The sequence below is a fragment of the Paraburkholderia edwinii genome (genome assembly GCF_019428685.1).
GTDB lineage: Bacteria > Pseudomonadota > Gammaproteobacteria > Burkholderiales > Burkholderiaceae > Paraburkholderia > Paraburkholderia edwinii.
Map to the genome: position 1 here is coordinate 1,207,948 of NZ_CP080095.1, position 115,343 is coordinate 1,323,290.

Annotated in this window: 90 protein-coding genes (2 of these 90 only partly in view); 65 read left to right on the forward strand and 25 right to left on the reverse strand. The window is 64.3% G+C overall.

Annotated elements, in window-relative coordinates; all coding sequences use genetic code 11:
• The 3 genes from KZJ38_RS05330 to KZJ38_RS05340 all read right to left on the reverse strand — a co-directional run.
• On the reverse strand, positions 1-2,258 hold the 5' portion of the coding sequence (locus KZJ38_RS05330) for an efflux RND transporter permease subunit (RefSeq protein ID WP_219799113.1). The gene continues 808 nt to the left of window position 1, outside the view; 2,258 of the gene's 3,066 nt are visible here — the first part of the coding sequence; its start codon is at positions 2,256-2,258; its stop codon lies beyond the left edge, outside the window.
• Positions 2,259-2,268: 10 nt separating this feature from the next.
• The gene (locus KZJ38_RS05335) at positions 2,269-3,402 is read right to left on the reverse strand and encodes an efflux RND transporter periplasmic adaptor subunit (RefSeq protein WP_219800126.1); all 1,134 of its coding nucleotides are present in this window, start codon (positions 3,400-3,402) and stop codon (positions 2,269-2,271) included.
• A gap of 262 nt (positions 3,403-3,664) precedes the next feature.
• Positions 3,665-5,086 (reverse strand): efflux transporter outer membrane subunit, encoded by a 1,422-nt coding sequence (locus KZJ38_RS05340; protein WP_246641730.1) that lies wholly within the window; start codon positions 5,084-5,086, stop codon positions 3,665-3,667.
• Between the two features lie 513 nt (positions 5,087-5,599).
• Between KZJ38_RS05340 and KZJ38_RS05345 the strand changes: the two genes are divergently transcribed.
• Positions 5,600-6,304, forward strand: a complete 705-nt coding sequence (locus tag KZJ38_RS05345) for a DUF3313 family protein (protein WP_219799115.1) — start codon at positions 5,600-5,602, stop codon at positions 6,302-6,304.
• Between the two features lie 41 nt (positions 6,305-6,345).
• Here the strand turns inward: KZJ38_RS05345 and KZJ38_RS05350 are convergent, their stop codons facing one another.
• The gene (locus KZJ38_RS05350) at positions 6,346-6,696 is read right to left on the reverse strand and encodes a hypothetical protein (protein WP_219799116.1); all 351 of its coding nucleotides are present in this window, start codon (positions 6,694-6,696) and stop codon (positions 6,346-6,348) included.
• Between the two features lie 289 nt (positions 6,697-6,985).
• Between KZJ38_RS05350 and KZJ38_RS05355 the strand changes: the two genes are divergently transcribed.
• The 7 genes from KZJ38_RS05355 to KZJ38_RS05385 all read left to right on the forward strand — a co-directional run bounded on the left by KZJ38_RS05355 (position 6,986) and on the right by KZJ38_RS05385 (position 17,193).
• Positions 6,986-7,348 carry an EF-hand domain-containing protein gene (locus KZJ38_RS05355; RefSeq protein WP_219799117.1) on the forward strand — a complete coding sequence of 121 codons (363 nt, stop codon included), beginning with the start codon at positions 6,986-6,988 and terminating at the stop codon, positions 7,346-7,348.
• Positions 7,349-7,370: 22 nt separating this feature from the next.
• Positions 7,371-8,081, forward strand: coding sequence for a response regulator (locus KZJ38_RS05360; RefSeq protein WP_219799118.1), 711 nt, complete (start codon positions 7,371-7,373; stop codon positions 8,079-8,081).
• Positions 8,082-8,092: 11 nt separating this feature from the next.
• Complete coding sequence (locus KZJ38_RS05365; protein WP_219799119.1) at positions 8,093-9,415, forward strand: ATP-binding protein; 1,323 nt, start codon at positions 8,093-8,095, stop codon at positions 9,413-9,415.
• 30 nt (positions 9,416-9,445) lie between these two features.
• Positions 9,446-11,473, forward strand: a complete 2,028-nt coding sequence (locus KZJ38_RS05370) for an amylo-alpha-1,6-glucosidase (RefSeq protein WP_219799120.1) — start codon at positions 9,446-9,448, stop codon at positions 11,471-11,473.
• A gap of 82 nt (positions 11,474-11,555) precedes the next feature.
• A complete protein-coding gene (locus KZJ38_RS05375) occupies positions 11,556-14,309 on the forward strand; it encodes an MGH1-like glycoside hydrolase domain-containing protein (protein ID WP_219799121.1) in 2,754 nt (917 codons plus the stop codon).
• A 257-nt stretch (positions 14,310-14,566) separates the two neighbouring features.
• A complete protein-coding gene (zwf, locus tag KZJ38_RS05380; RefSeq protein WP_219799122.1) occupies positions 14,567-16,186 on the forward strand; it encodes a glucose-6-phosphate dehydrogenase in 1,620 nt (539 codons plus the stop codon).
• Positions 16,187-16,227: 41 nt separating this feature from the next.
• Entirely contained in the window at positions 16,228-17,193 is a 966-nt protein-coding gene (locus KZJ38_RS05385) for an ROK family protein (protein WP_219799123.1), read from the forward strand.
• A gap of 151 nt (positions 17,194-17,344) precedes the next feature.
• On the opposite strand, the gene KZJ38_RS05390 is transcribed toward KZJ38_RS05385, so the two are convergent.
• The 4 genes from KZJ38_RS05390 to KZJ38_RS05405 form a co-directional block, all read right to left on the reverse strand.
• Complete coding sequence (locus KZJ38_RS05390) at positions 17,345-18,118, reverse strand: apolipoprotein A1/A4/E family protein (RefSeq protein ID WP_219799124.1); 774 nt, start codon at positions 18,116-18,118, stop codon at positions 17,345-17,347.
• Positions 18,115-18,381, reverse strand: a complete 267-nt coding sequence (locus tag KZJ38_RS05395) for a hypothetical protein (protein ID WP_219799125.1) — start codon at positions 18,379-18,381, stop codon at positions 18,115-18,117. Before KZJ38_RS05395 ends, KZJ38_RS05390 begins: the two co-directional genes overlap by 4 nt.
• Before the next feature lie 284 nt (positions 18,382-18,665).
• Positions 18,666-19,664, reverse strand: coding sequence for an aldo/keto reductase (locus KZJ38_RS05400; protein ID WP_219799126.1), 999 nt, complete (start codon positions 19,662-19,664; stop codon positions 18,666-18,668).
• Positions 19,665-19,890: 226 nt separating this feature from the next.
• A complete protein-coding gene (locus KZJ38_RS05405; protein ID WP_219799127.1) occupies positions 19,891-21,030 on the reverse strand; it encodes a LacI family DNA-binding transcriptional regulator in 1,140 nt (379 codons plus the stop codon).
• Positions 21,031-21,243: 213 nt separating this feature from the next.
• On the opposite strand from KZJ38_RS05405, the gene KZJ38_RS05410 reads away from it, so the two are divergent.
• From KZJ38_RS05410 to KZJ38_RS05425, 4 genes are all read left to right on the forward strand, one after another.
• Positions 21,244-22,419 carry an ABC transporter ATP-binding protein gene (locus KZJ38_RS05410; RefSeq protein ID WP_219799128.1) on the forward strand — a complete coding sequence of 392 codons (1,176 nt, stop codon included), beginning with the start codon at positions 21,244-21,246 and terminating at the stop codon, positions 22,417-22,419.
• 11 nt (positions 22,420-22,430) lie between these two features.
• Positions 22,431-24,425, forward strand: coding sequence for a beta-galactosidase (locus KZJ38_RS05415; protein ID WP_219799129.1), 1,995 nt, complete (start codon positions 22,431-22,433; stop codon positions 24,423-24,425).
• A 56-nt stretch (positions 24,426-24,481) separates the two neighbouring features.
• Positions 24,482-25,756, forward strand: a complete 1,275-nt coding sequence (locus tag KZJ38_RS05420) for an ABC transporter substrate-binding protein (protein ID WP_219799130.1) — start codon at positions 24,482-24,484, stop codon at positions 25,754-25,756.
• 135 nt (positions 25,757-25,891) lie between these two features.
• Positions 25,892-26,266, forward strand: a complete 375-nt coding sequence (locus KZJ38_RS05425; RefSeq protein WP_219799131.1) for a hypothetical protein — start codon at positions 25,892-25,894, stop codon at positions 26,264-26,266.
• A gap of 99 nt (positions 26,267-26,365) precedes the next feature.
• On the opposite strand, the gene KZJ38_RS05430 is transcribed toward KZJ38_RS05425, so the two are convergent.
• Positions 26,366-26,695, reverse strand: coding sequence for a hypothetical protein (locus KZJ38_RS05430; RefSeq protein ID WP_246641648.1), 330 nt, complete (start codon positions 26,693-26,695; stop codon positions 26,366-26,368).
• A gap of 314 nt (positions 26,696-27,009) precedes the next feature.
• Between KZJ38_RS05430 and KZJ38_RS05435 the strand changes: the two genes are divergently transcribed.
• Positions 27,010-28,542, forward strand: coding sequence for an HD domain-containing phosphohydrolase (locus KZJ38_RS05435; RefSeq protein ID WP_219799132.1), 1,533 nt, complete (start codon positions 27,010-27,012; stop codon positions 28,540-28,542).
• Here KZJ38_RS05435 and KZJ38_RS05440 read toward each other — a convergent pair.
• The gene (locus tag KZJ38_RS05440; RefSeq protein WP_219799133.1) at positions 28,508-29,161 is read right to left on the reverse strand and encodes a TetR/AcrR family transcriptional regulator; all 654 of its coding nucleotides are present in this window, start codon (positions 29,159-29,161) and stop codon (positions 28,508-28,510) included. The genes KZJ38_RS05435 and KZJ38_RS05440 overlap by 35 nt on opposite strands.
• Before the next feature lie 468 nt (positions 29,162-29,629).
• Here KZJ38_RS05440 and KZJ38_RS05445 point away from each other — a divergent pair, with 468 nt between their 5' ends.
• Positions 29,630-30,409 (forward strand): SDR family NAD(P)-dependent oxidoreductase, encoded by a 780-nt coding sequence (locus KZJ38_RS05445; protein WP_219799134.1) that lies wholly within the window; start codon positions 29,630-29,632, stop codon positions 30,407-30,409.
• Positions 30,410-30,456: 47 nt separating this feature from the next.
• On the opposite strand, the gene KZJ38_RS05450 is transcribed toward KZJ38_RS05445, so the two are convergent.
• From KZJ38_RS05450 to KZJ38_RS05460, 3 genes are all read right to left on the reverse strand, one after another.
• Positions 30,457-31,191, reverse strand: a complete 735-nt coding sequence (locus KZJ38_RS05450; protein WP_219799135.1) for a PepSY-associated TM helix domain-containing protein — start codon at positions 31,189-31,191, stop codon at positions 30,457-30,459.
• Positions 31,192-31,643: 452 nt separating this feature from the next.
• Positions 31,644-32,786, reverse strand: coding sequence for an aldose epimerase family protein (locus KZJ38_RS05455; RefSeq protein ID WP_219799136.1), 1,143 nt, complete (start codon positions 32,784-32,786; stop codon positions 31,644-31,646).
• A 61-nt stretch (positions 32,787-32,847) separates the two neighbouring features.
• Entirely contained in the window at positions 32,848-34,056 is a 1,209-nt protein-coding gene (locus KZJ38_RS05460; protein WP_219800128.1) for a XylR family transcriptional regulator, read from the reverse strand.
• A gap of 361 nt (positions 34,057-34,417) precedes the next feature.
• Here KZJ38_RS05460 and xylA point away from each other — a divergent pair, with 361 nt between their 5' ends.
• The 6 genes from xylA to KZJ38_RS05490 all read left to right on the forward strand — a co-directional run bounded on the left by xylA (position 34,418) and on the right by KZJ38_RS05490 (position 44,044).
• Positions 34,418-35,743, forward strand: a complete 1,326-nt coding sequence (gene xylA / locus KZJ38_RS05465; RefSeq protein ID WP_219799137.1) for a xylose isomerase — start codon at positions 34,418-34,420, stop codon at positions 35,741-35,743.
• A gap of 238 nt (positions 35,744-35,981) precedes the next feature.
• Positions 35,982-37,010 carry a D-xylose ABC transporter substrate-binding protein gene (xylF, locus tag KZJ38_RS05470; protein WP_219799138.1) on the forward strand — a complete coding sequence of 343 codons (1,029 nt, stop codon included), beginning with the start codon at positions 35,982-35,984 and terminating at the stop codon, positions 37,008-37,010.
• Between the two features lie 125 nt (positions 37,011-37,135).
• Positions 37,136-38,707: a D-xylose ABC transporter ATP-binding protein gene (gene xylG / locus KZJ38_RS05475; protein ID WP_219799139.1), complete on the forward strand. Its 1,572-nt coding sequence runs from the start codon at positions 37,136-37,138 to the stop codon at positions 38,705-38,707.
• Positions 38,704-39,900 (forward strand): sugar ABC transporter permease, encoded by a 1,197-nt coding sequence (locus KZJ38_RS05480; protein WP_219799140.1) that lies wholly within the window; start codon positions 38,704-38,706, stop codon positions 39,898-39,900. The genes xylG and KZJ38_RS05480 overlap by 4 nt, the downstream gene beginning before the upstream one ends.
• Positions 39,901-40,389: 489 nt before the next feature.
• Positions 40,390-41,793: an MFS transporter gene (locus tag KZJ38_RS05485; RefSeq protein ID WP_219799141.1), complete on the forward strand. Its 1,404-nt coding sequence runs from the start codon at positions 40,390-40,392 to the stop codon at positions 41,791-41,793.
• A 265-nt stretch (positions 41,794-42,058) separates the two neighbouring features.
• Positions 42,059-44,044, forward strand: coding sequence for a putative bifunctional diguanylate cyclase/phosphodiesterase (locus tag KZJ38_RS05490; protein WP_219799142.1), 1,986 nt, complete (start codon positions 42,059-42,061; stop codon positions 44,042-44,044).
• Positions 44,045-44,144: 100 nt separating this feature from the next.
• On the opposite strand, the gene KZJ38_RS05495 is transcribed toward KZJ38_RS05490, so the two are convergent.
• On the reverse strand, positions 44,145-44,531 hold the full coding sequence (locus KZJ38_RS05495; RefSeq protein ID WP_219799143.1) for a DUF488 domain-containing protein: 387 nt from the start codon (positions 44,529-44,531) through the stop codon (positions 44,145-44,147).
• 156 nt (positions 44,532-44,687) lie between these two features.
• On the opposite strand from KZJ38_RS05495, the gene KZJ38_RS05500 reads away from it, so the two are divergent.
• From KZJ38_RS05500 to KZJ38_RS05565, 13 genes are all read left to right on the forward strand, one after another.
• On the forward strand, positions 44,688-46,115 hold the full coding sequence (locus KZJ38_RS05500) for an autotransporter strand-loop-strand O-heptosyltransferase (RefSeq protein WP_246641649.1): 1,428 nt from the start codon (positions 44,688-44,690) through the stop codon (positions 46,113-46,115).
• Positions 46,116-46,270: 155 nt separating this feature from the next.
• Positions 46,271-51,604 carry an AIDA repeat-containing protein gene (locus tag KZJ38_RS05505; RefSeq protein ID WP_219799144.1) on the forward strand — a complete coding sequence of 1,778 codons (5,334 nt, stop codon included), beginning with the start codon at positions 46,271-46,273 and terminating at the stop codon, positions 51,602-51,604.
• A gap of 213 nt (positions 51,605-51,817) precedes the next feature.
• Positions 51,818-52,405 (forward strand): chorismate mutase, encoded by a 588-nt coding sequence (locus KZJ38_RS05510; protein WP_219799145.1) that lies wholly within the window; start codon positions 51,818-51,820, stop codon positions 52,403-52,405.
• 147 nt (positions 52,406-52,552) lie between these two features.
• Positions 52,553-52,930: a DUF6697 family protein gene (locus tag KZJ38_RS05515; RefSeq protein ID WP_219799146.1), complete on the forward strand. Its 378-nt coding sequence runs from the start codon at positions 52,553-52,555 to the stop codon at positions 52,928-52,930.
• Between the two features lie 199 nt (positions 52,931-53,129).
• Positions 53,130-53,543, forward strand: a complete 414-nt coding sequence (locus KZJ38_RS05520) for a hypothetical protein (protein WP_219799147.1) — start codon at positions 53,130-53,132, stop codon at positions 53,541-53,543.
• Positions 53,543-54,424 (forward strand): 4-hydroxy-tetrahydrodipicolinate synthase family protein, encoded by an 882-nt coding sequence (locus KZJ38_RS05525; protein ID WP_219799148.1) that lies wholly within the window; start codon positions 53,543-53,545, stop codon positions 54,422-54,424. The genes KZJ38_RS05520 and KZJ38_RS05525 overlap by 1 nt, the downstream gene beginning before the upstream one ends.
• A 136-nt stretch (positions 54,425-54,560) precedes the next feature.
• On the forward strand, positions 54,561-55,214 hold the full coding sequence (locus tag KZJ38_RS05530; protein ID WP_219799149.1) for a GNAT family N-acetyltransferase: 654 nt from the start codon (positions 54,561-54,563) through the stop codon (positions 55,212-55,214).
• Positions 55,215-55,219: 5 nt separating this feature from the next.
• Positions 55,220-55,633, forward strand: coding sequence for a hypothetical protein (locus tag KZJ38_RS05535; RefSeq protein WP_246641650.1), 414 nt, complete (start codon positions 55,220-55,222; stop codon positions 55,631-55,633).
• A gap of 220 nt (positions 55,634-55,853) precedes the next feature.
• A complete protein-coding gene (locus KZJ38_RS05540; RefSeq protein ID WP_219800131.1) occupies positions 55,854-56,978 on the forward strand; it encodes an FUSC family protein in 1,125 nt (374 codons plus the stop codon).
• 390 nt (positions 56,979-57,368) lie between these two features.
• A complete protein-coding gene (locus KZJ38_RS05545; protein WP_219799150.1) occupies positions 57,369-58,328 on the forward strand; it encodes a hypothetical protein in 960 nt (319 codons plus the stop codon).
• Between the two features lie 320 nt (positions 58,329-58,648).
• Complete coding sequence (locus KZJ38_RS36390; RefSeq protein WP_246641652.1) at positions 58,649-60,340, forward strand: cytochrome c; 1,692 nt, start codon at positions 58,649-58,651, stop codon at positions 60,338-60,340.
• The gene (locus KZJ38_RS05560; protein ID WP_219799151.1) at positions 60,337-60,825 is read left to right on the forward strand and encodes a (2Fe-2S)-binding protein; all 489 of its coding nucleotides are present in this window, start codon (positions 60,337-60,339) and stop codon (positions 60,823-60,825) included. The genes KZJ38_RS36390 and KZJ38_RS05560 overlap by 4 nt, the downstream gene beginning before the upstream one ends.
• Complete coding sequence (locus tag KZJ38_RS05565; protein ID WP_246641653.1) at positions 60,822-63,251, forward strand: xanthine dehydrogenase family protein molybdopterin-binding subunit; 2,430 nt, start codon at positions 60,822-60,824, stop codon at positions 63,249-63,251. The genes KZJ38_RS05560 and KZJ38_RS05565 overlap by 4 nt, the downstream gene beginning before the upstream one ends.
• 16 nt (positions 63,252-63,267) lie before the next feature.
• Here KZJ38_RS05565 and KZJ38_RS05570 read toward each other — a convergent pair whose 3' ends face one another.
• Positions 63,268-63,936: a hypothetical protein gene (locus tag KZJ38_RS05570; protein WP_219799152.1), complete on the reverse strand. Its 669-nt coding sequence runs from the start codon at positions 63,934-63,936 to the stop codon at positions 63,268-63,270.
• A 62-nt stretch (positions 63,937-63,998) separates the two neighbouring features.
• A complete protein-coding gene (locus KZJ38_RS05575; RefSeq protein WP_219799153.1) occupies positions 63,999-64,892 on the reverse strand; it encodes a hypothetical protein in 894 nt (297 codons plus the stop codon).
• A 210-nt stretch (positions 64,893-65,102) separates the two neighbouring features.
• On the opposite strand from KZJ38_RS05575, the gene KZJ38_RS05580 reads away from it, so the two are divergent.
• From KZJ38_RS05580 to ptsP, 10 genes are all read left to right on the forward strand, one after another.
• A complete protein-coding gene (locus tag KZJ38_RS05580; RefSeq protein WP_219799154.1) occupies positions 65,103-66,092 on the forward strand; it encodes a sugar-binding transcriptional regulator in 990 nt (329 codons plus the stop codon).
• 364 nt (positions 66,093-66,456) lie between these two features.
• The gene (locus KZJ38_RS05585) at positions 66,457-67,788 is read left to right on the forward strand and encodes an NAD(P)H-dependent oxidoreductase (RefSeq protein WP_219799155.1); all 1,332 of its coding nucleotides are present in this window, start codon (positions 66,457-66,459) and stop codon (positions 67,786-67,788) included.
• 50 nt (positions 67,789-67,838) lie between these two features.
• Positions 67,839-68,945, forward strand: a complete 1,107-nt coding sequence (locus KZJ38_RS05590; protein WP_219799156.1) for a thiamine pyrophosphate-dependent dehydrogenase E1 component subunit alpha — start codon at positions 67,839-67,841, stop codon at positions 68,943-68,945.
• Complete coding sequence (locus KZJ38_RS05595) at positions 68,942-69,976, forward strand: alpha-ketoacid dehydrogenase subunit beta (RefSeq protein ID WP_219799157.1); 1,035 nt, start codon at positions 68,942-68,944, stop codon at positions 69,974-69,976. Before KZJ38_RS05590 ends, KZJ38_RS05595 begins: the two co-directional genes overlap by 4 nt.
• Position 69,977: 1 nt before the next feature.
• Positions 69,978-71,390, forward strand: coding sequence for an acetoin dehydrogenase dihydrolipoyllysine-residue acetyltransferase subunit (locus tag KZJ38_RS05600; RefSeq protein WP_219799158.1), 1,413 nt, complete (start codon positions 69,978-69,980; stop codon positions 71,388-71,390).
• A gap of 335 nt (positions 71,391-71,725) precedes the next feature.
• The gene (locus KZJ38_RS05605) at positions 71,726-72,220 is read left to right on the forward strand and encodes a transcriptional regulator GutM (RefSeq protein WP_219799159.1); all 495 of its coding nucleotides are present in this window, start codon (positions 71,726-71,728) and stop codon (positions 72,218-72,220) included.
• 129 nt (positions 72,221-72,349) lie between these two features.
• Complete coding sequence (gene srlA, locus KZJ38_RS05610; protein WP_219799160.1) at positions 72,350-72,904, forward strand: PTS glucitol/sorbitol transporter subunit IIC; 555 nt, start codon at positions 72,350-72,352, stop codon at positions 72,902-72,904.
• A 50-nt stretch (positions 72,905-72,954) separates the two neighbouring features.
• On the forward strand, positions 72,955-74,016 hold the full coding sequence (srlE, locus tag KZJ38_RS05615; protein WP_219799161.1) for a PTS glucitol/sorbitol transporter subunit IIB: 1,062 nt from the start codon (positions 72,955-72,957) through the stop codon (positions 74,014-74,016).
• A gap of 66 nt (positions 74,017-74,082) precedes the next feature.
• Positions 74,083-74,460, forward strand: coding sequence for a PTS glucitol/sorbitol transporter subunit IIA (locus KZJ38_RS05620; protein WP_219799162.1), 378 nt, complete (start codon positions 74,083-74,085; stop codon positions 74,458-74,460).
• Between the two features lie 105 nt (positions 74,461-74,565).
• A complete protein-coding gene (ptsP, locus tag KZJ38_RS05625; protein ID WP_219799163.1) occupies positions 74,566-76,626 on the forward strand; it encodes a phosphoenolpyruvate--protein phosphotransferase in 2,061 nt (686 codons plus the stop codon).
• 32 nt (positions 76,627-76,658) lie between these two features.
• Here ptsP and KZJ38_RS05630 read toward each other — a convergent pair whose 3' ends face one another.
• Both KZJ38_RS05630 and KZJ38_RS05635 read right to left on the reverse strand, forming a co-directional pair.
• On the reverse strand, positions 76,659-77,354 hold the full coding sequence (locus KZJ38_RS05630; RefSeq protein WP_219799164.1) for a response regulator transcription factor: 696 nt from the start codon (positions 77,352-77,354) through the stop codon (positions 76,659-76,661).
• On the reverse strand, positions 77,344-79,503 hold the full coding sequence (locus KZJ38_RS05635) for a PAS domain-containing sensor histidine kinase (RefSeq protein WP_219800134.1): 2,160 nt from the start codon (positions 79,501-79,503) through the stop codon (positions 77,344-77,346). Before KZJ38_RS05635 ends, KZJ38_RS05630 begins: the two co-directional genes overlap by 11 nt.
• A gap of 1,107 nt (positions 79,504-80,610) precedes the next feature.
• Here KZJ38_RS05635 and KZJ38_RS05640 point away from each other — a divergent pair.
• From KZJ38_RS05640 to KZJ38_RS05655, 4 genes are all read left to right on the forward strand, one after another.
• Positions 80,611-80,874 (forward strand): H-NS family nucleoid-associated regulatory protein, encoded by a 264-nt coding sequence (locus KZJ38_RS05640; protein ID WP_219799165.1) that lies wholly within the window; start codon positions 80,611-80,613, stop codon positions 80,872-80,874.
• Positions 80,875-81,139: 265 nt separating this feature from the next.
• Positions 81,140-82,099 carry an AraC family transcriptional regulator gene (locus KZJ38_RS05645; protein WP_219799166.1) on the forward strand — a complete coding sequence of 320 codons (960 nt, stop codon included), beginning with the start codon at positions 81,140-81,142 and terminating at the stop codon, positions 82,097-82,099.
• A 47-nt stretch (positions 82,100-82,146) separates the two neighbouring features.
• The gene (locus KZJ38_RS05650; protein WP_219799167.1) at positions 82,147-82,347 is read left to right on the forward strand and encodes a hypothetical protein; all 201 of its coding nucleotides are present in this window, start codon (positions 82,147-82,149) and stop codon (positions 82,345-82,347) included.
• Positions 82,348-82,439: 92 nt separating this feature from the next.
• A complete protein-coding gene (locus tag KZJ38_RS05655) occupies positions 82,440-82,895 on the forward strand; it encodes a DUF3331 domain-containing protein (protein WP_219799168.1) in 456 nt (151 codons plus the stop codon).
• Between the two features lie 41 nt (positions 82,896-82,936).
• Here the strand turns inward: KZJ38_RS05655 and KZJ38_RS05660 are convergent, their stop codons facing one another.
• From KZJ38_RS05660 to KZJ38_RS05675, 4 genes are all read right to left on the reverse strand, one after another.
• Positions 82,937-83,896 carry a homocysteine S-methyltransferase family protein gene (locus KZJ38_RS05660; RefSeq protein WP_219799169.1) on the reverse strand — a complete coding sequence of 320 codons (960 nt, stop codon included), beginning with the start codon at positions 83,894-83,896 and terminating at the stop codon, positions 82,937-82,939.
• 273 nt (positions 83,897-84,169) lie between these two features.
• A complete protein-coding gene (locus KZJ38_RS05665) occupies positions 84,170-85,612 on the reverse strand; it encodes a cytochrome-c peroxidase (protein ID WP_219799170.1) in 1,443 nt (480 codons plus the stop codon).
• Between the two features lie 176 nt (positions 85,613-85,788).
• A complete protein-coding gene (locus tag KZJ38_RS05670; protein WP_219799171.1) occupies positions 85,789-87,666 on the reverse strand; it encodes a phospholipase C in 1,878 nt (625 codons plus the stop codon).
• Between the two features lie 567 nt (positions 87,667-88,233).
• Positions 88,234-88,551, reverse strand: a complete 318-nt coding sequence (locus tag KZJ38_RS05675; RefSeq protein WP_219799172.1) for a hypothetical protein — start codon at positions 88,549-88,551, stop codon at positions 88,234-88,236.
• 36 nt (positions 88,552-88,587) lie between these two features.
• On the opposite strand from KZJ38_RS05675, the gene KZJ38_RS05680 reads away from it, so the two are divergent.
• The 3 genes from KZJ38_RS05680 to KZJ38_RS05690 are packed head-to-tail and all read left to right on the forward strand — an operon-like array spanning position 88,588 to position 94,472.
• Positions 88,588-91,785, forward strand: a complete 3,198-nt coding sequence (locus KZJ38_RS05680) for an efflux RND transporter permease subunit (protein WP_219799173.1) — start codon at positions 88,588-88,590, stop codon at positions 91,783-91,785.
• Entirely contained in the window at positions 91,775-92,974 is a 1,200-nt protein-coding gene (locus KZJ38_RS05685) for an efflux RND transporter periplasmic adaptor subunit (RefSeq protein WP_219799174.1), read from the forward strand. The genes KZJ38_RS05680 and KZJ38_RS05685 overlap by 11 nt, the downstream gene beginning before the upstream one ends.
• Positions 92,967-94,472 (forward strand): efflux transporter outer membrane subunit, encoded by a 1,506-nt coding sequence (locus KZJ38_RS05690; RefSeq protein ID WP_219799175.1) that lies wholly within the window; start codon positions 92,967-92,969, stop codon positions 94,470-94,472. The genes KZJ38_RS05685 and KZJ38_RS05690 overlap by 8 nt, the downstream gene beginning before the upstream one ends.
• Positions 94,473-94,601: 129 nt before the next feature.
• Here the strand turns inward: KZJ38_RS05690 and KZJ38_RS05695 are convergent, their stop codons facing one another.
• Positions 94,602-95,117, reverse strand: coding sequence for a Dps family protein (locus tag KZJ38_RS05695; protein WP_219799176.1), 516 nt, complete (start codon positions 95,115-95,117; stop codon positions 94,602-94,604).
• A 332-nt stretch (positions 95,118-95,449) separates the two neighbouring features.
• On the opposite strand from KZJ38_RS05695, the gene KZJ38_RS05700 reads away from it, so the two are divergent.
• The 8 genes from KZJ38_RS05700 to KZJ38_RS05735 all read left to right on the forward strand — a co-directional run bounded on the left by KZJ38_RS05700 (position 95,450) and on the right by KZJ38_RS05735 (position 102,914).
• Complete coding sequence (locus KZJ38_RS05700) at positions 95,450-95,707, forward strand: DUF2934 domain-containing protein (RefSeq protein WP_219799177.1); 258 nt, start codon at positions 95,450-95,452, stop codon at positions 95,705-95,707.
• Between the two features lie 216 nt (positions 95,708-95,923).
• Positions 95,924-96,889 carry a YihY/virulence factor BrkB family protein gene (locus KZJ38_RS05705; RefSeq protein ID WP_219800135.1) on the forward strand — a complete coding sequence of 322 codons (966 nt, stop codon included), beginning with the start codon at positions 95,924-95,926 and terminating at the stop codon, positions 96,887-96,889.
• Positions 96,890-97,139: 250 nt separating this feature from the next.
• Positions 97,140-98,045 (forward strand): ketopantoate reductase family protein, encoded by a 906-nt coding sequence (locus KZJ38_RS05710; protein WP_219799178.1) that lies wholly within the window; start codon positions 97,140-97,142, stop codon positions 98,043-98,045.
• 118 nt (positions 98,046-98,163) lie between these two features.
• Complete coding sequence (locus KZJ38_RS05715) at positions 98,164-99,075, forward strand: SDR family NAD(P)-dependent oxidoreductase (RefSeq protein ID WP_219799179.1); 912 nt, start codon at positions 98,164-98,166, stop codon at positions 99,073-99,075.
• Positions 99,076-99,297: 222 nt separating this feature from the next.
• Positions 99,298-100,005, forward strand: a complete 708-nt coding sequence (locus KZJ38_RS05720; RefSeq protein ID WP_219799180.1) for an MgtC/SapB family protein — start codon at positions 99,298-99,300, stop codon at positions 100,003-100,005.
• Positions 100,006-100,080: 75 nt separating this feature from the next.
• Positions 100,081-101,340, forward strand: coding sequence for a Zn-dependent hydrolase (locus KZJ38_RS05725; protein WP_219799181.1), 1,260 nt, complete (start codon positions 100,081-100,083; stop codon positions 101,338-101,340).
• Positions 101,341-101,469: 129 nt separating this feature from the next.
• Positions 101,470-102,129 carry a glutathione S-transferase family protein gene (locus KZJ38_RS05730; RefSeq protein ID WP_219799182.1) on the forward strand — a complete coding sequence of 220 codons (660 nt, stop codon included), beginning with the start codon at positions 101,470-101,472 and terminating at the stop codon, positions 102,127-102,129.
• A 77-nt stretch (positions 102,130-102,206) separates the two neighbouring features.
• Entirely contained in the window at positions 102,207-102,914 is a 708-nt protein-coding gene (locus tag KZJ38_RS05735; protein WP_219799183.1) for a DUF899 family protein, read from the forward strand.
• A 51-nt stretch (positions 102,915-102,965) separates the two neighbouring features.
• Here the strand turns inward: KZJ38_RS05735 and KZJ38_RS05740 are convergent, their stop codons facing one another.
• Entirely contained in the window at positions 102,966-103,463 is a 498-nt protein-coding gene (locus tag KZJ38_RS05740) for a universal stress protein (protein ID WP_219799184.1), read from the reverse strand.
• A gap of 868 nt (positions 103,464-104,331) precedes the next feature.
• Between KZJ38_RS05740 and pgaA the strand changes: the two genes are divergently transcribed.
• The 6 genes from pgaA to KZJ38_RS05770 all read left to right on the forward strand — a co-directional run bounded on the left by pgaA (position 104,332) and on the right by KZJ38_RS05770 (position 113,389).
• The gene (gene pgaA, locus KZJ38_RS05745) at positions 104,332-106,362 is read left to right on the forward strand and encodes a poly-beta-1,6 N-acetyl-D-glucosamine export porin PgaA (RefSeq protein ID WP_219799185.1); all 2,031 of its coding nucleotides are present in this window, start codon (positions 104,332-104,334) and stop codon (positions 106,360-106,362) included.
• Between the two features lie 6 nt (positions 106,363-106,368).
• The gene (gene pgaB / locus KZJ38_RS05750; protein ID WP_219799186.1) at positions 106,369-108,435 is read left to right on the forward strand and encodes a poly-beta-1,6-N-acetyl-D-glucosamine N-deacetylase PgaB; all 2,067 of its coding nucleotides are present in this window, start codon (positions 106,369-106,371) and stop codon (positions 108,433-108,435) included.
• Positions 108,436-108,502: 67 nt separating this feature from the next.
• Positions 108,503-109,834 carry a poly-beta-1,6-N-acetyl-D-glucosamine synthase gene (gene pgaC, locus KZJ38_RS05755; RefSeq protein WP_219799187.1) on the forward strand — a complete coding sequence of 444 codons (1,332 nt, stop codon included), beginning with the start codon at positions 108,503-108,505 and terminating at the stop codon, positions 109,832-109,834.
• Between the two features lie 18 nt (positions 109,835-109,852).
• Positions 109,853-110,317: a hypothetical protein gene (locus KZJ38_RS05760; RefSeq protein ID WP_219799188.1), complete on the forward strand. Its 465-nt coding sequence runs from the start codon at positions 109,853-109,855 to the stop codon at positions 110,315-110,317.
• A 21-nt stretch (positions 110,318-110,338) separates the two neighbouring features.
• On the forward strand, positions 110,339-112,168 hold the full coding sequence (glmS, locus tag KZJ38_RS05765; RefSeq protein WP_219799189.1) for a glutamine--fructose-6-phosphate transaminase (isomerizing): 1,830 nt from the start codon (positions 110,339-110,341) through the stop codon (positions 112,166-112,168).
• A 12-nt stretch (positions 112,169-112,180) separates the two neighbouring features.
• The gene (locus tag KZJ38_RS05770) at positions 112,181-113,389 is read left to right on the forward strand and encodes a hypothetical protein (RefSeq protein WP_246641654.1); all 1,209 of its coding nucleotides are present in this window, start codon (positions 112,181-112,183) and stop codon (positions 113,387-113,389) included.
• Positions 113,390-113,447: 58 nt separating this feature from the next.
• On the opposite strand, the gene KZJ38_RS05775 is transcribed toward KZJ38_RS05770, so the two are convergent.
• Positions 113,448-114,842, reverse strand: a complete 1,395-nt coding sequence (locus tag KZJ38_RS05775; RefSeq protein ID WP_219799190.1) for a DHA2 family efflux MFS transporter permease subunit — start codon at positions 114,840-114,842, stop codon at positions 113,448-113,450.
• 261 nt (positions 114,843-115,103) lie between these two features.
• Between KZJ38_RS05775 and KZJ38_RS05780 the strand changes: the two genes are divergently transcribed.
• Positions 115,104-115,343: the 5' portion of a PepSY domain-containing protein gene (locus KZJ38_RS05780; protein WP_219799191.1), read on the forward strand. 24 nt of this gene lie beyond the right edge of the window; 240 of the gene's 264 nt are visible here — the first part of the coding sequence; the start codon lies at positions 115,104-115,106; its stop codon lies off the right edge, out of view.

Genomic DNA, 115,343 nt, shown 5'->3' on the forward strand with positions numbered 1-115,343 from the left:
TCCGTTTGCAGCACTTGCGGAATCACCTTGTACGAGCGGCCCGCGATCGAGAAGTAGTTCACGTAGTTGCCGCCCAGCGCCGCACCGAGCGCCGCGCCGACATCGGCTTGAGTCATGCCGAGCGACGCGACCTTGTCGCGGTCGACGACCAGCACGCTTTCGGGCTTGTCGAGCTTGAGGTCGGCGTCGACATAGAAGAACATGCCGCTCTGGTACGCCTTCGCGAGCACCGACTGCGCGACTTCGTTGAGGTTCTCGAACGGCTCGGTCGTCGTGATGACGAACTGCACGGGCAAGCCCTGCGCGCCCGGCAGCGGCGGAAACTGGAACGCGGCGACACGCGCGCCCGCGATGCTATTCCACTTCTGCTGCAACTCCTGCTGCAATTGCGTCGCGCCTTTCTTGCGCTTGTCCCAGGTTTTGAACAGCACGCCGCCAATGCCCTGGTTTAACGTCGGCGCGCCGGTCAGCTGGAACATCTGCGAGTATTCGGGCAACTGCTTCGAGATCTCGAATACCTGGTCTGCGTACGTCTGCATCTGCTGGATCGTCGCGTTCGGCGGACCCTGGATCTGCGATAGCACGATGCCCTGATCTTCCTGCGGCGCCAGTTCCGATTGCGACGTCATAAAGAGGTACACGGTGCCGCCGAGCAGCAGCGCGCCCATCACGATAAATACCGGCCACGTGTCGAGCGTCGCATGCAGGATGCGCGAATAGCCGCGGTGTACGCGGTCGAACTGCCGGTCGACGAAGCGCACGAAGCGGTTCGACTCCTGTTCGGCGCTAAAAAAGCGCGAGCACATCATCGGCGAAAGGCTCAAGGCGACGATGCCCGATACGGTCACCGCACCCGCCAGCGTGAACGCGAACTCGGTAAAGAGCGCGCCTGTGAGGCCGCCCTGGAAGCCGATCGGCGCGTACACGGCGATCAGCACGACCGTCATCGCGAGAATCGGGCCGCCCAGTTCGCGCGCCGCGATCAGCGCCGCTTCGAACGGCGGCCGGCCTTCCTCCTTCATATGCCGGTCGACGTTCTCGACGACGATAATCGCGTCGTCCACCACCAGGCCGATCGCCAGCACGAGCGCGAGCAGCGTCAGCAGGTTGATCGAGTAGCCGAGCGCCTGCATGACGAAGAACGTGCCGATCAGCGACAGCGGCATCGCGACCACCGGAATGATCACCGCGCGCAGGCTGCCGATAAAGAGGAAGATCACGACCGTCACGATCAGCAGCGCTTCGACGAGCGTCTTGATCACTTCCTCGATCGACGTGTTCACGAAGTCGGTCGCGTCGTAGACGATGTCGCCGGTCATGCCGGTCGGGAACTGCGACTGCAAGCCCGGGAAGGCGGTGCGCACGCGCTTCGCGACATCGAGAATGTTCGCGTCCGGCGCCACCTTGATGCCGATAAACACCGAGCGCTTGCCCGAAAACGCGACGTTGAAGTCGTAGCTGTCGGCGCCGAGCACGACGTTTGCGACATCTTCGAGCCGCACGATGGCGGTGCCTTTCTGCTTGACGACGAGCTTCTTGAAGTCGTCGACGGTATGGAGATCCGTGCCCGCGTTGAGGTCGACCGATACCATCTGGCCTTTGGTGGTGCCAAGCGTCGCCAGATAGTTGTTATTGCCGAGCGCGGCGTAGACGTCCTGCGCCGTCACGTTATGCGCGGCGAGGCGCGCCGAATCGAGCCAGGCGCGCAATGCGAACTGCCGGCCGCCGAGCACTTCGGCGGTCTGCACGCCTTCGATCGAATCGAGCTTCGGCTTGACCACGCGCAGCAGATAGTCCGTGACGTTATTGCTCGGCAGCACACTGCTGTAGAAGCCCATATACATCGCGTCGGTTGTCTCGCCCGTCTGCACGGTCAGCACCGGCTGCTGCGCCTGCGGCGGCAACTGGTTGCGCACCGACGCGATCTGCGTATTGATTTCCGTCAGCGCGCGGTTCGAGTCGTAGTTCAGACGCAGCGTGACGGTGATCGTCGACACGCCGGTCGTGCTGGTCGACGACATATAGTCGATGCCCTGCGCCTGAGCGATCGCGGCTTCCATCGGCTGCGTGATGAAGCCGGCGATCGTGTCGGCGCTCGCGCCGTAGTACGCGGTCGTGACGGTGACCACGGCGTTTTCGGTCTGCGGATACTCGCGCACCTTGAGCGAGATCAGCGCGCGCACGCCGAGCACGAGAATCAGCAGGCTGACGACGGCCGCGAGCACCGGCCGCTTGATAAAAATATCGGTGAAATTCATGCGCGGCCCCTTATTGTTCCTGAGGCTGCGGATTCGGGCTGTCGGCCGGCTGCACGCGGTTGTCGATCACGAGCGGCGTGCCGTTCTTCAGCTTCAGCTGTCCGCTCGTCACGACCTGCATGTCCGCTTCGACGCCCTTCAGAATCGCGACCTGGTCGCCGCGCGTCGGCCCGGGCGTGACGAACACCTGCTGCGCGACCGGCATGGTCTTGCCTTGTGCGTCCGCTTTGTCGCCGGGCTTCACGACGAAGACCGTCGCGCCGTACGGGTTGTACGTGATCGCCGTTTGCGGCAGCGTCAGATATCGCTGTTCGCCGCCCGCATCGATCTTCACGTTCGCGTACATGCCGGGCAACAGCTTGCGCTCGCGGTTGTCGACGGTCGCTTCGATCTGCACATTGCGCGTCGTGTTGTCGACGCGCGGGTTGATCGAGCGGATCTTGCCGCTGAAGGTGCGGCCATCGAACGCGTTGATATCGATTGCGATCTGCTGGCCGACCGCGAGCTGGCCTAACTGCTGCTGCGGCAGATAGAAGTCCGCATAGATCGGATCGATGGCCTGCAGCGTGACGATTGCATCGCCCGGATTCAGATACTGGCCCGGATTCACCGTCGTGATGCCGACGCGGCCCGCGAACGGCGCGCGGATCGTCTTCTTTTCGACGAGCGCCGCCTGCTGCGCAACCTGCGCGGTTTTGGCTTTCAGGTCCGCCGCGTCCGCGTCGAGCTGCGCCTTGGCGATCGCCTGGATGTCGAACTGCGCCTTGTCGCGCTTATAGACCGTTTGCGCGAGCTCGGCCGCGGCCTGCAGCGAATGCAGCAGCGCGACGTCCGAATCGTCGTTCAGACGCACGAGCACCTGGCCCGCTTTCACGTCTTGTCCCGACGAGAACGCGATCTCGCGCACGAGGCCCGGCACTTCGGTCGTCACGTCGACGCCGCGCACCGCGCGCAGGCTGCCGACCGCCGTAAGCTGCGGCTGCCACGTCTGGTATTTCGCCACGGTCGCGGTGACCGTGGCGGGCGGCAGTGCGTTGGACGCCATGAACTTCGCGATCATGTGCGCCTTGAACAGATTGAAGCCGACAATCGCGCCAAGCAGCAGCAAGACGCAGATCAGCATGATGATCATGCGCTTCGTCATGCGCCGTCTGTGACGCGCGGGCGTATCCACGGTTTCGATCTGATTTGCGGTCGGTCCTTTTGTGCTCATCGTTATGTCCTTGCACGTCTCAATCGTGAAGCGCCGGCGTTGGCTCGCCTCCGGCCGTTTCTCTGGCCGATGCTCTGGCCGATCAGGGCGCTTCGTGCTTATCCGGTGGTCGAAGCGATCGTGGCTTCGCCGGGTTTTGTTGCAGGCTTCAATGCAGGGCCTGTTTAGTGATTCGGGCGATGACGGGTATACCTCATTGCACCGCGGCTGATTCCGGCAGCGGATCGTTCCACCAGCCGCCGCCGAGCGACTGGAAGAGCGCGGCGGTATCCGCGTAGCGCGCCGCCTGCGCCTGCGCGAGGTCGACCACGGTCTGCTGATACTGGCGCTGCGTCACGAGCAGCGACAGATAGCTGATGCCGCCGAGCTTGAACTGGCCGCGCGCCATATCGAGCGCGTCGCTGGCCGATTGCCACGCGTCGGTCTGCTCGCGCAGGCCGCTTGCATCGTGATCAAGCGCGCGCAGCGAATCCGCCACGTTCTGGAACGCTAACAACACGGTTTGACGGTATTGCGCATCGGCCTGCTCGTACGCGGCCACGGCCGCGCGCTTTTCCGCGAGCAGCTGGCCGCCGCGGAAAACCGGCTGCAGCACGCCCGCGCCAATAGCCCATACCGTGCTTTCGGCGCGGAACAGTTCGGCGGGTGTCAGCGACTGCGTGCCCCAGCTCGCCGACAGCGTGATCTGCGGATACATGTTCGCGGTCGCGACGCCGATCTGCGCGCTGGCCTGATGCAGCGTCGCGTCGGCCGCGAGAATATCGGGCCGCTGCCGGACCAGCGCGGACGGCACGCTGACCGGCAGCGTCTGCGGCAGCGAGAACATCGCGAGACGGAACTCGGGCAGTGTCGGATCGTTCGGCGGACTGCCCGACAGCACCGCGAGCTGATGGCGAGTCTGATCGAGCTGTTGCCGCAGCGGCGGCAGCGTCGCGCGGGTTTGCGCGAGCAGCGTCTGCTGCGTGAGCACGTCCGTTTTGCCGATGCCGCCGAGCTCGAACTGCTGTCGCAGCACCTTGAGCTGCGAGGCTTCTTCCGTCGCGATTTCTTCGGTCGCCTCGATCTGCGCGCGCAGCGACGCTTCCTTGACCGCCGCGGTGACGATGTTCGCAGTCAGCGCGAGCCATGCCCCCTGCAACTGGTAGCGCTGATAGTCGACCTGCGAGCGCGCCGCTTCGACGCCGCGGCGCGCACCGCCCCAGATGTCGAGCGCATACGACACGCTAACCGACGAGTTGTACAGGTTCAGATCTTCGGTGAACTGCGGCTGGCCGAACGTGATGCCGTTGAATTTCTCGCGCGTCGCGTTCAGTTGCGCGTCGACGCGCGGCAGCAGCGAGCCGCCGAACTGCGCGCTGAGGTTCTCGCGTGACTGGCGCAGCGCGGCGCGCGCCGACGCGATATTCGGACTGTTCGCGAGCGCTTTGCGAACCAGCGTATCGAGCGGCTCGCAGTGGTACAGCGACCACCATGCGGCCGGGATGTCTTCACCCGTTGCGAAGTGCTGCGGCACGCCCGACGCGCCCGGCGCCGATGCGGTTTGATCCGGTAACGGTGTGGTCGTGTAGCTGTCGGTTGCGGGCGGCGCCGGTGTGCGGTAATCGGGACCGACCATGCAGCCCGTCAGGAGTACTGGCAGCAGCACCGCCGACGCCGCGGCGGGCAAACGCGTGGCGCGCAGAAGCGGAGTCCGCGGCGCGGCGTGCCGCGCAATAAACGCGGGCGGCGCGGCACTGCGAAGCGCCGCGCATAGAAGGTCTCGTAACAGGTAGAGCGGGTTATTGTCCTTTGTCATCAATCCACCATAATTCGCCGCGCGCCCTCTGTGGTGAGGCGAACGGATGCCGATAGTCAATGCAACTAATCTGGTTTTTTCGGGATGCAAAATGCCTGACGGCATGCCGAATTGGCGCATAGCCTAGCATGGGTCGAGCACGTGCCGACAATCGGGCACAGGTCGCGCAGGGCTTTGTTCGCATGTATTGCAGCGGGAATCCACCAGGCGGTCGCGCATCGCAAATCGCCTATGCTGATTCCACGCGGCTAGCGTGGCCACCGCATCGGGGAACGAATCATGAAAATGCCGGCGAATCTGCGGTTCGAACGGGCGCGGGTGTCGATGCCGCAAATGCGACTAACGCTACTGACCCTGCAAACGCTGTTCATGCGATCGAAGATGCGCACGGCATCGCTTATCGTCGGCGCGGTGCTGGTCGTGCCGTTTGCATTGCATTGCGGCGCCGCGCGCGCCGACTATCTGATACCGGACAGCGTGCAACTCACGCCCGTTGCGCAATTCCCCGGCACGAAGGGCTACATGGCGCCCGATTACGCCGCGCAGCGCGCCCGGCTGCACAGCGTCTACCTGGTGCCGGTCGAAGTATTTCTCGCACCGGATTCGCCGTACAAAGGCATCGACCCCGAAGAAATGGCGCAGGTCACGCGTACCTTCGCGCAAATCCTGACGCAGGAAGTGATAAAGGACATGACGGTGGTCGATACGCCGCAACCCGATTCGCTGATCCTGCAGATCGCACTGACCGACGTGCGCCTTGAAAAGCAGGGCTTCCGCCTGCGCAACCTGACGCCGGTCGGCGTCGCGATCAATGGCGTGAAACGCGTCGCGGGCATCAGCAAGATCTCGTTCAAGACGATGACCGTGCAGGCGATCGGCGCATCGGGCGACAACGAGACGCTGCTGTTCGCCATCGACAATCCGCCGCGGCCCGGCGACGTGCAGGAATCAGTGCGGCTCGACGAAATACCGAAAGTGCTGGCGACGAAAGCGCGAAACCTGCGGGCCGTGTTCCAGACGATACGCGATGCGCACTAGATTGCCGCTATCGTCTGCATGTCGGTGTACACGCAACAAAATCAGTGCGGCGCGTCGATGGCGGAAACCGTAACGGCCGGCACCGCGTGCACAGGTTGTGCATAGACGATATTGCGTGCGGGTACGGCAGGCGCAACGACGCCGCAAGGCACCGGAATCGGTACCGCGGCATAGGGCAAAGACCTGACCGGCGGCGCGACGGTCGCCGCAGCTGTCACGGAGGCCTGCACGACATAAGCGGGAGACGGCGCATAAACCGGATGCGGCGGCGGGCAAGCGGGCACATAGGCGGCGTGCACGAACACGGTCCCCGCAAACGCGCTCGACGACCATGCGGACCAGCCGATGCCGAGCGCGGCGGCAGCAGACGAACAGACTGAACGGATATTCACGCAACACTCCTTCTATCGATGATCCGGAAGGCGAACACGCGCAGCGTTACGGCGCGCGCCGGATCGGTGAAAACGGTATGAACCTGCGACAAACGATACGGAGCGCTGCACGGGAAAACCAGCGAAAACATGTTTCATCCGATGTCGTCGCGCAGTCCGGATGCGTGACATCGAATGACATGGTTTTCGCGTTGCGTTGAGCGCGGCGAGCGACAAGAATTCGCCCTGTCACCGAACGGATCGCGGCACATCGCCAGCGACGCAGGTGAGCGACTCAACGGAGAGTGATATGAAGAAGTGGATTGCGATGCTGGCGCTGTGCTTTGCATCGGCGAGCGTATTTGCGCAGCAATCGTCGACGCAAAATGCGCAGACTCAAAATGCACAGACCCAGGCGATGCCCGCGCAGAACGCGCCGTCGATGCAAGGCATGGGTATGGGCGGTTCGGCCCATATGCAACAGATGATGCAGCAATTGCAGGAGCGCTTTACGGCTGCCAACACGACGCGCGACGGCAAGCTCACGAAGCAGCAGGCGCAACTCGGCATGCCGCGTGTCGCGCAGCATTTCGACCAGATCGACACGCAAAAGGTCGGTTATGTAACACTGCCGCAGATCGAGCAGTTCCTCGCGACACAGCGGCGTGAATAGCGTGTTTTCAAAGGAGTCTTGCATGGACCGGTCCCCCCGCATCATCGTGCTCGACGACGAAGCCGAACTGCGCAATATGCTGCAGCGCTTTCTGACGTCGCAGGGTTTTTCGGTGCGGGTGGTCGAAAACAGCGCGCGCCTTAAGCGCTATCTCGAGCGCGAGCCCTTCGACCTGCTCGTGCTCGATCTGATGATCGGCGAAGAAAACGGTCTCGAGATCTGCGCGCGTCTGCGTGCCGAAGGCGAGACCTTGCCGATCCTGATGCTGACCGCGAAGGGCGATCCGCTCGATCGCGTGGTCGGCCTCGAAACCGGCGCTGACGACTATCTCGCGAAGCCGTTCCTGCCGCAGGAATTGACCGCGCGCATCAACGCGCTATTGCGCCGGCAGAAGATCGCGTCGGGCGACCCGACCGTCACGACGCAAACGCTGCGCTTCGGCGACTTCCGGCTCGACATCGGCAAGAATCTGCTGTTTCGCGGCGACGAACCGATTGAACTGCATTCCGCGCAAATGCTGTTGCTGACCGCGCTCGGCTCGTCGCCGAATCGCGCGGTGAGCCGCGACAACCTGATCGCGCGCGCCCGCGGGCGCGACCACGATGCGCTCGATCGCAGTATCGACGTGCAGGTGCTGCGGCTGCGCCAGGTGATCGAAAGCGATCCGTCGAAGCCGCGCTTTATCAAAACCGTCTGGGGCGTCGGCTATATGCTGATCGCCGACGTCGAATAACGGTGCGCCCGATGCCGAGCCTGATACCGCGCTCGTTACTCGCCCGCAATATCGTTCTGTTGTTCGCGCTCGTCGTGGTCAGCGAAGCGTGCTCGCTGAGCGTGCTGCTTCACTATGTGCAGCGGCCTCGCGTCGAACGCGCGGCGGCCGTGTTCGGCAGTTACATCACGACGCTCGACACGGTGCTCGCCGCGACGCCGCGCGCATCGCGCGACGTGACTGTCGCGCGCATCGGCGCGCGCGCCGACGTACCACCCGATGCGCTGGCGGCGCCGCCGGTCAAAGCGCTCGAGTTCTATCGCACGCACGAACTCGGCATTTTTCTCGACACGTTGCGCCGCCATCTGCCGGCCGGCAGCGACGTGCGCTGGGAGGCCGAGCACGTGCGCGGCGCGCCGCAAACGATGTGGCTGCGCGTGCATATCGCCGACGCGCCGTACTGGATCGCGCTAATGCTGCCCGAAGAGGCGCAAGGCGGCAGAATCCTGAGCGCGCTGCTGCTGGCCTTAAGCCTCGGCGTGCTCGCCGCGTTGACCGGCTTCCTGCTTCAGCTGCATCTGAACCGGCCGCTCAAGCATCTGGCCGATGCCGCGCGGCGCATCAGCGCGGGCGACGCACCCGCGCCATTGCCCGTCGACGGGCCGACCGAAATCGCGCAGGTCAGCACGGCGTTCAACCAGATGACGCAGGCGCTGCAGCAAGCCGAGGCAACACGCGCAGTCATGCTTGCCGGTATTTCGCACGATATCCGCACGCCGCTCACCAAGCTGCGGCTTGCGATGGCGATGGCCGGCGCGCCGCGCGATGCGCCGTTCACCGATGCCGCCGAGTCATACCTCGATCAGATCGACACGATCCTGCAGCAGTTCATGGACTATGCGGGCAGCGGCGAGCGCGAAGCCGCGCAGCCCGGCGATCTGAACGCGCTCGTCGAGCAGCTGGCTGCGGATTTCGCAGGGCTCGGGCATGATTTCGAACTGTCGCTCGCGGACCTGCCGCCGGTCGCGTTCCGCCCGATCAGCATGATGCGGCTGCTCATGAACCTGATGCAGAATGCGATCAAGTACGGCCGCAGCGGGTTCGCGGTGCGCACGTGGCGCGATGCGCATGCGGCGTATGTCGCGGTCGGCGATCGCGGCACCGGTCTTTCGGCCGCCGAACTCGAGGCGCTGAAGGCGCCGTTTCAACGCGGCAGAAACGCACATAGCGGGACCAGCGGCACGGGCCTCGGCCTTGCGATCGTCGAACGGATCGCGCGTCTGCATGGCGGCACGCTGCAGTTTCATGCGCGCGACGGCGGCGGGCTCGAAGTGTGGGTCGTGCTGCCGCAGTGAAACCAGTAAAAGGAGAGAGAGGGCATATCGATGACGACCATCGCACGGCCGATCGACCGCGAGCATCTCCAGGACGAATGGCTCGAAGCCGACGGCTTCGGCGGTTTTGCATCGGGCACGGTCGGCATGCCGCGCACGCGCCGCTACCACGCGCTGCTGCTCGCGGCGACACGGCCGCCTGCGGGGCGCATCGTGCTCGTCAACGGCTTCGAGGCATGGGTCGACGTGAATGGCGAACGCTATCCGCTGACGACGCAATGTTATGCGCCCGATCTGACCGTACCCGATATCACCGATCGTCTGCTGGGCTTTACGACCGAACCGTGGCCGACGTGGCGCATCGCGGTCGGCGTGGGCGGGGAAATGAGCGGGGAAACAAGTGCTGAAGTGAGCGCGGAAGTGTTCGTCGTGAAAGCGACCGGCGAAACTGTGTTGCGCTGGCGTCTGCATGCTGGCGCGGAAGGCGCATCAAATCCATCGACCGCATCGAACAGCCGCGCGAATGACGAGCCCCCGCGCGGCGACTTTACGCTGCACGTGCGTCCGCTACTGTCGGGCCGCGACTATCACGCACTGCACCATGAGAACGGCGCATTCGACTTCACCGCAGACATCAGCGGCACCTGCGTAAGCTGGCGCCCGTATGGCGACCTGCCGGCGATTCGCGCGGCATCGAACGGCGCCTATGAGCATGCGCCGGACTGGTACCGCAACTTCTGCTATCCGGTCGAACGCGAACGCGGGCTCGAATTCACCGAAGATCTCGCGACGCCGGGCATTTTCTCGTTCGATCTCGCAGCCGGCGATGCGGTGCTGATCCTGAGCGCGGACGGCGTGCCGCGCACTCGCGAATCCTGCACATCCGACGCATTCGCGCATGCGCAGCAGCTCGAGCGTGTGGAACGCACGCGCCGCGCGGCATTCGCGTCGCGCCTTCATCGTTCCGCCGATGCATACGTCGTTGCGCGCGAGGGCGGCCGCACGATCGTGGCCGGCTTTCCGTGGTTCACTGACTGGGGCCGCGACACGTTTATCGCCATGCGCGGGCTGCTGCTCGCATGCGGCCGCCACGACGAAGCGGCCGCGATTCTGCTGCAATGGTCCGCGACCCTCTCCGAAGGCATGTTGCCGAACCGCTTCCCCGATTACGGCGACACGCCCGAATACAACTCGGTCGATGCATCGCTGTGGTTTGTCGTCGCCGTGCACGACTATCTTGCTGTGCAGCATGCCTCGGATGAAACCCGCGGGCGCCTGCAGCAGGCAGTCGACGAGATCCTCGCGGGCTATACGCGCGGCACGCGCTTTGCCATCGGCGCCGACGAAGACGGTCTGTTGCGCGCGGGCGTGCCCGGCGTGCAGCTCTCATGGATGGATGCAAAGATCGGCGATTGGGTGGTCACCCCGCGCATCGGCAAACCGGTTGAAATTCAGGCGCTGTGGATCAACGCATTGCGCATCGCATCAAACTGGAACGCGCAGTGGCGCGACCCGGCCCGGCGCGCGACGCGCGCATTCGTCGAACGATTCGTCGATCCGGCCGGCGGCGCGCTATTCGATGTGGTCGACGTCGATCATGTGCGCGGCAGATTCGACCGTTCGATTCGCCCGAACCAGATTTTCGCGGTCGGCGGGCTGCCGTTTCAGATTATCGATGGCGCCGTCGCGCGCGCCGTGGTCGACCAGGTGCGCATCCATCTGCTCACGCCGCTCGGCCTGCGCACACTCGCGCCGTCGGATCCCGCGTATCGCGCGCACTATGCGGGGGGCCCGCGCGAGCGCGATGGCGCCTATCATCAAGGGACGGTGTGGCCGTGGCTGCTCGGTCCGTTCGTCGAAGCGTGGCTGCGCGTCGAAGCGCCCGACGCGGCGGCGCGCGCGGCGGCCCGCGAGCGCTTTATCGCGCCGCTCGATGCGCATCTGGACCGCGCGGGTCTCGATCACATCAGTGAAATTGCCGACGCAGACGCGCCGCATCGGCCCGCGGGCGCGCCGTTTCAGGCGTGGTCGCTCGGCGAGCGGCTGCGGATCGGCGCGCTGCTAGCCGCGCGGGACTAGCGACGCCCCACTAATTGCGCAACGCCGCGCAAAGCGCGCTACGATGTGACTCCTGCTGCCTTGTCAAAAGGAGGACGCTGTTATGCCCTGCCTTCGTGCCTGCAATCTGCTCGACACCGTCGAGGGCGCCCGTCTGCATTCCGCCGACAGCGCGCACTGGCAACGCTGGGGCCCGTATCTGAGTGAACGCCAGTGGGGCACGGTGCGTGAGGACTACAGTCCTAACGGCACCGCATGGGACTACTTCCCACACGATCACGCACGCAGCCGCGCCTACCGCTGGGGTGAAGACGGTATCGCCGGCTTCGGCGACGACATGCTGAACTGGTGCGTGTCGCTCGCGCTGTGGAACCGGCGCGACCCGATCATCAAGGAGCGGCTGTTCGGGCTCACGAACTCGCAAGGCAATCATGGCGAGGACGTGAAGGAGCTGTATTTCTATCTCGACGGCACGCCCACGCATTCGTATATGCGCATGCTGTACAAATATCCGCATGCCGCGTATCCGTACTCCGATCTCGTCGAAGAAAACGCGCGCCGCGGCGCCGATATGCCCGAATACGAAGTGCTCGATACCGGCGTATTCGACAATTCGCGCTACTTCGACGTGACGGTCGAGTATGCGAAACACACGCCCGAAGACATCGTGATGCGCGTGACCGTCGAGAATCGCGCGGACGAAGCCGCGTCGCTCGATGTGCTGCCGCAGATCTGGGCGCGCAACAAATGGTCGTGGAAGGGGCTCGAAGAGAAGCCCTCGCTGATGTTCGAACGGATGCGCGACCGCACCTATCTGTTTGGCCGCCATCCGGGCTACGAATCGATCATCGTCGCCGCGTGGCGCAAGGATCTCGAGCGCGAGAATACCGGCTATGGAACCGGCGTCGAGTGGCTCTTCTGCGAGAACGAGACGAACCCGCGCCGCCTGTACGGCACGGAAGACGCGATCGGCCCGTTCAAGGACGGCTTCAACGACTACCTCGTGAATGGCGATCGCGAAGCGGTGCGCCGCGATTCCGGCACGAAGGCGGGTGCGCATGTGTCGCTCGAACTCGAGCCGCACGGCACCGCGGTCGTTTATATGCGCTGGCGCGTCGCGTCGTCGCCCGATGAAGTGCCGCTCGACTGCGAGGCGCTGTTCGCGCGCCGGATCGCTGAAGCGGACGAATTCTACGGCGTGCTGCAGCGCGAGATCGAAGACGCGGATGAACGGCTCGTGCAGCGCCAGGCGCTGGCCGGCATGCTGTGGTCGAAGCAGTTCTACCAGTTCGACGTGCAGCGCTGGATGGACGGCGACCCCGCGCAACCGGTGCCGCCCACGGGCCGCCGGCGCGGCCGCAATGCGGACTGGCGGCATCTGTGCAATGCGGACATCGTGTCGATGCCGGACAAGTGGGAGTACCCGTGGTACGCATCATGGGACCTTGCGTTTCATGCGGCTGCGTTCGCACTGATCGATCCCGCGTTTGCGAAGCGCCAGCTGCTGCTGCTCGTGAAAGACCGTTATCAGCATCCGAACGGCCAGTTGCCCGCCTATGAGTGGGCCTTCAGTGATGCGAACCCGCCCGTGCATGCGTGGGCCGCATGGCGCGTCTACGAAATCGATCGCGCGCTGACCGGCAAGGGCGACCGCGATTTTCTGGAGCTTGTGTTTCACAAGCTGCTGTTGAATTTCTCGTGGTGGGTGAACCGCAAGGACGCGGACGGCCGCAATATCTTTCAGGGCGGCTTTCTCGGGCTCGATAACGTCGGCATCTTCGACCGTTCGTCGCCGCTGCCGACGGGCGGCCATATCGACCAGGCCGACGGCACTGCGTGGATGGCTGCCTATGCGCTCGACCTGATGCGCATCGCGCTTGAACTCGCGTATGAAAACCATGTGTTCGTCGATATCGGCGTGAAGTTCTTCGAGCACTTCCTGTATATCGCCGAAGCGGTCAGTTGCGAGGACGGCTGCGAAACGGGCCTGTGGGACAGCCAGGACAGTTTCTTCTACGACAAGCTGCGCTTGCCGGACGGCGGCAATGTGCCGATGCGCGTGCGCTCGATCGTCGGGTTGATTCCGCTCTTTGCGGTGCACGCGCTCGAACACCGGTTGCACGGCACGCTGCCCGGCCTGCACGAACGCCTGATGTGGTTCTTCCGGCATCGGCCCGATCTCGCCCGGCTCGTGTCGCGCTGGAACGAGCCCGGCAAAGGCAACACGTTGCTGCTGTCGCTGTTGCGCGGGCATCGCATGAAGGCGCTGCTGCGCCGCGCACTCGACGAAACCGAGTTTCTGTCCGATTACGGCGTGCGCGCGCTGTCGCGTGTGCATTGCGACGACCCGTTCGTGTTCAAGTTCGACGGCAAGGAGTTCTGCGTCAAGTATTTGCCCGCGGAATCGGATTCGCGCGTGTTCGGCGGCAACTCGAACTGGCGCGGGCCGATCTGGATGCCGGTCAACTTTCTGCTGATCGAATCGCTGTACGAATTTCACCGCTACTACGGCGACGATTTTCGTATCGAGTATCCGACCGGCTCCGGCGAGCGGCTGTCGTTGCGCGAGATCGGCGATGAGCTCGCGCGCCGTCTCACGAAACTGTTCATGAAGGACGCGCACGGCAAACGGCCCGTCATGGCTGCGTATCCGCAATTGCAGGCGGACCCGCGTTCAAAGGATCTCGTCCTGTTTCACGAGTACTTCCACGGCGATACCGGCCGCGGCGTCGGCGCGTCGCATCAGACGGGCTGGAGCGGGCTCGTCGCGCTGCTGTTGCAGCCGCGTGAATCTGCGACGTCGGGCCTGGTGCCGGCGACCAGCGAAACCGAGCAGGCAGCTGTGGCGGTCAAATAAGACAAACGCGAACCGCGCACGCGCGCAAGCGTAGCCCGATGAAGCGCAGCTTGATGCGCTTTATCGGGCTGTACAACTTGCTCGCCGTCGCGCATTCCGGGGCGCAGTTCTTGCCGCGTCGATGCAATGCTTGCGCGGCGGCTTTACAGAAGTCTTGCGAAAGCGCGCCGCCGCGCGATCCGATGGAACTGTATGGCCGTGCGGCGGGTCATCCTGGTAACGCCAGTCATGTGGGTCACCATCTGCGAGGGAATGCCATGCCGTCCGATACCAATGCCACCGCCGAACTGAATCCGTCCACGGCAACCTCGGCCGCTGCCGGTAAGAAAGTGCCTGCGGCGCCGCCCGCCGCGCTCGCACGCGGCGAAGGTCCGTGCGGACCCGCGGGCGAATGCAAGGCGCCGCCGTGTTCGCTCGTGATCTTCGGTGCGGGCGGCGATCTGACCAAGCGGCTGCTCGTGCCCGCGTTGTACAACCTCGTTGTCGACGGCTTGCTCGACGACGGCATGCAGGTGATCGGCGTGAATCGCGGCGAGCGCGGCACCGACGATTGGCGCGACGATCTGCATGCATCGCTGCAGCAGTTCGCGGCCGAGCGCTCGAGCTCGGGCAAGGCCGACGAAGCATCGTGGAACTGGCTCGCGCAGCGGCTGCAATATATTGCCGGCGACTTCTCGACGCCCGACACGTTCGAGCGCGTCAAGCAGGCGATCGGCAAGAGCGGCTGCAGCAATGCGATCTTTTACCTCGCGGTCGGCGAGCGCTTCTTCAAGCCGGTCGTCGAACAGCTCGGCAAGGCGGGCCTGCTCGACGAAGAGGGCGCGGGCGGCTTCAGGCGCGTCGTGATCGAAAAGCCGTTCGGCAACGATCTCGCGTCGGCGCGCGACCTGAACCAGCACATCCTGACTTACGCGAAAGAAGAGCAGATCTACCGGATCGATCACTTCCTCGGCAAGGAAACGGTGCAGAGCATTCTCGCGGTGCGCTTTGCGAATGCGCTGTTCGAGCCGGTGTGGCGGCGCGAGTATATCGACAGCGTGCAGATCACCGCGGCCGAAACGCTTGGCGTCGAAGGGCGCGGCGCGTTCTACGAACATACGGGCGCGTTTCGCGACATGGTGCCCAACCACCTGTTCCAGCTGATGGCGATGGTCGCGATGGAGCCGCCGAACTCGTTCGATGCCGAAACGGTGCGCGACAAGAAAGCCGAAGTGTTCGAAGCGATCCAGCCGCTGCGCGCCGAGGATGTCGTCTTCGGGCAGTACGAAGAAGGGCCCGCCGGTGTCGGCTATCGCAAGGAGCCGAATGTCGCGCCCGACAGCACGACCGAAACCTACGCGGCCGCGCGGGTTCATATCGACAACTGGCGCTGGGGCGGCGTGCCGTTTTATCTGCGTACGGGCAAGCGCCTCAACGTGCGCCGCACCGAGATCGCGGTGCAGCTCAAGCGCGTGCCGTTCCTCATGTTCCGCGATACGCCCGTCGATTCGCTGACGCCGAACGTGCTGACGCTGCGCATCGATCCGACGCACGGCACGCGTTTCGACTTCAACGTGAAGGTGCCGGGCCCGACGATGAGAATGGGCCACGTGCGCTCGACATTCGACTACAACGATTTCTTCAAGGAGCAGGCGAACGTCGGCTATGAAACGCTGCTGTACGACTGCATGCTCGGCGACGAGACGTTGTTTCAGCGTGCCGACAGCATCGAGGGAAGCTGGGCGGCGGTGGACGCGGTGCTGCATCCGACCGCCGGCGGCGCGATGCGCGTGCACGGCTATGCGGCGGGCGGCAGCGGACCGGCTGAGGCCGATGCGCTGCTCGCGCGCGACGGACGCACGTGGCGGCCGCTCGACGATGAACCGAAGCGGCGCTGACGGGTCGAGTAGATAGAACAACTTCAAAAGGGACGATGACTATGCCTACACGAAAAAAGACGGCGGCGAGCAGAAAGACGAGTGCGAAGAAGGTTGTGGCGAAGAAGGCTGCTGCGAAGAAGGTCGCCGCGAAGAAGGTCGCAGCGAAGAAGGCCGCGGCGACCAGAAGGCCGAATGCTGCCGCGAGTAAAAAGGCCACTGCGTCGCGCAAGTCCGCCCCAGCGGCGCGGCAACCCGCCGGCGGGCTCAATGCGCGCGATCGGATTCTCGCAATCGATATCGGCGGCACGGGCTTGAAGGCTGCGGTTATCGACGGCAACGGCAAGATGCTGAGCGAACGCGTTCGTGTCGCCACGCCGCATCCGTGCACGCCCGAGCAGATGGCCGATACGCTTGCGAAGCTCGTCAAGCCGTTGCTCGAGCAACATCATCCGACGCGGATGTCGATGGGCTTTCCTGGCGTCGTGCGCGAGAACCGCGTGCTGACGGCGCCGAACATCGGCGACGAGGGCTGGCATGGCGTGCCGCTTGCCGACATGCTGGCGAAGCGCGTCGGCGGCTTGCCGGTACGGATGATCAACGATGCGGAGATGCAGGGGCTTGCGGCGATCGAGGGGCACGGCCTCGAATTCGTGCTGACGCTCGGCACCGGCGCGGGCACGGCGCTCTTTCGCGACGGCGAACTGATGCCGCATCTTGAACTTGCGCATCACCCTGTCAGCAAGAATCGCACGTATGACGAGTACATCGGCGGACACGCGCGCGAGTCAGCGGGAGACAAACAGTGGAACAAGCGCGTCGAGAAGATCATTGGCGTGCTCGAGCGGCTCGTGAACTATGACCGGCTGTGGATCGGCGGTGGCAATGCGGCGAACCTGAAGTTCGATTTGCCGGCGAACGTGGCGATCGTGTCAAACGCGGCGGGCATCGAAGGTGGGGCCAGACTATGGCATCCGCGTTCGGTGCGTGAAACCCGGCAGTTTTCGGATGCGGATTTGCGCAAGTGAAGGTTGGCCGGAAGGTTTTGGGCTAGCAGGCGCTAGCTAGTGCGCTAACCCCATGCGCTGGCCGATTTCGCGCGAAGCCGCATAGCGGGTTGACGTCGGGGTGACAGCGCGTTGACGCGCGTGGCGGAGGCAAGGCTGTCTCCGCCACTTCTCACGCACTATAAGTGGAGACCCACACCCAGATCGGCTTCCACCCCAAGGTAACGCCGAGCACCGCCACGATTCCAGTCCCGGTCCAGAACAACCGATGGACGAAGTCCTTCAGCGACGAGAGTTTGTCTTCGGTCGTCTTCACCCGCTCGAGTGCGCTGGTTTCGAGTTTCTCGACGCTCTCCTCAACCTTTTCGACGCGCCTCGCGAATCGCTCCTCGGATTCGCGGCCTAGTTGGGTCAGACGCTTCTCAGACTCTTCGCTCGATCTGGCCCAGCGCTTCTCAGCCTCCTCGCACGATTTAGCCCAACGCTTATCAGCCTCCTCGCTCGATTTGGCCGAGCGCTGCTCCGCCTCTTCGCACCATTTGGCCCAGCGCTTTTCCGCATCTTCGCTCAACTTTGTTAAGCGCTGCTCGGCTTCTTCGCACCATTTAGCCGAGCGCATCTCCGCTTCTTCGCACCATTTGGCCCAGCGCTTTTCCGCATCTTCGCTCAACTTTGTCAAGCGCTGCTCGGCTTCTTCGCCGGCCTTTGTCAAACGCGACTCAGATTCGCGGGCGAGGTCGGTGAGGCGAATTTCCGATTCCTTGACGTACGCGTCCAACTGGACTTGGGCCATTGACAAAGCGCCGAGCTCGCGGTGGATTTGTGCGAGCTGTGTGTACACCGCGAAAGTGAAGTTGCTTCCGGTTTCATTGCCCATTGTCTGAGCCTGAACTGGCAGATCGGGCGCGTCGCGGACGGCGCCTTGTGTCGAGAGAGTTTGCATCATGTCTTACTCAGCTGCAGTCCTATAAATTCCCAAATTGACTTGGGTGCGCGGCCATGAAACGCCGTTACACGCAATAAGATGCCCATTCCGGTCTGGCCTCCGTTAATGCCGAGTTTTTCTCCCAACTCGATTGTCGTGCCATTGAAGGACAGAAAGAATTTATCGTTGGCCACTTCGTGAAAATCACGAGCGGAAACGAGCTGTTTTGCTGCTGCTACGACCTTGTCCGGATTGGACAGCGCTGTGATGAAGTACAGAGCCATGGGTGAGTTCGATCTTTCCTGCTGTGGATAGGCGTCCAATAAATCGTACCTCACCTGCCTATCTTCCTGGTAATTCTTTTTATTTTAATATGCGTGACTGCCTTAAAAGCGCTCGATATATTTAAATTTATTCTCTATTAATCTTTAGCGCTAAGGCATGCACAAGTGCGTCGGTATGAATAAGCAAGGAAATTCCGAATCAGTCCTACAGCAGTTCGCTGTTGACCGAGGAGCGCTGCGCTCGTCTCCCCGGTCCGTCTTTCGGTTGCCGATGAAATCGGAACTTACCGTGCCGCGTCGCCCCACCGGTACTCGACGGTTGCCTCATCGAGTTGCGCCTTCAGTTCCGGATCGAGCTTCAGATCGATAGCCGCGAGCGTCTCGTCGAGCTGGTCGGGCCGGCTCGCACCGATGATCGCCGACGTCACGACCGGATTGGCAAGCACCCATGCCAGCGACGTTTTCGCCAGCGACAGCCCGGCCTTGTCGACGATGCCGCGCAGCTTGTCGATCGTCTGGAACTCGCGCTCGTGCCAGTAGCGCTCCTGATACATCGTGCCGGCCTTGCCGACCGTCGCCGACGTGAAGCGTCCTTCGGCGGGCTTGGCATCGTGCCGATGCTTGCCGGTCAGAAGGCCGCCTGCGAGCGGGTTATACGGCATCACCGCGAGTTTTTCCTCGGCGGCGAGCGGCAGCAGTTCGCGCTCGATCTGACGGAACAGCAGGTTATAGCGCGGCTGCACCGACACGAAGCGCACGACGCGCATCACATCCGCGCGTCCGAGCGCGCTTGCGAGCCGGTAAGCGAGGAAGTTCGACACGCCGACATATCGCGCCTTACCCGAGCGCACGATCGTATCGAGTGCCTCGAGCGTTTCTTCGAGCGGCGTCTCGCGATCGTCGTTATGCAGCTGGTAGAGATCGACATAGTCGGTGTTCAGGCGCCGCAGCGAGTTGTCGATCGCATTGAGCAGATGCTTGCGCGATGAACCCTGATCCCACTCCGACGGGCCCACCTTGTTGAATGCTTTGGTCGCGACGATAAAGCGTTCGCGCTTGCCCTTGAGCCATTGCCCGATGATTTCCTCGGTACGGCCGGTCTGTTCGACCGTCGCGCCGAGCGGATAGGCATCGGCCGTATCGATAAACGTGACGCCTGCATCGCTCGCCTTGTCGAGAATGGCGCGCGATACCGCTTCGTCGGTCTGAAGGCCGAATGTCATCGTGCCGAGGCACAGACGCGAAACCGTCAGGCCTGTGCCGCCGAATTTGCAATATTGCATGGACGTGTCTCCGCAATGTGAACGTAAGGGAAAGAAAGGCGCACGACATCGTGCGAAATGCTGACTGGAGGGGGCGCGCACCGATCAGGATGCGAAAACACGAAGCATAGCGGGTATCACAACTTCGCGTCGGAGGCCGCGCATGGACGCGGCCCCTTTGAAAAAAATTCAATCCGTGCGCATCGTGCTCAAACGGGCCGACGAGCGAGGGCGATACCGTGATTGCTCAGCCACGCCGCGCCTTTTTAGTGGGCCCACCCTTGCTACGCGGTGCGCACGTCGAACCACGCACCATCAGCCGCGGCTCCGATGTCACGCAGACGCGCGGTGCTTCGCTCGCGCGCTTTTGCGCGCCTCCGCGCGAGTCGTTACGCAGGTCATGACGTGTCTCGTTGCGGGTTCCATTGCGCGCCGCACCGCGCAGATCGCCGGGCCGCTCGACAAGCTCCCGCAGCAGCGACACCGCCAGTTCCGCGGCTTCGACGGTGGGCACCGCGACTGTCGTCAAAGGCGGCCGCGACTGCTGCGCAAGCTGAATATCGGTGATGCCGATCACCGACAAATCCGTCGGCACGTCGCGCCCGAGATCGAATGCCGCGTTGATCGAACCGAGCGCCGGCAGATCGTTCGTCGCGAAGATCGCCGTGGTGTGCGGATGCGCTTCGAGCAGATCGCGCGCGGCCGCATAGCCGCCTTCGATCGTATCGGGTGCGTGCCGCACGCACGTGCGCGGCAGCTTGACGCCCGCGGCGCGCAACGCATCGACGAAGCCTTCGTAACGCGCCGCATGAATACCCGCGCGCTTGCTGCCGACAATCGCGACGATATGCCGATGACCAAGTTCGAGCAGATGTTGCGCGGCAAGCTCGCCCGCGCGCCGGAAATCGACAGCCACGCACGGCAGACCGGGCGGATCGTGCGGCCGCTCCCACATGCACAGCACGACCGGCGTGCCGCGCGCTTCGGTCTGGTGCAAATCGGCGAAGTCGAGATTCGCGTTCATGACGAGCACGCCTTCGGATAGCGTGCCGGCAATCTGTTCGAGATACTTGCGGCCCGCAAGCGGATCCTGGTTCGTATTGCAGACGATCACGAAATGCCCGCTTGCGCGCGCTGCACGCTCGACCGCGAGCGCGAACTCCGGATAGAACGGATTCGCGATGCTCGACACCATCAGCGCAATCGTTGGCGCGCGGCCTTCGGCGAGCGCGCGCGCGGCCAGATGCGGGCGATAGCCGAGCGCGGCGACCGCTTCGAGCACGCGCTTGCGCGTTTGTTCGCCGACGCGGCCGCGATTGCGCAGCACGTTCGATACGGTCGCCGAGGTGACGCCGGCGTGCGCCGCGACTTCGCTCAAAGTGGACATGGAATAGACATAGGGGATCGTGTCGCCAGTATGTGGGATGCTTTCTCAGAATTTGCGTTGCTGCCCGGCGCGCGGCACCATTCCCGCACAAACAGAATGAGATCGGAGACGAAGCTTCACGCGAACGATCGCGCTTGCGATCGTTTTTTGAAGCCCCGCTGATTAAGCGCTTAATCTCCGGCTCCCGTCGATTTAAACATGGAGTGGAGACGAATGGCGAGCATTTCGTTACGCGGCGTACAGAAAGCGTACGGCGATAGCGCGCCGGTGATTCGCAACGTCGATCTGGAGATCGGCGAAAACGAGTTCTGCGTGTTCTTGGGCCCGTCCGGCTGCGGCAAGTCGACACTGCTGCGCATGATCGCGGGCCTCGAAGATGTCACTGACGGCGACCTGTCGATCGGCGGGCGCCTCGTGAACGATATCCCCGCGGCCGAACGCGGCGTCGCGATGGTGTTCCAGAGCTACGCGCTGTTTCCGCATATGAGCGTCTACGAGAATATGGCGTTCGGGCTCAAGCTCGCGAAAGTGCCGAAGAGCGAGGTCGACCGCAAGGTGCGCGAGGCCGCGCGCATTCTGCAACTCGAAGCGCTGCTCGAGCGGCGGCCGCGCGCATTGTCCGGCGGCCAGCGGCAGCGCGTGGCGATCGGCCGCGCAATCGTGCGCGAACCCGGTGTGTTTCTGTTCGACGAGCCGTTGTCGAATCTCGATGCGACCTTGCGCGGCCAGACGCGTATCGAGATCGCGAAGCTGCACCGGCAGTTCGCGAAGGCGAGCGTCGTTTACGTGACGCACGATCAGACCGAGGCGATGACGCTGGCCGATCGCATCGTCTTGCTGCATGCGGGCAAAGACACTGAGCGCCACGGCAGCATCGCGCAGATCGGCGCGCCGCTCGAGCTTTATCACCGGCCGGCGAGCCGCTTCGTCGCCGGCTTTATCGGCTCGCCGCGCATGAACTTTCTGCCGGCGACGGTCGCATCCGCCGATGCTCAAGGCGTGACTGTCACGCTTGCGCAGAGCGGCGAGCGCTTGCGCGTCGAAGCCGATGGCAGCGGCTTGCAGAATGCGCAGACGGTCACGTTCGGTGTGCGTCCGGAGCATCTCGAACTGATCGATGCAGATGCGAACGGCACAAGCGGCACAAGCGGCAACACCGACACCACACTCACGCGCGGCGTCCAGCTCGTCGAGCATCTCGGCGAGCACAGCTATGTGCACCTCGATCAGCCAGGCGGCGACACGCTAATCGCGAAAGTCCCCGGCGGCGCGCAGGTCTCGATCGGCGAGCGCGTGACGTTTCGCGCAAACCCGGCTGCCTGCCATCTGTTCACCGAAGACGGTTTCGCGGTGCCCGCGCGCGGCGCCGCTGTCCCTCTCAACGCATAAGGAACGAAACGATGCGCCTCGGAGTTTGCTACTACCCCGAACACTGGCCTGAGTCGATGTGGGAAGACGACGCCCGCCGGATGAAATCGCTCGGCATCGAGCAGGTGCGGATCGCCGAGTTCGCGTGGAGCCGGATGGAACCGGCGCCCGGCGAATACAACTGGGCATGGCTCGACCGCGCGGTCGACGTGCTCGGCAACGCGGGCCTGAAAGTGGTGATGTGCACGCCGACCGCGACGCCGCCGAAGTGGCTGATTGACCGCCATCCGGACATTCTGCCGGTCGGCGCCGATGGCCAGCCGCGCGGGTTCGGCTCGCGTCGTCATTACGATTTTTCGTCGCCGTCGTTTTTCGAAGCATCGCGAACGATTTGCACCGCGGTCGCCGAGCGATACGGCAAGCATCCGGCCGTCGCGTACTGGCAGACCGATAACGAATACGGCTGCCACAACACCGTGGTCAGCTATTCGCCGGCGGCGGTCGCGCGTTTTCGCGAGTGGTTGAAGGCGCGCTACGGAACGGTCGATGCATTGAACCGCGCGTGGGGAACCGTATTCTGGAGCATGGAATACCGCAGCTTCGACGAAATCGATGCGCCGGTCGGCACCGTCACCGAAGCGCATCCGTCGCACCGGCTCGACTACCGGCGATTCGCCTCGGATGAAGTCGCGCGCTACAACCGCATGCAGGTCGACATCATCCGCGCGCATTCGCCGGGCCGGCCCGTTGCGCACAACTTCATGCAACTCTTTACCGAGTTCGATCACTACAAGGTCGCGGCCGATCTCGATGTCGCGACGTGGGACAGCTACCCGCTCGGCGCGCTCGAACAGCAATGGTTCGAACCGGAACTGAAAGCGAAATGGCTGCGCACGAGCCATCCGGATTTCGCGTCGTTCAATCACGACGTCTATCGCGGCATGTCGAAACTGCCGTTCTGGGTGATGGAGCAGCAGCCGGGGCCAGTCAACTGGGCGCCGTGGAATCCGGCGCCGCTAGCGGGCATGGTCCGGTTGTGGAGCTGGGAAGCGTTTGCGCACGGCGCGGGCTGCGTGTCGTACTTCAGATGGCGGCAGGCGCCGTTTGCGCAGGAGCAGATGCATGCAGGGCTCAACACGCCCGATAACCAGCTCGATGTCGGCGGGCACGAAGCGGCGCGCGTCGCCGAAGAAATCCGCGCGGTCGCTGCGGCCCATGCCGATGCCGACGCTGCAGTGACCACAAAGGTCGCCCTCGTCTACGACTATGAAGCGAAGTGGCTGTTCGAGATTCATCCGCAAGGCGCCGATTTCGCCTATCCGCGCTTTGCGTTTGAGTATTACTCGGCGTTGCGCGCGCTCGGTTTCGATGTCGACGTAATCCCGGCGACCGCGCCGCTCGACGGCTATGCGCTGGTCGTCGTGCCGCCGCTGCCCGTGGTGCCCGACGACTTCGCCGCGCGCGTCGAAGCGAGCGGCACGCATGTCGTGTTCGGTCCGCGCAGCGGATCGAAGACGCGCGACTTGCAGATTCCCGCGCACTTGCCGCCCGGTCCGCTTGCCTCGTTGCTGCCGATGCGCGTGTGGCGCGTCGAATCGTTGCGGCCGAATGCGGGAGAACGCGTGAGCGTCGACGCGAAGACTGAAGGCGACGCACGCCATTGGCGAGATCTGATCGACACCGGTAACAACACGGGTAACAACACAGCCGCCGACACGGCGCTCGAGATTCGCGCGCGCTTTGCCGACGGACATCCAGCATATGTCCGCCGCGGCGCCGCGCACTATTTCGCGAGCATTTTCGACGAGCGGCTGACCGAACAGCTATTCGCGCGCATTGCGTCCGAAGCGGGCCTCACGCCGCATGCGCTTGGCGACAGCTTGCGTGTGAGCCGCCGCGGCGCGCTGACCTACGTGTTCAACTACGGCGAGCGTGTGCACACGGTCGACAACGTCGATGCAGCCGACTTCGTGATCGGCGCGCGCGAGGTCGAACCGCAGGGCGTAGCCGCATACCGAACGCGTTAAAACACAGCGATCAACCAAACAGCAGTGCCACAGAAAGTAAAACCAAGGAGACAGGAATGACCGTAAAAGCACTGAAGGCTCGCGGCACGCGCATCGCCGTTGCGCTCGCGCTTGCCGCCGCGGCGACGTCGGGTGTGTTGTCTTTCCCGGCTGCCGCGAACGCCGACACGATGACCATCAATATCGCGTTCAAGGGCGCGAACCAGCGAGCCGTCTGGCAGCAGGTCCTCGAGGAGTTCAAGAAGGCGCATCCGAATGTCGACGTGAAGGTGTCGTTTATCGATGAGGAAGCGTACAAGGTGCAACTGCCGGGCTGGCTGACCACGGTTGCGCCGGATATCGTGAACTGGCACAACGGCGAGCGCATGGCCTACTATGCGCGGCGCGGTCTGCTCGAAGACCTGAGCGGCGACTGGAAGAAAAATGGCTGGGACAGCATGTACGCGTCGACGAAGGAAGCGTCGACCGTCGAAGGCAAGCAGTACGCGGCGCCGACCGTCTATTACGCGTGGGGGATGTTCTACCGCAAGGACCTGTTCCAGAAGGCCGGTATCGCCAGCGAGCCGAAAACATGGGACCAGTTGCTCGACGCGTGCCGCAAGCTGAAAGCCGCCGGCATCACGCCGTTCGCGGTCGGCGGCCGCGATGCATGGACGCTTGCCGGCTGGTTCGATTACCTGGATCTGCGTATCAACGGCAATGCGTTTCACCAGAAGCTGATGGCCGGCGAAATTCCGTACACGGACCCGCGCGTCAAGAAGGTCTACACGACGTGGAAGCAGCTGCTCGACGATCACGACTTTATCGATAACTCGCTGTCCTACGATCTCGACGCCGCACAGCCGTTCCTGTTCCAGGGCAAGGCCGCGATGATGCTGATGGGCACGTTTATCACCGGCGGCTTTCCGGCGAACGTGAAGCCGCAGATGGGCTTCTTCCAGTTCCCGATTATCGATGCGAAGGTGCCGACCGCCGAAGACGGTCCGGTCGAATCGCTGCATATTCCATCGCGCGCGAAGAACAAGGCCGACGCGCATACGTTCCTCGCCTTCGTCGAAACGCCGGAGATCGGTGCGCAGATCGCGAAGGGGCTCGGCTCGCTGTCGGCGAACAGCAAGTCGCCGGAGCCCGAGGATCCGATCTCGAAGATCGGCTTTCAGATTCTCGCGAATACGAAGGGCGGTATCGCGCAGTTCTACGATCGCGATATGACGAAGGAAATGGCCGACGAAGGGATGAAGGGCATGCAGCAGTTCGTGTCCGATCCGACGAAGCTCGATTCGATTCTTGCGCAGCTCGAACAGGCGCGTAAGCGGATCTACAAGAAGTGAGGGCAGGACGGGCAGCGCGTAGGCAGGCCGCGCTGCCGGCAAGGAACTGATCGACCGCGGCGGATGACACTACCTTATTGAGAGAGAGGCGACGCAGGTTCGCGTAAATTCGGCCCCTTTAATGGGAGTCGTTTCGTGAACCTGTGTTTTCTGATTCTGGCAGTGCCTGTCTGTGTATGTGTCGGTCTTTACGCCCGCAACAAGGGAAGACGTTTCTGGCAGTGGGCCATACTTTCAGCCATCGTGACGCCGCTTGTCACATGGCTGATCCTGCTTTTCATGAAGGATTTGCGGACGCCCGAACAGCGCGCAATACCGGTGAGCGTCAGCAACTGGCTTTTGCTGATCGCCGGCGTGTTATGTGCGGGCGGCGCGCTGTACCTTGCCAGCCCGACCGGTATCGGCGCGTCGTGGGATTTCTCCATGAACTTCAAGGTGAAAACGCCAGACGACAGCGTCAGCGACGATAAAGACAGCGACGACAAAGACAGCAAGCGGTCCGGTCATTAGCCGCACGGCCATCGCGGCCGGTCCGATCGTTGCCGCCACTGTCTGCCAATCGAGCGGCTATCGAGCGGTGCACAACGTGCGCCGGCGAGCACAAACGCTTCACTCCATTTTTTGCCCGGAAGGCGGCGGCGTCACGTTGTTGCGCCAGCCTGCAAGCGGCGCGCCATAGCCGCCCGCTTCCGCATTGTTCGGCAGGCCATTGGCAAGCTGCGCGCGCGGGTCGGTCGGGTTCAGATCGAGTTCACCGGCCTGGCGATTGCCATGCGTCGGATACTCGCTGCCAAGCGGTGCGTTCGGCATCAGTTTCGTGCTGTTTTGCGGCGCATGGACGTCGTCGTAGACGGACAGTCCTTGCGCATTCGCGATGCCGGCAGCGCCCGCTAAAGCAAGCGCGGCGGCGAGATGCAGCGTAGCAGTGAACTTGTGCACGATCAGCTCCTCATCAGATGAAAACCAGTGCGCGCCACATCGGATGCGCGGCGCGCACGTCGTTCTACTATTGGCGATCGAGACAAGGAGTGCAATGCGCATGATGCAGTTTTGAGTTTTGTCGGGCGATTGCAGGGGCTTTGTCGGGCCGCCTTGTCGAGTGCCTTGTCGGGTATTACCGGGCTGTGCGCTTTTTTATTGCAATGGCGCGCTTTTTACCGGCCCCTACGCGCGGCTGCGATAACGGTATAGTGCGCAACATCGTCAACCGACCCTCGGTTTCCATTCGACATTCGATATTCGACGGCGAATTCATGAACGCATCGTCAACGGCGCCAGACCCGGGCGCCGCACTGCGCGTCTTCGACGCGGTCAAGGCGCTCGCCTTTATCGGCGACCTCAGCATGGGACAGCCCACCGATCACTCGCTGCGCACGGCGTGGCTCGCCGCGCAATTCGCGCGCGCGGCCGGCGCCGACGACGCCACGCGCTGCGCGGTGATCGAAGCGTCGCTGTTGCGCTGGTCCGGCTGTACCGCGAACGCATCCGGTTTTGCCGACGTGCTCGGCGACGACGTCGGCGGTCGCGTGGCGATGCTCGAAAACCGGCCCGACTGGGCTCAGCCGCTCGCCGCGCAAGGCGGCGTGAGCGCCGCGTTGACGCCGCTTGCGCAGATTCATTGCGAAGTGTCCGGCGAAGTCGCGCGCATGCTGGGTCTCGCCGACGGTACACAAGCCGCGTTGCGGCATATCTTCGAAGCGTGGGATGGCGGCGGTCTGCCCGACAAGCTTGCGGGCGAAGCGGTGCCGGTTGCCGTGTACCTCATCGCGCTGGCCGGCGACCTCGAAATCTTCGCGCGCGTCTATGGCGTCGAACAGGCGCTGCAGTTGATCGCGCAGCGCGCGAACGCGCGCTATCCGGCCGCGCTTGCGGCACTCGCCGATGCGCATGGCCAGCGATGGCTCGATGAACTCGCGGCGCTCGACGCACTCGATCCCACGCAAGTCGACGACGCGTTGGCGACGCCGCATATGTCCGATACGACGTCGGCCGAACTGATCGCCGACGTCATCGATCTGAAGCTGCCCTGGATGACCGGCTATTCGCGCGCCGTTGCGCAGACGGCTGCCCACTGCTGCGCACAGCTGATCGCCGATCCGCTGGTTCAGCAGCGCGTCTATCGCGCGGGTCTGTTGCATGGCATCGGCCGCGCGGCGGTGCCGAACGCGCTGTGGGATACGCCGGGGCGCTTGCCGGCGTCCGCGTGGGAGCGCGTGCGCCTCGTGCCGTACTGGACCGCGCGCGCGGGCCGGCAGACCGGCGCGCTTGCCGATGCGGCCGAACTCGCGTCGTATGCGTACGAGCGCGGCGATGGCTCCGGTTATTTTCGCGGCGTTGCGCGCGATGCGGTGCCGCTCGAAGCGCGTGTGCTCGCGGCGTCGGTAGCGTGGGTTGCGCTGCGCGCGGCGCGGCCGTGGCGCGCCGCGTTCGGCGTCGAGGAAGCATCGCAACTGTTGCGCGACGAAGCGGCGAGCGGGCGCTACGATCCCGAGGTGGTCGAGACGCTGCTTGCGTGCGTGTGCGGACCGGACGCGCCGCGCGTGGCGGCACCGGGTGTGACACAGCGCCGGCTAGCATCATCAGCCTCTGCAGCAGCGCGCCTGTCCGCGCGTGAGACCGATGTGCTGCGTTCGATCAGCCGCGGCGCAAGCAACAAGGAAGTGGCGCGCGAACTCGATCTGAGCCCGAGCACCGTGCGCACGCACGTCGAAAGCGTGTTTCGCAAGCTCGAGTGCTCGACGCGCGCGGCCGCTACGCTGAAGGCGTCGGCGCTGGGACTGTTGTAGGCTCGTCTGCCGTATCCGCTTGCGTCTCGCCGCACGGGTGCGCCGCGATCGCATTGATCGAATGCCGGACCGCATGCAGAATTTCGTCGGCGAGGTCGGGCCGCGCCTTCATCACCGCGCGCGAAGCGGAAACCGCGCCGATCATCGCGACGGTCATCGTCACCGCATGCTCGCGCCGCGTCGTATCGGCCTGCTGATCGCCGAGCTTTGACGCGAACACGCTGACCATCTGCTCGAAGCCTTCGGCAAACCGCTCGCCGACCGATACGTCCTGGCGTCCGATCTCGCTGACCGAGGCGGCCATCGCGCAGCCATCCGCGATGTCGTTGCGCTTTTCCTCCGACAGATAACCGTCGAGCAGTTCGCCGAGTTCGGGTAAGCGCCCGTTGCGCGGCGCGGTCAGACGCCGATGACCGAGCTCGAGGCCGAACGCGAGCGCCTCGGCGGCGAGCGCGTCCTTCGATGGGAAATGCGCGTAGAGCGCGCCGTGCGTGAGCCCGGCGGCCTTGCCGATTTCGGCGACGCCGACGCCGTCGATGCCGCGCTCACGCATCAGGCGCGCGGCCGTTTCGATAAGCTTGGCGCGGTTCTGCGCCGCCTGCTCCTTGCTGACTTTCATGGACGAACTCCCAACCTGCCTCGATCCGGCGCACGCTTCAGGCAACCGGACCGGGTGACGACGAGCATATTTATAATTGCATATGCAATTATAAGGCTTCTGATCCCCGCAAGTCTCAACAATTCCCTTGCACCGGCGCGGGGCCGTCCGCGGCGAGGTGATCGTCAATTTACTGTCGATTCTTTCGACTGCGACGACACCGATGACGGCCACGTATAAGCGGGCGAAGGTAGCCCCATCGTTACCGGTCCTCATCGATGTTCTGAGGCGAAGCGGGTGCGTTCGCATAGCCACCTGGCATATTTCTTTCATTTCCCTTTTGTCTTTGCCAGCCGAACACAGTGTTCTTTCAGGGTCGTTTGATCTTATTCATTGCGGTCAGTATCATTACAGTTATGATTGCGGTTGCAATGAATAACGCCGAATCAGTCGATTCAGCGCAAATGAACGGTTCCCAAGGAGAACACCATGCGTTTCCAGAACAAAACGGCCCTCGTGACGGGCGGCAACAGCGGTATCGGCTTCGCGACGGCAAAGATGCTGATCGAGCAGGGCGCGCGCGTCGCGATCACCGGCCGCGACGCGAAGAAGCTCGATCAGGCGCTGACTGAGCTTGGCCCGAACGCGATCGGCATCGACGCCGACCTGAACGACGCCGACGCGCTCGAGCGTGTCGTCCAGAAGGTGAAGAATGAATTCGGTTCGCTCGACGTGGTGTTCGCGAATGCGGGCGTGAGCGGCGCGACGCCGCTCGGCCAGACGACCGCCGCCGCTTTCGAGGCAATCACGCGCACCAATCTGACTTCCGTGTTTCTGACCGTGCAAGCCGCGCTTCCGCTGATGCAAGAGGGCGGCGCGATCGTGCTCAACGGCTCGGTGATGCGCAGCGAAGGCATCGCCGGCTCGGCCGCTTACTCGGCGTCGAAGGCGGGTGTGACGGGGATGGCGAAGGTTTTCGCAGCGGAACTGGCGCCGCGAGGGATTCGCGTGAATACGGTGATTCCGGGCCCGACGCGCACGCCGATCTGGACGCGCAACTCGCGCGCCGGTCAGACGCTCGACGATACGGAAAAGGCGATCGCGCCGCGCATTCCGATCGGCCGCCTCGCTGACCCCGAAGAAACGGCGCGCGCAGTGCTGTTCCTCGCATCCGACGACGCGGTGGGTATTACGGCGACGGAAATCGTTGTCGATGGCGGACTGACGGGCGCACCGAGCGGCGCACCGGTGTTCCGCGCGCCGCATTGAACGGCGCCGAATGTCGACGGGCGGCGCCTGAACTGCGCTAAACCGCGCTACGCCAGCCCGACAGACACCGCGGCCACGATCGACCCGATCACGAGCACTGCGCCGATCGTGCGCCGCGTATTCAGCTGTGTCCACAGCAGCACGCCCGTCAGCGACAGCAGGATGATGCTGCCCGCGAGCGTATCGATCAGCAGCACCCACCCGACGCTTAAGCCTACGCCCTTGTGCAGATTGGTCAGCGTCGCGAGGAACGTGTTGCCGGTGCGTTTCACGGTGACGTAGCCGCTGCCGACCCAGTAGTCGGCGGACGTCATCTGTTGCGGCGACGCGAACGTCAGTTGCCAGTGCTCGGGCTGAACCGCGCTGCGATCGCCCCACGCGACCGCATGCGCCGGTTCCTTCTGCACGCGGCCAGGCTTGCCGGCGAGCTTCAGTTCACCCTTGAGCCACGCGGCCAGCTCGCGCGGCGACTCGGGCGCCGGCTGGGGCAGCGGCACCTGCAGTTCAGAGACCTGCGGCGCGCCCGTCGAGATGCGCAGCGGTCCCGCGCGGTGGTTCAGAAAGAAGCCGGTGGTGCCGAACAGCAGTCCGAGTGCCGCGCCCCACAGGCCGATCCAGCCGTGAATCTTGCGCAGCCAGCGGATAAAGGTGATCCGCCGCGGCCGCTTCTGCTGCGCATCAACGCCGGAAGTGCCGGAAGCCCCGGCAACGGTTGCCGATGCATGCGGTGCGAGCGGTGCGAAATCGGCGGCGCCCGAGTCGAGGGTGTCGGTGGTGTTCAAGATGGCTCCGCGAATCGAATAGCGTTGGGTCGTGAATGGTCGTAACCGGTTGTGATGCCGGGAAAGCGCGATGCGGCGGCCGGCAGACGTTCGCCGTCGGCGGGCGCGCGCTCGCTTGCCTGTTGCACTGCCTGGAGTGGTCTGGACACCGTCGCGATAACGCACAAAAGCAGTGCGCCGAGGTGCGGCCGGCAGTCCGGGCTGGCTGGCCGTCTGGCCTACGCGGCCGTACGTCGTACGGAAATGGCCGCGGAGCAGGAGGGTTGGCTGGCGCTCAGATGAGAACCGCTATCATTTCACGTCGTTGTGAACGCCGCAAGAATCGCAAGCAAACCGAACCGTCCCGAAATGTTTCTGGCGGTTACGGATGCTGCGCGTGGCCGACCGGTATTCAACGCGAGCCGGCGCCTGGAAAAGCCCGCCTGTGAGCGGGATGCAAGCGGGCAAATTGCCTACCGGACGCCGAGCCGGTAAACGGTCGTATGCCGATACCGTTCGCCGGGGCGCAATACCGTTTGCGCGGCCGTATCGTCCATATTGATCTGATTCGGGTAGCCGCCGGTTTCGAGGCACAGCGCCGCGTGCTTGCGCAACTGTTCTCCGCCGCGCCCGACGACGCCTTCCAGATAATTGCCCGAGTAGAACTGCAAGCCGTTCGCGTCGGTATCGACGGTGAGTTCGCGGCCGCTGCCCGGGTCGTACAGTACGGCCACGCGCCGCACCGCGCCGGGCGGATTGGACGACGCACCCGCGGCACCCGGGGCACCCGCGGCGCCCGACGTGCTGCGCAGCAGATAGCAATGATCGAAGCCCTTGCCGCGCACCAGTTGCGTATGCGGCCAGTCGAGGCGCGCGCCGATCGGCGCGCTCGTGCGAAAGTCGAATGCGTTGCCGGTCACGCTTGCACGCGCAATCGGAATCAGCGTGTCGTCGACTTCCCAGAATTCGTCGGCGTCGATTTCGATCATATGGCCGCGAATGTCGGCCGATCTGTCGGCCGATCCGCCGGACAGATTGAAATACGTGTGATTCGTCAGGTTGACCGGTGTCGGCGCGTCGGTGGCCGCGTCGTAGTCGATCGTCAGCGCGCCGTTGTCGTCGAGCGTGTAGCGCACGGTTGCTTCGAGCGTGCCCGGAAAGCCCGCGTCGCCTTCGGGCGATTCGTGCGCGAAAACCAGCGTGCCGTCCACTTCACGCGCATCCCAGAGCGCGCGATGGAAGCCGGTCGCGCCGCCGTGCAGCAGGTTGTCGCCCTGATTGCGATCGAGCTGGTACGTGACCCCATCGAGCGCGAAGCGCGCATGCGCGATGCGGTTCGCCCAGCGGCCGATTGTGCCGCCGAAGTACGAGGTGCTCGCGAGATATTCGGCCGGCGTGTCGTGCCCGAGCACGACATCGGCGATGCGGCCGGCGCGGTCGGCCGCATGCCACGAGACGAGCGTCGCACCGAGGTCGCTGATCACCACGCGCATGCCATGCGCGTTGCGCAGCGTGAAAAGACGGACCGCATCGCCGCCGGGCAGCGTACCCCAGCGTTCGACGGTGACATGCGCGTGAGGAGCGCGATCGGTGCTGCGCGAGTCTGCAAGATTCATGGATGAAAAATCGAAGTCTGGGGTTCAGCCGATGGGGTTAGCCGGTTTTTCAGCGAGCGTGTCAGCCGGGTTGCGATGCCTGGGTGGACTGCAGGCGCTCATGGTACTCGCGCGGGGTACAGCCGAGTTCACGGCGAAACACCGCGTACATGTACTGCAACGACGTGAAGCCGCAGCGAATCGCGACCTCGGTGCTCGATATGTCTGGTTGCGCGAGCAACCGTTTCGCGACCTCGAGCTTGTGGTTGAGAATCTCCTGATGCACGGTGCAGCCGAGTTCGCGGCGAAAGTGTTCTTCGAGCGACGACCGCGATACGCCGACATAGTCGGCGACCTGCTCGGTCTTGATGCCCTGGCAGCCGTACTGGCGGATGTAATGGCGTGCGCGCATCACGTACGGACTCGACACCGGCTGATGCCGCGTCGATTCGAGCACATTGATGCCGACCGGCGGCACGAGAATGCGCCGTCCCGCAAAGCGCGCGCCGCCCAGCATCTGATGCAGCAGGTGCGCGGCCGTGCGGCCCATTTCCTCGGTCCCTTGAATCACCGAAGACAACGGAATGCGCGTGAGCGAACGCGTTAAAGGGTCGTTGTCGATACCGATGATCGCGACTTCCTCGGGCACTGCGATGCCGGAGATCAGGCACACCTGCAGGAGCTGACGTGCGCGCGCATCGGTCACCGCGATAATGCCGACCGGCTTCGGCAAGCTTTGCAACCACGCGGCCAATTGTTCGCTGGCCTGGTTCCAGACCGGCGCGCTGGTCGGCAGCCCGCGATGCACATCGCCGGTCAGGCCGTCTGCCTCGAGCAGCGCATTGAAGGCGAGTTCGCGTTCCTGCGCCCAGCGGTTCGTCGGCGCTTCGGGCAGGCTGTAGAGCGCGAAGCGCTGCAAGCCCGCGCCGATCAGATGCGTGTACGCCAGCGAAACGAGCTTGCGATTATCGGTGGCGATATATGGCAGGTTTTCCGGATACCGCGACGCCTCTTCGTACGACGAGCCGACCGCGACCACCGGCAGCGGACAATCGGAGAGCGCTTCGCACACGGCGGGGTCGTCGAAGTCGGCAATGATGCCGTCGCCTTCGAAGTGTTCGATGCCGTTCAATCGCGCGCGAAAGTCCTCCTCGAGAAACAGGTCCCATGCAACGCGAGTCGACAGCAGGTACTTGCCGATGCCGGTAATGATCTCGCGGTCATAGACCTTGTTCGCGTTGAAGAGCAGCGCGATTCGATGCGTACGTTGAGCAGGTTGCTGGCGTGTCATCGTTCCAGTTAAACGGCATGCATCGATGGTCGGCATGCCGTCGTCTCCGTATGCGGCGAAACCCTTAAGGGCAAACGCGACTCACCATTTGGGCAAGCGCGGGTAAGCGCAAATAAGCGCAGATAAGCAATTTCGCACGCTGTTGGTATTAAGTATTCTGCTTATTCTAGGCGGTGCAAGCTTGCCGCCGCCATACGATTTTAACGGGCGGCAAGAATCGCTAGTCGCGCTGGCGGATTTCGCAATTGCCGGTTCGAAGCCCAAGCTGGCAGCATGGCGTCACTCATGCAAACGTGCGGTGCGCGCCAAATGCGCACTTGCGGCGAAACGCGCACGCACGACATCAATCAAGGAGACGCGCATGTCCTATTTCGAACACCTGCCGGCCGTGCGCTATGAAGGCCCGCAGTCGACCAATCCGTTCGCATACCGCTACTACGATCGCGACAAGCTCGTGCTCGGCAAGCGCATGGAAGATCATCTGCGCCTCGCCGTCTGCTACTGGCATACGTTCGGCTGGGCCGGCACCGACATGTTCGGACCGGGCACCTTCGAGCGTCCGTGGCACGGCGCGGGCGAGCCGATGGAGCGCGCGCGCCTGAAGGCCGATTCCGCCTTCGAAATGTTCTCGAAACTCAACGCGCCGTTCTACACGTTTCACGATAACGACGTCGCGCCTGAAGGCGACAGCATCAAGCAGTACGTGAGCAACTTCCGGGCGATCGCCGACTACCTGGGGCGCAAGCAGGAAGAGACGGGCGTGAAGCTCCTGTGGGGCACGGCGAACCTGTTCTCGCATCCGCGCTACGCAGCCGGCGCGGCCACGAATCCAAATCCGGAAGTGTTTGCGTTCGCCGCGACGCAAGTGTTCGAAGCGCTCGAAGCAACGCAGCGCCTCGGCGGCGCGAACTATGTGCTGTGGGGCGGCCGCGAAGGCTATGAGACGCTGCTCAACACGGACCTCAAGCGCGAGCGCGAGCAGCTTGGCCGCTTTATGAGCATGGTGGTCGAGCATAAGCACAAGAAAGGCTTCAAAGGCATGCTGCTGATCGAACCGAAGCCGCAGGAACCGACCAAGCATCAGTACGACTACGACGTCGCGACCGTGCATGGTTTCCTCACGCAATTCGGCTTGCAGGATGAAATTCGCGTGAACATCGAAGCGAACCATGCGACGCTCGCGGGCCACTCGTTCCATCACGAGATCGCGAATGCTTTTGCGCTTGGGGTATTCGGCAGTATCGATGCGAATCGCGGCGACCCGCAAAACGGCTGGGATACCGACCAGTTCCCGAACAGTGTCGAAGAACTGACGCTCGCGTTCTACGAGATTCTGCGCAACGGCGGCTTTACGACGGGCGGCATGAACTTCGACGCAAAAGTACGCCGTCAAAGCATCGATCCCGACGATCTGTTCTACGGCCATATCGGCGCGATCGACGCGCTGGCGATCGCGCTCGAACGCGCGGCACGCCTGATCGAAAACGACCGGCTCGCCGCGTTCAAGGAAAAGCGCTACGCGGCCTGGGACAGCGAATTCGGCCGCAAGATTCTCTCGGGCAATTTCACGCTTGAAGCGCTGGCCAACGATGCGATTGCGCGTGGCATCGCGCCGCGGCATGTGAGCGGCCGCCAGGAGCACCTCGAAGACATCGTGACGCAAGCGCTCTACGGCCCCGCGAAATAGCGGGGCGCATGCGCGGCCCGCGTGCCGCGCGCCGGTAAAAAACGTCAACCGGGCCGGGCAATTTCGCAATTGCCCGACCGGCCCGCACGGCCCACGCTGTCGGGCGGACAAATCCCGCATCACCACAATCGACGACCGCGAACACGAATTCGCGGCGCATCCGTACGATTTCGCCGGCCTCTTCACTTCTCTCGCACGTTTGAAAGCGCCGGTAGCCAACCAGAAAAAGGAGTGAGACATGAAATCTGCCATGCGTCGTACCGTCCTGAATTCGCTCGTCTGCGCCGCGATGTTTGCCGGCCTGACCTCGATCGCCCCGCTTGCGCACGCAAGCAAGGACAAACCCGAAATCGGCTTCTGTATCGACGATCTGCGCGTCGAGCGCTGGTCGCGCGACCGCGACTATTTCGTTGAGGCCGCAACCAAACTCGGCGCGAAGGTATCGGTGCAATCGGCCGACGCCAGCGAATCGCGCCAGATCTCGCAGATCGAAAACCTGATCTCGCGCGGCGTCGACGTGATCGTGATCGTGCCGTTCAACTCGAAGACGCTCGGCAATGTGATCGCCGAAGCGCACAAGGCCGGCATCAAGGTCGTGTCGTACGACCGCCTGATTCTCGATGCGGACGTCGACGGCTATATCTCGTTCGACAACGAGAAGGTCGGCGAACTGCAGGCGCAAGGTGTGTTCAACGCGCAGCCGAAGGGCAACTACTTCCTGCTCGGCGGCGCGCCGACCGACAACAACGCGAAGATGCTGCGCGAAGGCCAGCTGAAGGTGTTGAAGCCCGCCATCGACCGCGGCGATGTGAAGATCGTCGGCCAGCAGTGGGTGCCCGAGTGGAGCGCCGCCACTGCGCTGCGCATCACCGAAGACGCGCTGACCGCGAACAACAACAAGATCGACGCGATCGTGGCCTCGAACGACGGCACCGCCGGCGGCGCGATCCAGGCACTCGCCGCACAGCATCTCGCGGGCAAGGTGCCGGTATCGGGCCAGGACGCGGACCTCGCGGCCGTGAAGCGCGTGATCGCCGGCACGCAGACGATGACCGTCTACAAGCCGCTCAAGCTGATCGCGAGCCAGGCGGCGCAGCTGTCGGTCGATCTCGCGAAGGGCAACAAGCCCGCGTTCAACGCGAAGTACGACAACGGCAAGAAGCAGGTCGACACGGTGCTGCTGCAGCCGACGCTGCTCACGAAGGCTAACGCCGACGTCGTGATCAAGGACGGCTTCTACACGCAGGCGCAGCTCGCCGGCAACTGACGCGTTCGTCGCTCTCTGTAACAGGCGCGCGGGTTCAGTACCACCAGAGGCAAATCCGGCGGCACGCCCGGCTGGTAACACAGGCCGGGCCCGCGCGCGCCCTCGATCCACCCAGGACGAAACGCATGGAACAGGCGCACAAGGCACCCGCGCTTCTCGAACTGCGCGGCATCGCCAAATCGTTTGCCGGCGTACGGGCGCTCGACGGCATCGATCTCTCGGTCGCGCCCGGCGAATGCGTCGGCCTGTGCGGCGAAAACGGCGCCGGCAAATCGACGCTGATGAAGATCGTGTCGGGCGTCTATCCGTACGGCGACTGGTCCGGCGAGATGCTGTGGGAAGGCCGGCCGCTGCACGCACAGAACATTCGCGATACGGAACGCGCCGGCATCGTGATCATTCACCAGGAACTGATGCTCGTGCCGCAGCTGTCGGTGGCCGAGAATATTTTCCTCGGCAACGAAATCACGCTGCCCGGCGGCCGCATGAACTACGCGGCGATGTATCAGCGCGCCGACGCGCTGCTGCGCGAGCTCAATATCGAAGGCATCAACGTCGCGCAGCCCGTGATGAACTACGGCGGCGGCCATCAGCAGCTGATCGAAATCGCGAAGGCGCTGAACAAGCAGGCGAAGCTGCTGATTCTCGATGAGCCATCCTCATCGCTGACCGCGGCCGAAACGCAGATCCTGCTCAATATCGTGCGCGACCTGAAGAAACGCGGCGTGGCGTGCGTCTATATCTCGCACAAGCTCGACGAAGTCGAAGCCGTGTGCGACACGATCACCGTGATCCGCGACGGCAAGCATGTCGCGACGCAGCCGATGGCGAAGCTCGACACCGATCGCATCATCGCGATGATGGTCGGACGTGAGATCACGAACCTGTTTCCGCGCGAGCCGCATGACATCGGCGACGTGATTTTCGAAGCGCGCAACGTCACGTGTTTCGACGTGACGAATGCGAACCGCAAACGCGTCGACGACGTGTCGTTTTCGTTGCGCAAAGGCGAGATTCTCGGCGTCGCGGGTCTGGTCGGCGCGGGCCGCACCGAGTTGATGCAAGCGATTTTCGGCGCCTATCCGGGCGCGAGCCACGCTGAAGTCTGGATGAACGGCAAGCGTTTGAAGATCGGCGGACCGGCCGACGCGATTCGCGCCGGCATTGCGATGGTGCCCGAAGACCGCAAGCGGCACGGCATCGTGCCGCAGCTAGGCGTTGGCTACAACATCACGCTCGCGGTGCTGTCGCGCTTCGCGAAGGGCGGGCGTATCGACAGCGCATCGGAACTCGACACGATCCACACTGAAATGAAGCGCCTGTCGGTGCGCGCCGCGTCGCCGATGCTGTCGATCGCGAGTCTTTCCGGCGGCAACCAGCAGAAGGCCGTGCTGACGCGCATGCTGCTCACCGACCCGCAGGTGCTGATTCTCGATGAGCCGACGCGCGGCGTCGACGTCGGCGCGAAATACGAAATCTACAAGCTGATGTTCGCGCTCGCGCGGCGCGGCGTGTCGATTGTCGTCGTGTCCTCGGAATTGCCCGAAGTGCTCGGCGTGAGCGACCGCGTGCTCGTGATCGGCGAAGGGCGCCTGCGCGGCGACTTCGTCAACGACGGCCTGACGCAGGAACATATCCTGACGGCGGCGCTTAGCGCCGAACGCCATGACCCCTCTCAACTTGCGAGCGTCGCATGACACCTGAAATCAGTTCCGTCGAAAACCGCGCGCCCGGGCGCGCATCGATCGCATCGGGCCAGCGCGTCAAGCAACTGTTCGCGCGTTACAAGCTGCTCGCGCTGCTGCTTGCGGTCGCGGTGATCTGGACGTTCTTTTCGTTCCTCACCGACGGCGCGTTCGTCACGCCGCGCAACCTGTCGAACCTGCTGCGGCAGATGTCGATCACGGGGATGCTCGCGTGCGGCATGGTATTTGTCATTATCGCCGGCGAAATCGATCTGTCGGTGGGTTCGCTGCTCGGCTTGCTCGGCGGCCTCGCGGCGATTCTCGACGTCAAGTTCCACTGGCCGCTCGCGGCCACGCTGCCGGTCGTGATGCTCGCGGGCGTCGCGGTCGGCGTGTTCAACGGCTGGTGGTCCACCTATTTGCGCGTGCCGTCGTTTATCGTCGGCCTCGGCGGCATGCTCGCCTATCGCGGTGTGCTGCTCGGCATCACGGGCGGCTCGACGATCGCGCCCGCCTCAGATGCGCTCGTGTTCGTCGGGCAAGGCTATCTGCCGCGTATCGCGGGCAATGTGCTGGCGGTCGTGCTGTTCGCGCTGCTCGCCGTGCTGACCGTGCGGCAGCGCAGGAGCCGTCAGCACTACAACCTGCCCGTTGTGCCGCTGTGGCAGGACGGCGTGAAGATTGTGGCGGCCGGGCTGCTCGTGCTCGCGTTCGTCGCCACGCTGAACCGCTACGGCGGCATTCCGGTGCCGGTGCTCGTGTTGCTCGCGCTGCTCGGCATCTTCACCTATGTCGCGACGCAGACCGTGTTCGGCCGCCGTATCTACGCGGTCGGCTCGAACCTCGAAGCGACGCGCCTGTCGGGTGTCAACACGAACCGCGTGAAGCTCGCGATCTTCGCGCTGATGGGGCTGATGTGCGCGTTCGGCGGCCTTGTCGAAACCGCGCGGCTCGCGGCGGGCTCGCCGTCGGCGGGCACGACCGGCGAACTCGACGCGATCGCCGCGTGCTTTATCGGCGGCACCTCGATGCGCGGCGGCTCGGGCACGGTCTACGGCGCGCTGATCGGCGCGCTCGTGATGGCGAGCCTCGACAACGGCATGTCGATGCTCGACGTCGACTCATACTGGCAGATGATCGTGAAGGGCGGCATTCTCGTGCTGGCCGTCTGGGTTGATGTGATCTCGGGGTCGAACCAGCGGTAATCCACCGACGAACGCACGGCCGTGGTGCGGTGCACCACGGCGCGGCACCGGTTCGCTTCGTCAGCGTGCGTGCGGGCGATCGGCCGGTTCGGTAAAAAGCCATTCGCGAGCGACGAAAAAGCGGCTGCAGACGCATTGTCTGCAGCCGCTTTCGTTTTTCCAACGCGCGCCTCGCCGCGCCCAGGGCCCCTCCAGACAAGCGATTGCCCCTATCGAGCCGCGCTCGTCGCGCGCATTCGGCCACTCGCCGCACGCGACCTCGACACCCGATGGCATACCTATTGCGTTAATCGCCGCCGAGGCCAATGGCGGCCTTGATGATTGCAGTTCGAGAGCGGTGCGCTCGCGTTGAGCGGACCACTAAGGGGCAACGGCGTCCCGAACCACACGTAGCGCGATCGGCGTGCCGATTTGCCTTGCGCGCGTGCGGTTCGGGACGCTTTTCTTTTGCGTGCACACAACGTCGTGCGCGCCCTCGCAGAGAGACCCATGAAAAATCTGTTCAGTTCGTTGACGAGCGGTAACTGGCGCGCGCTGCTCGCGTGCTTCTTCTACTTCGATACCGGTTTCACCGTGTGGGTGATGTTCGGGCCGCTCGCGCCGTTCATTCACAAAGACATTGCGATGTCGCCCGCCGAACTGGGCTTTCTGGTCGCGGTGCCGGTGCTCGGCGCGGCGATCCTGCGCGTGACGCTCGGCAACCTGTACCAGGCGTGCGACGGCCGGCGCATCGCGCTGATGGGCGTGCTGCTCTCGGCGATTCCGTCGATCGTGCTGCTGCTGATGCCGGGCACGCCGTCTTACACGTTGCTGCTCGTGCTCGGCGTGTTCCTCGGCGTCGGCGGCGCGAGCTTCGCGGTCGCGTTGCCGATGGCAGGCAGCAACTATCCGCCGAAGGTGCAGGGGCTCGTGCTCGGTCTCGCGGCAGCCGGCAATATCGGCGCGGTGCTCGACGGCTTCCTGTTCCCCGGTCTCGCCGCGCATTTCGGCTGGACGACGGCGGCGGGCGCCGCTTTGCCGCTGCTCGCGCTGGCGGCCACCGCGCTGTTTTTCTGGGCGCACGACCTTGCGCCGAAGTCGGGCAGCGCGCCGCGCGCGTTCCGCAGCTTCTTCATCACACTCGCGGGTCTCGTCGCGCTCGTGCTTGTCGTGCATGCGGGCGCGTTCGGACCCGGCAGGACGGGCGTGCTGCTGCTGCCGGTGCTCGGCGCGCTGCTCGCGATCTTTGTGTTGCCGCGTCATTACCGCAGCGTGCTCGTCGAAGGCGATACGTGGGTCGTGATGCTCGTCTACAGCATCACGTTCGGCGGCTTTGTCGGCATGTCCTCGTATGTCACGACGCTGCTGATCTCGCTCTACCAGATGCCGGCGCTCGAAGCAGGCCTCTTTATGTCGCTGCTCGCGTTTATCGGCGCGCTCGTGCGGCCGATCGGCGGCCTTGTCGCCGATCGTATCTCCGGCGTGCGCGCGCTCGTGATGCTGCTCGCGGGAATCTCGGTGTGCGACTTCGTGTTCGCCGCCTGGATGCCGCCGCTCGCCGCGGGCATCGTGCTGCTGGTCGCGATGTACCTGTGCTTCGGACTCGGCAACGGCGCGACGTTCCAGCTCGTGCCGCAGCGCTGGAAGGGCAAGACCGGCTTGATGTCGGGCATTGTCGGTGCGGCAGGCGGTATCGGCGGGTTCTATCTGCCGGTCATCATGGGCATTGCGAAGGAAAGCACCGGCAGCTATCAGATGGGTTTTGCAACGTTCGGCGGCCTGTCGGCGCTCGCCTTCGTGCTGGTCGTGCTGCATCGTTCCCGCTGGCTCGAGTGGACGCTGCCGGGCGAGGCGCGCATCGCGGCCGCGGAGCCTATCCGCGCGGCGAACGTCCGCGCGGATAGCAGTGTGTAAGACGGTCTGTCCTACTTAGGATCGGCGTTGCCCGACATTTCGTGGGCAGCCTGTGCAGCAAAAAATGAAATCGTCGACGCTTTATGCGCCGGCGATTTTTTTTGTCCGTGTTTTCCAGCACATGCGTGGTGTGCGGTAAATACGGCCGCCGGCATCTGATAAGGATTGGAAAGCTTTTACCGGGCAGTGGCGGGAATTTTGCTGGGAGTAACGAGGCCTAAAACATTCCGCGCCAATGCAACCGCGCCAATGCAACGGGGCACGCATGTCTTTCTTCAAGAGATGGTCCGGTTCGCGCATCGCACCGGCGGTTCGCCTCGAACTGCGTCGCTCGCAATATCGCGCGTTCCTGCAGCAGGTGCCTCTGCTTTACGCGGTTCTGATCGTCAACACGGTGACGGTCGCGATCACGCATTTCGGTGTCGCGCCCGTCTATCTGTCGGTGTATGCGCCGGCACTGCTGTGCCTGTTTTGCATCGGGCGCGTCGCGGTGTGGCTGCACTCGAGGCGCCGTATGCTCTCCGACGAAGCGCTCGCGCGGCGTTTGCGCACGATGGTGTGGATGATCGCCGGAATCGGTACCGCATTCGTCGCCTGGGCGCTGTCGCTGTACCCTTACGGCGACGCGTACGCGCGCAGCCACGTCGCGTTCTACATGGCGATGACAGTGATCGGCTGCATCTTCTGTCTCATGCATATGCGCTTTGCCGCGCTGCTGCTAACCACCATCGTGATCGTGCCGTTTGCGCTCTTTTTCGCGTCGACGCATAACCCGGTGCTCGTCGCGATCGCGGTCAACGTGCTGCTGGTCGCGGTCGTGATGGTGCTGATCCTGCTCATCTACTACCGCGATTTCCGGAATCTCGTCGAATCTCAGATCCAGCTGCGCGCGAAGCATGCGGAAACGCAGCGCCTTTCCGACGACAACTTCCGGCTTGCGAATCTCGATGCGTTGACGGGCCTGCCGAACCGCCGGCGTTTCTTCGCGGACCTCGACCAGCATCTCGTGCCGCTGCAGGGCCAGGCGCGCGCGCCGGGAAGTCTCGCCATCGGCGTGGTCGATCTCGACGGCTTCAAGCGGATCAACGATCTGTACGGGCATGCGTTTGGCGACCGCGTGCTGATCGAAACAGGCCGGCGTTTCGCCGCGCAGGTGACACCGCAACTGAGCGTCGCGCGCATCGGCGGCGACGAGTTCGGGCTGATCGTGGTCGGCGCAACGGCTTACCGGCAACTGCTCGATCTCGGCGACCGGCTGTGCGGCGCGATCGAACGCCCGTATGCGCTGCCGGAAGGCTCGGCGCGGCTCTCGACGTCGATCGGCTTCGCGAACTTCCCCGAGGCCGGCGAAACGACGACCCAGCTCGTCGAGCGCGCGTACTACGCGTTGCATTTCGCGCAGTCGCACCGGCGCGGCGGCACGGTGATTTTCTCGCCCGAGCATGAAACGCAGATCCGCCACCTGAGCCGGATCGAGGAATGCCTGCGACGCGCGGACTACGAACGCGAAATCTCGCTGCATTTCCAGCCCATTTACGATACGGCGCTGCGCGAGATCATGGCGTTCGAGGCGCTCGCGCGCTGGACCAGCCCCGAACTCGGCGTGGTCGCGCCGTCTGTGTTTGTCCCGGTCGCCGAGCGTTGCGACCTGATTCATGCGCTAACCGAAGTGCTGCTGCGCAAGGCGCTCGATGCCGCGCGCAACTGGCCCGAGGTCGTGCGCATTTCGTTCAACCTGTCGGCGCGCGACCTGACCTCGCCAGGCGCGCTCGACCGCGTGATCCGCACCACGCTCGCCAGCAGCGTCGCCCCGCACCGGATCGACTTCGAGATTACCGAAACCGCGTTGATCCAGGATTTCGGCCAGGCGCGCACCGCACTCGACGCGCTGAAGAAACTGGGCGCGCGCATTTCGCTCGACGACTTCGGCACCGGTTTTTCGAGCCTCAATAGCGTGCACCGCCTGCCGATCGACAAGGTAAAAGTGGACGGCAGTTTCATCGCCGGGATCGATCGCGAGCCGACCGCGCGCGCGATCGTAAAGAGCATCGTCGAGCTTTGCCAGAACCTCGGCATGACCTGCGTGATCGAAGGCGTCGAAACGCGGGCACAGGCCGACGCGCTGCGCGAGCTCGGTGCGACCGTCATGCAAGGGCACCTGTTCGGCAAGCCGGTTGCGGCGAATCAGGTGTTTGACACCTATGTCAGGGAACCGATGCGGCGGGTTTCGCGTACGAGTTCGTCGCGCTGAATTGATTGGGCTGCACTCAGCGCGCCAGAAATCTGCGGGCTGAAATCCAGCGCACTGGCTCATTTCACAGGCTCATTTCACGAGGTTCATTTCACGAGGTTCATTTCACCTCGGCCCCGCGGTCTTTCAGCAGCTGACGCAGGATGCTGCGATGGCAGCGGTTTTCGTCGTCGCAATAGCAGCCGACCGAAAAATTCGTGGTGGTCGAGAGCGCGGCGAGTGTGTCGAGCACTTTCGACGCGTCGCCGCTATTCATCTGTGCGCGGAATTTGCGCGCGAACGCGGCCCATTCGCGGTCGGTTTCAGCCGCGAGCGCCTCGCTCACGAGCTCCGGCGTCGGCGACAGGATCGGCAGCCAGACGTCGTAGTAGTTGCGCTTGCCGAACTCGCTTTTCGGCACGCCGCGCGGCGGACGCCGCACCGTGCCGATGCGCAGGCCTTCGTCGGCGGCACGCGGCGTACCCAGTTGCACGATGCTCACGCTCATCGGCTGCTCCTCGATCGCGGCCGAAATCTGCGCGTTTCACCTGTTGCGGGTGATATCGGCCAATGGTTAAATAACCGGTTTTTCGCATAACGGCGACCGGAAAAGCGCGAATCACAAGTACAAGGCCATTCGGTGTCGTCATCATTCGGATCGATTATGTCTCAAGCAGACGCGCAGTCGCGCACGGCGGTGGGGTCCGCCGATCGCGCAGCACCGGGCGAAGTGCCCGCCGGCGCAAGCGCCGGTTTGGCCGCCGCGCCGGATCAGCCGGCCGGCCCGGAAGCCGCGGCTGACGCCGCACAAGCCGCGCCAGCCTCGAACGCCGATAGTGCCGGCCACGCTGCACCGACCGATAGCGCGGCTAATGCAGCTAATGCGGCCAAGGGCGAAGGCGGACAGCCCATTCAAAGCCCGCCGTCCGTGCCGACACAGGAAGGTCCAGCCGGCATCCGCTTCGACTTCAACGATGGCTGCCGCGTGACGCTGCCGCCCGGCGACGCCGAATGGCGCGTGGTGCTGCGCGACACGGCCACGGCGAATCCGCTGTTTGAAACGCAGCTGGCGGCCGGCGTCGTCGCGAGCAGCAAGAAATACTTCGTGCCGTTCGAGATCGAGGTCTCGTCGCAAGGCAATGAGGTGTTCCGCCATCGTCTCAATCTGACCGGCCGCGAGGTGCTCGTGCATCTGCCGGTCGGCACGCTCGGCGACACGCTCGGCTGGTTTCCGTATGTCGCGAAATTCGAGGCGCAGCATCGCTGCCGGTTGACCTGCGTGATGGCCGACGCGCTGATCCCGCTGTTCCGCGATGCGTACCCGTCGATCACGTTCGCGGCGCCCGACGCGATCGACCCGAACGCCTTCTACGCCACCTACAACATCGGCCTGTTCTTCACCGACGATGCGAACGTGCGCCAGCCGTGCGACTTCCGACTCGTCGGCCTGCACCGCACAGCGGCCTATATTCTCGGCGTCGATCCGCAGGAAGCGCGTTCGCAAATCGTCCTGCCCGACGACAGCCGGCCGATTCCCGAGAAATACGTCTGTATCGCCGCGCAAAGCACGACGCAGTGCAAATACTGGAACAACCCGACCGGCTGGCGCGAAATTGTGCAGTTTCTGAAGCAGAACGGTTACCGCGTAATCTGCATCGACCAGAAAGCGACACATGGCAGCGGCGTCGTGTGGAATCACATACCGTACGGGTCCGAGGATTTCACCGGCGACCGGCCGCTCGCCGAACGCGCGCGCTGGCTCAAGCATGCGGAGTTTTTCGTCGGCCTGAGCAGCGGCCTGTCGTGGCTCGCATGGACGATGCGCACCCCGGTCGTGATGATCAGCGGCTTTACGCATCCGACCAACGAATTCGACACGCCGTATCGCGTGATCAACTACCACACGTGCAATAGCTGCTGGAACGACGTGCGCGTGCAGTTCGATCACCACGACTTCCTCTGGTGTCCGCGCCACGCGAACACGCCGCGGCAATTCGAATGCACGCGGCTCATCACGGCGGAGCAGGTGATGAACACGATCCGGCGGATTCCGGGGTTCAGTGAGCAGCCGGAGGCCGTGGCGGCGGATTGACTCGCCCAAACATCGAGAACGTCCATCGTCGCAGCAACAAAGCGCTAAAGACCAGGCGCCGGCTGCCGAAGTAGTAGAAGCAAAGCGATAAAAAGACGAAGCAGCAAAACAAGAAGCACAAGAAAAGCAGTAAGGAATTCGGGGAAGAACCAAGAATGAAGCCATTCACCTGGCGCCGCGTCTATGCCGTGCGCGCCTTTGGCCGACGCTATCGCCGGTGTTCGCGCCTCTTCGGCATGCTGCTCGCGGCGCTGACGGCGCAGCCGTGGCTTGCGCCCGGCGCGCTCGCCCAGACGACGGTCGGCGCGGGCGATAGCGAAATTGGCGTGACGATCGGCGCTGGCAATGTCGAGAACGTGCTCGGCACGACGATCGGCGATAGCGTGACCGCGGGCGGTGTGCAGAACGTGCAGTCGGGCGGGGTGGCCAGCAGCACGAGCGTCGGCGCTGCCGGCGTGCAAGCCGTTCTCGCGGGCGGCGTCGCGCAGGGCACGAGTGTCGGTGCCGGTGGCACCCTGATCGTGTCCGGCGGTACGGCGAACGGTGCGGTCGTGAGCGGCGGCATCGATCAGGTGTCGGCGGGCGGGATGGTCAGCGGCACGATCCTGCTCGGCATCGCGTCCGAGCAGGTTTTGTCGGGCGGCATCGCAACCGGCACGCTCGTGAGCGGCGGGTCGACCCAGACGATCTTCGGCGGCGGCGTCGCGAACGGCACGATAGTCGACAGCAGCGGCGCCGTGTCCGTATCGTCGGGCGGCGTCGCGAGCGGGACCACGGTCAGCGCGGACGCACGCATCAACGTGCTCGCGGGAGGCAGTGCGACGCGCACGACGGTCCTGTCGGGCGGCGTCGATGCGGTGGCGGGGAAGGACATCTCTGCCACGCTGTCGAGCGGCGCGACGCAGATTGTGTCCGCGGGCGGGACGGCGAGCGCGACGACGGTGCTCAGCGGCGCACAGAGCTCGGTCGGCAGCGGCGGGTCCGCGATCGGCGCGAACGTCAATGGCGGCACACTGAACGTGTCGACCAGCGCGACCGCTACGCGCACCACGATCAGCGCGGGCGGCATCGAAAATCTCGCGGGCACCGATACGTCGGCGACCGTCGGCGCGGGCGGCACGTTGAACGTATCGTCGGGCGGCGTCGCGAGCGCGACGAATATCAGCGGCGGGACTGAGAACGTTAGCGCCGGCGGCTCGGCAATCAGCGCGGTTGTGAATAACGGTGGCACGTTAAACGTATTGTCGGGTGGCAGCGTGACGCGCGCGACGGTCAGCGGTGGCGGCATCGAGAACGTGCAAGGCACCGATACGTCGACGATCGTCGTCGGCGGCGGCACGCAAAACGTGCTGGGTGGCGGCGTCACGATCGGTGCGATCGTCAGCGGCGGCGGACGGCAGGCCGTATCGTCGGGCGGTACGACAAGCGGCACGACAGTCAGCAGCGGTGGACAGCAGATCGTATCGTCAGGCGCGATCGCCAGCGGTACGACGGTGTTCTCCGGCGGTGCGATCACGGTATCCGCAGGCGGCATCGCGAACGCGATCGATCAGTCGGGTGGCGCTGCGTTCACGGCGGACACGTTGGCGACCGCAAACGGCGTCAATAGCAGTGGCGCGTTTTCGATTTCAAACGGTCTGGCGAACGGTGTGCTGCTTGAAAACGGCGGCTCGTTGACCGTGCTGTCCGGCAACTCCGCGACCAGTACCCACATCGTCAATCAAGGGTCTGCGGTGGTGCTGGCGGGCGGCTCGGCCAATTCGACGACGGTCGGCAACGGCGGCACGCTCGCGGTGTCGTCGGGTGGCACGGCGACCAACGTCACGCAGCAGGCCGGCGCCGCGCTGATCACCAATACGTCGGCCACCGTGAATGGCACGAACACCGTAAGCGGCGTGACGAATCAGTTCTCGATCTCGAACGGCGTCTCGCAGGGGGTATTTCTCGAAGCCGGCGGTTCGCTCGATGTGCTGAACGGAACGAGCGCGAGCGGCACGCAGATCGGCACACGCGGCAACGCGACCATTGAGAGCGGAGCGAGCGCGGACAACACGACGGTTAGCAATGGCGGGCAATTGCTTGTTTCGTCGGGCGCCACGGCGACGTCCACGACCGTGAACAACGGCGGCCAACTGGTCGTGTCGGGCGGCGGCACCGCGACGAATGTGACGCAAAACGCAGGGGCGGCGCTGATTACCGACACGTCGGCAACCGTCAGCGGTACGAACGCCAGTGGGTCGTTCAGCATCGTCAACGGCGACGCGGAAAAGGTGATCGTCGAGAACGGCGGCCAGTTGACGGTGCTAGCCGGCAACAGTGCCACGTCGACCACGGTCGGCAGCCGCGGGCAGGAGATCGTTTCGTCGGGCGGTATGACGGTAAGCACGACGGTCGCGAGCGGCGGACTGCAGACGGTGCTGACCGGCGGCAGCGCATCGTTGACCACCGTGTCGAGGGGCGGGACGCTCGCTGTGTCCGGCGGCGGTACGGCGACGGACGTCATGCAGTTCGCCGGCGCCGCGCTGATCACCAATACGTCGGCCACCGTATCCGGTACCAACTCGAACTCGTCGTTCGTAATCTCTAATGGTCAGGCGGTGAACGTCCTGGTCGAAAACGGTGGCCAGTTGACCGTGTTGTCAGGCGACACGGCGAGCAACACATCAGTCGGCAGCGGCGGTACCACGTTTATATCCGGCGGCGGGACGGCGCTGGACACGACCGTGAACGCAGGCGGCGTGCAGAACGTGCTGTCCGGCGGCACCGCAAGCGGTTCGGTGGTCGATGGCGGGTCCGAAGTCGTGTCGCGCGGCGGCACGACGGTCGGCACGACGGTAACGAACGGCGGCTCGCAGACGGTATTCGGCACCGCGAGCGGTACCACGGCGTCCGCGGGCGGCAGCGTGTCGGTCGGTTCGGGCGGCGTGACGAGCATCACGCAGATCGGCAGCGGCGGTGTCGAGATCGTCTCTTCGGGCGGCTCGTCGCAGAACGCACAGGTGAAGTCGGGCGGCCAGCAGAACGTAGCGGGCGGCAACGCGACCGGCGCGCATGTGAGCAGCGGTGGCGCACAGGCGGTGTCGTCGGGCGGTGCCGCGAACAGCACGCAGGTGGACAGCGGCGGCACGCAGGTCGTGTCGTCGGGCGGCAAGACGAGCGGCACGCTGCTGAGCGGCGGCACGCAACTCGTCTCGTCGGGCGGCGCCGCAAGCAGCACATCGGTCGGCAACGGCGGCTCGAGCGTCGTGATGTCGGGCGGCATGGCAAGCGGCACGCACGTCGCGAGCGGCGGCACATCGATCGTTGCCGGCGGTACCGCGAGCGGCACGGTACTCAGCAGCGGCGGCAGCGAAGTGGTGTCGTCGGGCGGGAAGACCGTGAACACCTCGGTCGGCAGCGGCGCGCAGCAGACGGTGGCGAGTGGCGGCACGGCGAGCGGCACGGCGGTCGGCTCGGGCGGCGCCACATCGGGCACCACAGTCGCATCCGGCGGTTCGCAGACGGTCAGCTCCGGTGGCATTGCGTCCGGCACGATGGTCGCGTCGGGCGGCACGCAAACGGTCAGCTCGGGCGGTGTCACGTCCGGCACGATGGTCTCGTCCGGCGGCACGCAAACGGTCGGCGCGGGCGGCGTCACATCCGGCACCATGGTTGCATCGGGCGGCACGCAGGACGTGCAGTCGGGCGGCACCGCCAATGGCTCGATCGTCGCAAGCGGCGGCACGCAGGTCGTGTCGAGCGGCGCGTCGGTGAGCGGCACGCAGGTGCTGTCCGGCGGCACGCAAAACCTGTTCGGATCGCTGACGAATCCGGTGGTGTCGTCGGGCGGCATTCTGACGATCGGGCAGGGCACGGCGGCAGGCGATCTGGTCGGCAATACCGTCAACGACGGTCTGCTCGTGTTCAACCGGCCTGATGCGATTACCTACGCCGGCAACATCACGGGCGCGGGGCGCATCGAGCAGCAAGGCACGGGCTCGGTCGTGCTGAACGGCGATAGCCATCTGTTTTCCGGCGTGACCGAGGTCATGTCGGGCGCGCTCGCGGTCGGCGATATCAACAATACGGGCGCGCAGCTCGGCGGCGATGTCATCGTCGACGCGCCGGGCACGCTGCGCGGTCACGGCTCGATTACCGGCAACGTGACGAATAACGGCGTCGTGATGCCGGGCGGTTCGATCGGTACGTTGACGGTTGGCGGCAACTACACGCAGGCAGGCAACGCGTCGCTTGCGATCGAGGTGAGCCCGACCTCGGGCTCGCAATTGCATGTGGGCGGTACGGCCGCGCTCAACGGCGGACTGCACGTGCTGTACGACCCGGGCACGTATCAGGCGAACCGCTATGCGATCGTGACGGCGGGCGCCGGCGTGACCGGAACCTTTTCCACCGTGTCGAGCACGGTCGCTTCGGGCGCGCAACTCGGCACGCTGCAGCAGTCGGTGCAATACAGCGCGAATGAAGTCGATCTCGTGCTGACCGGCGACGCGCAGCAGCAACCGGGCGGCGATGATCCGCCCGCTGACGGCGGCGCGCCCGGCAGCGGCACGACGGTCGTCGCGCCGCTCGATACGAGCATCTTCACCGCGCTCGGCACGAACCTCGCACTGTCGGCCCAAATGGCGAACGCCGCACTGCTCGAGCGCCTGCCGCTTGCCGGCGCAGCGGCGTCGCGCCAGTCGGTATGGATCAACGCGACCGGTTCGCAGACGAAGGTGCACGGCACGAACGGCCAACCCGGGTTCGAGGCGCGTAATTACGGCTTTATCGCGGGCCTCGATCATCAGGTCGGCGCGTATACGGTTGGCTTCTCCGGCAGCTACAACCACAGCGACATCAGCGAAGACAGCACTGGCGATTCCGGTACGACCGATACGTTGCGCGCGGCGTTCTACGGCGGCCGCACGATCGGGCCGGTCGAGGTGTCGGGCGTAGTCGGCGCGGGCATCGATTTCCTGTCGCAGAAGCGGCCGTTCGCTGGGATCGGCACCGCCGAAGGCGATCATATCGGCCAGGAAGCGACGGCTGCCGCGCAGGCCGCAATGCCGCTTGCGATCGGCGGCATGACGGTCACGCCGCGTATCGGCATGCGGTTTTCGTATCTGCATGCCAACGGCTTTAGCGAGAGCGGCGCGAACGGCCAGGATCTGAACGTCGGCACGGACAATGTGCGCAGTTTGCAGCCGTATGCGCAAATCACTTTTGACAAAAGCTTTGGTAACCAGTTAAAGCCCGTTAATCTGGAGTTGCGGGTTGGCTACGCGCGCGAACTGCTCAGTACCGGGCGCGTCGTCACGGTCGGCGCGCAGGACGGCACACTGTTCGCCGCGCCGGGCACGAGCTTGCCGCGCGATCAGTTCACCACGGGTGTCAGTGTCAGCATGCAGCCGACCAAAGCGCTCACGGTGTCGGTCGGTTACGACGCATTGATTGCAACCAGTCACGCATCGGCACAGGCGGCGACGCTGAAGCTTGACTACCGGTTCTAACGGGTGATCATACGCTGCGAGTCCTGAACGTATGGTGGACAAACTTGTCGAAGATGCGCCCCGCTGACGGCACCCGCGTGCGGACCTAATGAAAGTTCGACTGCTGTGGAATAAGGCCTTGGTGCTAGCCGTTATGGGGGCTCCGGGCGCAGCCCGCACGTCAGCGGGCTCGTTGTTCCAGCGCCCGCATCCACCCGCATAAGGACCCGACCGATGCTGAAGTTCAGTTTTCAAAAAACGCGTTTACTGGTTACTCCGCTCGCCGCTGTTCTGCTGTTCGCCGCGCCGCCGTCCGAAAGCGCGCCGGCGGACAACCAGGCATTTCTTCCGCTGCTCGATATGACCGTTGCGCGCTTGCATATCGCGCGGCAGGTCGCGCTGTCGAAGTGGGACTCGCGCAAGCCGGTTGAAGACCTGCCGCGCGAGGCGGACGTGATCAAGGCGGCCGCCGAAGAAGCGCGCGCGCTCGGCGTGCCGACGCAGCTCGCCACGCATTTCTTCGCCGATCAGATTGAAGCCAATAAACTGGTGCAATACGGGTTACTCGCGCAATGGCACCGCGAAGGCCACGCGCCCGACGAAAAGCGCGTGGACCTGAAGAAGGACATTCGTCCGGAACTGGACCGTCTGCAGCAAGGCTTTATCAAGCAGCTCGCCGATACGAAGACCTTGCGCGCGCAGGCCGATTGCAGCGCGCAACTGGCGCGCGCGACGCAAGACTATGTGACGAGCCATGCACTGGATCCGTTATATGCGGTGGCGATGGATCGGGCGCTTGCGCGCGTGTGCGAGCAGGAATGACGCCGGAATAGGCGGCAACGCAACGAAAAGATATTCGTCCTTTATTGCGCCCTGCACCGAATTTATAAGTGCTTTAGACGCAATTCGTTATTGTCTTGGCCTCTCCGCTGAAGCGGCTTCGCTTCGAGCGGATTTCTGGAGGCCTTCATGGACGAATTCGAAATCGGCAAAGATTATTCACGCGAATATATTCACACAGTGTGCGGCGGCAGCAAGCAGGCCTTCCTGCCGACCCGGCGCGGCAAGGTGGTGGCCGCGTGTCTGCGAATGGATTTAAACCCGCAGGCGCCTGACGTGGTTCTTTGCAACAGCGGGGCGGCCGCGCGTGCCGCCGGCCGCACCCTCGCCAGGCAGACAAACCCGATTCCGGTATTTATCCGCTCGGAAACCGACCGGTTCCGCTATGTCGGCCAGTACGCGCCCGACCAGTCGCTGACGGCGCCGCTCGAATGCGCGCCTTACGCGCGTAACAGCAGCTTCACGGTAGGTCAGATTTCGCGGGTCATCAAGTTGAAGCGGTGTTAAGAGGGTGTTAAGAGGGTGTTAAAAGTCGCTAGACAGGCAGGCATTGACAGGATGCCTGCCTTGCCGGCAGCCGCAGGGAAACTGTCAGTGTCTGCACTGTATTTTTTCGCCGGGCTGCCGCTTTTTTGCACCGCATTTATACCGGCAGGACTAATCTCGTAACTGTCTTGACCAACCACTGCGGGATTGACCGCTCACCATGGCTCTCTCTCAACCGTCCGAAGTCCCCGATTCCGTACGCTCCCCTTCACGCGCTTTACAGTCTGCTTTACGGCCCGCTTTACAGACCGCTTCACAGCCTGCTCAACAGTCCCTCCAGCAGCCTGTCCAGCGCAGCAACAACGTCATTCCCTTTCCGCTGTCGCGTGTGCTTTTGCCCGTTACCCTGATCCGGGAAACCGAAAGCGAAGCGCGCTCGCAACTCAAATCCCTGCTGCACTCGCCACTCGGCGTCTACGTCGTCGGCACGGAAGTCGTCCGTGACGGCGTGCGTGTCCTCTTCTCCATCGCGCCCGAAGACCTCGATTTCACGATGCATACGCTGATCGCATCGGTGCCCGAGGCTCTGATCGGCTCGCTCAAGCGTATCGGCTCTTTGAAAGAGGCGCACTGATGTACTCCGGTATCTGGCTGCCGATCGTCACACCGTTTCGCAACGGCGATGTCGATATCGAAGGTTTGCAGCGTCTCGCCGACTACTACCTGCGTACCGAGATCAGCGGCTTTGTCGCGCTCGGCACCACGGGCGAGGCTGCCCTGTTGTCCGAAAGCGAACGCGTCACGGTGCTGCAGGCGCTGCTCGACGTGGTCGGCGACCGTCTGCCGGTGCTGATCGGTGCGGGCGGTTTCGATACGCGCGACGTGGTGCGCGAGATCGGGCGCTACGAGCGCTGGAATTGCGCCGGTTATCTCGTCTCGGCGCCCGCCTACGTGTGCCCCGATCAGGCCGGCGTGCAGTGGCATTTCGAACAGGTTGCGTGCGCAACCGAACGCCCGATCGTGCTGTACGACGTGCCGCATCGCACGGGCGTCAGGATCGCCACGGAAACCGTTAGCCGGCTGCTCGAGTTCGACAATATCGTCGCGATCAAGGAATGTGTGAAGGACCAGTTCGCCGCGCTGCGCGGCCAGCCGGTCAACGTGCTGTGCGGCACCGACGACGCGTTTATCGAGTGCCTCGACGCGGGCGGCGCGGGCGGCATCCTCGCGAGCGCGCATGTGTGCGCGGACCTGCTCGTCGAAGTGGGCGAACTGCACCGTGACGGCCATGTCGACGATGCGAAGCGGCTTTTCGACAATCTCGTGCCGTTGCTGCGGCTGCTGTTCGCGGCGCCCAACCCCGCGGCGATCAAGGCGATGCTCGCATTCGACCATCCGCTCACGGACGAAACGCGCATGCCGATCACGCGCGCGTCGGCGCAACTGGTCGAGCGGCTCTTGCAGGCCCGCAACGCGCTGCAGGATTTGCGCGCGGAAATGGTGGGCGCGCATTAAGGCGGAGCGGGGCGTGAACATGATGCGCGGCTGCCGGTGCGCCGGCAGCGCGCGCGGAGCGGAACACCGCCGGGAATTCAACCAACGTTTCACTGAAGTCAGGACTTCGCGCAACACGCGAAGTCTGGAGGTATCCATGCATAAGCAACGCGTAGCGGCTGAGAATCAGACAGAACAAGCTTCCCGCATCGCAACCGTTCAGCGTGGCAGCGGCGCCGGCAGCGTCGTGCTGCGGCGCTTCGACCCGTCGCGCGACTCGTACGAGCAACTGACCGCGATGCTGCACCGCGCGTTCGCGCGGCTCGGCATGATGGGGCTGAACTGCCTGTGCGTCGGGCAAACGCCGCAGGCGACGAAAAAGCGCGCGCGAGCTGGCGATTGCTTCGTCGCCGTCTGCGGCGGCCAGGTGGTCGGCACGATGACGCTCTATGCGCGCGACCTCGAGTCGACCTGCGAACACTACCGCGTCGAGAACGTCGCGACGCTGCGCCAGTTCGGCGTCGAACCCGCATGGCAAAGCCGCGGCATCGGCAAGTCGCTGATCGCGTTTGCCGAACATTGGGCCGCCACCCGCGGCTACGCGCAGCTTGCGCTCGATACGCCGTATCCGGCCGCGCACCTGCTCGACTTCTACCGCAGCCAGGGTTTTCGCATCATCGACGTGATGCGCTTTGCCGATCGCGGCTACGACAGCGCGATTCTGAGCAAGCCGCCGGTCGCCGCGCGCACGCTGGCGAACTGGTCGCGCCGCCTCGAATTGCCGTGCCCGACTTTTCCGCGTGCCGCATGAATCGCATGAATCGAACCGATAGCGCCGGCGCGCTGATCGTGTACGCGCGGCCGCTGATGATGCTGCGCGGCATGTGCAAGGTGATTGCGATCGCGTTTGCGGTCAATCAGGTGCTGACGACTGTGTTTACGTATGTCGCGCAGCAGGTCGATAGCGCGCTGCCGCATCAGATGGTGTGGATTTTCAGCTGCATGACGTGCGGTCTGCTCTCGTTGTGGCTGCAGGCCGATGCACGCCGCGCGTTCGCGTTCGCGCGCAAGCAGGGCTATGTGAAGATCACCGATGCCATCAACGACGGCAAGGAGCGCGCGCTGCAGATCGCCATGGATTGCCCGAAGCGCTGGCTCGTGATTCTGCATATCGAACTGAATCCCACCGCGTTCGCCATGCAGCCCGGCAATCCGCCGCGGCAACGATGATCGCTGTGACCGGCGCGCGGCGTCTCGACTGCGTCTGCCCATTGCGGCGCCGCCTTGCGTACGGTGCTTCCCGCCATTGCGGTACGGCGTGCAAAGCGTCTATAAAGACACTGTGTCGATTACCGGCGGTGTCGATGTCATGGACGATCATGAGCAGGTCGATGCAAGGCAAGCGCGGCCCGGCGACGGCGCGCAGACCGCGCGGGCCGATGCGGGCCGCATGCCCGGCGGCCCCGCTGCCGCGATTCAGGCGTGGACGCGGCGTCTCTTCGCGCAACCTTCGCGTGCGCTCGGGGCGTGGTTCGATCGGATCGACCCGGGCACGCATCGTCGCGTAAAGGGGCTGCGCCTCGTCACCGCCTACGGCATTGCCGCCGCACTCGGTGCATTGCACGACGTCACGCGCGATGTGCACCAGAGCGCCACGCTGTCGACGCTTGCCGCGAGCATCGCGCTCTGGGCAAGCGTGTTCGAAGCGAAGACCACGCGCGCCGAATCGAGCCGCGATCTTGGGTTGCTGTGCATCGCGGCCGGCATCGGCGCGGCCGTCTATGCCGCGCTGTTTCCGTTCCTGCACAGTGCGGGCCGGGCGGGACCGGAAATCGTGCTCGTCAGCGGCGCATTCTGCGTCGGCTATATGAAGCGCTTCGGCGTGCTTGGCGCCGGCATCGGCGCGCAAATCTATATTGGCCAGCTCTATGCGTCCGCGATGACGCTCGGACCGGCCGACGTGCCGGCAATCGGCGTGGCGGTGCTGATTGCGATGCTCGGCTCGATCGTGCCGCGTCTGCTGAGCGGGCCGGCCGAGCATCCGGCGCTGCTCGCGGCATTTACTGCGGTGCCGCCGGTGCCGCCCGGCTTTGCGCGGCGCTGGCCGCCTGAATTCGTGATGGGCCTGCAGGCGGCCACGGGCGCGTTGATCATCGTCGCGCTGAACCGGATGATCGGGCTCGAGGAATCGGAGTGGGCGATTACCGGCTGCACGTTCGTCGTTGCCGCATCGGCGACGGCCACTGTGCAACGCACGCGACAGCGCATCGTCGGCACGATAGTCGGCGTGCCGCTTGGCATTGTGTGCCTGCCGCTGGCCGAGCATGCGCCACTCGTCGTCTGGGCTTTCGCGGCGCTCGCGATGATCGTCTATGCGATGAGCCTGCCCGAGCGCTACGACGTCGCATGCGGCGCCTTCGCGTTCATCCTCATGATCACGCTGGCCGCGGATGGCATTCACTCAGTGCCGTATCTGTTTGCGCGCTTGTGGGAGACCGTGATTGGCGGCGTGATCGGCGTGCTGGCCGCGCTGCTTATTTTTCCGTTGCGCGCGAATCGCGCGGAGGCGAAGTAGAAAACACGCGAAATTGCAAGGGAAAAGCGCCTGGCCGAATGGACGATCGGCCATCCGGACGAAGTGCATTACGTGCGAAGCAAAAGGATAATCGACGCACTGGGAGCACTCGTGATCTCTCTGTAGAAAGCAGATGTGTGTCGGTGTCGCGCGAGAGGTAGAACGCGCAGCGGACCCATGCAGCGAACAAGCGGATGAAGCGGACGCAGACCAGCGGAAGCAGGCCAGCAGCGCGCAATTACTGCGCGCAAATGAAGACCCAAATGAAAAGGGCGTCACCGAAGTGACGCCCTTGAATAAGAAGCCGGGGGTCCGCTTTCCCGAAGGTAGCTGCCGACACTGATCCCGACTTAACGAACCAGATCGTACCTGGAAAAAGGACACTCGTCAATGCAACTCTCGGATGAGGCACTCGCCTCCGTCACCACGCTGTTGTCAGGCGATCGCCTCGCTCAGTTCCTTGCGCTGTCCGGCTCGCTTCGGCCGGCCGTCGAGCTTCATCAGCAGACGTTGCGCGTTGGCGGCAGCCTGATGTGCGTGATTGCCGTGGTGGAGATCGCGCTACGTAATACGATCTCCGACGCGCTGATAGCGTACTTCGGTACCGGCGATTGGCCGCGTCATCCGCGCGCGCCGTTCGTCTGGCGCGATCCGGAGAAAACGCGCATCGGCCAGGCGATTGCCAGCGCGCAGCGCGCGGCGTACGCGAAGCTGGACACGGCCGCAAAACACGCAATCGTCGCGCGCGTGTTCCGCAACGGCGTGCCCGCATACCTGACGCGCGAACAGCACGCGAAGATCCGGCAGCATGCGCTGTCGGTACCGAACAGCCAGGTGGTCGCGCAGCTGTCGCTGTCTTTCTGGAAGCGCCTGTTCTCGCCGGAATATGAGTCGTCGCTATGGCGGCCGGTGTTGAAGCGCATTTTTCCGGACAAAGCGCTGCGGCGCGCAGACGTCGCCGTGCAACTCGAGCACGTCTATCAGGCGCGCAACCGGATCGCGCATCACGAGCCTGTGTACGGGTATCGCTTGCGCGACACGCTGGCGGCGATCGACTTTATCGTGACGAGACTCGAGCAGCGCGAGCCGAGCCTAACGACGCCACTTTCGCAACTGCTCGGCGGCGAATGGCAGGCGCTGTCGACCCAGGCCGATGAACTGCGCGCGTGTATCGACGCTTGCGTCTGGGCGGCGCAATCCCCTTGCGCATTCGAGCAGGCCGTATGCTTCAACGATGCATCGAGCGCTCGCGCGATCCTGCATTCCGTCGCTGCTCACAGCCATGATCTGCCCGGGTGCCCATCGCGGTCGACCGGCGAGCGCGACAGCGCTGTTCATCCCGGCGTCTGAACCGCTTTGACGACAGGATGTATCCGCAACGATGTGCAAGGTGTCGAAGCCACACATCAGCGTCCGCCATGCGCGTGACATCCGCGGCGACTATCGTCGTCAGATTTTTTGGCGAACCGGGTATCGATATAGCTGGTCAGTACGCGAGGTTTGTCGAGCAACTTTTATTTGGCGGACGCATCATACGACTCGACTGCGGAGCAGACCGCGGAATCGATAACCAGCATCAACCGAAGAGACGCGCCCGCACCACGGCGTCGCGATAAGGCTTGCTGAAAGGGCAAGCCTGTATCGTCGAGGGCGCCACGTCCGGAGATCGAATGAAAGGGAAGATCGTCTTCGTCGCTATCGTGCTTGCGGTTGCCGCGGGGATGTCGCGCGCATGGGAGCCCGCGATCGATCCGACGACGGCGCCGCCGCCCGAGCTGGCGGCCGACACCGCGCAGATTGCGCGCGGTGCGCGCCTCGCGGCGCTCGGCGACTGCATCGTGTGCCACACGGCGGCGCACGGTAAGCCTTACGCGGGTGGCCGTCCGCTGCAGACGCCTTTCGGCACGATCTACGTCACCAACATCACGCCCGATCCGCAAACCGGCATCGGCGGCTGGCCGCTCGATGCGTTCAGGCGCGCGATGCGTGACGGCGTATCGCGCGATGGGCATCTGCTGTACCCGGCTTTTCCGTATCCACACTTCACACATATGACCAACGCGGATATCGCCGACCTCTATGCATTCATGATGTCGCGCGAGCCCGTGCATGCGATTGCGCCGTCGAACCGGCTCACGTTCCCGCTGAATTTCCGGCCGCTCGTCGCGGGCTGGAATATGCTTTTTCTGAGGCGCGGGCCTGAGCGCGGCGAAGCGGCGCCTGCTGTTTCGCCAGCCGTTTCGTCCGAGGTGATGTCGGCCGCTGCATCTGCTTCGATGCAGACTTCGGTGCCGACTTCGGTGCCAAGCTCGGTGCCGACTTCGGCGGCAAGCCCGGTGCCAACGCCGGAGGGCGCTGCAGTATCGGCTACGTCCACCGATGCCGGCGCGTCGTACCGTGCCGATAGCGACAACGTCGATAGCGCATACGCAGTGCAATGGCAGCTCGGCCGTTATCTTGTCGACGGTGTCGCGCATTGCGCCGCGTGTCATACGCCGCTCAACAAGCTCGGCGCCGAAAAGCGCGACGCGCCTTTCGCGGGCGGCACGCTCGAAGGCTGGGATGCGCCCGCGTTGACGAAGCTCTCGCAAGCGCCGACGCCGTGGACGCATACGCAGCTCGTCGCGTATCTGCGTACCGGTTTTGCAAGCGAGCACGGCGCGGCCGCTGGACCGATGCTGCCCGTCACGCAGTCGCTAGCGAAGGCGCCGCGCGAGGACGCCGAAGCGATCGCAACGTATGTGATGTCGCTGCAAACGCCGCCAGCTGCAAGCAGCGCGACAACCACCGCGACAACCACACCGGCCACCACCGCAACAACCACCGCAACAACCACCGCAACAACCACCGCAACAACCACCGCAACAACCACCGCAACAACCACCGCAACAACCACCGCAACAACCACCGCAACAACCACCGCAGCCACCACCGCAGCCACCGCCACCGCCACCACCACGGCCACCGCGGCCACCACCGCGCGCAAACTTGCGACCGACCTCGAGCAACTGGCGCCGCCGGCCGTGCTTGCCAGCGGCGCGACACTCTTCAACGCGGCATGCGCATCGTGTCACAGCACCGTCGCGCCGATGACGACGCATGGCGAGCGCCCCTCGCTCGCGCAAGGCACGGCGGTCAACGCGAACAGCCCGCGCAACGCGGTGCGGATGATTCTCGACGGTATCGACTGGCACGGCAGCGACGCCGCGCACTACATGCCGCCGTTCGCGCAAACCTTCACCGACGCGCAGATCGCCGATGTCGTGAACTACACGCGCGCGCGCTTCAGCGCGCACGGGCCGTGGCCGGACCTCGACGCCGCCGCGGTCGCGCGTATCAGAAAGGAGACCGCCGAACCATGATTACGCTGACCGTCAACAACGTGCGCCACGACATCGACGTCGACCCGTCGACGCCGCTCCTCTATGTGCTGCGCAACCAGTTGCAACTGAACGGCGCGAAGTACGGGTGCGGGCTTGGACAATGCGGCGCGTGCACGGTGATCGTCGGCGACGAGCCGGTGTTTTCGTGCCTGCTGCCGGTCGCCGCGTGCGGCGGTCGGGCCGTGCGCACGATCGAGGGGCTCGGCACGATCGAGCATCCGGGGCCGCTGCAGCGCGCGTTTATCGATCAGCAGGCCGCGCAATGCGGCTACTGCATCGCGGGCATGGTGATGCGCGCGCAGGTGCTGCTCGAGCGCACGAGCGCGCCGACCGACGAGCAGATCCGCGCGCACATGCAGCCGAATCTGTGCCGCTGCGGCACGCATATGCGGATCGTCGCGGCAATCCGGCAAGCGGCATCGGACATGAGCGGGCAGCACGCGTCACCGGAGACGCAGTCATGAAAGACGACGGCGTATGGGGCGTCGATACGGAACCGGACCTTATGCAGGACCTTACGCAGGACCTTTCGCAGGACCTTTCGCAGGACCTTTCGCAGGACGGTGCGCAGAACGCCGCGCAAGAAGCTGCACGTCAAGCGCATCAGCCGAACATCGACGCCGGCCGCCGCCGCTTCCTGACCGCCGGCGCATTGCTCGTCAGCTTCACGCTGCTGCCGCGCCCGCGCGATGCCTTTGGGCAAACCGTAACGACGGAAGCCGGTACCTTCACCGCGACCGCGCCGAAACTGCCGGGTAGCCTGAAGACGACACCGGCGCTCGACGCATGGATTCGCATCGACACCGCGGGCAAGGTCACCGTGTGCACGGGTAAGGCCGAACTCGGCACCGGCATCAGCACGGCGTTTATGCAACTCGCGGCCGAGCAGCTCGATCTCGAACCGCAGGCGATCACGCTGATTACCGCCGACACCGGCGAAACGCCGAACGAAGGTTACACGGCCGGCAGCCATTCAGTGGCCGACAGCGGCACCGCGATCTTCAACGCGGCAGCGCAAGTGCGCACCTTGTTACTGCAAACGGCCGCCGCTCAGCTGCAGGTCGATGCGTCGACGCTTGCCACGCAAGGCGGCCAGATCATCGCGCCGGACGGCCGCCGCCTGTCGTATGGCGACGCGGTGCGCGGCACGAATCTGCATCGGAACGCACAGCCCGGCGTGGCGTTAAAGCCGCCCGCGCAATTTGATGTGGTCGGCCATTCGCTGCGGCGCGTCGACATTCCGGGCAAGGTGACGGGCGGCGAGAGCTATATCCAGGACATGCGCCCGGCCGGCATGGTGCACGCGCGCGTCGTGCGCCCGCCCGCGTACGGCGCGACGCTCGCATCGGTCGATACCGCGCGTATCGAGCGCTTGCCCGGCGTGCTCAAGGTGGTGCGCGACGGCAACTATCTCGCCGTCGTCGCCGGCGACGAGTGGCAGGCGATCGTCGCGATGCGCGAGCTGATGGCCGCCGCGCGATGGCACGCGGGGCCGCCGCTGCCCGATCCGTCGACGATCCACGAAACGCTGATCAGGCTGCCCGCGCAGGAAATCAAGGTCGCCGATCAAAGCGGCCAGACGGCGCCCGCCGTTCATACGCTCGACGTGCGCTACAGCAAGCCGTATATGACGCATGGCTCGATCGGCCCGTCCTGCGCGCTCGCGCGTTTCGACCATGGGTCGATGACCGTGTGGTCGCATACGCAGGGCGTTTTTCCGCTGCGCGCGGGGCTTGCCGAAATGCTGTCGCTGCCGAAAGCGCAGGTGCGCTGTATTCACGTGGAAGGCTCAGGCTGCTATGGTCACAACGCCGCGGACGATGTGGCCGCCGATGCCGCGCTGATCGCGCGCGCGATGCCGGGCCGCACGGTGCGCGTGCAGCTGATGCGCGAGCAGGAGCACACATGGGAGCCGTTCGGCCCCGCGATGACGACACATGCGAGCGCGTCGCTCGACGCGAACGGCACGATCGTCGACTGGCGCTACGAGCTGTGGAGCAACACGCATAACAACCGCATCGACAATGCGGGGCGCCTGCTGCCCGCGCAACTGCTCGCTCAGCCGTTCACGCCGGCGCCGCCGAAGCCGATTCCGATGCCCGAAGGCGGCGGCGATCGCAATAGCATTCCGCTCTATCGCGTGCCGAACCTGCAGGTGCAGAGTCACTTTCTGCCGGACATGCCGATTCGCGTGTCGGCGATGCGCTCGCTCGGCGCGCATATGAATATCTTCGCGATCGAGAGTCTGATGGACGAGCTTGCGCTCGTCGCGCAAGCCGATCCGGTCGAATTCCGTTTGAAGCATCTCGACGATCCGCGCGCGCGTGATGTGATCGAGCTTGCGGCGCAACGCTTCGGATGGCAGAAGCGCGCGCCGGCCGCGGGGCAATCGTCACGTGCGGGTGCAAGTCCTGCGGGTGGCGAAAGCCGCGGCGTCGGGTTCGCGTTCGCGAAGTACAAGAACCTGATGGCGTATTGTGCGATCGCGATGGAAATTGCCGTCGACCGCGATACGGGCCGCGTCGATATCGAGCGCGTGGTGGCCGCGATCGACTGTGGGCAGATCGTGAATCCGGACGGCGTGCGCAACCAGGTCGAAGGCGGCATTCTGCAAACGACCAGCTGGACGCTCTACGAACAGACGACTTTCGACACGCGCTGCATCACGAGCTACGACTGGAGCACGTATCCGATCATGCGGTTTTCGTCGGTGCCGAAGCGCGTCGAGGTGCATCTGATCGACCGGCCGGGCTTGCCGTTTCTCGGCGTCGGTGAAGCGTCGCAGGGACCGGCGGCGGCCGTGCTGGCGAATGCGATCGCCGATGCGACCGGCGCACGCATACGCGATTTGCCGCTGGCCGGCGCGCGCCTGAAGGCGGCGCTGGCGTAGGCGCCGCGTGCCTCGATCAAACGGGTCGCACGCTTTTCAATGGCCGCGCGGACGCCGGCCGGTTCGCGACAAAACCGGGCTCGCGCCAGTTCGGCTCGATGCCCATGAACTTGTCGAAGTACGCGATCGCAAGCGCCGGCTCCTCGACGATATTCTCGCGAAACGACTGCCATACGGCGGGCTGCGCAAGCGCGTCCGACGGCTCGACCGGGAAGCCGCATTCCTCGCGCAGCGTGCGCTTCAACATGCCGATGCAGAAGTACGTGAGCATGTAGCCGATCGGCCACCAATGCGCGATATCGTCCGCTGACGGCGGTACTTCGGTGATGCGGTCAGCGGCGCGATCGGGCGCACTGTCTGGCGGGTCTACAAGCGAATGCAGCAGCGGATTTTCGACGACCCGCACGGCCTTTTCGTGCAGCAGATCGCGCAGCAGCACACCGTACGCGAACTGGAAAAAGTCGCGCGGATTGCGCTGGCGATAGCCGTCGTTGTGCGCGAGCGCATCGATCCACGCGAAGAAGGCCGCGGTGAACTGGCGGCTGTCGATTTCGATGCGGATACCGTGACGCGCGCCATATTCGTCGCAGCACTGCTGCAACAACTGGCGGCATAGCGTCAATTTCTGGACGTGTTCCCACGCGCGGGGCGGCTGCACGTGGCTGTTGCGCGGCGCCTGAAACATGCGCGGCTCCTTTGCGGGCAGGCTGGCCCGTGTTCAGCGATCAACGATGAGGTAAGCGGCGATCAGCACAGATGCGACACGATATGCGCGATCTCGTCGGCGAGCGCGCCGACACGGTCGCGCTCTTTCAATGCTGTGCGCAGCGCCGTTTCGCGCGCGCCGATCACGTCGGCGAAAAAGCGCAGCACGGCGTCGGGCTCGGTGACGATGCCGTTCGGACACGCTTCCCTGCATAGCGACGCCACCGTGAGCATCAGGAACACATACGTGTTCGGTTCGGTAACGAGCCACCACGGCGCGCTGACGTCGGGCAGCGTATCGAAGCGCGTGCTGCGGATCGGCTGCAGATCGATCAGCGATGCCGCGAGCTGTGCGCAAGGCCGCGCAAGCGCGCCCGGCGCCGCCGTGCCGCCTGCAAACGACGACTGGATCGAACGTTCGCGCGAGCTCGCAAGCGCCGCGCGCGCATGGTCGAGCGCGTGGCTTACGCGGTGTTCGAAGATCAGCACGTCGGTGGCGCCACATTGCATGATCATGCGCTTCGCGGCCGCGTAGTACGACATCGAAAATTTGCGCTGCGCCTTTGTATCGCTGCTCGATGCACCGAGATAAGTGGTGAGCGATGCCAACGGCACCGGCGACTTCCAGTGGTCCTGCAACGGCGGCACTGCGTGACCCGCGAACGATTCGGCGCTTTCGAGCAGATCGTCGGCGAGATGCGCGACTGATTCGAGGGACAGCGTGGGAAGCGAGGAGAGCGGCGAGCGCTGCGATGTAAGCGGAGGGCGCCGCGGCGCGGCCTGCGCCGTGTGCGCTTCGTTCGGGTTTTCGCCACGCACCGGGCCCGGCACATTGCGGGCCGCGTAGCGCAACTGCCTCGCGCAGTCCTTCAGCGCGATGCCGAGCTGATTGATGTCTCGCGAGAGTTGCAGAGGCAACAGCGATTTCGTCTCCATGGCTTTCTCGAAGTCAAACTCGTGTCAAACCCGGCGTGAAACCCAGTGGTGAAGTGCCGCAGTGAAGCCGCAATGAAGCGCTCGGTAAAACCCTCGACGACTGAGCGTATAGATGAGCGTCAGAGATGAGCGTCTGCAATGAAACATTTGAAGTTAAGATAGCACAACTGTTCAGTGTCGATGCCGACTTTTTAATGATAGGAGCCGAGCTTGCCGAAGGCGAATATTTCCACGCCGAGCGTGGAAAACGACGAGCAGAATCCGACGCAGCGCCTGCGGTTGCGCGCGGCGTGGATGTACTACGTCGAGGAGATGACGCAGAACGAAATCGCGCAGAAGCTTGGGGTCGGGCGCGTGACAGTCGTGCGCCTGCTCGCCGCCGCACGCGAACGCAATGAGGTGAAGATCACGATCGGCGATCGTCTCGCCGAATGCGTCGACGCCGAGCGCCAGCTGGAGGCGCGCTTCAATATCGACGAGGCGATCGTTGTGCCGCTGTCCGCGCGCGGCGCCGATGCGACCGCGCCGATTGCGGCCGCGACGGGTGCGTATGTGTCTTCGCTCGTGCGCTCCGATATGCGTATCGGCGTCGGTTGGGGTCGTACGCTGGTGAGTTCGCTCGGGTTTATCGAAGAGCGCGCCGTCGATCGGCTTTCCATCGTCTCGCTGCTCGGCGGCATCATGAAGGCGCGCAAGTTCAATCCGGCCGAATTCGCGTGGCGGCTCGCCACACTGTTCCAGGCCGACTGCTATCTGATGACGGCGCCGCTTTTTGTCGATAGCGCGGCGACGCGTCAGACGCTGATCGAACGCTGCGGCCTCGCCGATATTTTCGAGCTCGCGAAATCGCTCGACGCCGTATTGCTTGGCGCCGCCGGCACCGGCGCGGATCAGACCTCGCATCAGTCGAAATTCATCACGAACGCGGACCGTGCGTCGGTCGTGAAGGCCGGCGCGATCGGCGACGTGCTGTGCAACTTCTTCGACGCGAACGGCAAGCTCGTCGACCATCCGATCAACGAGCGCGTGATGTCGGTGCCGCTCGATATCATCAAAAAGGTGCCGATGCGCGTGCTCGCGGCGGGCGGCGCGGGCAAGGTCCACGCGCTTGCCGGCGCGTTGAAGCTGCTCAAGCCGACGGTTTTGATTACTGACGAATACACCGCCCGCGATGTGCTGAAGCTTGCGGGCGGGGCTTGAACTGATCGTGATCGTGCGCTTTTAGCGCGCTGCGCTTCCCGCGCTTGCCGGCGCCGCTGCAGCGCGGCAGCGCGGATCATTCTGGCGCTACCTCCCTCTTTCTCCGCCGTTTTCCACTTCGTCCTCCCCCTTTTTTTGCACTGCACCGTGCATGCGCGCGACGCTGCCGCATACGCGGTTCACGCACGTCTTCATCCGCATTTCCGCGCGCACATCCAGGGGTTAGTCCCGAGCTTTTCAACACGATTTTCGTGGCGCGCAACCTTGTCCCTTTCGTGAACATACTGCTAACATAAAATACAAAAGTGCTGTCGTAAGCGCATTCCTCATTCGATCCGAGGCTGCCCCTCAAGGAGACATGTTCATGCACAACATCACGCCGAGCGGCCTTGCCGCCGATCTCGAACAGCGCGCGTCGACCGGCCGTCCGATCCGCATCGGTCTGATCGGTAGCGGTGAAATGGGCACGGACATCGTCACGCAGGTGCGGCAGATGCACGGCCTCGCGATCGGCGCGATCGCCGATCTGCGCGTCGATGCGGCGTGCGCGGCGGTGCGCGTCGCGAATGGCGCGGACCGCGGTTATCGCGTGGTCGAAACGGCGAGTGCGCTGACGCAGGCGATCGAAGCGGGCGACATCGCGATCACGCAGGATGCGGAGCTCGTCTGCACGAGCGGCCTGATCGACGTCGTGATCGACGCGACCGGCAAGCCCGCGGTCGGCGCGCAGATCGGCCTCGCCGCGATGGAGCACGGCAAGCATCTGGTGATGATGAACGTCGAAGCCGACGTGACGATCGGCGCTTATCTGCGGCGCGAGGCGCGGCGCCTGGGCGTCGTTTATTCGCTCGGGGCCGGCGATGAACCGAGCTCGACGATCGAGCTGATCCAGTTCGTCAGCGCGCTCGGTTATCCGGTCGTGGCCGCGGGCAAGGGCAAGAACAACCCGCTCAATATCGACGCGACGCCCGATGCTTATCTGGAAGAAGCGCAGCGCCGCAATATGAACCCGCGCATGCTCGTCGAATTCGTCGACGGCTCGAAGACCGCGGTCGAGATGTCCGCGATCGCCAACGCGACCGGGCTCGTGCCCGACGTGCCCGGTATGCACGGCCCGAGCGCAACGCTCGACGAGCTGCATAACGTGCTGTGTCCGAAGGCGGACGGCGGCATTCTGTCGAGAAAGGGCGTGGTCGACTACACGATCGGCAAGGGCGTGGCGCCGGGCGTGTTCGTCGTCGCGGAGCTTGCCCATCCGCGGCTGCGCGAGCGCATGGAAGACCTGAAGCTCGGCAAGGGTCCGTACTACACGTTCTATCGGCCGTATCACCTGACCAGCCTCGAAGTGCCGCTTACGTGCGCGCGCTCGGTGCTGTATGGGCGCGCCGATATGGAGCCGCTGCCGGTGCCCGTCGCTGAAGTGTGCGCGGTCGCGAAGAAGGATTTGCGGCCCGGCGAGCGGCTCGATGCGATCGGCGAATACACATACCGCGCATGGGCGATGACGGTTGCCGATGCCCGCACGCAGCAGGCGGTGCCGTGCGGTTTGATCGAGCACGGTTCGGTTACGCAGCCGATCAAACGCGGCGAACTGCTGACGTACCGCAATTGCGCGGTCGACGGCGCATCGGCGATCGTCGCGCTGCGGCGCCGTCAGGATGAAATGGTGCAGGGCGCTTCGGCAGTGGCGGCTTGACGCGCACGAAGCATGGGGCCTGAGGCTCGCGGCACGCGAAGGAGACGTTCATGCAGCAGGTAGCCGAGAAAGAAGCGGAAAAACACGACGGGCAGCAAGGCGAACAGCAAGCAGTGCAACCGGGTGAGCTGGCGCCCTCAGCACTCGCCGTCTATCGTCGCCACGATCCCACGACGTTGCGCGGCGCGTTGCGCAAGATGATTCTCGTGCGCCGCTTCGAGGAGAGCGCCGAGCAGGCCTATATGCGCGGCCTCATTCACGGCACGATGCATCTGTCGATCGGTCAGGAAGCGAGCGCGATCGCCGCAACGCTGCCGCTCACTGATGCGGACTACATCACGTCGACGCATCGCGGCCACGGCCACTGCATCGGCAAGGGCGCAGACCCGAAGCGGATGTTCGCGGAGTTCTTCGGCAAGGAGACCGGCTATTGCCGCGGCCGCGGTGGCTCGATGCATATCGCCGATGTGCAGCGCGGTAATCTCGGCGCGAATGGCATTGTCGGCGGCGGACTGCCGATTGCTGTCGGCGCCGCGCTATCGATCCGCAAGCAGCATCGCGATTCAGTCGTGATGTGCTTTTTCGGCGATGGCGCGAACAACGAAGGCGCGTTTCACGAATCGCTGAATTTTGCGTCGATCTGGAAGCTGCCGGTGATTTTCGTCTGCGAGAACAACCGCTACGGGATGTCGATGTCGGTCGAGCGCTCCACCGCCGTACCGCATATCGCGCAGCGCGCGGCCGCATACGGCATGCCCGGCGTGACCGTCGACGGCAACGCGTTCGCCGATGTGCTCGATGCGAGTGAAGCAGCGGTCGCGCGGGCGCGCGGCGGCGCGGGCCCGAGCCTCATCGAATGCGAGACGTACCGGCTGCGCGGCCATTCGAAGAGTGACCGCAACCGCTATCGCACGCGCGATGAAATCGACGCATGGAGCGCGCGCGATCCGATTACACGCTTCGAGCAGGAACTCGTGCGCTACGGTGTGCTCGATGCGGCGCAAGCCGATGCGATTCGCGCGGACGTCGAAGCGCAGATCGAAGCAGGCCTCGCGTTTGCGCAGGCGAGCCCCGCGCCGTTGCGCGAAGAACTGACGCGCTACGTCTACACCCAAACCGCACCGCAGATGCCGGGAGCGGCCGGAGCACCGCGATGAACGCGACCGTGCATGCAAACGCGGAGTCGAACCCGGACGCTGCCGTGCGTGAGCTGACCTACGCGCAGGCCATTCAGGAAGGCATAGCGATCGCGCTCGCGCGCGACGAGCGTGTTTTTGTAATGGGCGAGGACATTGGCGTGTACGGTGGCGCGTTCCAGGTCACCGGCGACCTCTATCAGCGCTTCGGCGCCGAGCGCGTGATGGATACGCCGATCTCCGAACTCGGGGGCGCCGGCATCGCGGTCGGCGCGGCGTTGACGGGCTCGCGGCCGATCTACGAATTCCAGTTCTCCGACTTCGCCACGCTCGCGATGGAGCAGATTGTCAACCAGGCGGCGAAGCTGCGCTTCATGCTCGGCGGCGAGGTGTCGGTGCCGCTCGTGATGCGCTTCCCGGCCGGTTCCGGCACGGGCGCCGCCGCGCAGCACAGCCAGAGTCTCGAAGCGTGGTTTGCGCATGTGCCGGGCCTCAAGGTGATTCAACCGAGCACGCCGCACGACGCAAAAGGGCTGCTGCTCGCCGCGCTCGACGACCCGGACCCTGTGATGATTTTCGAGCACAAGCTGCTCTATAAGAGCAAAGGGCCGGTGCCCGAGGGCTATTACACCGAGCCGATCGGCAAGGCCGCACTGCGCCGCGCGGGGCGCGACGTGACGATCGTCGCGACCTCGATGATGGCGATCCGTTCGCTCGAGGCAGCTGGGCAGCTCGAAGAAGAGGGCATCGACGCGGAAGTAATCGACTTGCGCAGCGTGAGGCCGATCGATCGCGACGCGATTATCGACAGCGTGAAGAAGACTTCGCGGCTTATTTGCGTCTATGAAGGCGTGCAGCAGCTCGGCATCGGCGCGGAGATCGCGTCGATCGTCTGCGAGAGCGATGCGTTCGATTATCTCGACGCGCCGGTCATCCGCCTGGGCGGCGCCGATTGTCCGCTGCCGTACAACCCCGAGCTCGAAAAGGCCGCGGTGACGCAGGTCGACGATATCGTCGCGGCGGCGCGCCGCAGTGTGGGCGGGAGACATTGAGATGCCGACCGAAGTGATCCTGCCGCGCGTCGATATGGATATGACCGAAGGCATGATCGCCGCGTGGCATGTACACGAAGGCGAGACGGTGCGCGCGGGCACGGTGATCTTCGAGATCGAGACGAGCAAGGCGACCATGGAAGTCGATGCGCCGGCCAGCGGCACGATCCGCCATATCAGTACGGCGGTCGGCGAGACGGTGCCGGTCGGCACGCCGGTCGCGTGGATCTATGCGGAAGGCGAGGCGGTGGCGGATCTGGCGGGGGCGCAGGCGCGTGCGCGCACGCTTGCAAAATGCGCCGATAGCGCCGATAGTCGCGCGGATGGTGCGGCGCACGATACGGCGCCCGACGCGCATGCATCAAGTGCAGACGTCGCCGCGCCGCAGGCTTCCGTCATGCCTGCACCGGTCGACCTGCAAACCGCCAATAGCCGCTTGCGCGCAACACCGGCCGCCCGGCGCCTCGCGCGCGAACGCGGTCTCGATCTGCGCGATATCGCGGGCTCGGGGCCGCACGGCCGCATTGGCGCAAGCGATGTGTTGCGCGAGCCGCAAGCGATGCCGGACGTCGCTCGCGAACGCGCCGAACGCGAATTCGCCGCACAACTCCGTTCAGGCCGTCCGCAGGCCGCGCCTTTACACCGCGTCTGGCTGCGCGAAGGCACGGGCGATCCGCTTGTGCTGCTGCACGGCTTTGCCGCCGAGCTCAATAGCTGGCGCCCGTTCTGCCATGCGTTCAATCGAGTCGCGCCGGCGGGGCGTGGTGTGCTCGCGCTCGATCTGCCCGCGCATGGCAAGTCGGCTGCGCAGCCGGCCGGTACGCTCGACGAGATCGTCGCGGCCGTCGACGAAACGCTTGCCGTCGAGCAGATCACGCATTGCCATCTGGCTGGCCATTCGTTTGGCGGCGCGATAGCGCTTGCAACAGCAGCTTATGGCCCACTCGCGCTGACGAAGGTCCGCTCGCTGACGCTGATCGCGCCCGCGGGCCTCGGCCCCGACAGCAATGCGGCGTTTTTACGCGGCATCACGCAGGCGTCGCGGCGCACGAGCTTCGCGGCATGGCTCAAGGAACTGTTTGCGGACCCCTCGCACATGGACGAGATGTTTGTCGCGACTGCCGAACAACAGCTGGGCGACGCGGATGTCCGCACGCGCCTCGCCGCGCTTGCCGATACTTTTTTTCCCGATGGCGCGCAAAGCCTCGATCTGCGCAGCGTGCTCGGCGCGCTGACGATACCGGTGCGCGTGATCTGGGGCCTGCAGGATCGCATCCTGCCCGCGCGGCACGCGGACGGTTTGCCGGGCCGCGTTGCAGTGCATCGATTTGCGCGCGTCGGGCATCTGCCGCAACTCGAGGCGCGCGATGACGTCGCCGCGATTGTGGCGCAGAACATCGCGAGCGCGGGTTAAGCCGCGAATCGACAAATGAGGGATAAAGAAACGCGTGCACTCGACGCGCGATTAGGGTGACAATGCAACCGATCGATAAAAGACAGACACACTGAAGGGAAAGAAAAACGCACCTGGTAAAGCGGCTTGAAAGACCCACACAGAACCGATCCAGCAGACCGCCCCAGTTCGACTCGCGTTTTCCCCAATTCAGTTGGGTTTGAACAATTGTATTATTAGGAGAGCATGATGTTCATGCGTGTGATTTGCGCTGCTCGCTGCGCGCGAACACATCGCGGCCTTCCGGTCACAGGCCGGTTGCGCGGAACACATGCATGGAGAGCCGGGAGACGACAATGGACTATGTGCGTGGCGCGTTGCTCGCTTTAGCCGTGTTCTGGGCGTTGCAAGTGGTGGCGTCGTGGTTTCAGATGCGCCGCTACGGCGATGCATTGCGTCGCACGGCGGGCCGCTGGAATAGCGGTTTTCTTGGCGTCGGCGCATGCAAGGTCCGCTTCGGGCGCGGTGCGATTGCCATTGTCGTGCTCGACAGCGCGCTTACCGTAAGCGAATTTCTCAGCATGTCCGGCATGACCGTGTTCAGCCGGTTTCGTCAGCATGACGGATTTTCCGGTCTCACCATCGATGAATTCCGTATGCGGCTCGCAGCCTCCGGTTTGCGCCGCAGTATCGTGATCGCTGCGTCGGACGCGCTCGAACGCGCGCAGCGCACCGCACAACAGCAGACACAAGAACAGGCAGATAAAGACAACGCCGCGGGTGCGACGGCCGCGGCCGCGACCGCTGTCGCGGATGCAAACGCCGCACCATTGACCGGCTTGCCCGCGTAGCCGGAAGCCGTTACCCGATCGTTCGATAGCCTAAGGTTTCGCTAGTCCACAGCCGTACCGTCCGGTTCCGTCCTCAGTCAATACGACGGGGCTATTCGCGCATGAGTTGGACCCACTGGGAGAATTGCCGTGATCATTCTCGACTGGCTTACGCATTTCGCCGAAGCGTTTATCGGCGTGTTCAACGCGGGCGGCAAGGTGTTCATCGGTTTCGTCACCGGCATTCTTCCGACGCTGATCGTGCTGCTGACGGCTGTCTATACGCTAATCGCGCTGATCGGCGAGCATCGCGTGCAGGGCCTCGCGCGCTTCTTCTCGAAGAACGTGATCACGCGCTATACGCTGCTGCCGTTGCTCGCGATGTTCTTTCTGACGAACCCGATGGCCTACACGTTCGGCGTGTTCCTCGAAGAGAAGCACAAGCCCGCGTTCTACGATTCGGCCGTATCGTTGTGCCATCCGATTACCGGGCTCTTCCCGCATTGCAACCCCGGCGAGCTGTTTGTCTGGCTCGGCGTGGCCGCGGGGCTGACCAAGCTCGCCGAAACGCACCCGCTGCCGTTTTCGATTCCCAAGCTCGCGCTGTTCTACCTGATCGTGGGCCTCGTCGTGAACCTGTTCAAGGGCATGCTCACCGAGGTCATTACGCGGCTTATCGCGCGCCGCGAAAATATCAAGCTGTGACCACCCACCGCTCATCGGGACACTATCGGGACACAGAAGGGGAGAACGCAATGGACACGAGAGCTTATCGGACCGTCAAGGTCGTGCATGGGCCGAACGGCTGGGGCGGCCCGATCCTGGTTCAGCCGACGCCGGAGCGCAACAAGATCGTCGCGGTGACGGGCGGCAAGATCCCTGAACTCGCGACGCGTCTTGCCGAACTGACCGGCGCGACCGTCGTCGACGGGTTTCGCAGCCCGCCGCTCGAATCGGAAATGGCCGCGGTGGTGATCGACTGCGGCGGCACCGCGCGCTGCGGCGTCTATCCGCGCAAGCGCATTCCGACGATCAACCTGACGCCAGTCGGCCAGTCGGGACCGCTCGCGCAGTTCATTACCGAGGATATCTACGTATCGGGTGTGCTGCCCGAAAACCTGTCGGTCGTCGAAGGCGAAGCAGGCGAACATGCGCCAGCGGGGCAAGCGGGCGGTCCCGCCAGCCCCGGCGACGCGCTTGTGATGCCGGCGGCCGGCGGCGCGGGAGCAGCGGTTGTGTCGACGCAACGTGGGGAAACGCAACCCGGCGGCAGCCAGGAAAGCCGCGGCGTCGTCGGCCTCATTACGTCGATCGGCCGCGTGATGGGTGGTGTCGTCAACGTGCTGTTCAACAGCGGCCGCAAGGCGATCGACACGGTGATCCGCAACGTGCTGCCGTTTATGGCCTTCGTGACGATGCTGATCGGCATCATCAACGCGACCGGCATCGGCAACGGCCTCGCGCATCTGCTCGAACCTCTCGCGGGCAACATCATCGGCCTCGTCGTGCTGTCGGCGATATGCGGCTTGCCGTTTCTGTCGCCGGTGCTGGGTCCGGGCGCGGTCATCGCGCAGGTGATCGGCGCGGCGATTATCGGACCCGCGATCGGCAACGGCACGATTCCGCCGCAAATGGCGCTGCCGGCACTGTTTGCCTACGACACGCAGGTCGGCTGCGATTTCGTGCCGGTCGGCATGGCGCTCGGCGAAGCGAAGCCGGAGACGATTCGCGTCGGCGTGCCCGCGGTGCTGATCAGCCGGCAGATCATGGGACCGGTTTCGGTGCTGATCGCGTGGGCGGCGAGTTTTGCGCTGTGAGCGCCGCAGGATTCGACGCCCGCTTCGCGATCGAACGATGACGATGACCTTCTCTGGAAACGGAATATGCACTACTACAAAACGGTGATCTCGGAAGTCGGTCCCGAAGTGCCGGAGCTTCTCGAAGGCGGCGTGCTGATTCTGTACGCGGACGGCGCGCCGCCCGAGCTTGCCGAAGTGTCGGTGCTGCATCGTGTCGAAGAGGCGCAGCAGCAGGCGCCGCAAGCGGGTTCCACATTGCGCATCGGCGGCATCAGCGCGTTCGTTACGGCAGTTGGCCCGAGCGCGTGGAACAAGGTCAGCGAACTCGGTCACGTCGTGATCAATTTCAATGGCGCGGACGAAGCGCAGCGGCCGGGCGAGATCTGCGCGCAGCCGGTCGACACGGGCGAACTGCTCGCGTGCATGAAGCGCGGCACGATGATCGAGATCGCGGATCGCTGAGCCGTGCGCGCGCGCCGCGAGCGCGGGCCCCGGCAGCGACGCGCTCGGCGTTCCTCGTGCGTTGCATGCGCATGCGTTCAATCGTCCGTGCCGTGACGTCATGGCATGTCAGACGGGAAGGTGAAGTCGATGCTCGAAACAGCGGTGGTGGTGAAGGTGACCGAAGGGCTGCACGCGCGGCCGGCGACGCAGTTCGCGAAGCTCGCGAAAGAGTTCTCGTGCTCGCTGCAGGTGCTGCACGGCTCGACCAGCGCCGATGCGAAGTGCGCGGTGAAGCTGATGCTGCTTGGCATCCGCGAGCACGACCAGATCGTATTGCGCGCGGACGGCGCTGACGAAAGCGACGCGGTCGAGCGGATGGCGCAGTTCCTGTCTTCGCCGGAAGCGGGCGTGCAGCAGGCGACAGCCGCGCGAGCGGCCGATGCGGCGGCGTGCGGCGCGGAGCCGGTCACGCTGGTTGCTGCTTCGCGAGCCGGCGCGAGCAATAGCGATAGCAGTGGCACAAACAGTGGCGCAAGCACTGGCGCTGGCGCCCGATCCGAGACGCCTGCTGAAGAAACCCCGCCACTGCTTGGCATACCCGCAAGCGAAGGCCTCGCATTCGGCGACGCCTACGTTTACCTTCCCGAGCCATTACAAGCGACGCGTCAGTTCATCGAGCCGCACGAAACAGCAGCCGAAGCCGTGCGCTTCAACCGCGCATTCGACGACGCACTGGCCGCGCTCGACAGGCAATTCGACACGATGGGCGATCACGACGGTATCGCCGAAGCGCTAGTCGGTGTCGCGCAAAGCGACGAATTCGCAGGCGAGATCCGCGCGCGCATCGCGGCAGGCCGCGACGCGGCGGCAGCGACGCTCGAGGTCGGCGCAACGCTCGCGGCATCGTTCGAAACGATCGCCGACGAATATCTGCGCAGCCGCGCCGACGATATTCACGGCATCACGCGCCAGGTCGTGCTGCGCCTCACGGGCCGGCAGGACGTGAGCCTCGCCGGGTTGACGAAGCCCTGCGTCGTGCTCGCCTCGGACCTGACGGCGCCGGACCTTGCGCGCGCGAACGTTGCGAACATCGTCGCGCTCGTCTGCACGCGCGGCAGCGCGACATCGCATCTGGCGATCATCGCGCGCTCGCACGGCATTCCCGCGGTGTTCGGCCTGTCCGTCCCCGACGAGCGTTTGCGCGGCGTCGCGCAGGTCGCCGTCGACGGCGCGCTCGGCCACGTGTGGTTCGAGCCGACGTGCGCCTTGCAGGACCAGTTTGCGGCGCGCATCGGCGAAGCGCGCGCGAACCGCGCCGCGCTCGACGTCTATCGCGATGTCGAGCCCGTCACGCGCGCGGGCCGGCCCATTCGCATCGCGGCGAATCTCGGCTCGCCCGATGAAATCGATGCGGCGAAAGCGGCCGGCGCGATGGGCGTGGGCCTCTTTCGCACCGAACTGCTGTTTATGAACCGCCGCTCGCTGCCCGGCGAGCACGAGCAATACGACGTGTACCGGCGCGTGGCGGAGGCATTCGCGCCGCATCCGGTGGTGATCCGCACGCTCGATATCGGCGGCGATAAGCCCGTGCCCGGCATTGCGTTTCCACACGAAGACAACCCGTTTCTCGGCTGGCGCGGTGTGCGCATGTGTCTCGACCGTCACGACGTGTTCAAGCCGCAACTGCGCGCGCTGCTACGCGCCGCGACCATCGGCAACGTGCAGGCGATGCTGCCGATGATTTCCGACATCGATGAAGTCCGCCGCGTCAAGGCGCTGATGGCCGAATGCGCGCGCGAGCTCGCGAGCGAAGGCGTCGCGTTCGGTGAACCGAAGCTCGGCATCATGATCGAAACGCCGGCGGCCGCCTTGACCGCCGATCTGCTTGCGCCCGAGGTCGACTTCTTTTCGATCGGCACGAACGACCTCACGCAATACGTGATGGCCGCGGACCGCGCGAATCCGAATCTCGCGTCGCTCTATCGATGCGATCACCCGGCGGTGCTGCGTGCGATCGCGATGGTGTGCGACGCGGCGCAACGAGCCCGTATCGAGGTCGCGGTCTGCGGCGAGGCGGCCGCGCAGCCGCGGATGATTCCGGTGCTGGTCGGTCTCGGCGTCGACGAACTGAGCATGAGCCCGGCGTGCGTGCTGCGTGCGAAGAAAATCGTCAGCGAATTGTGATGTCGTGAGGCTGCCTGAAAGCAAACCCGCGGCTAGATCCGGGGCGACGTTCTCAGCGTCACAAACGACGGCGCGCCGAGCGCTGCCTTCACCCCAAGCGCTTCCGCCTTCAGAACGAAATCGGCGAGCGAGCGCGCTTCCATCTTCTTCATGGCCTGACTGCGGTAAATTTTCACCGTGATTTCACTCAGCTTCATCTCGGCCGCGATCTGCTTGTTCAACAGGCCGCTTGCGACGAGCGCCATCACCTCGCGTTCGCGCGGCGTGAGCGATTCGTAGCAGCGCCGCAGGCCCGCGAACGACCGGTCCGCCTGGCGCCGCTCCTGATCGGCGGTCAGCGCCTCGGAGACCGCGTCGAGCATGTCCTGATCGCGAAACGGCTTGGCGAGAAAATCGTGGGCGCCGGCTTTCATCGCTTTCACCGACATTGCGATGTCGCCATGCGCGGTCATGAATACGATCGGCATGCGGATCTGGTGCGCGGCGATCTGTTCCTGCACCGCCAGTCCGCTTTGCCCCTTGAGGCGCACGTCGAGAATCAGGCACGCCGGCGCGTCCGGCCGTTCGGCGGCAAGGAAATCCTGCGCGCACGAGAATGTCTTCACCTTGAGGCCAATCGAGCGCAGTAATGTACTGACGGCATCGCGCATCGATTCGTCATCGTCGACGACGTAGACGATCGCGTTATCCGCGACGTTCAAAGGTTCGTTGGCGGCTTCACTGCTCATTGCTGTCTCCCATCGTAACGGGCAGGGTAAATTGCAGCACGGCGCCGCCTTCGGGCGGCGACTCAGCCCAGATGCGACCGCCGTGCGCTTCGACGATAGAACGGCAGATCGACAGTCCGATGCCCATGCCCTCGGACTTGGTCGTGAAAAATGCTTCGAAGAGCTGCTCGGCGTGTTCGGCGCTGATGCCGGTGCCGGAGTCCTTGACGATCACATGCGCATGCTGCGAATCGGCCATGCGCGTTGCGACCCACATCCGTTTTGCGCGGCCGGTGACCGAGGCCATCGCCTGCGCGCCGTTCATGATGAGGTTGATCAATACTTGTTGCAACTGTATCCGGTCGCCGTCGATCTGCGGCGAGGGCGTGACATAGGCGATTTCGAGCTCGACGCGATGATCGTGCAGCTCGTGCAATACGAGCTCGATCGATTCATCGACTAGCGCATTGAGGTCAAGCGCCGCATGCGTGGGGCCGCGCTTTTGTGCCATCGAGCGGATCCGCCAGACGATGTCGCTCGCGCGCTTTGCGCTGCGAATCGCCTTGTCGATCGCTTCGCGCGCTTCGGCCAGATCGGGCTCGGCGCGGTCGAGCCAGCGCAGCGCCGCATGACCGCAGGTGACGATCGCCGCGATCGGCTGGCTGACCTCATGTGCGATCGACGCGGTCAGTTCGCCGAGCATGGTGACGCGCGTTACGTGTGCGAGTTCGGTCATCGAGCGCGTGAGCGCCTCTTCGGTCTGTTTGGCTGCGGTCACATCCATCAAGGCTCCGACATACTCGAAGCGCCCGGACTGGCGAGCGCTCAAGTGAGCGACAAAATGCACGTGTTTGACGGACCTGTCCGGCATGAGGAGCCGGTGCTCGATATCGATGAACGGCGCTTCGGCGAGTACCTGCCGGTAGCTCTGGCGCACGAGCGCGACGTCTTCGGGATGCGTGCGCGCGAGGATCAGATCCATTCCCGGAACGACGTTGGCAGCATAGCCGAAAATGCGAAAAGCCTCTTGCGACCAGAGCATTTCACCATCCGGAAGTTTCATCGCGATGCTGCCCGTGTGCGAGAGCCGCTGGCCTTCGGCAAGAAAGGCTTCGCTGCGCTCGAGCGCTTCTTCCGCGCTTTTGCGTTCCTCGATATCGGTATTGATGCCATACCAGCGCACGATTTGGCCGGCCGTATCGAAGAGCGGCTCCGCGCAAATATGCATCCATCGATAGAGCCCGTCCTTGCGGCGCAGCCGCGCGGTGCCTTCGAACGACGAGCCGGTCGCGACGGCGGTGCGCCAGTCATTTTCGAGTCCCGGCAGGTCATTCGGATGAACCAGCCTGCGCCATAATCCGGGGTGGTTCTGGGTTGGATTGACGCGCTCGATGTCGAATGCCTCCCAGCGTCGATTGACGGGTTCGATCTCGCCATCGTGCGTCGACGCCCAGATCATCCCCGGAATCGCTTCGAGCATCGCGCTCATTTCGTCCTGTTTGCGCTGCAATTCCGCCTGCAGGTGTTTGCGGCAGGTGATGTCGTTATCGGTAGCGAGCACGGCGCGCGGCTTGCCGCGTTCGTCGCGCAACAGCGCAAGCCGGCTGGCGATGATCACGACGCGGCCGTCGTCGCGCGTGCGTTCGAGTTCGCCGTCCCAACGGCCTTCCCGTAGCAGCGCCGCGCGCGCCTCGGCTGCCTCGGCTGCATCGGGAAAGCGCGTTTGCGTGAGTTCGTGAATCGGCTGCGACAGCGCGCGATGCGCGGGATATCCGTAGAGCTTTTCCGCGCCCTGATTCCAGAACGCGATGCGGTCTTTCATGTCGTAGACGACGATCGCGTCGTGCGTGAGGTTCAGCAGATGAATCTGCTCGATCAGACGCGCGGTGCTCGTCTGATGGCGCACGGCGATGAGCGACGTGACCGCGATCGCGACGAGGCTCATCGCGCCGCGTCCGCCGGCATCGCCCGCGATGCAGTCCGTATGCGACAGGGCGAGCGCGATCAGCGTCAGCGTGGAACAGGTCCAGGCGGCGATGATCGTCGCGCGCCGCGAGCCGCTCATCGCGACGAGCAGGACCACGACGACATACAGAACGGCAACCGCGATATGAAGCGGCGTCAGCAGGTCGGCGAAAAACACAGCGGACGCAAGCGCCGCGGCGAGCATCCGGAGCGCGCGAGCGTCAGGGCGGCGCACCTGTTCAAATGTGCGTCTGTGCAATTTCACGGCAACTGGGAGAGCGCACCGTGACTGTGCTGGAGGCACCGACACGATGTGACAGAAGATCGATCTGTTCGGAGCGGATACGTTGCCGCCAGGAACGGCATCGCTTTCCGCCAAAAGCGCGATATATAGCACGGCCGTGAAGTCGCCGAAAAGTCGAACAGTGCGCAGTGTGGCGCGGCGGCATGAAGAATGCCCGCAGTCGCCGGTCCTTCGGGCAGGCCGGCATGGCGCGCTGGCACGCCGTATGGCCGGATAAACACACATCAATCGTGACGGACACGCGCGAGTGGCGCGGCCGCTGGTGAGCGCCGGCATCGGCCGCCACTCAATCCATGCGCGACGCGAGTCGCGGCACGAAGCGAACAGATAGCGGTACGAAATCTCGCGCCCGATGCAGCATGCGGCCATGCCACTCCTCGCGCATAGCCCGGTGCGAGCGATGGCGACCCGATGCGCGGCCCGATGGACTTGTTTCCAGTTGCCCTTTCCTCTTGACGCCGAAGAGCGCGCTTCAGCGATGCGCGTTTTATTTTGTTTACCGCGGTGCGGCCGCAGTGCCGACCGCTGCGCTGTCGATACATGGCGCTGCCGGCGTGCATTTTCCGGCGATGCGTTGTTCGCAGGTCACAGCGACCAGGCACAGCGACCAGGCCCGGCGACCAGGCCCGGCGATACCGGTTGGTACCCACCGGCATCGAGTGTAGTCATTGGGTATGCGCCGTCGTTTAGCGGCGTTCGCGATTTGTCGAAATCGCACGATACGAGCACACGGCATGCCCGTTCACACGAGATAACCGCACCCAACTGCTGGTGTGAACTGCCGTTTGGGCGATCAGCCGGCAGCGCATGCGAAGCGGCTTCGCGCGAGCCGTGCGTGCGCAAACACCACATCGGGCTCGGCCGGACGTGCATATTTGAATCGACACGTGCTGTTCGGCAAAGGCTGGGCCCGCGAGCGCCGGTACTCTCGCCGCAATGACGACGCATTGAACGTATTTGGGGTTGAATCTTTCCGAATTGTCCCGAATTGATTTCCGAGGAGCTTGCATGACCCGCGCAGCACCCCAACCTCTCGAAGGCGAAGCGCGCGAACGCATGATTCGCTGGATTTTGCGACGCATGAAGGAATGCTGCATCACGTTTGACGCGCTCGAGCAGGCGCTTGACGACGAAGTGCGCGAACGCGAGGCGATTCGCTACCGTGACGCATACGGCAATACATGGACGGGTGCGGGCGACATGCCGACATGGTTGCGGCGCGCGGTGGCCGCCGGGCAGAGTATCGAGCATTTCCAGACGCACGGTCTGTAGTGTTTTGATCCACCGTCATAGGTCGCGCCGCGGGTATGCGGGCATCTGATTCCGTACGTTGATTGCCGTGATCGACAATTGCGCGTACACACAGTACGCAAATCGGATTAGACGATTAAACCTGCAGATGAGTTGAGCAAACCAACAGTGGCTCGTGTCAATCCTTTGTAGGGCTAGTTGGACGGGGTCCGTTCGGATACCTTTGAGTGAGCGCGGGAAACTGCTATTCCCGCATCGCATGACACTCTCTTCGTGCAGGCCGCTCATGATTGCCTTGTCGACTAATCCAACTGAAATCGCCACGGACGCCGTGCGCAGAAAAAACGGCAACCCGATCCATTCCGAGCATCACTGGCGTTACCCCGTCGTCGACGAAGCGCGCGATTCGCTTCCGTATGGGGAAATGATGGTCGCGCGCTGGACGCGCAATGACGCCGGTTCCTTCGAGGCGTCTCACCAGGGGCACGCGGGTTACCACTGCATCGGACTGAACCTCAAATGCACGACGCTCAATTTCGAACATGCGGGGCGCACCATCGTGTCGGGCCGTGTGACGGCGGGCGCCGTGCAGGTGACCGCGCCGGCGGTGCCGGTCAGCGTGCGCTTCGAGTCGCCCGGCGACGTGCTGCACCTGTTCGTGTCGCAACAGGCGCTCGCTGAATGTTTCGAAGACCTGTTCGGCCATGCGCACGCTGGAGACATCGTGCTCGCCGATCCGCGCATTCTGCGCGACCCGACGCTCGAGCGGCTCGCGCAGGCGCTGGCGGTTTCGCATTCGACCGACGCGGCCTCGGGCAAGCTGTTCACCGACAGCGTGTGCCTCGCGATCGTGTCGCGGCTCGTGTCGCGCTATTTCACCGCGGCCGCGCGGCAAACGCGCGAAGCGGCCGCGCTGCCGCAGTGGCGCATGCGCCGCACCATCGAATTTATCGAGGCGCATTTGTCCGACTCGATCGGCCTGGCCGAAATGGCGCAAAGCGCGGGGCTCACGCGCATGCACTTTGCCGCCCAATTTCGCCGCGCGACCGGCCTGCGCCCTCACGAATACCTGCTGCGCCGGCGGATCGAGCACGCACAACAATTGTTGACGCGCTCGAAGCACAGCATGCTGGATGTTGCATTGAGCTGCGGGTTCCGCTCGCAGTCGCATTTCACCGCAGTCTTCAAACGGTTCGTCGGCGATACGCCGTATTGCTGGAAGGTCAAGACGAACGTCAGTCAGTGAACCGGCGGCCTCGGGCCGCCGCGAAAAGAGTCACGGAGATAAGAACGATGAGCAAACCTGTACCCGCGCGCGGCGCCGAAGCTTTATTCGCCGCGGCGCGGCAGACGGCGTCGCCGCCGATTATCTATAGCAAACCCGTTGCGCCCGAGCTTCCCCAGCCGTACACCTTGCCGCCGGGCGTGGCGGCGCGCCGGCATGCGCAGATCCTGAACTGCTGTGTCGTCAACGGACGGCGCAAACCGGAATGAGCGGATCAGGCAAAACGCGCGGAATAAACGAAATCAGTGAAACAGGCGAATCAAGCGGATTGAGCGGCACTTCCTTGACGACGAGGTGATTCATGCTGGCCAAGATGATGAATGCGTGCGACCCGTGGCGACAGACCATCGGTTTGCTCTCTTTGATGTCGGGTCGCACGGACCCAGCGGTGACAAGGCTCGCGGCGCTGCACGTGCAGTTCGAACGGAGGAATTGCCCGCTGCCGATCGCGGGCGAGCGCTTCGATGCGCAGGTGGCGCTGATCGAGCGGCCGACGTCGGCGACCGCGACCATCGCATGGCGCGATGCGACGCACTGCTCGTATGGCGATCAGCTATGGCATGCGGCGCGTGCGCGGGTGAATGGGGTGTGTGCGATGAGCGGACTCGCGATCCATGTCGGCGACGCGGTGTTCAAGCCGCGCCGCGGCCGGCCCGCACCGCTCAATGCGAGCGCGATGATTCTTGCCACGGTGCTCAACGATGCGGCCAACGTCGGCGCGCAGGCGCGCTTTCCGGCAACGCCGGCGGCTGCATGAGCGGTGCGGCGCGAGCGGCCGCATGAGCGCCTGATGAGCGCCTAATGGGCGGCCGGTACCGCTCCCTTCAGCGCGCGGCAGATCTGTTCGACATGGCGATCGTCGGTGCCGCAACAGCCGCCTGCCACGTTCATCCGTTGCAGGAAGCGCCGTAGCGCAGCGTACTGCGCGCCGAGTTCGGCAGGGTCGCCGTCGTCGAGTTCGGTGGCTTCGTCGAGTTCCGCGTGGCTGCGCCGTGAGGCATTCGCGCGCACGCCGCGAATCCGCTGCAGCCAGCTTCCACCTTGCCGCAGCGTCGTCTCGAAGTGCGCCGGGTGCGCGCAATTGATCAGGTAGTACACGGGGTAGCCGTCCGATTCGCCATCGGTGCGTTCGATCGCGTCTTCGAGCGTGTCGCCCGACGGCAGCCGGCCATCGGTTTCGACCGTAAACGCTATCGCGACCGGCAGCTCGCATGCTTTCGCGGCGAGCGCGATGCCGAGCGCTTCGTCGATGTAGTTCATCGTGAATGCGCCGGCCATGTCCGCCTCGCTGGCGGCGAAGGCTTCGAGTTGCGGCCGGTGATACGCAGCCGCATCGATGGCGCTCATTCGCGTGTCGACGCGGTAACCGTCGCCGCGCGGACCGAGATTTCCGCTGATCACGATCGGTACGTCGCGTGTTTGCCACGCCGCGCGCACGCGCAGCAGAAGATCGACGGCTTTGCGATTCACAGCGGCGAGCGCGGCCGCGTCGTAGCCGAGCCGTTGGCCCCAGTCGGGGTTCGCGCGCCATGTCGGCGTTTCGAGCACGATGCCGACGCCTTCGTCGCGCGCGAGTGCGGCATAGCGCACGAAGTAGCGCTCAAGCGTCGCGGTGCCGGCATTGTCCTTGAGCAGATCGAAGGCGGCGAAGCACGGCAGATCGATCTGGTCGTGGAAGATCAGCGTCGTTTCGAGGCCGCCGTCGGCGATAAAGAGCCGGTCGCCGAGCTGCGGCAGCCGGGTGCGGTAGAGGCTCATCGCGTACTCCTGTGCGAAAGCGCGCGGACGATGAACGCGCGCGAACAGCACAGGCGTTCGCCTCTGCGAGCAGGTCTGCATGCCTTACGAAAAGCTTTCGAAACGAGTGTAGGCGTAAAGGCGCAGCGCGGCGCGCTTTTTACTTTTGTTCGCCGCCTGCTGATGAAGCCGCTTTTAAACGCCGCTGAAAAGACAAACGCCGACGCTTTGCAAGAAAGCGCCGGCGCTTCGGTGCGGCCCTGGCCGCCGCGACAGATTAACGGACTGCGCGGATCAGTTGCCCGCAGGCTTATATCCGTCGGTCAGCGTATTCATGAACGCGATGATGTCCTGAATCTCGTCGTCGGTCATGGCCGGCTTGTCGCCGGGCTTGCGGTCGAACGGCGCGTCGGCGACGTCGATATTCGCCTGATATTTCGCCGGCAGATCGTCGTACTTCTCTACCTTGCCCGACGCATCTTTCGGATAGATCTTGTCGGGGTTCGTGTTGCGCAGGTTATAGAAGTCCATCACATGCTTGAGGTCGTGATAGACGCCATTGTGGAAGAACACATGGCGCGTCGCCGCGTTGCGCAGCGTCGGCGTGAGGAACATGCCGCAGTACTGCGTGAGGTCCTTCACGTCGTCGCGGAAGGGTCCGCACACACCCATGTCGTAGAACTTCGGATCCTTATTGATCGCGAGGTTGTGATTGCGCGGCACGCCGAGCGCCTCATATTGCGTATCGGTGAAGAGCGGCGGCAGGCCGTCCGGCGTCGGCTTGCTCAGGTGGCAGGCCGCGCAGTCCGCCTTCTCCGGATCGTTGAACAGACGCATGCCGTGCAGTTCCGCCTGCGTGAGGCGCGCCTTGCCTTGCAGCCAGTAATCGTACTTGCTCGTGAACTGGTGGAAGGAAGGGTCTTCAAGCTGATAGCGGCCCACGGCGAACATCGCTTCGTCGACGAGCAAGTCCGGCCGGTTGGCGATCGAGTCGCCGAACAGCTTCTTGAACTGGTCGAGGTACTTCGCACCGACCAGCTTGTGCGCGACGTCGGCAACGCTCGTATTGGCCATTTCGACCGGGTTCAGCATCGGCCCGATGGCCTGGTCCTGCAGCGTGCTCGCACGGCCGTCCCAGAAGAGGCCGCCTTGCGGCACCATCGCGGGCGCGGCCGGTGCAACGCCGGCCGTCTTCACGGCGCGCTGCACGCTCGCCGCGCTGGCCGCGAGCTGCTGGAGGCTAACCGGCGCCGCATCCATGTCGTTCTGGTCGGGACCGATGCTGAACGGCGCCTGTCGGTACAGATACGTAAGCGACGGCGGCGGCCGGTAACCGGCGTCGGTCATATGCGGTCCGCCGAGCTGCACTTCGAGATTGTTTGCCGGGCCATACGCGTGCTCGGGGCTATGGCACGACGCGCACGACTGCTTGCCCGACGCGGACAGGGAGGTGTCGAAAAAGATTTGCCGGCCCAGTTGGGCGACGGCGCTCAGCGGCTGCTGCGGCGGCAAGACCAGGTGGACCGGTTGCGGGTTCGCGCCGGTGATGTCTTCGACGATCGTGCCGATCGCAAGCGGCATCCGCTCCGGATAGATCGCGGCGTAAGCGGCAAGGGCGGTGCATCCGGCCGCGACGACGGCCGCCGTCCAGCCCACGACGTGCCTGAGTGATCGTTTGGTGGCGCCGGGGTTGTCGGCAGACACGGTGGGCGGCAGGGTGTTCGGACGAAGACTCATGGCGATGATGGCAACGGGGGATAAAGCAAAAAAAATGTCGAGCCAGCACCCTCTGGGCAGTGGCTCGACACGAATTACGACTTGCGACGCGTCCCGCTACGCGGCGCCGTGTACACGGCGACCACCGGTGCGCGGCACCGCGCAGGACAGGAAGCGTCTTTCATGCACACTACCGATCAGTTCGTCGGTGCCGCGGCGAGCTTCGTGCCGACGTTCTCGTCGAGGAACAGCGTCGGCGTGTTGCCGGTCGTGTTCAGCATGCTTCGCATGTCGCCAGCGTCGGCATCGAACGAACCGTTGCCAAGACGTTGGCTGCCAAGCCAGTTGTCTTCGATGAACTTCACGACCGACGCTTGCGTGATCAGCGTGTGGTCGACGAAGTTAGCCTTCGCCCACGGCGAGATCAGGATGAACGGCGTACGCGTACCCGGGCCGCAACGGCCGTTCACCGCGCCACCGTTCACGCCGGTCGGCTGCTTCGCGTTCGGAGCGGTACACGAGCCGACAGCAGTCAGTTCGTCCGCGCCCTGGAAGGCCGGTTTGGTGGTGGCGGAGCTGTTGCCTGCCGTCACCGTGAGCGTGGTGTCGAACGACGAGTGCTGAATCGGTGGCACCGCATGGTCATACCAGCCGTCCGAATCGTCGTACGCGATGACCACAGCGGTGTTCTTCCAGTCCGGTTGCTGCTGGAGGAAGTTGACCACCTTCACGACGAACTGCTGCTCGTCGAGCGGGTCAGAGTTGCCCGGGTGACCATCGCCAACCGCCGGCGCCTTCAGGAAGCTGACCGACGGGAAGTTGCCCGCCGACACCGCCGAGAAGAAGTCGTCCGTGTCGTACTCGTGGTGAACCGGCGTCGCCGTGTTGTCGAGGGTCGGCTCGGTGAAGCCGATCATCGTGGGCGACGACGGACGCTGGTGAGTCGGGTTCGCGGTCGACGGGAAGTACTGGAACCAGTTGTGGTGCTGCGTGTAATCGGTCGGCGAGCTGTTCAGTACTGACGAGAACGTCGTGCGCTTGCAGCCGGTCGTGCCGTTTGCGTTCACAGTCTGCAGGTTGAAGCCGCCCATGAAGCCGCCCCACGTGATGTTCTTCGCGTTCAGCAGATCGCCGATGTTCTTGACCTGCGGCAGGTACTGCATCACGACTGCACCGGCGCTGTTACCCTGGTTCGTGCAGACGTCGCCTGCCGGGTCGAGGTCGCCGATCAGCGTGAAACCGCCCACGCCGTCCGGGATCGCGTTGCCCGACGGCGACGTGGTCGTGGTGACCAGCGTGCCGAGGCTCGCGTCGGTGGTGGACGTCGTCTTGAACATCTGGATGCCGTTGCTCTGTCCGGACACCACTTCGACCGCGCCCGGCGTCGACGGACCGAACGTGTCGGTCCACGCGTTGTCGCTCATCGCGAAGTTCTGCGCGTAGTTCCACAGCGCGGTGACCGTGTTGCCGTCGAAGTAGCCGAGCACCTGCGCGGCCGAACCGAACGAGCCCGTGCTGCCGGTGATGACGCTGTTTGCCGACGTGAAGAGCGGGAACGCGTCCATCTTGTTGTTGTCGGCGGCGAGCTGCTCCGGTCCATAGCTATGGCTCTGGCTCTTCGTGTTCGCCTGCGTGCGGTCGAGGCGGAACGGTTGCGACAGCGTCGTCGTCAGCGTGACGCCGCCGATATTAGGCGGCTGGGTGGCAACGCCATTGACGGTCGCGCTAGTCGAGATATTCGGCGACGTGGCGGCGCCGTTCGGATTGTTCGGGGCCAGCAAATTCTGGCTTTGCAGCGTGTTGATGTCCTTTTGCGTGTTCGCGGCAGCCGTGACTTGCGGTTCGCCGACCGCGTTCGTCGAATTCGGGTACGTCGCGAAGTAGTGGTCGAACGAAACGTTCTCACCGAAGATCACGACGAGGTGCTTGATCGGCGTAGCCGTCTGCAGTGCGTCCTGCGGGCTGACCGAGGCGGCCGGCGCCGACGACGGACTGCTGTTGTCGTCGTCGCCGCACGCGGCGAGCGTCAGCAGCGCTGCTGCTAACGCCATGGGTAGGATCGCTTTGCGAAACATAGAAGGGGGGCTCCAATTTTCAACGTCGCTGTTCCAGCTCGCCCGTCTCGCGCGTGGTATGAGCTGGGATTCTTTGTTGTTGCCGGTTGGTACAGCCGCAGGCCTGCAGACCGCTCCGATGGAACAGCGCGAATTGGAACACCGCCTTATTAAGCTTTTGAGGCGCAAAAGTTTCTAAAACCTTTCTTGATTTTTCTATTTCATTTTCATGGGGTGAGCCCTACAGATTCACAACGAGGCGCAACGGGCGTTTCGCGGGCAGTTCGCGCGCGCGAAAAATAAACGGTAATAAAAAAAACTGTGTTGTCGCGAACGAACGGAATCGCTTCGCCTGCACGGACTGCGAAGCGTCTGCAAGCGCCTGTTCTATCGGGAATAAGGGCTGCCGCGGCTTCGTTAAGACGGCGCCGCGCACGCGCGAAATATGGTTGCAGTAGCATCTTTCGATGTGGCGACCGCTGCGCCATGGCCTGCAAAATGTTCAGCGTTTGTGTAAATTCGCGCTTGGTCGGTCGATGTGCGTCGCGTAAGCACCGCGCATCGGCGTTGCACGATCCGCGTAATGTTTCATATAGATCGCGGAAAGGAGATGGAAAGAATTTGTCGCCAGTCTTTTAACCCGTAGCGAGACTGTGATCGGACCACACTCGCGGTCCCTTCGAAGAAGTGAAGCGCATCACCCCGCGCCTCCACCAACCGGTCACCGTCGTACGCGGTGACCGCGATGCCGACAACGATCTCATACGCGCCGCAGCGGTTAACGTGCGGCGCGGTTGCATCTTTTGCGGCGTCGAACCGGATGAGGCGCGGACGAGACGCGAATGCGGCGATGTCACCGCGGGCATGCAATGCCTTGCAGTGATGCACCGTGCTGGCGGCATTCAAGCGCTTTCCCTGTAACCGTTCTATCCAGGAATACTCATGCTCGGCCTGGTACGTATTGCCCTTCGACGGCCATACACCTTCGTCGTGCTGGCGATCGTCATCTTCATCATCGGGCCGCTGTCCGCGCTGAAGACGCCAACCGACATCTTTCCCGACATCCGCATTCCGGTGATCAGTATCGTGTGGCAGTACACGGGCCTGCCGCCGGACCAGATGGCCGGCCGCATCACGTCGACGTTCGAACGCACGATTACGACGACGGTGAACGACGTCGAGCACATCGAGGCGCAGTCGATCAACGGCTTCGCGGTGATCAAGGTGTTCTTCCAGCCGGGCGTGAATATCGCGACCGCGAACGCCCAGGTGACCGCCGTCGCGCAGACGCAGCTCAAGCAGCTGCCGCCCGCGACCACGCCGCCGCTGATCCTGAACTACAACGCGTCGACGGTGCCGATCATCCAGCTCGCACTATCGGGCAAGGGGCTCACTGAACAGAACCTCGGCGACCTCGGCTTGAACCAGCTGCGTCCGCAACTGGTGACGGTGGCGGGTGCGTCGATTCCGTATCCGTTCGGCGGCAAGACGCGCCAGGTGCAGATCGACGTCGATCCTGCGAAGCTGCAGGCACGCGGGCTCTCCGCGCAGGACGTCGCGACCGCGCTCGCCACGCAGAACCTGACCACGCCGGTCGGCACCGCGAAGATGGGCGACCACGAATACGTGCTGCAGCTGAACAACGCGCCGTCGCTGATTCGCGATCTCGCCGACCTGCCGGTCAAGGCGGTAAACGGCACGACCGTCTATATTCGCGACGTCGCGAACGTGCGCGACGGCGCGCCGCCGCAAACCAATATCGTGCACGTGAACGGCCACCGTTCGGTGCTGATGTCGGTGCTGAAGAACGGCTCGGTATCGACGCTCGCGATCATTGCGGGCATCAAGCAGCACGTCGACGATGCGCGCGCGGCGCTGCCCGATAACCTGCAGATCGATCCGATCGGCGACCAGTCGCTGTTCGTGCGTGCGGCGGTGAGCGGTGTGGCGCGCGAAGCGGTGATCGCGGCGGTGCTGACGAGCCTGATGATTCTGCTGTTCCTCGGCAGCTGGCGTTCGACGGTCATCATCGCCACGTCCATTCCGCTGGCCATTCTCGGTTCGATCATCGCGCTGTCGGCGCTCGGCGAGACGCTCAACATCATGACGCTCGGCGGCCTCGCGCTTGCGGTCGGCATTCTGGTGGACGACGCGACCGTGACCATCGAGAACATCAACTGGCACCTCGAGCACGGCAAGCCTGTCGAAGATGCGATTCTCGACGGCGCCGCGCAGATCGTCACCCCAGCCTTCGTGTCGCTGCTGTGTATCTGTATCGTGTTCGTGCCGATGTTCTTCCTGAACGGCGTCGCGCGCTTCCTGTTCGTGCCGATGGCCGAGGCCGTGATCTTCGCGATGGTGTCGTCGTTCATCCTGTCGCGTACGCTCGTGCCGACCATGGCGAACTTCCTGCTGAAGCCGCACGATCCCGAACACGCAGAGGGCGAACACAAGCAGCCGTCGCGCAACCCGCTCGTGCGTTTTCAGCGAGGCTTCGAAGCGAGTTTCGAGCGCATTCGCGTGGTTTATCGCGGGTTGCTTATGCTCGCGCTCGATCATCGCAAGCCGTTCCTGATCGGCTTTCTCGGTTTCGTGCTGCTGTCGTTCGGGCTGGTGCCGTTTCTCGGCCGCAACTTCTTCCCGGCCGTCGACGCGGGGCAGATCCTGATGCACGTGCGCGCGCCCGTGGGCACACGCGTCGAGCGCACCTCGGAAATCTTCGCGAATATCGAAGATACGGTCCGCACGATCATTCCGCCGAACGAGCTCGGCACGGTGGTCGACAATATCGGGCAGCCGGTCAGCGGTATTAACACGGCCTATAACAACACGGGCACGATCGGCTCGCAGGACGGCGACATCCAGATCGAGCTGAAGGAAGGTCACGCTCCGACTGCCGAATACGTGCGGCAGATGCGCGAAGAACTGCCGCGCCGCTTTCCGGGCGAGACGTTCTCGTTCCCGCCGGCGGACATCATCAGCCAGATCCTGAACTTCGGCTCGCCGGCGCCGATCGATCTGCAGGTGCGCGGCAACAACCTCAACGGCAACTTCGCGTATGTGAACGCGGTGCTGCGTGACATTCGCGAGGTGCCGGGCGTCGTCGACGCGCGCATCCAGCAGTCGCAGCAGATTCCGACCTTCAACGTGAACGTCGACCGCACGCGCGCGCAGCTGCTCAACATCACCGAACGCGACGTGACGAACAGCCTGGTGGTGAACCTCGCCGGTTCGAGCCAGGTCGCGCCGACGTACTGGCTCAATAACGCGAACGGCGTGTCGTATCCGATCGTGATGCAGACGCCGCAGTACACGCTCGATTCGCTGTCCGCGTTGCGCAACATTCCGATCACGGCCGGCGCGCCGCTCAACGCGCAGGTGCTGGGCGGCCTCGCAACCTTCGATCGCACGGCGACGAGTTCGGTGGTGAGCCAGTACAACATCGTGCCCATGGTCGAGATCTTTGCGGCGACGCAGGATCGCGATCTCGGCGCGGTCGCTTCGGATATTCAGAAGATCGTCGCGCGACATGCGAAGGAGTTGCCGAAGGGTTCGAACGTCGCGCTGCTCGGCCAGGTCCAGACGATGAACGCCGCGTTCGGCGGCATGCTGTTCGGCCTGCTCGGCGCCGTCGTGCTGATCTATCTGCTGATTGTCGTGAACTTCCAGTCGTGGTCCGATCCGTTCGTGATCGTGTCCGCGCTGCCGGCCGCCCTGGCGGGCATTATCTGGATGCTGTTCGCGACGCACACCACGTTGTCGGTGCCGGCGCTGACCGGCGCGATCATGTGTATGGGTGTCGCGACCGCGAATTCGATTCTGGTGGTGAGCTTCTGCCGCGAACGGCTCGCCGAGCACGGCGACCCGCTCAAGGCCGCGATCGAAGCCGGCTTCACGCGTTTCCGCCCGGTGCTGATGACCGCGCTCGCGATGATTATCGGCATGCTGCCGATGGCGCTCGCACTCGGCGAAGGCGGCGAGCAGAATGCGCCGCTCGGCCGCGCGGTGATCGGCGGCCTGCTGTTCGCGACTACCGCATCGCTTTTCTTCGTCCCTATCATGTTTAGCATTATTCACGCGCGCGACAAACGCGCGGCAAGCCCGGCATCCGCCTCGGGAGGTCCTGCTCATGTCGTCTGAATCCGTTGAACCCGGTTTTGAATCCAAATATGCGGGTGCGCCGCCGCGCCGCCGGCTCGTCACGGCCGGTATCGTCGGCGTTGTGCTGGTCGTGATCGTGGTGGCGGCGGGCCTCACAGTGCGCGCATCGGACTCGCGCAAGCTGAAGAGCTGGACCGACGCGCAGGCGGTGCAAACCGTCAGCGTCGTCGCGCCGGTCAAGGATGCGCATGGCCCGACACTGACGCTGCCGTCGCAATTGCAGGCGTACTCGCGCGCGCCGATCTTCGCGCGCGTGCCCGGCTACCTGAAGTCGTGGTACGTCGATATCGGCGGACATGTGAAGGCGGGGCAACTGCTCGCCGTGATCGAAACGCCTGAAATCGACCAGCAGCTGATTCAGGCGAAAGCGGACCTGCAAACCGCAAAGGCGAATGCCGATCTCGCGGACATCACCGCGAAGCGCTGGCGCGCGATGCTCGGCACCGACGCGGTCGCGCAGCAGGACGTCGATACGCGCAACGGCGACTATGCGGCGAAGAAGGCGCTCGTCGATGCCGCGCAGGCGAATCTCGACCGGCTCGTTGCGACGAAGTCGTTCGCACGCATCGTCGCGCCGTTCGACGGCGTGGTGACCGCGCGCGATACCGATATCGGCGCGCTGATCAATGCGGGCAGCGGCGGGATCGGCCAGGAGCTGTTCCAGGTGTCCGACGTCAAGCAATTGCGCGTGTACGTGCAGATGCCGCAGAACTACGCGCCGATCGTGCATGAAGGCACGATCGCGACGTTGACGGTGCCCGCGTATCCGAACGAGGAATTCTCGGCGCGCGTGGTCGCGTCGGCCGACTCGGTCAATGCGACGTCGGGTTCGACGCTCGTGCAGCTGCTGGTCGACAACACCGCGGGCAAACTGTTGCCGGGCGGCTTCGCGAGCGTGCAGTTCAAGCTGCCGGTCGCGCCGAACGCGTTGCGCGTGCCGGCGAGCGCGCTGCTGTTCGACAGCCACGGTTTGCGTATCGCGACGGTCGGCCAGGGCGACACTGTCGTGTACAAGCGCGTGACGATTTCGCGCGACCTCGGCGATTCGGTCGAGATCGGTTCCGGCCTGCTGCCGACCGATCGCGTGATCGATGCGCCGCCCGACGGTTTGGCGGAAGGCGACAAGGTTGCGATCGCAGCCGGCGGCAAGAAGGCGGCTCATGGCTAACATGGTCAAGGCCGTTGCCGTTCTGCGCACCGCGCCGCTTGCGGCCGCCGCCGCGCTGCTCGTGGCCGGCTGCTCGCTCGCGCCCGACTACAAGGTGCCGCCGTCGCCGGTTGCCGCGCAATACCGGACCACGGGGCCGTGGGTCAGCGCAAAGCCGGGCGACCAGCTGAATCGCGACGGCTGGTGGAGCATGTACGACGATGCGCAGCTCGGCGACCTCGAGAAGCAGCTGCTCGAGCACAATACCGATCTCGAAGCCGCGTACGCGCACTATCAGCAGGCCCAGGCATTCGTTACGGAGGTCAGCGCGGACCTGTACCCGAGCGTGACGCTGAATCCGTCGCTGTTCCGCCAACGGCAGTCGGCGACGCGGCCGTTACGCACGGGCGGTCCCGACTACTACAACGCGATCACGCTGGGCGGCGCGGTCAACTATGACGTCGATCTGTGGGGCCGCGTGCGCGATTCGGTGCAGGCCGGCAAGGACGAAGCGCTGGCGACCCAGGCCGATCTCGCCTCGGTGCAACTGAGTCTGCAAGTGCAGCTGGCCGATAGCTACGTGCAGTTGCGCGGGCTCGATCAGCAGACGGCGTTGCTGCGTCAGACCGTGGTTGCGTTCACGAAGGCGCTGCAGTTGACCCAGGCGCTGCATGGCGGCGGTATCGTCGCCGGGCTCGACGTCGAGCGCGCGAAGACGCAGCTGTCGTCCGCGCAGTCGCAACTGTCGCAGACGCTCGCGCAGCGCGCGCTGCTCGAGCACGCGATTGCGGTGCTGGTCGGCGCGTCGGCATCCGAGTTCACACTGCCTGAATCGACGGCGAATCTGCCGTTGCCGGCGATTCCGGTCGGCGTGCCGTCGGTGCTGCTGCAGCGGCGGCCCGACATTGCGGCCGCCGAGCGGCGCGTGGCGGAGGCGAACGCGAAGATCGGCGTGGCGCGCGCCGCGTACTTCCCGTCGCTCACCTTGACCGCGCAGGGCGGCCTGCAGAGTTCCGCGTATGCGAGCTTCTTCAGTGCGCCGAACTTTTTCTGGGCGGTCGGTCCGCAACTCGCGCAGTATATTTTCGACGGCGGCTTCCGGCGCGGCCAGCTCGAGGCGGCGAAGGCGGCCACGAGCGAAGCGGGCGCGCGCTATCGCGGCGTCGTGCTCACGGCATTCCAGCAGGTCGAAGACAATCTGTCGCTGCTGGCGGACCTCGGTACGGCGTTGCAGCAGCAGAAGGATGCGGCCGCGGCGGCCGAACGCGCGCTTTCGCTTGCGTTGACGCAGTACAAGCAGGGCGCGGTCGGTTATCTCGACGTGGTCACCGCGCAGACGGCGGCGCTCGATGCCGAAGTGTCGGCGATCCAGATCCAGACGCGGCAATTGAGCGCGAACGTGCAGTTGATTCGCGCGGTGGGCGGCGGCTGGTCGACCGATCAGCTCCAGCAGGCCGCGATGGCGCCCGCGCTGGTTGCGGAGGCGGACGAGAAGGCGCCGCAGAACGCAGGTAAATAACGCGCGTCAAGCCACGGGCGCGCGAATCAACGCGGCGATCGATCACCGCATGGGTAACAACGACAAAGGCCCGCAAGTCTCTTGCGGGCCTTTGCACGTATACAGCGCGAGCCACCGCCTGCTGGCGGCTTACTCGCTACGCGTCGCTTCGAACAGGAACCACGCGCGGCGCTCCGCTTCGTCGATCCAGTTTTCCAGCTCGCTCGCGCTCGCGACATCGCCGGCTTCGTCACACACCTCGTGTGCTTCGCGCATGTGCGCGGCCAGCGCGAGATTGTCGTCGCGCAGTTCCGCGAGCATCTGATGCGGCCCCACGAAAGTCTGGTCGTTGTCGCGCACGCGCTGCAGCTTCGCGATATGGCCGATCGAGCGCAGCGTCGTGCCGCCGATCTTGCGCACGCGCTCGGCGATGTCGTCGGTCATCGCGAAGATCTGTTCGCCCTGTTCATCGAGCATCAGGTGATAGTCGCGAAAATGCGGGCCGGACATGTGCCAGTGAAAATTCTTCGTCTTCATATAGAGCGCGAAGGTGTCGGCGAGCAGCGGATTGAGCGCGCCGGACACATTGGCGACGGCTTCCTGCGACAGGCCGGACGGCGTATGGAGCGGAGCCTTGACCTGTTTGCTTGCGGTGCTTTGAGGCATGGCGTTTTCCTCGATGGAGTGTCGGTTCGGACCAGGTTGCGCGGCCGTGGCATCCGGTACAGACGCGGAGTCCGGCAGTGGGGCACGGCAGCGCGCGACTGTCGAGCATCGCGCGACGCGTGCAACCGCGTATTGCCGGACGAACGGCGTTTTTCCGATTCGCACGAATAGGCGCGGCGTGCACGGACCGGCGGTCAGACGGCAAGACGCATGTTTGGGTATAGCGGATGCTCAGCGGTCGGACAAGCCCGTGCTGCGCGAGCGCATCCTTGCGCTGGCGTCGACGGCACGGTTCGTGAAGTCCAGCGAGGTCCATCGGGAGGGCGGCAGCCATGGCGAATGAGTACAGCGACGAGCGTATCCGCGAACGTGCATATCACTTGTGGGAACAGGACGGCGCACCGGAGGGCCGGTCCGACGAGTACTGGGAGAAGGCGCGTCGGCAGATCGACGCGGAAGGCAGCGACGATCCGGCGCCCGTTTCCGCTGATCAATCGAAAAAGCGCACGCTTGAAGACGCCGTGCCGCAGGAGGACTCGAGCGAGACGGCCGGCCAGATGGCGACGCCGCGCGCGAAGCGGGCCAGATGAGTGAGCGAGATAAGCGGGCCAGATAAGCGGGCCAGATAAGCGGGCCAGATAAGCGGGCCAGATAAGCAAGCGAGCTGACGAGGGGCGAGATGGCCCACGCGCGCGAAGTGTGCAGGAAAGCGGGCAAGATCGTCCGCGCACGTGGCGCGCGTAAGCCTTACAAACGCCGTGCCGCGCAGGGATGCGCGCCGGCGCGTTGCACCGTGGGAGCGCATGATGACGACGCTGATCAACGCGTTTCACAACGCGTTCCACAACGCACTACGCAACGATGCGCTGCGTTTCGTTGCGATGCATCCGGCGCGTTTCGTGTGGATTGCGATGAAAGCGTTCCGCGCGAATCAGGGCTTGCTGCTCGCCGGCGCGGTCGCGTATTACGCGCTGCTGTCGATCGTGCCGCTGCTGATTCTCGTCGCGATCGCGTTCTCGCATTTCGTCGGCGAAGCGCGGCTGCTCGATACGCTCGCACGTCTGCTCGAGTGGCTGATACCGGGGCAGTCGCGTGCGCTCGTCAGCGAGCTTGCGAATTTTCTCGCGCATCGCAACGTGGTCGGCTGGCTGCTGCTCGTCACGATGATCTTTTTCAGTTCGCTCGCGTTCACGGTGCTCGAGAACGCGCTGTCGATCATCTTCGTGCATCGCGTGGCGATCCGGCGCCGGCATTTTCTCGTGTCGGCGATCGTTCCTTACTGTTTCAGTCTGTCGCTCGGCATTGGCGTGCTGATTGTGACGCTCGTGACCAGCAGTCTGCAGGTGGTCGCGACCGACGGCGTCGTGCTGTTCGGCCACGCGATTTCGCTGACCGGCGCCGTGCGTGCCGTGTTGTACCTGCTCGGTGTCGCGGGCGAGGTGTTTGTGCTGACCGCGATCTATCTCGTGATTCCGGTCGGGCGGCCGACGCTGCGTCACGCGCTGATGGGCGCGATCACGGCCGCGCTGCTGTGGGAAATTACGCGGCGCGTGCTGGTCTGGTACTTCGCGACGCTGTCGCAAGTCAATGTCGTGTACGGGTCGCTTGCGACGGCGATCGTCGTGCTGTTCAGCCTCGAAGCGCTCGCGACGCTGCTGCTGTTCGGCGCGCAGCTGATCGCCGAGTATGAGCGGCTTTGTGCGCCCGCGCGCATGGGTTCGCCGCAGCCGCCTGAGCCGCCAGTGCCGCCCGCACCGATGCGCACGGGGTAGCGCATCGTGCCGCGTCGCGCAGACGCGCTTGCCTTCGCGCAGTCAACGCTGCGCATCACGGCGACGCTGCGATAAGCGCACGCTAATCGCAGCGCAGCGACATTCTCGTCACCTTGTCCTCGATGCCGCGTCCTGTGCTACCGTTGCCGCTTCCGCTGTGGGAGGCTCGCCGGCGTTAGCGCGTTAAGGCGTTAGCGCATGAGCACGCGTCGTCGCCGCGGATTCCAGCTTCGTCGAGGAGGAGACAAGGATGAAAGTCGCCGTAATGGGCGCGGGCGCCGTCGGCTGCTATTACGGCGGCATGCTCGCGCGCGCGGGTCATGACGTCGTGCTGATCGGCCGCGCGCAGCATGTCGATGCAATCCGTGCGCAGGGGTTGCGGCTCGACACGCAAAGCTTTGACGAATACGTGCGCGTCGAGGCCAGCACGGAAGCGAGCGCCGCGAAGGGCGCGCAACTCGTGCTGTTCTGCGTGAAGTCCACCGATACGGAACATGCCGCACAACAGCTGCGCCCGCATCTCGCCGCCGACGCGCTGATTCTGTCGCTGCAAAACGGTGTCGACAATGCCGAGCGTGTGCGCGAGCAGGTCACGCAGGACGTGGCGGCGGCCGTTGTCTATGTCGCGGCCGGGATGGCCGGGCCCGGTCATGTGAAGCACAACGGCCGCGGCGAACTCGTGATCGAGCCGTCGCATGCAAGCGAAGCCGTCGCGCGTGCGCTGATCGACGCGGGCGTGCCAACCGAGATTTCCGATAACGTGCGCGGCGCGCTGTGGGCGAAGCTGATCCTCAATTGCGCGTATAACGCGCTATCCGCGCTTGCGCAGTTGCCATACGGGCAACTCGTGCAGCGCGAGGGCGTGGCCGATGTGATGCGCGATGTCGTCGATGAATGCGTGGCGGTGGCGCAGGCCGATCGCGTCGTCATGCCGGGCGACGTCGACGTCGCGGTGCGGCGCATCGCCGAGACGATGGCCGGCCAGTATTCGTCGACCGCGCAGGATCTCGCGCGCGGCCGGCGCAGCGAGATCGATCATCTGAACGGCTATGTCGTGCGGCGTGGCGCGGCGCTTGGAGTCGCGACACCGGCGAACCGCGTGCTGCATACGCTCGTGAAGCTGGTTGAAAGCCGGGAGAGCGACGCCGGAACCTGATCCATGCAACGCCCGGCGATGCAGCGCCATGCTTCGTGCTAGCATCGTCGGCCCCCATCGCTTTTCCTGAACGGGACTGCGGCACCGGTGTCGCGGCCCCGCGCCAACGAGGTCCCCGATGACTGATTCCACCATCCGATCCGCCGCTCCATCCGCAGTGAATCCCGCAGTTAGTCCCGCCGTTCACTCCGCGCTCACACCGGGCGCTGTCGCTGTCATTACCGGCGGCGCCGCCGGCATCGGCCTCGCCGCTGCGAAGCGTTTCGCTCAACTCGGGCTGCGCGTGTGCATTGCCGATCTCGGCGCCGAGCGTCTCGCGCACGCGGTCGATCAGATTGCCGCCGTCGCCGCAAACGGCAAGCAGGATGTGTTCGCGCAGCCGACCGACGTGAGCCGCATCGAAGACGTGCAACGCCTGCAGACGGTGGTGCGCGAGCGCTTCGGCGGCACCGACGTGCTGATGAACAACGCGGGCATCCAGATCGGCAGCACGATCTTCGGTCCCGGCGACCACTGGCAGCGGATCCTCGGCGTCAATCTGTGGGGCGTGATTCACGGCACGCAGACGTTCGTGCCCGAGATGATCGAACGAGGCCGCCCCGGCCTCGTGATCAACACAGGTTCGAAGCAGGGCATCACGACGCCGCCGGGCGACCCAGCCTACAACGTCGCGAAAGCCGGCCTGAAGGCTTTCACCGAAGCGCTGCAGCATGAGCTGCGCAACTCGGCGAACGGCAAGCTCAGCGCGCATCTGCTGATTCCCGGCTTCGTGTTCACCGATCTCACACGGCGCGACCGCACCGAAAAGCCGGCCGGCGCATGGACGCCCGAAGAAACCGTCGACTTCATGATGGAGCGCCTCGCGGCCGGCGATTTCTATATTCTGTGCCCCGACAACGACGTGCCGCGCTCGCTCGACGAACGTCGCATTCTGTGGGCAGCCGGCGATATCGTCGAAAACCGGCCGCCGCTGTCGCGCTGGCATCCCGATTACGCCGCGGCTTTCGAGGCATTTATCAAGCAGCGCTGAGCGGCCGGGCGCGAACCCGCGCAGCTTTCTTGCGTTCCTTTCTTGCCTTCGATGCGGGCGGCGCTGAAATAGCGGCCCGCATCTGACTTTTTGCACTGCGTATTCATCGCGCACTGGCGCAATCCACCGACTCCAGGCTATCTTTCGCCTCATCCTTCGGCCTGTTCGCGCCGTCCTGCCGCTGTTCCCTTAATCCTCGCCTTACTCGTACTCACTGCAGACATGATTGCCGACTTCGTCTGGCGGCTTATCGCCGCGTTCGCGTGCGGTGTCGCAATCGGCCTCGAGCGGCAGCTGCGCCAGCGCACCGCGGGGCTGCGCACGATCACGCTCGTCGCGAGCGGCGCGTGCCTGTTCGTCACGCTCGGCGTGCTGACGGGCAACGGCACCGCGGGGGTTACGCAGATCGCCGCGTATGTGGTGTCCGGCGTCGGCTTTCTCGGCGGCGGTGTGATCATGCGCGACAAAGGCTCGATTCAGGGCATCAACACGGCGGCGACGCTCTGGTGCGCGGCCGCGGTCGGTGTGCTGTGCGGCAGCGGTCACTATGGACCGGCGCTCGCGGGCACGGTTGCCGTGCTCGCCGCCAATACGGTGCTGCGCGAAGTGAGCCGCATGATCAACGCGACGCCGGTAGCGAGCGCGGACCTCGTGCGCGAGTATGTGATCACCGTCGTCTGCCGCGAGGCCGACGAAATCCATATCCGCACCCTGCTGTCCAATTCGATGTACTCGCAACCGCTGTCGTTCCAGAGCCTGACGAGCCGCGACGTCGAGGGCGAGCCGCCGCGCATCGAAGTGACCGCGACCGTGCGCATGCATCCGAAGGATCAGGCGAAGCTCGAACTGATGGCGAGCCGCATCAGCATGGAGAAAGGCGTGTCGAGCATCAGCTGGAGCGGCACGGAAGTCGAGCCTGTGCCCGAATAAATGCGTTGCCGGGCATCGACTGGCAGATGCGCGATTACGCAAAAACCCACATTGAAACTGAAGGAGAACCGTCTCTTGCCGACCATCAATCCCGAGCGCCTGCTGGGCGACCTGCGCACGCTGCGCAGCTTCGGCGCAACCGGACCCGGCGTCGTGCGGCTTGCGCTATCGCCGATCGATATCGACGCGCGCCGCTGGCTTGCCGGCCGCATGAGCGACGCCGGGCTCGACGCGCAGATCGACGGCGTCGGCAACGTATTCGGCCGCTCGCGCCATGCGGGGCCCGCGCTGCTGATCGGTTCGCATACCGATACGCAGCCGACCGGCGGCTGGCTCGATGGCACGCTCGGCGTGATCTACGGTCTGGAAATCGCGCGGGCGCTTGCCGAAAGCGACGACACGCGGCATCTCGCCGTCGACGTCGCATCGTGGATCGACGAAGAGGGCACGTTTTCAGGGTTTCTCGGCAGCCGCAGCTTCGTGGGCGGCGAGCACGAAGCATCGGTCGACGAAGCAATCCGTTGCGCGCGCAACCGGGACGGGCAGTTGCTGCACGACGCGCTGCAGGCCGCCGGTCTGGCCGGGCGACCGCGCGCGCGTCTCGAGCACGGCCGCCACGTCGCCTATTTCGAGCCGCATATCGAGCAGGGCGGGCGGCTCGAAGCAAGCGGCCATGCGATCGGTGTCGTCACAACCATCGTCGGCATGCGCGAACTGCGCGTGCGCTTTAGCGGCCAGCGCAATCATGCGGGCACGACGCCGATGTCGATCCGCCGCGATGCGGGCGCGGCGCTGGTCGCGTTTATCGCGCGCATGGACGACGCGTTTCGTGCGCTCGCCGATGCCGATACGGTGTGGACCGTTGGCCGCATCGATCTCGAGCCCGGGTCGCTGAGCGTCGTGCCGGGGCAGGCGGACCTTCATTTGCAGTTCCGCGACGGTAACGCCGAACGTCTGCGTGCGATGGAAGCGGCGCTTGCGGCACTCGTGCGCGAGTTCGACGCGCGCGGGCCGGTCGGCGTTGCGCTTGCGACGCTCGACGAAGCCATGCAGCCCGTCACGATGGACGCGGCTTTACAGAAGCACGTCGCGCGCGCTGCCGAAGCGGTGACGCCTGGCCGTTGGGTACACATGCCGAGCGGCGCCGCGCACGATGCGCAAATACTCGCCGCGCATCTGCCGGCCTGCATGATGTTTGTGCCGAGCATCGGCGGCATCAGTCACGATTTCACCGAGAACACGGCCGACGAGCATATCGTGCTCGGCTGCCAGGTCGCGGCCGCCGCCGCGGCGTCGATCTTGCAGGAGGCTACGGGCGGGCGCATGGTCAGGTAGCCAGGTAGAAACACCTGGCGGTCGCCGATAAAGGCAGATTTTTTCGCCTGCGCGTCGATTTCATCCCGCTTCGTTCGTCGTTTAGTCGAAAGGCCCTGACTAACACACGTTTGCCGGAGGTGACACCCGATGACGCTCAAGCTCTACGCCCACCCGTTCTCTTCGTACTGCCAGAAGGTCCTGGTCGCGCTCTATGAGAACGGCACGCCGTTCGAATGGCGCGCGCTTTCTCCCGACAATCGGCAACTGGCCGAAGAGTTCGCGGCGCTCTGGCCGATCAAGCGCTTTCCGCTGCTGATCGATGAAGGCCGCACGGTCATCGAGTCGACCGTCATCATCGAATATCTGGGTCTGCACTATCCGGGCCCGGTGCCGCTCGTGCCCGAGGATCGCCGTGCCGCGATCGAAGTGCGGACCATGGACCGCTTCTTCGACAACTACCTCTCGACGCCGCAACAGAAGATTGTCTTCGACGCGCTGCGGCCCGAAGCCGAACGCGATGCGCGCGGCGTGGCCGATGCGCGCGCGATGCTCGATACGGCCTACGGATGGCTCGACCGCACGATGGCCGATCGCACCTGGGCGGCGGGCGAGCACTTCAGCCTCGCCGATTGCGCGGCGGCGCCTTCACTCTTTTATGCGGACTGGACGCATCGGATCGACGCCGCGTTTCCTCATGTGATTGCGTACCGGAAGCGGCTGCTCGCACGGCCTTCGTTTGCGCGCGCGGTCGATGAGGCGCGGCCGTACCGGCCGTTTTTCCCGCTGGGCGCGCCGGATCGCGATTGATTGATCGAGCCCGTTCATTCAGCCCTGCTTCGGCACCGCACTCAGCCCCGCATGCAGCTCTTTCTCAGGAGATTGATATGGCGAACACCCCAACTCTCGTTTCCGCCGTCGAACTCGCACAACGCAACACGATGACATTCCCGAATGAAAGCGCCGAATACCGGCGCGCGCGCAACGCACTGCTTGCCGAGGAAATCGAACTGCGCCGGCATATCGAGCGCGTGGCTGCCTTGCGTCGCGCGCTGCCGCCGGGGGGCGCGGTCACCGCCGACTATCGCTTCGAAGGCGAGCAGGGCCCGGTCGATTTCGCCGGGCTCTTCGGCGACAAGCAAACGCTAGTTGTCTACAGCTATATGTTCGGTCCGCAGCGCGAGCGTCCGTGCCCGATGTGCACGTCGCTGTTAAGCGCATGGGAAGGCGAAGCCGCCGACCTGCAGCAGCGCGTTGCGCTGGCGGTCGTCGCGCGATCGCCGCTGCAGAAAATCCTTGCATTTACGCAGGCGCGCGGCTGGCGCGACCTGCCGTTGTACTCGGACCTGAACGGCAACTTCAGCCGCGATCATTACGCGATCTCGGAGGAAGGCGGCGATGAACCCGCGATCAATGTGTTCACGCGGCGTGACGGCACGATTCGCCATTTCTGGGGCAGCGAGATGGGCTTCTCGACTGTCGATCCGGGCCAGGACCCGCGCGGCGCGCCCGACCCGATGCCGCTTTGGACCATTCTCGACCTGACGCCCGAAGGACGCGGCACCGACTGGTATCCGAAGCTCGAATACCGCTAGCATCCGGCCGGCAGGCGCCGCCTCTGCTGCTAAGCGTCGCGGCGCCGGCTGTCAAACCGTCTCTGCATAGCGCGGCCGCAGCGCAAGCGTGCGGCCCGCTGCGGCGGGCAACGCATCGGTCGCGACGAGCACCGGCGTGTCCGTGTGGCGCAGCAGCTCCTTATACAGATTCTCGCGAAAGAAGCTGAACAGGGACGCCCTCCGGTTGCCCACCACGAGCAGATCCGCGCCGATCTCGCGCGCGTGTTCGGCGATCGCGCGGCCGATCGTGCTGCTGCACATCGGCAGCACGATCGAGCGCGCATCCCCTTCGCAGCCGGACCGATGAATCGCCTCGAGGCAACGCGCTTCGACGGCATGTCCATACGCGTCCAATGCTTCGAACGTCGCGCTGAAATCGCAGGTCTCGGCGCCAACATACGGCGGCACCGGATCCACCACATGCAGCGCGGTGACGCGCGCGTCGGTTTCGTGCGCGAGCCGGATAGCTGCTTCCAGCGTGATCGAATCGGGACGGGTACCGACTGCAACCAGAATGTGCCTGACCATTTTGGGGCCTCGCTTTCGTGTCCTACCGCTTGATCCAGGGAACCTGCAGGCTTGCGTGAAGCCATGACCTGCATGATCGGCGCGGCGAATTAGGCAAAAATGAGAGCGAAAAATCAGAGCGAAAAACAGAGGCACCCGGTTTGCGTCGCAGCGCGGCGGCCATGCGCGATGCAACGCAACAATTCAACTTCGCGAGCGAGACATTAAGCTGTCGGCGCCTCAGCGTTCCGTGCGCGAGCGAACGCATCGCGCCGCATTCCACGAAATCGGAGTTACGCGTAATGCATACCTCGTAAACCCGTTCTCGGAAGTGTTTTATTTGCGTTTTAGTACGCTGCCGGTCATTGTTTCCTGACCTAAAACGAATTCAGAAAATCATTCATCCGCTAATGAGCGGGTTTTCCGGTGCAAGCCGCTTCGTATCCGCTGATGAATCGGGCATGCTTTTCAGTGGCCTGTTCATTCATGAAACGCTTTTTAAAAGACGTTGTGCGCGCAAGCAACGTTCAGTGTGTGCGTGGTTTCCGTGGCGGAATTCATCGTACAGGCAGGCACGCTGCGGGGCCGGCCATTGCGCTGTGTGCGTTAGCGTACTTTCACCGATGAAACGTTTCTTCGATGCGCTGCAAACGCGCATCGATGGTTTGCAACGTTTCCCTTGCAGGCAAAAGGTCGGCGTCGTTCTGGCATAGACCTCGCTTAAGGCGTGGCCGCGCTAACCCGAGGTATCGCATTCACGAAGCATCGGGAGAGCGCTGTACATAAACGCCGCACGCGAGACCAGGAATTCCCCGATGTTTTTCAGTCGTGCCAAAGATGGCATGGGGACTTCCTTTGTCTGGAGCGCGGCTCCGACAAGCGAGGAACCATGAAAAACAGACGCTCTAGCCGACGCATGCGGGCCGCAATCAAGGCGACTGCCTTGCTGCTGGCGCTGCTCGCGCGCGACTACTGCGCCGCGCAGCCCAGTGCCGCAGCGGATTCACCGGGGAATGTCGCAGAAGGCCAGATCATGACCGAACGCGACCAGATTCGCAGACAGGTATTCGAACTGGCGGGCGGCGGCTCGCCGCAGGTCGCGCTGGAACAGGCGCGCACGCGTCCCGATGCGTTCTCGCAAAAGGACCTGCTGCAGATCGAATCGCTTGTCGTGGTGACCGAAGTGCATTGGGGCCGGCAGCAGGCAATCGCAAGCGACGACCCCGACCGGCTCTCTCAAACGAAGTCCGCCCTGGCGCATATCGACGACATGCTCACGCGCATTCCCGAAGGCGACGAATACGCGGAAGTCCGCCGCGAAGTGCTTGCCGAACGTGTCGGCGCGTTGCAGGGCGTCGGCCGCATGAAGGAGTCCACCGCGCTCTACGAACAGCTGTCGGTTTCGAAGGAGCCACTGCCCGCGCGCACCTATGCGGCCGCCGGCGACGCGTACACGTATCTCGACAAACCGCGGCTCGCGGCGCCCGCTTATGAACGCGCGCTGCAAACGCCGCTCGACCCGCTCACGCCTTCGGTCGAACCGCATGTGTTGAAGCGCATCGACGTGCAGGAAGGGCTGTTCTTCGCGTACCTCGATTCGGGCCGGTACGACACCGCGCAGCAACTGCTGAAGCAGATTTCCGCGAGCACGCCGATTCGCGCCGATCTTTCCGAGCATCCGGAAGATGTGAACGAAGACTATGGCCGCGTGAAAAAGCTGCAGGCGCAGTACCTGTTGTATACGGACCGCACGCGCGAAGGCGTCGAGGCGCTCGACGCGCTGCGTCACGAAGCGCCGTTCGACCCCGCGCTCATCAGTGCGCGCTCCGATGCATCGCTCGTTCAGCAGCGGCCGCACGAAGCCGAGAGGATCTACGCGGGCACGCTCGTCGATCACCCCGGTGATATCGAAACGCTCGCCGGGCTCGGCGAGACCGCGCTGCAGCTGAACCAGTACGATCGCGCGGCCGAGGTCAGCGCGACCTTCGCCGATCAGTTCCCCGACAACAACACGGTCAAGAAATTCCAGCGCGATTACGAGGCCTACAAGAGCCCGCAACTGATCGTGGCCGCGAACGGGCAGAAGGGCAACTCGGTCGTCGCCGACAACGACTGGGGCGTCGACACGCAACTGTATTCGCAGCCGATCGCGAAGTACTGGCGCGTGTTCGCGCATCAGTTCAGCGGACGGGCGGATACCGGCGACGGCGACAGCGTGAGCCGTGTGCGTAACGGCATCGGCGCTGACTTCCGTCTGAACGGTATCGATGCGGCGGCCGAAGTCGATCACTCGACGGGCGGCAACTCGTACACGGGCGCCACCGGCACCTTCGGTTACGCGCCTGACGACCACTGGCATTTCCAGGCGGGCTTCGACACGAACAGCAACGGCTTGCCATGGAAGGCGTATCAGGCCGGCATCACGGGCCGCACGCTCGGCGCAACGGCGCGCTATTCGGTGGATGACCGCCGCTACTTCGATCTGGCGTACGGCGTCGGCCGTTACAGCGACACAAACCTGAACCAGCAGTGGGCGGCGATCTGGTACGAGCGATTCCTCAATACGCCGAATCATCAGGTCTCGACGTGGGTCGAGTTCAACACCAGCAGCAACACGTTGACCAACACGCCGTATTTCAGTCCGCCGCGCGACTACACCGCGCAGATCACCGCGATGTACCAGTGGACGCCGTGGCGCAACGCCGACAAGTCGTTTGCGCAACGCGTGTACGCGACGTTCGGCGGATACCGGCAAACCAATGTTGGCGATAGCGGGTTGTGGGAAGTGCGTCTCGAGCAGGCATGGCAGCTCGGCACGCAGGCCTCGCTCGCCTACGGGATCGGGGTGTCAAGCCAGCGGATGGACCGTACCCGCGAAACCAGCAAGCTGATTTACCTGAACCTCAACATTCCCTTGTGAGCCATCATGGACAAGCTCAATCGCAGACGCTTTCTCGCTTTCGCCGCCGCGCTATCGGCCATGCCCGCCGCGCAGGCCGCGCAGTCGCGCTTCAATCTCGACTTGCTGCCGCAAGCCGATGCCGACGACGGTCTGACCTTTCGCGTGCTCGCGATTCACGATATACGCGACAACCTGCATGCGGACATCGGCTCGGTGGCCGACACCTGCGCGATCAGTACCGCAACGCTGAACATGCTGTTCGCGTGGCTCAAGGGCAACAACTTCCAGCCCGTGAGCGTCGATCAGATTCTCGCGTCGCGCAACGGCGGTCCGCGACTGCCGCCGCGCGCCGTGCTGCTTACGTTCGACGACGCGTACAAGAGCCAGTACACGCGCGCGTTCCCGCTGCTCAAGCAGTACAAGTATCCGGCGCTGATCGGCGTCGTCACGCGCTGGACCGATACGCCGGCGGCGGACCCCGTGCGCATCAGTCATAAGTCGGTGATGGAACCCGGTTACTTCATGAGCTGGGACAACCTGCGCGAGATGGCCGATTCGGGTCTCGTCGAAGTCGCGTCGCACACGCACGACATGCATCACGGCGCGCTCGCGAACCCGCAAGGCAACGAGCTGCCGGCGGCCAGCGCGCACCTCTACTACCCTGAGCTGCAGCGCTACGAAACCGACGAAGAGTATCGCGCGCGCATTCACGGCGACCTCGAGCGCAGCGTCGGGCTGATCCAGGCCAAGACCGGCGTCAAGGTGCGCTCCGCGGTGTGGCCGTACGGTATGTACAACCAGACGCTGATCGAAGCGTCGCAGGCGCTCGGCATGGGCGTGCACTTCACGCTCGACGACGGCCCGAATACGCCGGACGTGCCGCTGACGAAAGTGCGCCGCCTGCTGGTTTCGTACGACTGGGACGTCGGCACGCTGATCGGCCAGATGCGCGTGGCGCGTGCTTATCGCGGCGAAAAGAATCCGGTGGAGCGCGTCGTCAATGTGTCGCTCGACGAACTGTATGACCCGGACCCGGCGAAGAGCGAGGACAAGCTCGGCCGGCTGCTCGACCGCATCAAGGATCTCGAACCGAAGTCCGTCTATCTGAAGGCGTATTCGGATCCGAACGGCACGGGCGTGGCGAGCGCGGTGTATTTCCCGAGCCGCCATATGCCGATGCGTGCGGACCTGTTCAATCGCGTCGCGTGGCAGCTGATCACGCGCGCCGGCGTGCAGGTCTATGCGCGCATGCCGCTGCTCTCGTTCCAGTTGCCGGCGGGCCATCCGGCTGCCGGACGCGTCGTCGAAAACGCGATGGGCAATGCGCGTGTGCAGCGCCTGAGCCCGTTCGATCAAACGGCGCGCGCGACGATCGCCGACATCTACGACGACCTCACGCGCTATGCGAGCTTCAACGGCATCGTGTTCGGCGAGGACGGGACGCTGAACGAATACGAAGACGTGAGCCTCGCCGCGACCGACACGTATGCGACGTGGGGCCTGCCGCGCGATATCGCGCGCATTCATGCGTCGGACAGCCTGATGCGTCACTGGGCCAGCGCCAAGACGATGTATCTGACCGCGTTCACCGAGGAGCTCGCGCAGCGCGTGCGCGCGTATCAGGGCGGCGGCAACGTGCTGACCGTGCGGGCGCTGTCGGCTGAAGCCGTGTTCGATGACGATTCCGAGCGGCATTTCGCGCAGAGCCTCGACGTGTTCGTCACGAACTACGACTTCGTCGCGCTGTCGGCGTTTCCGGACCAGGCTGCCAACCGGGCCACTGGAGCAGCCAGCGGCCGCGAAGAGCGCGCGACGAACAGCTGGCTCGACTCGCTGACGAAGACGGTGCTCGCGCATCCGAAGGCTGGGACCAAGACGGTGTTCGAGCTGCCGGCTGTCGACCCGGCGACGCAGCAGCCGATTGCATCGAACCTGCTGCGCGCGCAAATGAAGCGGCTCAACGCAGCCGGCGTCGTGCATCTCGGTTATGGGCCCGACAACTTCATCGCGAACCAGCCGGACACCGCGATGCTGCGCGACGTGATGTCGGTGCAAAGCACCTTGCGCTCGAACCAGGGGATGCTGGGCTGACCACATGCGCCCGTTGGGCGGGTCCTGCGACCTGCCCGACGGGCTAGCCTGGCAAAAGGGGAAAACAATGAAAAACGCGATGGACCTGATCTCGAACTTCGTCTTCTACTATCCGCTGCTGATGGCGTATCTGTGGATGGTGGGCGGCCTGCTGCATTACTTTCTCGTCGAACGCAAGGACGGCGGCAAGCTCGCCGCGCCAACGCTCACGAGCTATCCGAAAGTGGCGGTGGTCGTGCCTTGCTACAACGAGGCCGACAACGTGCGCGAAGTGATCGCGAGCCTCGACGCGCTCAACTATCCGAACTACGAAATTATCGCGATCAACGACGGTAGCCGCGACGAGACCGGCGCGATCCTGAACGAGCTCGTGAACGTGTATCCGAAGCTCGTCGTCGTGCACCAGCATCAGAACGAAGGCAAGGCGATCGGTCTTACCACGGCCGCGATGCTCAGCGATGCAGAGTATCTGATGTGTATCGACGGCGACTCGCTGCTCGACAAGGATGCGATCGGCTGGATGCTGCGCCATTTCCTCGACAACGCGTCGGTGGGCGCCGTAACCGGTAATCCGCGCATCCGCACGCGCTCGTCGCTGCTCGGCCGCATGCAGGTCGGCGAGTTCTCGTCGATCGTCGGGCTCATCAAGCGCACGCAGCATATGTACGGCCGCCTGCTGACCGTGTCCGGCGTCGTCTCGATGTTCCGCAAGCGCGCGCTGCAGGAGGTCGGCTACTGGAGCTCGGACATGCTGACCGAGGATATCGATATCAGCTGGAAGCTGCAGGTGAGCGGCTGGCTGATTCACTTCGAGTCGCGCGCGCTGAGCTGGATCCTGATGCCCGAGACGTTCCGCGGCCTGTACCGGCAGCGGCTGCGCTGGGCGAAGGGCGGCATTCAGGTGCTGTTCAAGTACGCGGGCGAAGTGCTGTCGCGCCGCAACCTGATGATGTGGCCGATCTTCGCGGAGTACGCGGTCAGCATCGTGTGGGCGTACTGCATGCTGTTCACGCTCGCGATCATGGCCTGCAACGCGCTGTTTCCGATGCCCGAAGCGTGGCGTTTCGGTTTCGTGCCGCGCGGCACCGGCATTCTGCTGTTCCTGACCTGCTGCCTGCAGATTCTGATCGGATGCCTGATCGATCGCCGCTACGACAGCAACCTCATGCGCTATTTCGCGGACACCGTCTGGTATCCGGCCGCGTTCTGGGCGATCAGCATGATCGCGTCGGTGATCGCCTTGCCGAGCGTGATGATGAAGCGGCGCAAGCGCGCCCGCTGGGTCAGTCCGGATCGGGGAATTCGCGCGAGCACTGCGCTCGCCGCCGGCAGCGCCGCGCCGGAGCTTGCGGCACAAACGTCGTACAGCAATGCGCTCGAAGTCGATCAAAGCAGCTAACCCCTACGGAGGCCACTCATGACTTTCCCGATTATCGACGTATCGAAGCAGTCCGTCGCAGAGTTTGAATCGCAGTGCACGCGTAGCCGCGCATGGCAGTTCGTCGCGTGGTATCGGGTGGTTCGTCCGCTGCTCGTGTTCGGCATCTGGTTTCTCGCGGTCCGTTATATCCGCTGGTGTCTCGAGCATGCGACGCCCGAGGAAGTGTCGCTCGAGGCGTTCGTGCCGATCATCATCGGCGTGGCGGCGGTCAGCGCGACGCTGATCGTGTGGACCATCGCGCGCCAGATCGATCTGTTTCACTCGGGGCGCCTGCGCCGCATGAATGACGGCGCGCGCGCCGCGGACGAAGCCGCCGCGCCGCCGCAAGCCGAGTTGCCGGTCACGGCCGCGGCGGGGCGCTGCCTTGTCGCTTATCACGACGACGACGGGATGATTTCGCACGTCGTATCGATGCCGGAATACGCGCGGCAAACCGCGTGATCATAAGAAGGAGAAAACACTATGTGCGGGATAGTGGGAGCAGTGGCGAGGCGAGATGTCGTGCCGGTGCTTACCGAAGGGCTGCGGCGCCTCGAATACCGGGGCTACGATTCGTGCGGCGTCGCGGTGTTGCAGCATGGCGTGCCGCGCCGCGTGCGCAGTGTCGAGCGCGTCGCGAACCTGACGGAGCAGGTCGACTACGCAGGTTTGTCGGGCACGATCGGTGTCGCGCATACGCGCTGGGCGACGCATGGTGCGCCCAACACGGACAACGCGCATCCGATCTTTTCGTGCGGCGAAATCGTGCTGGTGCACAACGGCATCATCGAGAACCATGACACGTTGCGCAAGGAGCTGAAGACGCTCGGCTATGCGTTCGACTCGGAGACCGATACCGAGGTGATCGCACATCTGATTCACCACACGCGCAAGCAGGATCCGACGCGCGATCTGCTCGTCGCCGTGCGGCGCTCGCTGCGCCGGCTGCGCGGGGCGTATGCGATCGCCGTGTTCGCGAAGAGCGATCCCGGTCTCGTGATCGGCGCGCGCGCGGGCTCGCCGCTCGTGGTCGGGCTGACCGATCGCGGCAATTATCTTGCGTCGGACCCGATGGCGCTCGCGGGCACCGCGGACCGCTTCGTTTATCTCGAAGAGGGCGACGTCGCGGTGCTCACGTGCGAAGCGGTGAAGATCGTCGATTGCGGCGGCGAGGTGGTGCGCCGCGAAGTGCAGACGCAGCGCGCGAGCCACTTCACGACCGAGCTCGGGCCGTACCGGCACTACATGCAGAAAGAGATCTTCGAGCAGCCGTCGGTGCTCGCCGATGCGACCGAGCGTGTCAATGCATTGACGCCGGCGCTGTTCGGCGTCAACGCACAGCGCGTGTTCGAGCAGGTCGATTCGCTGCTGATTCTCGCGTGCGGGACGAGTTACTACTCGGCGCTGACGGCGAAGTATTGGCTCGAGTCGCTGGCGGGCCTGCCGACGCAAGTGGAAGTGGCAAGCGAGTACCGCTACCGCGACAGCGTCGTGAATCCGCGCGCGCTCGTGGTCGTGGTATCGCAATCGGGCGAGACCGCCGATACGCTCGCCGCGCTCAAGCACGCGCAGCAGCTCGGCCATAAGCATTCGCTGGCGATCTGCAATGTCGCGCACAGCTCGATGATGCGCCTGACCGATCTGCAGTATCTGACCGGCGCCGGCCCGGAGATCGGCGTGGCGTCGACCAAGGCGTTTACCACGCAGCTCGTCGCGCTGTTCATGCTGGCCGCGACGTTTTCGAAGCAGCGCGGCATTGCCGATGCGGAGCACGAGGCGCGCTGGCTCGAGCAGTTGCACCATCTGCCGGCCGCGGTGAACAGCGTGCTTGCGCTCGAACCGCAGATCGTTCGGTGGGCAGAAGACTTTGCACGCCGCGATCACGCGCTGTTTCTCGGACGCGGGCTGCATTATCCGATCGCGCTCGAAGGTGCGCTCAAGCTGAAGGAAATCTCGTACGTGCATGCGGAGGCTTACCCGGCCGGGGAACTGAAGCATGGGCCGCTCGCGATCGTCACGAACGAGATGCCGGTGGTTACGATCGTGCCGAACGACGCGCTGGTCGAGAAGTTGAAGTCGAATATTCAGGAGGTGCGGGCGCGCGGCGGGCTGCTCTATGCGTTTGCCGACGAGGATGCGCCGATCGACCGCGAGGAAGGTGTCAACGTAATCCGGTTGCCGGCGCATTATGGGCCGCTGTCGCCTATATTGCATGTCGTGCCGTTGCAGCTGCTTGCGTATCATACGGCGTGTGTGCGGGGCACCGACGTCGACAAGCCTCGCAATCTCGCGAAGTCCGTCACGGTGGAGTGAGTGATCCTGAACATGCGAAACATGCTGGCTGCCGCCGCGCTGCTCGGCGTCTGTTTGTGGTCTCCGGTATCGATGGCGGCCACCAAAGGCGCGAGCCGCGCGCGGCCGGTGGCCGTCGATCCGCGTTCGTATATGCACGGCATCGGCGCGGCGAGCGACGGGCACGGCAATATCTGGGTGTTTTTCAGCAGTTCGGGCTTGCCGCCGCGTGGGCCAGGGCGCGATCGCAACTGGACGCACGATGTGTACGTCGCGCGCTGGTCACCGCTGCAGCGCAATCTCGAGACTCCACGTATTTTCATCAGTCGTCCTGAAGCGCAGGAGCCGGTGTCGATTGCGCAGAACGACACCGGCCGTGTGATCGTCAGCTTCGAAGACGGATGGAATACGCCGAATGAGGTGAACCAGCGTTACGGCGTCTACACGTCCGAACTCGAAGCCGTGAAGCCGTATCCGGTCGATGTGAAATCAGGTGGGCATTCGGGGCATGTGGCGGCGGTCGGGTCGCGCTTCGTCGTGTTTTATTCCGACGATTGGATCGACGGCGGCGGTGTCGACAATCTCGGCACGGGCAACGGCGTCTATCTGAAAACTTATGACGCCGACGGCACCTTGCTGAAGTCGGTCGACGTCGCGCCGCGCGTGCGCGAATGGTGGCCGATGATCGCCGGCTCGCCTACGCATGCGTTGCTGACCTGGCAGCAGTTCGTACCGGGCGCGACGTACGCGCGCTTGAAGTCGGCCGTGTTCAACCCGGAAGATGGATCGCTGACCGAAGCGCGTGTCCTCGCGCCGAGCTTGCGCTATTACACCTACTCGGCTGAATACGTGCCCGCGCTCGATCGCTTTCTCGTGATAGCCACGGGATTCGACGGCAAAGGCTTCGCGCAACTGATCGACGAAACGGGTGCGACGACTGCGACGCTCGCGTGCATGCCCGCGTCGGTGCGCGAGTCGAGCATTACGGTGGTTGGCGATCACGCGTTTGCACCGAGCCAGGATGGACGTTTGCTCGATCTGAAGCTCGGGCCTTCGTCGATCGAACTGGTGGGCTCGCAGCGCTCGCCGGTCAAATGGGGTGAGACGGGCAGCATCGGGTTGGTCCGTTCACCGACTGCGCTGCATTGGGTCACGCTCACGCAGCAAGGGCCGAAAGAAGCGGAGTTCGACCTGAAGGCGATGCGGCCCGCGACGGCAGCGGACCGCTGCGGGCGTTCATGAACGCCGCGGCATGCGCTTGCCGCGGAGCTTGCGGACCGCGGGTGTGGCTGGGCTTGCTTTAGCGTTGCGCGGCGCGCGCTGCGATCGGCACCGGGCGGCCCGTTTCATTGTCGAGCCGCCGGAACACAAGTGCCGACACTAGCGTGATCGCGCCGACGCACGCGAAGCTGAGCCTGAAGCCGAGCGCGGCCGAGTTCCACTGGTCCGTAAACAGATTGACGAGGCCACCGCCGATCGAAACGCCAAGACCGATCGCAAGCATCTGCACCATCGAAAAGAGGCTGTTGCCGCTGCCCGCATCGGCGATGGTCAGCCCCTTCAACGTGACGCTGTTCATCGCGGCGAACTGCATCGAGTTCGCCGCGCCGAAGATCGCGAGCACGGCAATCTCGATGGCGATCGGCGTGCCGCGCGAAAACAGTGCGAACGCAACGATCGAACTGCCGACAATCAGCGTGTTCACGAGCAGGAATGCTTCGTAGCCGTAGCGGCGAATCAGCGGCGCGATCCAGCGTTTCGCGACCGTGCCCGCAAGCGCGGACGGCAACATCATGAGCCCCGAATGCAACGGCGTATAGCCGAGTTGCAGTTGCAGCAGCAGCGGCACGAGAAACGGCACGGCGCTCGAACCGATCCGGCACACGAGGTTGCCGATCAGCCCGACGCTAAAGTTCGGTTCGCGAAAGAGCCCGAGCCGGAACAGCGGATTCTTCGCGCGCCGCGCGTACGGGATATAGACGAACGCTGCCGCGAGACCCAGCACGAAAAGGCCCACCGACCATTCGACGCGATGCGTCTGCATCGGCACGTCGATCGCGAGCGAACACGCGACCATGCACAGCGACAGCAGCGCGCAGCCGATTACATCGAACGGCGGCGCGTCGCGCGAGACGCCGTCGGGCAGATAGCGGTTCACCGCGATCACGCCGACCGCGCCGATCGGCACGTTGATCAGAAAGATCCAGTGCCACGAGAACGCTTCGACAAACCAGCCGCCGAGCGTGGGCCCCAGAATCGGACCGACCTGGCCTGCCACCGAGATCAACGCAAGCGCCGATACGTATTGCTCGCCTGTGATCGTGCGCAGCACCGCGAGGCGCCCGATCGGCAGCAGCATCGAGCCGCCGATGCCCTGCAGCACGCGCGCAAGGATCAGTTGACCGAGCGTGTGCGCGCTCGAGCAACACAACGAACCGATCACGAACAGCAGAATCGCGACGAAATAGACGCGCCGCGTGCCGAAGCGATCGGCGAGCCAGCCCGATGCCGGCGTGAGCAGTGCCATCGTAAGTGTGTACGCGACGACGATCGGCTGCAGCGCGAGTGCGGGGACGCCCAGGCTGTGGGCAATGGAAGGTAAAGCGGTGTTGACGATCGTCGTGTCCAGCGCTTGCATGAAGAAGCCGGTAGCGACGATCCATAGCAACGCCGTGTGCTTGGAATCTTTGGTCATTGGAAACGATTGGGCGAGCGTGCGTGCGTCGCGCCGTAGGCTAGCCGAAAGATGCGTTGCGCGAGACCGGGGAGGGGGCGGGTGGCGACGCGAACTTCGGGGAAGTGTCGACATTTTAGCGGTAAACGCGCTTATGGAAAACCCGCTTAACACACTTCGAGCGGTAAGAAATTTCTCTCACCGAGAGTTGATTAGTCTCATTGAGAATTGTTCTCATCCGTGGCACAGTATTCTTTCGATTAACTAACGATGAGGTTTCAGATGCTCAAGTTGATTGCGGTGGTTGCGGCGGTCGGTTTTTCGGGGGCGGCGTTCGCCAAGGCGGACTGCGTCGCGCATCCGAAAGACGAATGGATGAAAGAGTCCGACGCGCGCGCGCAACTCGAAGGGCAGGGCTACAAGATCAAAAAATTCAAGGTCGATGGCCACTGCTATGAGATCTACGGCACGAACAAGGAGGGCAAGAAGGTCGAAATCTACTTCGATACGAAAACGCTCGAT

Coding starts and splice junctions, on each gene's coding strand:
- KZJ38_RS05335 (WP_219800126.1), bottom strand. CDS start 3,402: ATGACGAAGCGCATGATCATCATGCTGATCTGCGTCTTGCTGCTGCTT.
- KZJ38_RS05340 (WP_246641730.1), bottom strand. CDS start 5,086: ATGGTCGGTCCCGATTACCGCACACCGGCGCCGCCCGCAACCGACAGC.
- KZJ38_RS05345 (WP_219799115.1), top strand. CDS start 5,600: ATGCGACTAACGCTACTGACCCTGCAAACGCTGTTCATGCGATCGAAG.
- KZJ38_RS05355 (WP_219799117.1), top strand. CDS start 6,986: ATGAAGAAGTGGATTGCGATGCTGGCGCTGTGCTTTGCATCGGCGAGC.
- KZJ38_RS05360 (WP_219799118.1), top strand. CDS start 7,371: ATGGACCGGTCCCCCCGCATCATCGTGCTCGACGACGAAGCCGAACTG.
- KZJ38_RS05365 (WP_219799119.1), top strand. CDS start 8,093: ATGCCGAGCCTGATACCGCGCTCGTTACTCGCCCGCAATATCGTTCTG.
- KZJ38_RS05370 (WP_219799120.1), top strand. CDS start 9,446: ATGACGACCATCGCACGGCCGATCGACCGCGAGCATCTCCAGGACGAA.
- KZJ38_RS05375 (WP_219799121.1), top strand. CDS start 11,556: ATGCCCTGCCTTCGTGCCTGCAATCTGCTCGACACCGTCGAGGGCGCC.
- zwf (WP_219799122.1), top strand. CDS start 14,567: ATGCCGTCCGATACCAATGCCACCGCCGAACTGAATCCGTCCACGGCA.
- KZJ38_RS05385 (WP_219799123.1), top strand. CDS start 16,228: ATGCCTACACGAAAAAAGACGGCGGCGAGCAGAAAGACGAGTGCGAAG.
- KZJ38_RS05390 (WP_219799124.1), bottom strand. CDS start 18,118: ATGATGCAAACTCTCTCGACACAAGGCGCCGTCCGCGACGCGCCCGAT.
- KZJ38_RS05395 (WP_219799125.1), bottom strand. CDS start 18,381: ATGGCTCTGTACTTCATCACAGCGCTGTCCAATCCGGACAAGGTCGTA.
- KZJ38_RS05400 (WP_219799126.1), bottom strand. CDS start 19,664: ATGCAATATTGCAAATTCGGCGGCACAGGCCTGACGGTTTCGCGTCTG.
- KZJ38_RS05405 (WP_219799127.1), bottom strand. CDS start 21,030: ATGTCCACTTTGAGCGAAGTCGCGGCGCACGCCGGCGTCACCTCGGCG.
- KZJ38_RS05410 (WP_219799128.1), top strand. CDS start 21,244: ATGGCGAGCATTTCGTTACGCGGCGTACAGAAAGCGTACGGCGATAGC.
- KZJ38_RS05415 (WP_219799129.1), top strand. CDS start 22,431: ATGCGCCTCGGAGTTTGCTACTACCCCGAACACTGGCCTGAGTCGATG.
- KZJ38_RS05420 (WP_219799130.1), top strand. CDS start 24,482: ATGACCGTAAAAGCACTGAAGGCTCGCGGCACGCGCATCGCCGTTGCG.
- KZJ38_RS05435 (WP_219799132.1), top strand. CDS start 27,010: ATGAACGCATCGTCAACGGCGCCAGACCCGGGCGCCGCACTGCGCGTC.
- KZJ38_RS05440 (WP_219799133.1), bottom strand. CDS start 29,161: ATGAAAGTCAGCAAGGAGCAGGCGGCGCAGAACCGCGCCAAGCTTATC.
- KZJ38_RS05445 (WP_219799134.1), top strand. CDS start 29,630: ATGCGTTTCCAGAACAAAACGGCCCTCGTGACGGGCGGCAACAGCGGT.
- KZJ38_RS05455 (WP_219799136.1), bottom strand. CDS start 32,786: ATGAATCTTGCAGACTCGCGCAGCACCGATCGCGCTCCTCACGCGCAT.
- KZJ38_RS05460 (WP_219800128.1), bottom strand. CDS start 34,056: ATGACACGCCAGCAACCTGCTCAACGTACGCATCGAATCGCGCTGCTC.
- xylA (WP_219799137.1), top strand. CDS start 34,418: ATGTCCTATTTCGAACACCTGCCGGCCGTGCGCTATGAAGGCCCGCAG.
- xylF (WP_219799138.1), top strand. CDS start 35,982: ATGAAATCTGCCATGCGTCGTACCGTCCTGAATTCGCTCGTCTGCGCC.
- xylG (WP_219799139.1), top strand. CDS start 37,136: ATGGAACAGGCGCACAAGGCACCCGCGCTTCTCGAACTGCGCGGCATC.
- KZJ38_RS05480 (WP_219799140.1), top strand. CDS start 38,704: ATGACACCTGAAATCAGTTCCGTCGAAAACCGCGCGCCCGGGCGCGCA.
- KZJ38_RS05485 (WP_219799141.1), top strand. CDS start 40,390: ATGAAAAATCTGTTCAGTTCGTTGACGAGCGGTAACTGGCGCGCGCTG.
- KZJ38_RS05490 (WP_219799142.1), top strand. CDS start 42,059: ATGTCTTTCTTCAAGAGATGGTCCGGTTCGCGCATCGCACCGGCGGTT.
- KZJ38_RS05495 (WP_219799143.1), bottom strand. CDS start 44,531: ATGAGCGTGAGCATCGTGCAACTGGGTACGCCGCGTGCCGCCGACGAA.
- KZJ38_RS05500 (WP_246641649.1), top strand. CDS start 44,688: ATGTCTCAAGCAGACGCGCAGTCGCGCACGGCGGTGGGGTCCGCCGAT.
- KZJ38_RS05505 (WP_219799144.1), top strand. CDS start 46,271: ATGAAGCCATTCACCTGGCGCCGCGTCTATGCCGTGCGCGCCTTTGGC.
- KZJ38_RS05510 (WP_219799145.1), top strand. CDS start 51,818: ATGCTGAAGTTCAGTTTTCAAAAAACGCGTTTACTGGTTACTCCGCTC.
- KZJ38_RS05515 (WP_219799146.1), top strand. CDS start 52,553: ATGGACGAATTCGAAATCGGCAAAGATTATTCACGCGAATATATTCAC.
- KZJ38_RS05520 (WP_219799147.1), top strand. CDS start 53,130: ATGGCTCTCTCTCAACCGTCCGAAGTCCCCGATTCCGTACGCTCCCCT.
- KZJ38_RS05525 (WP_219799148.1), top strand. CDS start 53,543: ATGTACTCCGGTATCTGGCTGCCGATCGTCACACCGTTTCGCAACGGC.
- KZJ38_RS05530 (WP_219799149.1), top strand. CDS start 54,561: ATGCATAAGCAACGCGTAGCGGCTGAGAATCAGACAGAACAAGCTTCC.
- KZJ38_RS05535 (WP_246641650.1), top strand. CDS start 55,220: ATGAATCGAACCGATAGCGCCGGCGCGCTGATCGTGTACGCGCGGCCG.
- KZJ38_RS05540 (WP_219800131.1), top strand. CDS start 55,854: ATGCCCGGCGGCCCCGCTGCCGCGATTCAGGCGTGGACGCGGCGTCTC.
- KZJ38_RS05545 (WP_219799150.1), top strand. CDS start 57,369: ATGCAACTCTCGGATGAGGCACTCGCCTCCGTCACCACGCTGTTGTCA.
- KZJ38_RS36390 (WP_246641652.1), top strand. CDS start 58,649: ATGAAAGGGAAGATCGTCTTCGTCGCTATCGTGCTTGCGGTTGCCGCG.
- KZJ38_RS05560 (WP_219799151.1), top strand. CDS start 60,337: ATGATTACGCTGACCGTCAACAACGTGCGCCACGACATCGACGTCGAC.
- KZJ38_RS05565 (WP_246641653.1), top strand. CDS start 60,822: ATGAAAGACGACGGCGTATGGGGCGTCGATACGGAACCGGACCTTATG.
- KZJ38_RS05570 (WP_219799152.1), bottom strand. CDS start 63,936: ATGTTTCAGGCGCCGCGCAACAGCCACGTGCAGCCGCCCCGCGCGTGG.
- KZJ38_RS05575 (WP_219799153.1), bottom strand. CDS start 64,892: ATGGAGACGAAATCGCTGTTGCCTCTGCAACTCTCGCGAGACATCAAT.
- KZJ38_RS05585 (WP_219799155.1), top strand. CDS start 66,457: ATGCACAACATCACGCCGAGCGGCCTTGCCGCCGATCTCGAACAGCGC.
- KZJ38_RS05590 (WP_219799156.1), top strand. CDS start 67,839: ATGCAGCAGGTAGCCGAGAAAGAAGCGGAAAAACACGACGGGCAGCAA.
- KZJ38_RS05595 (WP_219799157.1), top strand. CDS start 68,942: ATGAACGCGACCGTGCATGCAAACGCGGAGTCGAACCCGGACGCTGCC.
- KZJ38_RS05600 (WP_219799158.1), top strand. CDS start 69,978: ATGCCGACCGAAGTGATCCTGCCGCGCGTCGATATGGATATGACCGAA.
- KZJ38_RS05605 (WP_219799159.1), top strand. CDS start 71,726: ATGGACTATGTGCGTGGCGCGTTGCTCGCTTTAGCCGTGTTCTGGGCG.
- srlE (WP_219799161.1), top strand. CDS start 72,955: ATGGACACGAGAGCTTATCGGACCGTCAAGGTCGTGCATGGGCCGAAC.
- KZJ38_RS05620 (WP_219799162.1), top strand. CDS start 74,083: ATGCACTACTACAAAACGGTGATCTCGGAAGTCGGTCCCGAAGTGCCG.
- ptsP (WP_219799163.1), top strand. CDS start 74,566: ATGTCAGACGGGAAGGTGAAGTCGATGCTCGAAACAGCGGTGGTGGTG.
- KZJ38_RS05630 (WP_219799164.1), bottom strand. CDS start 77,354: ATGAGCAGTGAAGCCGCCAACGAACCTTTGAACGTCGCGGATAACGCG.
- KZJ38_RS05635 (WP_219800134.1), bottom strand. CDS start 79,503: ATGCTCGCCGCGGCGCTTGCGTCCGCTGTGTTTTTCGCCGACCTGCTG.
- KZJ38_RS05640 (WP_219799165.1), top strand. CDS start 80,611: ATGACCCGCGCAGCACCCCAACCTCTCGAAGGCGAAGCGCGCGAACGC.
- KZJ38_RS05645 (WP_219799166.1), top strand. CDS start 81,140: ATGATTGCCTTGTCGACTAATCCAACTGAAATCGCCACGGACGCCGTG.
- KZJ38_RS05650 (WP_219799167.1), top strand. CDS start 82,147: ATGAGCAAACCTGTACCCGCGCGCGGCGCCGAAGCTTTATTCGCCGCG.
- KZJ38_RS05655 (WP_219799168.1), top strand. CDS start 82,440: ATGCTGGCCAAGATGATGAATGCGTGCGACCCGTGGCGACAGACCATC.
- KZJ38_RS05660 (WP_219799169.1), bottom strand. CDS start 83,896: ATGAGCCTCTACCGCACCCGGCTGCCGCAGCTCGGCGACCGGCTCTTT.
- KZJ38_RS05665 (WP_219799170.1), bottom strand. CDS start 85,612: ATGAGTCTTCGTCCGAACACCCTGCCGCCCACCGTGTCTGCCGACAAC.
- KZJ38_RS05670 (WP_219799171.1), bottom strand. CDS start 87,666: ATGTTTCGCAAAGCGATCCTACCCATGGCGTTAGCAGCAGCGCTGCTG.
- KZJ38_RS05680 (WP_219799173.1), top strand. CDS start 88,588: ATGCTCGGCCTGGTACGTATTGCCCTTCGACGGCCATACACCTTCGTC.
- KZJ38_RS05685 (WP_219799174.1), top strand. CDS start 91,775: ATGTCGTCTGAATCCGTTGAACCCGGTTTTGAATCCAAATATGCGGGT.
- KZJ38_RS05690 (WP_219799175.1), top strand. CDS start 92,967: ATGGCTAACATGGTCAAGGCCGTTGCCGTTCTGCGCACCGCGCCGCTT.
- KZJ38_RS05695 (WP_219799176.1), bottom strand. CDS start 95,117: ATGCCTCAAAGCACCGCAAGCAAACAGGTCAAGGCTCCGCTCCATACG.
- KZJ38_RS05700 (WP_219799177.1), top strand. CDS start 95,450: ATGGCGAATGAGTACAGCGACGAGCGTATCCGCGAACGTGCATATCAC.
- KZJ38_RS05705 (WP_219800135.1), top strand. CDS start 95,924: ATGACGACGCTGATCAACGCGTTTCACAACGCGTTCCACAACGCACTA.
- KZJ38_RS05710 (WP_219799178.1), top strand. CDS start 97,140: ATGAAAGTCGCCGTAATGGGCGCGGGCGCCGTCGGCTGCTATTACGGC.
- KZJ38_RS05715 (WP_219799179.1), top strand. CDS start 98,164: ATGACTGATTCCACCATCCGATCCGCCGCTCCATCCGCAGTGAATCCC.
- KZJ38_RS05720 (WP_219799180.1), top strand. CDS start 99,298: ATGATTGCCGACTTCGTCTGGCGGCTTATCGCCGCGTTCGCGTGCGGT.
- KZJ38_RS05730 (WP_219799182.1), top strand. CDS start 101,470: ATGACGCTCAAGCTCTACGCCCACCCGTTCTCTTCGTACTGCCAGAAG.
- KZJ38_RS05735 (WP_219799183.1), top strand. CDS start 102,207: ATGGCGAACACCCCAACTCTCGTTTCCGCCGTCGAACTCGCACAACGC.
- KZJ38_RS05740 (WP_219799184.1), bottom strand. CDS start 103,463: ATGGTCAGGCACATTCTGGTTGCAGTCGGTACCCGTCCCGATTCGATC.
- pgaA (WP_219799185.1), top strand. CDS start 104,332: ATGAAAAACAGACGCTCTAGCCGACGCATGCGGGCCGCAATCAAGGCG.
- pgaB (WP_219799186.1), top strand. CDS start 106,369: ATGGACAAGCTCAATCGCAGACGCTTTCTCGCTTTCGCCGCCGCGCTA.
- pgaC (WP_219799187.1), top strand. CDS start 108,503: ATGAAAAACGCGATGGACCTGATCTCGAACTTCGTCTTCTACTATCCG.
- KZJ38_RS05760 (WP_219799188.1), top strand. CDS start 109,853: ATGACTTTCCCGATTATCGACGTATCGAAGCAGTCCGTCGCAGAGTTT.
- glmS (WP_219799189.1), top strand. CDS start 110,339: ATGTGCGGGATAGTGGGAGCAGTGGCGAGGCGAGATGTCGTGCCGGTG.
- KZJ38_RS05770 (WP_246641654.1), top strand. CDS start 112,181: ATGCGAAACATGCTGGCTGCCGCCGCGCTGCTCGGCGTCTGTTTGTGG.
- KZJ38_RS05775 (WP_219799190.1), bottom strand. CDS start 114,842: ATGACCAAAGATTCCAAGCACACGGCGTTGCTATGGATCGTCGCTACC.